This window comes from Streptomyces sp. CNT360, assembly GCF_000424785.1.
In genome coordinates this window covers 1-115,343 of the sequence record NZ_AUKO01000020.1, presented here as the reverse complement: position 1 = coordinate 115,343, position 115,343 = coordinate 1, and the positions used below count along the sequence as shown (strand labels likewise).

The following is a 115,343-nucleotide window of genomic DNA, read 5'->3' as shown; positions in this document are numbered from 1 at the left end:
CTTCACCCCGCACGGCGCGGCGGCACTCGCCGCGGCGGCCCTCACCGACACGCTGCGGGCCGTACTGGCGACCCCGGCCGCCCGCCGCGTCCTGGTCCTGGACGGCAGGCCGGGGCCCTGGCTCCCGGGCCCGGAGGACGGCGGCGACCGCATCGAGATCGTGCCGCAGGGCAGCGGCGGCCTCGACGCGCGGCTGGCCGACGCGTTCGCCCTGTGCGACGGTCCGGCGCTGCTCGTCGGCATGGACACCCCGCAGCTCAGCCCCGCGCTGCTGGCACCCGCCACCGGGCCGCAGGCATGGCGCGATCACGACGCCTGCTTCGGCCCGGCGGCCGACGGTGGCTTCTGGGCGCTGGGCCTGGCCCGGCCCGACCCGGCGCTGCTGCGCGGCGTCCCCATGTCCACCGCCACCACCGGCGCCGCCCAGCGCGCCCGGCTGACCGAGGCGGGGCTGCGGGTGCGCGACCTGCCCGTGCTGCGGGACGTGGACGAGCCCGACGACGCCGCGGCCGTCGCCGCCGAGGCGCCGGGCAGCGCCTTCGCCGCCGCCCACGCCCGGCTGCGCGACGTGCCGACGTCCGCCCCCGGCGGGCCAGGGGCGGCACCGGCATGACGGCGCAGGCGCGGCCGGGGCCAGGAGCCTGGAGCGAGGACCCCTACAGCCGGGCCATCGGCACCGGCCGCGGGCCGCTCCGGTTGCGTACCGACGGCGACCTGGCCCTTCCGCTGGACGTGGAGCGCTGGTGCGGCACCGTGGACACCGCCGACCTGACAGTCCTCGACCGCTGCCGGGGCAGCGTGCTGGACATCGGCTGCGGCCCGGGCCGCTTCGTCACCGCGCTGCACACGCAGGGCCACCCCTGCCTCGGCATCGACCTCAACGCGGCGGCCGTGGCCCGCACCGTACTGCGCGGCGGCCGTGCCCTGCGCCGCTCCGTGTTCGACCCGCTGCCGGAAGCCGGCAGGTGGGACACGGCGCTGCTGATGGACGGCAACATCGGCATCGGTGGTGACCCGGCGGCGCTGCTGTGCCGGGTCGCCCAACTGGTACGGCCGGGCGGGCTGCTGATCGCCGAGATCGCCGCCCAGGACGTGGACGAGCGGCTCTGGGTACGCATGGAGAACGCCCACGGAGTCGCCGGAAGCCCTTTTCGGTGGGCCCGCCTGGGCGCCCCGGCACTGCACCGGCTCGCCCGGCCCGCGGGCTGGTCCCCGGAGGACGGCTGGTCCAAGGACGCCCACGAGTTCGTCGCACTGCGCCGGAACCGGCCCGGGCCGGGGCCCCGCCACCCGGTCGGCGCGCCACCGCCGCCCCGTGCCATGATCCACAGGTGAGGGGAGCGCGGCCCGCGGGCCGCGAACCGACGCCTGTGAGCAGCCCGGAGGAACGTACGGTGAAGGGGAACTGGCCCGGCGGAACCATGCGCGCCGCACGCATCACCGACCTCGGACGCACCGACCTCGCCGAGGTGGAGGTTCCCGCCCCCGAGCCGGGCACCGTACTGGTCCGCACCCGGCAGGTGGGCATCTGCGGCACCGACCTGGAGATCCTGCACGGCACCTCCGCCTTCCTCCAGGACGGGCGGATCACCTTCCCGCATGTGTTCGGGCACGAGTGGTACGGGGAAGTGGCCGCCTACGCCGGGGAGATGCCCGAGGGCGCCCCCGCCGTCGGCTCGCCCGTGGTCGGCCGGACGATGGTGCCGTGCGGCAGGTGCGCCGCGTGCCACGCCGGGCGGTCCCAACGCTGCACGGCGCTGCGGGAGACGGGACTGTACGGCCTGCAGGGCGCCGCCGCCGACTACGTACGGGTTCCCGTGCACGCCGTCACGCCGCTGCCCGCCGGACTTCCGGAGCCCGCGGGGGCGCTGATCGAGCCGGCGGTCTCCGTGGTGGAGGCCTACGAGCGGGCGCGGCTCTCCTTCGACGACCGGGTGGCCGTCATCGGCACCGGCACGATGGGCCTGCTCGCCGTCCAGTTCGCACACCGCCACGCCGCCGCGGTGGACGCGATCGGCATCGATCCGGCGGGGCTCGACCTGGCGGTGCGCTGCGGCGCCGACTCCGCCCACCACGCCGACCGGGCCCCCTCGGGCGCCTACTCCCTGGTGGTGGAGGCCTCCGGAGCGGCCGCCGCATTCACCGGGGCACTGCGCATGGCACGGCGGGGCGCACGGGTGGCCCTGGTGGGCGTCGCCCGGGAGCCCGTCTCCTTCGTGCCCGGCGAGCTCTCCCTCCAGGGCGTCGACGTGCTCGGCATCCAGCACGGCATCGCCCACTACGACCGCACGGTCGCCCTCTTCCAGCGAGGCGTGCTGGATGCCGGTCCGCTGCTGGCACAGGTCGTGCCGGCCGTCTCGACGCAAGCCGTGCAGGAAGCCTTCGCGCTGCTGGAGCACGGCAGGAGCGGTCCGCCGAAGGTGCTGCTGGACTTCGGCCCGCCGCCGACCGGGCGCTGAACGCGCTCCGCCCCGCCCCCGGCGGGCGGGAGCGGGGCGGGCAGCGGCGGTCGCGCCGCGTGCTCAGTGGGCCGAGCGGGAGGCGCCGCCGAACAGCCGGGCGACCGCACGGAAGGGAAGCGTGACGACGGTGGCGACGGCGCCGCCTATGGCACGCAGTACGTCGGCGATGGCGCGGAGCATCAGATCCTCCTCGAAGAGCCGGCGTGTGTCATTCCGCCTCCCGGGTGGCCGCTGACGCGAGGGGTAAACCCCCTTTCACCACAGCGTGCCGACCGCCTGCGGAGCGAGCGCGCCGCGTTCGAAGTCCAGCAGATGGCGCTTGCGTTCGATGCCGCCGCCGTACCCGGTCAGCTGCCCGGTCGAGCCGACGACCCGGTGGCAGGGCACGACGATGCTGACGGGGTTGCGCCCGTTGGCCAGGCCGACGGCCCGCGCCGCACCCGGCCTGCCGATCTGCTCGGCGAGCTGCCCGTAGGAGAGGGTCTGCCCGTACGGGATGTCTTCCAGCGCGGCCCACACGGTGCGCTGGAACCCGGTCCCTTCCGGGGCGAGCGGCAGGGAGAACTCGGTGCGCTCCCCGGCGAAGTACTCACCGAGCTGTTCGGTCACTGCGCCGAAGGCCCCGGCGTCGCGGACGCCGAACGTCTCCTGGGCGGGACGGTGCCGGTGCGGTTCCATGTAGAGGCCGGCCAGCGAGCCGTCGGTGGCCACCAGGGTCAGCGGTCCGACGGGGCTGTCGATGACGGTGTGCGTGCGGTGCATGGCGCGTCCTTCCTGATTCCCCTCCAGTCTCGCGGCTCGCGAGGGCGGGGACCGGCGGAAATGCGACATGGCGATGGTCACCCCCGCACGCGGCCCCGCCCCGGGCGGATGTCACCCGTCCCAGCGTCGCCGCGCCGAGGCCACCCGCTCCCGGTACTCCGCGTACCGCTTCTCGTACAGCACCCGCTCCGCCTCGTCCGGTTCGACCATCCGGTGGTGCGCGTGCCACTGCTCCTCGTCCACGGGGTCGCCCAGCGCGGCGTGAGCGACCAGCGCGGCGCCCCGCGCGCCCACTTCCGGCTCCAGGGGGACGCGCACGGGCCGTCCCAGGATCCCGGCGAACGTGCGCAGCCAGCCCGCCGAGCGGGTGCCACCGCCACAGGCGGCCAGCTCATGTGAGAGTCCGGCGGCCTCCAGACAGTGCCGCGCCGCGTAGCCGACCGCCTCGCACATGGCGCGGACCAGGTCGGCGCGGTCGTGCGCCAGGGACAGGTTCTCGAAGGAGGCGCGCGCGTCGGGGGAGACGAACGGGGCGCGCTCGCCCGCCTCGGACAGGAACGGCAGCGCCGTCACCCCGCGCGCACCGGCCGGGCTCGCCGCCAGCAGTCCTTCCAGGTCCCCCGTGGCGGCGCCGACGACGCCGAGCGCCCAGTCGATGCCCGCCGTGCCGACCATCGCGGGCATCGCCCGTAGCCAGCGGTCGGTCCGCGGGGTGCACAGCCACATCCCGGCCGGCTCGCCGTCCCGCTCCGCCGACGGTGCCGCGCGGTCGGTGAGGACCTGGCAGGCCAGCGTGGTGCCGACCGTCAGCAGTCCGTCGCCGGTCTCCCGCACACCGCTGCCGAACGCGCAGGCCGGCAGGTCGTAGGGGCCGGAGGTGACCGGCAGCCCGCCCTCCAGGCCGAGCAGGGCGGCACCCTGCCCGTCCAGTTCCAGGACGGTGTGCGGCGCGGCGGGCGCGGGCAGCAGGTGGGCGAACTCCTCGACACCGCAGGCGGCCAGCGCGGCGGGGGAGTAGGTACGGGTGCCGGGGTCGAGGAAGGGCAGGGTGGCGTCGGAGGCGTCCACGCTGACCGTGCCGGTCAGCCGCTGGGCCACGGCGTCCACGCAGTACCCGGCGACCGCCGCCCGCTCCAGCACTTCGGGCTCGTGCTCGGCCAGCCACGCCAGCAGCGGCCCGTGGCAGCCCGGAAAGAGGCCCGAGCCGGTAGCGCGGAAGAGCTTCTCGACCGTGCCGTCCCGCTGCCAGCGCGCGACGAGCGGGGCGGCACGGGCGTCCATCCACGAGATCATGCGCCGGACCGGTCTGCCCGCGGCGTCGCGCAGCCACAGCCCGTCGCCCTGCCCGGTCAGGGCGAGCGCCGCGGGACGCCCCGGCAGCGCCGCCGCGACCTCCCGGACCACGTCCGCGACACCGGCCAGCACTTCCTGGAGGTCCTGTTCGACGACGCCGCCGGGGGCGCGCAGCAGCGCGGAGCGGCGCGCGGCGGTGTGCAGGCAGCGGCCGTCACGGTCGAAGGCGACGGCCTTGGTGACGGAGGTGCCGATGTCGACGCCGATGAGCGCCCCGGGGAGCGAACCGGTGGTGGTGGTCATGGCCGTACGTCCTCCAGACGGCAGTTCCGCACTGTCCCCGCGTTCTCCACACCGAGGTTGTTATATTTATAGCGCTCGACGTGAAGAAACCCAATGGCCGCACCGCGACGCGACGCCCTGGAGGACGTATGACCGCCCGGCTCCTGCTCGTACGGCACGGCCAGACCGTCTGGCACGCCGAGAACCGTTACGCAGGGATCTCCGACGTCGCGCTGACGCAGGACGGGCTGCGGCAGGCCGAGGAGCTGGCCCGGTGGGTGGCCGAGCGCTCCCGTGCGGCGCCCGTCCACGCCGTCGTCAGCTCGCCGCTGGAGCGGGCGCGGCTCACGGCCCGACCGGCGGCCCGCGCTCTGGGGCTGACGCCCACCGTCGTCGAGGGGCTGCGCGAGGCCGACTTCGGCTGGGGGGAGGGCCGCACCATCGCCGAGATGACCGCCGACGACGCCGACCTGGTGGCCGCCTTCCAACAGGACGCGGAGGCCGGTGCGTTCCCCGGTTCGGAGCCGCCCACCGCCGTCGCCGCCCGGGTGTGCGCCGCCCTGCGCGAGGTGGCGGCGGCGCACGAGGGCCGCACCGTGCTGGTCGTCGCGCACAACACCGCCTTCCGGATCGCGCTGTGCGCCCTGCTCGGCATCCCCGTCGGCCGCTACCGGCACGTCCTGCCCCGGCTGGAGAACGCGGCCGTCACCGAGATCGAGGTGGCCGGAGCCTGTACTGCGCTGCGCTCGCTGAACGTACCGACGGCGGCCCCCGTCCACCCCGCGCAGGGCGCGCCCCGCTCGACCCCCGCGGCCGCGGGCTGAACGGGGCGAGCACCGTGCCCCCTCCCGCCACCTCGCCCACCGGCTCCGCCCGCTCGCAGGAGAGCCGGCGGCAGCGCATCGCCGAACACGTCGTCGCGCACGGCACCGTGAGCGTCAGCCACCTGGCCGAGACCGTGGGCGTCAGCGTGATGACCGTCCACCGCGACCTGGACGCGCTGGCGCGGCGGGGCGTGCTGCGGCGCTTCCGCGGCGGTGTCTCGGCGCTGCCCACCAGCGTCTTCGAGAGCAACCTGGACTACCGGCTGGGTGTCCACGTCCCCGAGAAGGAGGCCGTCGCCCGCGTGGCGGCCGACCTGGTCGAGCCCGGCATGTCCGTGATGCTCGACGACTCGACCTCCGTTCTCGCGCTCGCGCCGCTGCTGCGCGACAAGGCGCCGCTGACCGTGCTGACGAACGCCCGCCGTGTCCTGGACGTCCTCGCCGGGTGCGAGGAGATACGGCTCATCGCGCTGGGCGGCGAGTACAGCGCCACCCACGACTCCTTCCTCGGGGTGCCCTGCGTGGAGGCCATCGAGGCGATGGCCGTGGACCTGGTGCTGGTGAGCACCTCCGCGATGGATGCCCGGATGACCTTCCACCAGGAGCAGGACGTCGTCCTCGTCAAACGCGCCATGCTCGCCTCCGGCGCCCGTGCGGCGCTGCTGATGGACCACTCCAAGGTGGCGCGCACCGCACTGCACCGGCTCTGCCCGGTCACCGATTTCGACCACGTCGTGGTGGACGCCGGGGTCGACGACAGCCTCGTGGCCGACCTGCGGGAACACGTCACCGTCCAGGTTGCGCCGCGGGCGGGCTGAGGCGGGGCGGCACACCGACATCACACAGGGCGTGTGAAATTAACTCCACCGCTGACCTTTTCGTCCCGTGCAAGCCGCGGGCCGGTTGCCGCCGTAGAAGGGTGAGTCAGTATGCACAGCTCCGTCGTCGCCGGGATCGACGTCGCCACGGCCGCCGTCCGCGTCCTGTGCGTGGACGCGCGGGGGACGGTGGTGGCCGAGGGACGGGCCGCACTGCCCCCGCCCGTCCGCGGCGCCGACGGCCGCAGCGAGCAGGACGCCACCTGCTGGTGGCCGGCGACGGCCGAGGCTTTGCGCCAGGCCACCGCCGCCCTGCCCGCCCGCGGAGCCGAGGTGCGCGCCGTCGCCGTCTCCGCGACCTCCGGCACCCTCGTCCTCACCGACGCGGACGGCACCCCGCTGGGCCCCGCAGCCATGTACGACGACCGGCGGGCCGCGGACCACAACGCCCGCGCGCAGCGCGTCGGCGCGGACCGGTGGCGGGCGCTCGGGCTGACTGTCGGTCCCACCGCCGCGCTCGGCCGCGTCGCCCGGTACGCCCAGGAGTGGGCCGGGGACCCTCGCGCGGCCCGGATCGCCCACACCCCCGACCTGCTCGGCCGCGAACTGACCGGCGTCCCGGTCGCCGCCGACTGGAGCCACGCGCTCAAGACCGGCTACGACCCGCGCGCCGAGGAGTGGCCCACCGAGGTGCTCGACGCCCTCGGGGTGCCGCCGCACTGGCTGCCCCCGGTCCGGCCGCCGGGCACCTGCGTGGGCACCGTGAGCGCGGCTGCCGCCGCCCGCACCGGGCTGCCCGCGGGCTGCGGCGTACGGCTCGGCATGACCGACGGCTGTGCGGGACAGCTCGCCACCGGGGCCGTGTCCCCGGGGCAGTTCGTCGGCATCCTCGGCACCACCTACGTCCTCAAAGGCGTCACCCGCGACCTGGTGACCGACCCCGCAGGCGCCCTCTACAGCCACCGCCACCCGGACGGCTGGTGGCTGCCCGGCGGCGCCTCCAACACCGGCGGCGAAGCCCTCGCCCACCGGGACGGGACGGACCTGGCCGCTCTCGACGAGGCCGCCGCAGGACGGGGCCCCGCCTCCTGCGTCAGCTACCCCCTGCGCCGGGCCGGTGAGCGCTTCCCCTTCGTCGCCGGTGACGCCCGCGGCTTCACCCTCGGCGTCCCCACCGACGACGCCGACCGGCACCGCGCCGACCTGGAGGGGGTCGCCTTCCTGGAGCGGCTCGCGCTGGACCGGATGCGCGCGCTGGGCGTCCCCGTCTCCGCTCCGCTGCACACGGCGGGCGGTGGCAGCCGCAGCGCTCTGTGGACCCGCATCCGCGCCACCGCTCTCGGGATCCCGCTGCGCGTCGCCCCTCGCGCCGAGACCGCCCTGGGCGCCGCCCTGCTGGCCGCCGCCGGCACTCTCCACCCCACCCTGGAGGCCGCCGCCCACGCCATGACCCCTGCCGGGCGTACTGTCGACCCCGACCCGGCCGAGAAGGCCGCGCTGGACGACTCCTACACCCGCTTCACCGAAGCCCTCACCGCCCGCGGCTACCTCACGGCCGCCTCCCTCGACGGCCATGCCACCCTCGGGTGAGGCAAGAGCCGGGGCGTGGCACAGAGCGCGCTGGACCGGTCACCCCGAATGGCACCCGGCCCACGGCTTCCTCCAGGATCTTCACCGGAGACCTGGCTATGGCGTTGGTAGGCGGTGGGAGCACGCCGAGCGGGGCGCCGTCCCTGCCGATCTCCTGCCTCCGCCGCCGGATTCCCTCTCCTGGCAGGAGGCCGGCGGATTCCCGGAAGCCTTCAGCACCGCCTTGGACGCCCTGATCACACCCAGGGCCAAGTATCCGCAAGCGACCGTGTCCTGGTCAGCGGCGCGGCAGGGGGCGCGGGCACAGCCATGCTCCAGGTCGCCGCAGTGTCCGGCGTGCATACCGTGAGCCCCGCCCCGGACCGACCCGGGCGGGCGTCCGGTGCCGAGTCGGGACCCGGCAGCCGCCCGGCAGCTCCAAGCGGACGCGCCGCAAAGCCACTCAGGTGCGGTCCACGTCGTCGGCCGCCTCAGGTGCAGGTGCCTGCTCCGCCATGGTGCGGGGCCCGTCGGCAGGGCGGTCGGAGGGGAACCAGAGGGCGACGGCGAGCGCGGTCAGAACGAGCAGCGCCGCCAGGGCGAGGGTGGCCGTGTGCATGCCGTCGGTGAAGGCCCGCACCACCGCACCCCGCAGCCCGGGATCGGCGGTGCGGGCGCGGGCCTCGGCCACCGTGCCCGGCGCGTCGGGACCCCGCAGCGGTGCGGGGAGGCGGGCGGTGAAGACAGCGGTGACCAGGGTGCCGCTGACGGCGATGCCGAGGGCACTGCCCAGTTCGCGGGCGAGGCTCTGGAGGCCGGAGCCGGTGCCGGCCCGTTCCGGCGGGAGGGCGGACATCATCGCGTGCGACAGCACAGGGGTGGCGATGCCGCAGCCGAGCGCGGTGAGCGTGGCGCCCAGCCCGTAGACCGCGTACGGAGTGTGGGCGGTCACGGTGGAGACCACGCACAGACCGGAGGCCAGCACCAGGATGCCGCCGGCCGCGGTGGCCCGCCGTCCCGCGAGCCGTTCCACCAGCAGCCCGCAGCGTGGCCCCACCAACAGCCCGGCGGCCATCGGCAGCAGCCGGACGCCCGCGCCGAGCGCGCCGTACCCCTTGGCGTACTGGAGGTACTGGCCGTTGAGGTACATCAGCCCGAACATGCCGGTGAACAGGGCCGCCATGCCGAGGGCACCGGCCCGCACGGCGGGCCGCAGGAACAGCCGGGGGTCCAGCAGCGGGTGCGCGGCGCGCAGTTCGTGCCGTACCCACCCGCACAGCAGCCCGGCGGCCAGGGCACCGGCGAGCAGCACGGAGGGGCCGGTCCAGCCGGACTGGGGTGCGGCGACGACGGCGTAGAGCAGGGCGAGGAAGCCGCCGGTCAGCAGCGCGGTGCTGCCGGGAGCGAGAGGGCGGGGGTGGCGGGGTGCGACCGGTGCGGCGACGGCGGCCAGCGCCAGTGCGGCCAGCGCGAGCGGCAGGACGCACGCAAAGAGGCTGCGCCAGGTTCCGTACTGGATCGCGGCACCGCCGCCGAGGTTGCCCAGGACGGCGGCGAGTCCGGTCATGGCGGCCCATACGCCGACGGCGCGCCGTCGCCGGGACTCGGGGACGCCCTCGACGAGCAGTGCCAAGGTGGTGGGCAGCACGGCTGCCGCGCCCACGCCGCTGAGCGCCCGCCCGGTGATGAGCACCGCGATGTGCGGCGCCGGCGCGCACAGCAGGCAGCCCAGGGCGAAGACGCCCATACCGCACAGCAGCGTGCCCTTGCGTCCGGCGCGGTCGGCCAGTGCACCGGCGGGAACCAGCAGGCAGGCGAAGACGACGACGTAGCCGTCCACGACCCAGACGACCTGCGCGGCCGAGGGGTGCAGCGCACTGCCGGACAGGTCGGGGACGGCGAGGTTGACGGCGGAGACCATGCCGACGACGAGGGTCACGCACAGGCACATCGCGCAGGTCAGCAGCCGGGTCCGGACGGGTGCCTGCCCGGCGGGTACCGGCGCGCTCACAGCCGCTCCCCTTCCGTCCGCCCGAGGCGCTGCGGGGTGCCTCCGCGCGGCGCCGCCGGCACCTGCGCGCGCAGGACGAGCCGGTCGCCGCGTACGTGGATGAACTCCAGGTCGGCGGGGCGCCCGTCGGCCAGCCTGGTGAGCCGTTCGAGCGCCAGTACCGCGCCGCCGGCCTCCGGCATGCCCAGCACCGCGCGGGTGGCCGCGTCGGCCGTCACCGCCTGCACGCACAGCTCGGCTCCGCCCAGCGGGGCGCCGGCCACCGTCTCGATGAGATGGAAGACGTCCCGGTGCTCCAGCACCTTCCGCTCCAGTGCCAGCAACGGCTCGCCGATCTCGGGGAGGAGGTAGGTCGAGTCCAGGGACAGCGGCACCCCGTCCAGCGTGCGCAGCCGCTCCAGGTGCACGGCCTCGCCCTGCTCGCCCAGGCCCAGGCGCCGGGCAACGGCGCGCGGTGGCCGCACCGGACGGGCCTCGCGTACCCGGTTGACGACGTCGCCGTGGTGGTGGAGGACCTCCGCGAGGCCGGCCAGCCCGTCCAGCGGGTGGGCGTAGGCGCGGCCCACGACGACGGTGCCCACGCCGCGCCGGCGCTCCACCAGCCGCTCGTCCCGCAGCAGCCCCAGCGCCTCGCGCACGGTGTTGCGGCTGACGCCGAACTCCGCGATCAGCGCCCGCTCGTCGGGCAGTACGCCGCCGCCGAAGGCGCCGTCGAGCACCTGCCGGCGCAGCACGTTCGCCACCTGTCGCGCGCGGTCCGCTCGCGTGGGACCGGCTCCGTCCGCAGTGGTGTCCATGCGGCCCGACGCTAGGGCAGCGGTGTTGCGGCAGCGTTACGCCACCCCACCTGACCTGCGGTCACGCTGTGAACAGCGGTTTTTGTGGCGGAGCGGGGGACTTCCGCCGCCGTGCTGCGCGCCGGCGCCCGCGGGTGCGCACGCAGGGCCTCGGAGCTCAGAACGGGTGCCAGCGCACCGTCGGGTCGCCGTCGCGCAGGGAGGCCACCCGCCGCCGGAACTCCGCGAGCGCCGCCGGGTTGCCCGGCGCGTGCTGCGAGACCCAGGCGCAACTGGCCGTCTCCCGGGCCCCGCGCAGCACGGCGCACCCCTCCCACTCGCGGACGTCCCAGCCGTAGGTGGTGCAGAACGTCTCGTACTCCTGGGCGGACAGCCCGTAGCGGTCGTGGCTGAGCGCCATCACCACCAGGTCGTGCTCGCGCAGGTCGAAGGAGAAGGTCTCCAGGTCCACCAGCAGGGGCCCCTGCGGGGTGACGTGCACGTTGCGGGGCAGCGCGTCGCCGTGCACCGGGCCCGGCGGCAGGTGGGGGACGAGACCGGGGAGGGAGGCGACGATGTCGTCGCGCCGCGCCCGCAGGAACGCCGCATCCTCACGCGGTACGGCGTGCCCGGCCAGCCGCAGCCACCGCTCCACGCCGGCCATCAGCTCGCGCGGCGGCAGGGCGAAGGGCGGTTCGGGCAGAGCGTGCACCAGTCGCAGCAGCCCGGCCAGGTCGGCGGCGCCTGCGGGGCGTACGGCGGCGGGCAGCCGCTGCCAGAAGGTGACGGGGTGGTCTCCGACGAGCCGGGCCGCGGGGTCGGCCGCCCGGACCGCCGGCACCCCCTCGTCCGCCAGCCAGGCCGCCACCCGCAGTTCGTGCTCGGCCCGGGGCAGCAGACCGGGGTCGCGGCCCACCCGTACGACGGTTCCGTCCAGGGCGAAGACGGCGTTCTCGCCGAGCGACACCAGGTCGGCGGTGCCGCCGGGGCCGCCGGTCGCGGCCGCCAGTACCTCGCGGGCCAGGTCCTCGGTGAATGCCTCGCTGGGCGCCATCGGCTGTGCTCCTCGCTCTCGGTCGGTGGGTTCCCAGGCTGTCAGGTGCCCGCTGACGGGCCTGCGCCGCCCCGGCCCAAATGCGGCGTATCTCTCATCTCGTGCGCGCAACCGATGCCGCCTCCGGGTGGTCTGGGTCATTGACAGGCGCGGAAGAAAACGGGCAGTTGGGAGCAGGAGTTGCACAGCAAGCGGGGCAGCAGGCCGTCGGTCGTGGCGACGGCTGCCGCGGCGGGCACGGTGGCGGTCGGTCTGCTGACGGCGTACGTCCAGGCGAGCACGGGGGACGCGCGTGCCGGCGCGCACCCCGGCTGGGAGCAGAGCGTCCGGGCCTCGCGTGTGCCCCAGCAGGCGGCGGCTCCGCACGGGAAGCCGAAGGCCGTGCCGCACGGGCGGTCCCGGGCGCAGCAGAAGGTGAGCCGCGGGATAAGCCACCACGCCGAGCAGGGGGGCCGCACGGTGGCGCTCACCCTGGACGACGGGCCGCACCCGCAGTGGACGCCCAAGGTGCTGGACCTGCTGCGCCAGTACCACGTCAAGGCGACCTTCTGTCTGACAGGTCCGAACGCCGAGCGCTATCCGAAGCTGGTCGGGCGCATCGTGGCCGAGGGGCACCGGCTGTGCGACCACTCGGTGGACCACGACACGGGGATGGATCACAAGCCCGTCGCGTACCAGGAGCATCAGATACTCGGCGCCCAGAAGATGATCGACAGGGCCTCGGGCGGCGCGCCGGTGTACTACTACCGGGCTCCGGGCGGCGCGTTCACGCCCGACAGCCGCCGCATAGCCGCCGGGCACGGCATGCGCCCCCTGGGCTGGACCGTCGATCCGGGCGACTGGCAGCTCCCCGGGACGGAGGCGGTACTCCGGCGCGCGAAGGAGCAGACCCAGGACGGTGCGGTGATCCTCTTCCACGACGGCGGGGGCGACCGCTCGGAGTCGTACGAGGCGTTGCAGGCGTTCCTGCCCTGGCTGGAGGAGAACGGCTACGGATTCGGCTTTCCGAAGGCTTGACCGGACTCGGTCGGACGTTAAAGTCTAGACCAATCCCTGATGTGCTCTCCCTCTCACCGAAGGAGCTGAGATGCACAAGAAGCCGTTCACCCAACGGAAGTTAGCCGCACTGGCCGGTGCCGCGCTCGCCCCGGTCCTGGTCCTCGGGCTCACCGCGACCCCGGCCGGTGCGCACGGCTGGATCACCGACCCGGCCAGCCGCCAGGCCCAGTGCGCCACCGGCGTCGTCGAGTGCGGTGACATCCAGTGGGAGCCGCAGAGCGTCGAGGGCCCCAAGGGGCTCAAGGACTGCGCCGGCGGCAACTCCCGCTTCGCGGAACTGCGCGACGACAACAAGGGCTGGCAGGTCACCGACGTCGGCTCCTCGGCGACCTTCAACTGGAAGCTGACGGTCAAGCACGCCACCAGCACGTGGCAGTACTTCATCGGCGACACGAAGCTCGCCGAGTTCGACGACGGCGGCGCCGTCCCGGGTGAGGTCGTCTCGCACAACGTCGACTTCGACGGCTTCTCCGGGAAGCAGAAGGTCCTGGCCGTCTGGAACATCGCCGACACGGGCAACGCCTTCTACGCCTGCGTCGACGTCAACATCGGCGGCTGATCCCCCCACCGTCCGTCCTCTGCCCAACCCTCAGTGCGACGGGCATCCTCGGCCACCCCCTCGCCAGGGGTGGCCGAGGCCGCACCGCGAGCGGCCGCACGCCGCTTCCCGCCGTCCGGCGCGTGCCTTCCAATATTTCGCGGTTTGCGAGTCACCGACGTGCGGGAGTTATCCGTTGTCGCCGCCCATCACTCTCGATCGCTGTCGATCACGGTCTCATCCGTCGCGTGTGTCACGGCCAACTCCCTTTTCCCGTACGTCGATACGCGGGGCCGATTGCGACACGCCGAATCCCGCGTCGCCGCGAAACGGGTTTCCGGTGCTCCCGCCCCCTCGACTGCCGTAATTTCAGGGGGAGTTCACAGGCGGAGCAGCAATCCTATTATGGGCAGCCTTATGGGGAAACCGTTTGCTCCAAACCGGTATTGCGGCACGCTCCTTGCAAGACGGCCCGCTGTGGCGAGCCGGGAACCCCGACATCCCACTCCTTGCAAGGAGGTCCCGTTGCCCCTTGCCCTCCTGGCTTTGGCCATTGCGACATTCGGTGCGGGCACGGCCGAGTTCGTGATGATAGGTCTACTGCCCGAGGCCGCCTCCGACATGGGGGTAAGCATCTCCGATGCGGGCGGTTACGTCTCCTTCTACTCCCTCGGTGTCGTCATCGGCGCACCGCTGCTCACCATTGCGGGTATGCGGGTGCGCCGTAAGACCATATTGCTGTCGATGACAGGTCTGTTCATTTTCGGAAACACCGCGTCAGCGCTGGCTCCGAGCCATGAACTCCTGTTGGCGGCACGACTCACGGCGGGACTGCCGCACGGCGTGTTCTTCGGAATCGGCGCCGTGGTGGCAGCCGGACTCGTGCGGCCGGAAAAACGCGGCCGGGCGCTCTCGCTGGTGCTCGTCGGCGTGCCGATGGCCAACATCGTCGGCTCTCCGCTGGGCACGCTGCTGGGCCAGACGGTCGGCTGGCGGTGGACGTTCATCGTCGTCGCGGGGATCGGCGTGTTCGGCCTCATCTCCCTCGCGGCGCTCGTCCCTTCCCAGCAGGAACCGGCTCGGGGCAGCGTGCGCGGTGAACTCGGCCTGTTCAAGAGACCTCAGGTATGGCTCGCCTACGCCGTGGTGGTGTTCGGCTTCGCCGGCACCTCGTCGTTCTACACCTACATCCAGCCGCTGGTCACCGAGGTCAGCGGATACACGCCCACGGCGGCGACGGCGATGCTGGCACTGGCCGGGGCGGGCATGACGGTGGGGACGGTGCTCGGCGGACGGCTCGCCGACTGGCCGCTGCGCACCATCTGCGGCGCGCTGCTGACCCTGTCGCTGTCGCTGGCGATGATCCTCGTCACGGCCCAGAACACCGTCCTGATCGCGGTCAACGTGTTCCTCACCGGCATCGCGGGCATGGCCGCCATCCCCAGCGTCCAGGCCCGCATCCTCGACCATGGAAGAAACGCGCCCGAACTGGGCTCCGCCAGCATCCAGTCGGCCTTCAACATCGCCAACTCGCTGGGGGCCTCCCTCGGCGGCATGGTGATCGCGGCGGGCTTCGGCCTCACTTCGCCGAGTTGGCTGGGTGCCCTGCTGGCGCTCACGGGCGCCTGCTTCGGACTGCTGTCCGGCTGGATCGACCGCACCACCCGCTCCTTGCAGGTGGCCGCCTCGGCACCGTCCTGGAAGGGCGTCAAGTCGGAAGCGTTATGCAACCGAGCGGGTGCCGGGACCCCGTGGCGCGGAACGGTTCGGCCGTTCCGCGCCACGGCGCTGTCCGGGGCGCGCCGCACGCGCGGGCAGGGCGTTCAGCTCGTCGCGGGGGACGCGCCCGGCTCGTTGGTCCACCGCAGCACGGCGCCCATCCCGCCGACCGGCAGATCGTCGTCGGCCGGAGCCACCAGCACCTGCGTGTCCGAGGCGATGGCGCTGCGCAGCAGGGCGTCGTCCGCGCGGGCGGGTGCGGCCTCGGTGGCGCCGAGGTACTGGAGCTCGGAACGGCGTACCGCGAGCTGGTCACCGTCCGTACCCACCCACACCTCGCGCTCCCTGTCGGCGCCGCCCGGCCGCACCACAAGGGTGTCCATCCGGTGCTCACGGGCCGCCTCCACCAGGGAGGGCACGCCCTCGGCGACGGCCGCACCCGGGGAGTCCTCGGGGCTGTGGCCCGGCGTATGGGCGGCCCTGAGCCGGGTGAGGGCTCCGGCCGTGTGCCGCTCGACGAACTCCTGGCGGGCCCGTTCGGTCTCCCGGTCCAGCAGTTCGGTGGCGGACCCGGCCGCGCGGCCGCCGTGCGAGGTCTCCACCGCGGCGTCCCGCAGTTCCCGGGGCAGCTTCTCGTGGACCGCGCGCCGCTCGCGCGGATCGCCGCTGAGCACCAGCACGTCGGCGCCGGACTGCCGGAAGCGGGTCGCGACGGCGTCGGCGATCACCCCGGCGTTGCTCTCCCAGGTGTTCTCGACCTTCAACTGGAAGTGCTTCTCGGAGGGTTCCCCGGTGTTGGTGCGGTGCACCGGCCACTCCTCGCCGCGCGCCTGCCCGGCCTCCCGGGTCCCGCGCGCGTCGACCAGCTCGAAGTCGGCGCCCGTACGGTCGATGCGCGCCGTCAGGCACAGCGGGTCCTCACCCGTCAGTTCCGGCAGCGGACCCAGGTGCGGCAGCGCCGACCAGCACACCTGCATGCGGTCCGGTGCCCGGCTCAGCGGCAGGTCCAGCACCACCTCGCCGTCCGCCGCGAACACTGCGCTGCCCTGCGGCTCGGTACGGGGTGAGCGCTCCGTCAGGTGCGCGGTGACGGCGTCCACGGTGGCCGCCCCGGCCCCCTGCCGCGCCAGTTCGTCGCCCGCGGCGCGGGCCGTCAGGCGGCGCTCTTCCCCCGCGCTCTCGGTGGCCCGGGCCGTGCCGACATAAGCGGTCGCCCACGGCCCGGTCCGGTCGAGGAGGGGGGAGAGGGAATCGAGGCGCATGGTTCCTCCCTGTCGTCGAGGGGCGGTGTGCACATGTGAATCTCCGGCGGGCCGACCGCACCGCACGGGCCCGCGGCCGACCGCACCTGCGGTCCACGCGGGTACCCCTCGCCCCGGGACCCGACACAACCGTCATCCGGCACATTCGTCCTCCTTCCTCCCGCGGCCGGTGCCTCGTCGCCTCCCCGCGGGTATGGCAATCTGTGGTGGACATGCCAGTATCCGGGCATGGTGTCTCCGAGTGACCTCCTGCCCGACGAGGCGATCCGGCTCGGTGCGCCCGCCACCGACTGGCAGGGCGCGCTCCGCGCGGCGGGCGACCTGCTCGTCGCGGCGGGCAGCGCCACCGACGCCTACACCGAGCAGATGATCCGCAACGTGACGGACCACGGGCCCTACATCGTCGTCGCGCCCGGTTTCGCCTTCGCACACGCACGACCCTCACCCGCGGTGCGCCGCACCGGCATGGCCTGGGTGCGGCTGTCCGAGCCGGTGGTGTTCGGGCACGAGACGAACGACCCGGTCGACCTGGTGGTGGCTCTCGCCGCCGAGGACCCCTCCCAGCACACGTCCGCCATGGCAGCCCTCGCCCGTCTGCTGGGCGACCCGGATACCGAGGCCGCGCTGCGCCGGGCGGACACCCCGCAAGCCCTGCGCCGGGTGCTGGAGCGCCAGGACGGTCACCGGGCCCGGGGCGGTACCGGGACGGGGGTGCACACCCTCCTCACCGTGTGCGGCAACGGTGTCGGTACCAGCCTCTTCCTCAAGAGCACCGTGGAACAGGTGCTCCGCCGCTGGGGGTGGGAGCGGTACGTGAGAGTCGAGGCGACCGACACCGTCTCCGCGAAGGGCAAGGCGGGCGAGGCGGTCGCCGCCCTCACCTCGCGCGAGATCGCCCGCACACTCGGCGACATCGGCGTCCCGGTGCAGGTGGTGGCGGACTTCACCAGCACCCGGCAGGCCGACGCCGCGCTCCGCGACATCTACGACGTCTGAGAACGGAAGGCCCCCGTGGACTGGCTGGTCCCCCTCGCGAAGTTCCTCGTCAACGAGATCCTCAGCGTCCCCGCGTACCTCATCGGACTCATCACGGCGCTCGGCCTGGCAGCGCTGCGCAAGCCCGCGGGACAGGTCGTCGGCGGTGCTGTCAAGGCGACCCTGGGCCTCCTGCTGATCGACGCGGGCGCGGGGCTCGTCGTCAGCGCGCTGGGGCCGCTGGGGAAGATGATCCAGGGCGCCACCGGCGCGCACGGGGTGATCCCCACCAACGAGGCCATCGTCGGCATCGCCCAGGAGCGCTTCGGTGCCCGGGTCGCCTGGCTGATGCTCGTCGGCTTCGGCCTCGGCCTGCTGCTGGCCCGCTGCACACCGCTGCGCTACGTCTTTTTGACCGGCCACCACATGCTGTTCATGGCCACCCTGCTGACGATGGTGCTGGCGTCGGCCGGACTCCCGGCGTGGGCCGTGGTGACGGTCGGCGGGGTGCTGCTGTCGGTCCTGCTGGTGTCGATGCCCGCGTTCGTCCACCCGTGGACCAGACGTGTCACCGGCAACGACACCGTCGCGCTGGGCCACTTCGGCACGGCCGGCTACGTGACGGCCGGAGCCGTCGGCCAGCTCGTCGGCCGGCGCAGCCGCAGCACCGAGGAGATGAAGCTGCCCGAGGGACTGCGCTTCCTGCGGGACTCGATGGTCGCCACCGCGCTGTCCATGCTGCTCATCTACCTGGCCGTGGCCGTGGCGTACGTCGCCGAGGCCGGGCGGCACACGGCCTTCAAGGCGTTCGCCACCGGCGGCGGAGCACCCGCAACCGACCTCGGCGACTACCTGATGCGAGCCGTCATGCAGGGCCTGCAGTTCGGCATCGCCGTCGCCGTCATCCTCTTCGGCGTCCGGACGATCCTGGGTGAACTCGTCCCGGCCTTCGAGGGCGTCGCACGGAAGGTCGTACCGGGAGCCGTGCCCGCGCTGGACGCCCCGATCCTCTTCCCGTACGCGCCCAACGCCGTGCTCGTCGGCTTCCTGTGCAGTTTCACCGGAGGGCTGGCCACTCTCGCGCTGCTCGCCTGGGTCCTGGGGCCGGCCTTCGGGCTCGCCCTGGTACTGCCGGGACTGGTGCCGCACTTCTTCACGGGCGGCGCCGCAGGGGTCCTGGGCAACGCGACCGGGGGCCGGCGGGGCGCTGCGCTCGGCGCCTTCTGCAACGGCGTGCTGATCACCGTGCTGCCCGCGGTGCTGCTCAAGGTGCTGGGCCCCTTCGGGGACGCCGACACGACGTTCGGGGACGCCGACTTCGGCTGGTTCGGCTCCCTCATCGGCTTCGCCGCCAAGGCGGGCACCGGGACGGGGGTCGCGCTGGTGCTGGCCGTGGGCGCCGTCGTGCTGGCGGGTGCCGTGCTGGTGCAGAAGCGGGTGGTCGAGCCGGGCTGGGAGCCCGGAGCGCGCCGTGCCGCCTCGCTGCCGGAACCGGAGCCGGAGCGGTCCGCCTCCGCCGACACCGCCTCCGCCGTGCCGCGCCGCTATGCCAGGATTCCGCCGCCCGCCGGAGCCCCCGCCCCGCCCCCCTCACCCGAAGAGTGACCGGCGACGGCCCGAGCAGCGACCGGGGGCCTCGGAGGGGCGGCCGGGAACGCCGCGTAGGGCGCCGCTTCTCAGCTGTCCGCTCCCCGTACGGCCACCGCTGCGTCCCGTCGCGTCCCGCCTGGGATGTCGGTGCCCACTGGTAGGACTCGGCACAACGACTGAGGCCCCGGGAGGATCCATGAGCGTACGGCACGTCACCTCGGCCGACGGCACCCGCGTCGCCTACGAAAGGCTCGGCGACGGGCCGCCGGTGGTGCTGGTCGGAGGCGCGCTCAGCGTCCGCGGGACGGGGGCGCCGCTGGCCGAGCAGCTCGCGGAGCAGGGGATGTGCGCCGTCGTCTACGACCGCAGAGCCAGAGGCGACAGCGGCGACACCCCGCCCTACGCGCCCGAGCGCGAGGCGGAGGACCTCGCGGCGGTCGCCACCGCGTCGGCCGCGGACGGCAGCACGGCGGCCGGGCCGAGCGGTGGGGCGGTGCACGCGTTCGGCATGTCGTCCGGCGGCATCGTCGTGCTGCACGCGGCGGCACGAAAGGACACCCCGCTCAGCCGGATCGTCGTGTTCGAGCCGCCCTTCACCGGCGCCGGCGGCCGACCGCAGGAGGCGGGCCACGCGCGGCGGTTGGCCGCTCTCGTGGGCGAGGGCCGCCGCGCGGAGGCGGTCGCGTACTTCATGGCGACCGTCGTCGGTCTGCCGTCCCAGGCCGTCGAGGAGGCCACAAGGTCACCGGGCTGGGCCCGGATGGAGGCGCTCGCCCACACCCTGGTCCACGACACGACGCTGCTCGGCGACGCGGCCCTGCCGACGCGGACGCTGTCGGCGGTCGGCCTGCCGGCGCTGGTGCTCAGCAGCGAGGCCAGCACCCCCGAACTCACCGAGGCCGCCCGTGCCACGGCCCAGGCACTTCCGCACGGCCGGCACCGTGCCCTCCCGGGCGCCTTCCACCACGTCCCCCCGGCAGAACTCGCCCCTGTGGTAAGGGACTTCCTGCTCGGCTGAATCGCGCCGGACCCGCGCAGTCCCACGCCGCCCCGCGCCGGGTCGGGACCTGGCCGCGGCGGGCCCCCTGCTCCACGAGGCGGGGCCGGCCGGGCAGGGCCGGGGCCGCTGCGGACGTCGCAGGAGACCGGGTGACCGCGTTGCGCACCCGGGTTCTACACTCCCTGATCATGCCGAACGACGCCGGGAACCCCGCCACCCCGCAACCCCCGCTCTTCGACACCATGGCCACCATGCGCGCCATGCGCCGTCTGAAACCGGACCCCGTGCCCGAAGCGCTGCTGGACCAGCTCATCCAGGCGGCCGTCTGGGGCCCCAGCGGGGGCAACATGCAGCGCTACGAGTACGTGCTGGTCACCGACCGCGCCGTCATGGAGCGGCTGGCGCCGCTGTGGAAGCGCTGCGTCGACGCCTACCTGGCCACCACCGGCAAGCACGGACCAGAGGGCATGGACGAGGCCGCGTACGGGCGGATGGTCGCCGCCATCGAGTACCAGCGAGACCACTTCGCCGCCACACCGGCCCTCGTCATCCCCTGTTACCGCATGCCCGCACAGGCCCCGGACGAGGAGGGGCTGCGGGCCTCGGCGCAGGCGCTGGGTGAGGCCGCCACGCGCGAGCTGGCCCGCACACAGGAGCGGTTCGCGGCGTTGGCGGAGGGCTCCTGCGTCTACCCGGGGGTGCAGAACCTGCTGCTGGCCGCGCGGGGTCTCGGCCTCGCTGCCAACATCACCATCTGGCACCTGATGCTGGAGGACGAGTGGAAGCAGGCGCTGGGCATCCCCGCGGACATGCACACGTTCGCCGCGATCCCCGTGGGCTGGCCGCAGGGCCGGTTCGGTCCGGTGCGGCGGCGCCCGGTGGCGGAGGTCGTTCACCGCGACCGCTGGTGAGCAGCCGACGGTCCCGCCGGTGTTCAAGCCTCGCCCATGGCTTTCCCAACCGGGCCATGGAACGGGACCGTCCGGGGAAGCCACTCGCGTGTCCGGGGGTGGCCCGGCAGGAGTGAGCAGGCGGGGGTGGAGCCATGGCGGGGACAGCGAGCGGAACCCGGCGGTGCGCGGCGGCCGACGAGGCGGATCCGACACCGTGCGAGGGGCGGCGGCGTGCGGTCACCGTCGTCGAGCGGAACGGAGCCCAGCACACCGGATGCATCCACCACGCCGCCCGGCTGCTCGCCAGCCTGGACGGGGCCCGGCTGCACCCCTCCGCCGCCGTACTGCCGTGGGCCTGCGAGGTCTACTGCCGGGCCGCCCAACTGCCGCCGTTCGCCTGGCAGGTCGGGCGCTGACGCCACGCGCCGCGCGTGGGTACTCGGCAGGGGCCCCGCCGCAGTGATGGGATGCGGTGAGGCGGAAGACGACTGAGCCCCGCCCGAGGAGGCAACGGAATGAGCAGCGCCCCCACCGACGACGGTGCCGGCAACACCGAGTACGGCCGCAAGGCGTTCAAGCGGTCGAAGAGCCATTTCGCCGACCGGATCACGGCTGACGGGCGCGACGGCTGGCCCGTGGAGGCGGGCCGCTACCGGCTGGTCGTCAGCCGCGCCTGCCCGTGGGCGAGCCGTGCCCTGGTCTCCCGGCGGCTGCTGGGCCTGGAGAGCGCGCTGTCGCTGGCGGTGACCGACCCGATCCAGGACGACAGGAGCTGGCGCTTCACCCTCGACCCCGGCGACCGGGACCCGGTGCTGGGCATCCGCTTCCTGCACGAGGCGTACGACAAGCGGGAGACGGACTACCCCGGCGGGGTGAGCGTGCCGGCGATCGTGGACGTGCCCAGCGGCAGGCTGGTCACCAACGACTACCAGCAGATCACCCTCGATCTGGCCACCGAGTGGCGCGAGCTGCACAGGACCGGCGCCCCCGACCTGTATCCAGAAGCCCTCCGCGAGGAGATCGACGAGGTCGCCGAGGGCATCTACCGGGACGTCAACAACGGTGTCTACCGCGCCGGATTCGCCACCTCGCAGGGCGAGTACGAGACCGCCTACGCGGATGTCTTCCGCCGTCTCGACCAGGTCTCCGAACGCCTCCGCGACCAGCGCTACCTGGTCGGCGAAACGCTCACCGAGGCCGACATCCGGCTGTTCACCACGCTGGTGCGCTTCGATGCCGTCTACCACGGCCACTTCAAGTGCAACCGCAACAAGCTGGAGCAGGACCCGGTGCTGTGGGCCTACGTGCGTGACCTGTACCAGACGCCCGGCTTCGGCGACACGGTCGACTTCGACCACATCAAGCGGCATTACTACGTCGTCCACACCGGTATCAACCCGACGTCGATCGTGCCTGCCGGACCGGACCTGTCGACCTGGCTGACCGCCCACCACCGGGAACAGCTCGGCGGGCGGCCCTTCGGTGACGGCACCCCACCCGGGCCCGTACCCGCGGGGGAGGAGATTCCGGCCGGGCACCGGCCCGTGGCGCGGTGACGCCTCAGCCTCCCAGCCGGAACCCGAGCCAGGGCAGCCAGCGGCCCTCCTCGTGGACGACGAGTTCGACGGCGGAGATCCGGGAGGACACGGGCAGGTGCGGGCGCAGCCGGCGCTCGACCGCGCGCTGGACCTGTGCACCGCCGCTGTTGGCCACCGTCAGGTGCGGCTCCAGATCGCCCAAGAGCCCGCCGTAGGGCGGGTGGTCCGGCCAGCGGGCCCGCACCGCCGCGGTGAGGGCCCGCAGCGGTGCCGCCGGCTCAGGAACCAGGTGGAGAACGCCGGGAAAGCGGGCACACCGGGTGAACGTCAGCGTGAAGGCGGGGTGCGCCGCGAACAGTGCGGCGAGCGAGGACCGCTCCGCGCTGCCGAGCCGGTCGCGGTGCAGAAAGGGGAAGAGCACCGTCACATGGGCCCTGCCCCCGTGCCGCGCCGCCGTGTCGTACCGCGCCCGCCAGCCGCGGACCACCGCATCCGCCTCCGGTACGGCGACGCTCAGCGCCGTCGTACCGGAGACCACCGGCCACCCCTCGTCCTCGCTGTCGGGCGGCTGTCGTGCGGTGCCGGCCGGCTGCGCGCTGCCCACGGCGTCCACGGCGGCACGCTACGCCGTGACGCCGCCGCTCAGGCGCCCGGGACCCGGTCCAGGAACCCCTTGACGGAGGAGATCCGCCCGTCCTCGGCGAGCGTCAGCACGTCGGAACCGGCCGCGGGGCTGGAACCGTCCGCGCTGACGACCAGCTCCCAGGAGAACCGCGCGATGCCGTGGTGCCCCTCCACGTCACCGGTCAGCCGGAACTCGCAGCCGGGGAACTGCTCCCGCGCCGCGGCGATCGCCGCGGCCAGCTCCTGATGCCCCGCCACCTGCGCCAGCGGGTCGGTGTAGCTGCCGTCCTCGGTCCAGGCCGCCGCGACGGCCTTGGCGCGTTCCTCGTCGTCGCCTGCGTTCCAGGCGCTGAAGTAGCGCTCGACGGCGCTCTCGTAGGTGGTCATGGCGGACCGTCCCCTCTCGTGGTGCGCGCCGGCCGGTTCCGGCGGCGACACCATGACGATGCCGTGCCGCGCCGTGCGGGGTCGATGACGTGCGAGGTAATGCCGCGGCTCCCCGCCGCCGTCCGCAACCCGGGCCGGTTGACGTGCCTGTGGCGGGCGGGAAGAGTCGCGCCGTGGAGATCGAGGAACTGACCTGGCCGGAGCGGCGGATCGCTCGGGCGTTCCCCCGCGGCGAGACGGTGGACCTGAGAAGCGCCCGCAACCGGGAGGTGCGGGCCCGGGTGCTGCGTGCGCTGCTGCTGCGGGTGCCCGAGGAGGACGGTGAGATACCCGCGCTGCGGCTGCGGGGCGCGCGGGTCACCGGCTGTCTGGACCTTCGGTCCGCCGTGCTCACCTGCCCGGTCTCGCTGGTGGAGTGCGACTTCCCCGAGCCGGTCGTCCTCTACGGCGCCGAATGCCGGCAGCTCACCCTGCGCCGCTGCCGGATGCCGGAGCTGCGGGGGACGACGATGCGGGTGAGCGGGGCGCTGCGGCTGAGCGACTGCCGCGTCAGCGGGGCCGTGTGCCTGGGTGGAGCGCGGGTCGAGGGCGCGCTCTTCCTGGAGCGCGCCGTGCTGGGCACCGAGCCGGACGAGTCGGATGAGTCGGACGAGTCCGAGGGAAGGGCCCCGGCGCCGGGGGAGGAGAAGGTGCTCCGGCTCGACCACGCGGTCGTCGGCGAGGACCTGCGCGCCGCCGGACTGACGGTCCACGGACAGGCGCGGCTGGACGGTCTGACCGTCACGGGCCACATCGGCTTCGACGACACCCGCTTCCTGCACCCGGGCGGCACTGCGCTGCAGGCCGAGACGGTGACCGTCGGAACCGACCTGCACTGCATGCGGATGCAGGTACGCGGCCGGACCAACCTGCGCGGCGCCACCGTTCCCGGCCAGCTCAACCTCGCCTACGCCCGGCTCTCCCACCCCGGTGGCGTCGCCCTGCGGGCCAGCAGCTGCACAGCCGGCGAGTTCTGGCTGCGCGCGGCGGCACCCGTCGAGGGAGAGATCAACCTGCGCCGGGCCCGCTTCGACCTCTTGCACATCGCACCTGCCGTATGGTCCGGCCCGGTCCGCCTGGACGGCCTGGCCTACACCACGTTGGCCCCCACGCTCGCGGCGGCGGAGCGGCTTCAGGTGCTCTCCCGGGACGAGGACGGCTACATACCGTTCGCATACGAGCAGCTGACCGCCGCCTACCGGCACATCGGCGACGACGCGGCAGCCCGCACCGTCCAGTTGGCCAAGCAGCGCAGGCACCGCACCACCCTGCCCCTCTACGCCCGGCTGTGGGGCCACCTGCAGGATGCGACGGTCGGCTACGGCTTCCGCCCCATGCGGGCCGCCGGCTGGCTGGCCGGACTGCTGCTGCTGGGCACCCTCGCCTACGGGCTCCACCCGCCCCGCCCGCTCAACGCGGACGAGGCACCCGGCTTCAACGCGTTCGCCTACGCCCTCGATCTCCTGCTGCCCATCGTCGACTTCGGCCAGGAGAAGGCGTACGCGCCGCAGGGGTGGTACCAGTGGCTGGCGTATCTGCTCGTCGTGGCGGGCTGGGTGCTGGCCACCACCTTCGTGGCCGGCGTCAACCGTACGGTCAGCCGTTCCTGACCCCACGGCCGCTCAGGAGGCGCGCCAGACCGTCGTGGCGTTGCAGAACTCGCGGATACCGTGTCCCGCCAACTCGCGCCCGTACCCGGAGCGTTTGACGCCGCCGAAGGGGAGGGCCGGGTGGGAGGCGGTCATGCCGTTGAAGTAGATGCCGCCCGCCTCCAGGTCCCGCACGAAGCGTTCCGTCTCGGCCTCGTCCTGCGTCCACACGTTGGAACTCAGGCCGAAGGGGGTGTCGTTGGCGAGCTCGATCGCCTCGTCCACGTCGCCGACCCGGTAGACCGTCGCGACCGGCCCGAAGGCCTCCTCGCGGTGGATGCGCATCGAGTCGGTCACCCCGGTCAGCACGGTCGGCTCGTAGTAGAAGCCGCGGGCCGGCTCCTGGGGGCGGCGTCCCCCGCACAGGGCCTGGGCGCCCCGGGCGAGGGCATCCTTGACGAGCTCCTCAAGGTCGTCGCGGCCCTGCTCGCTGGAGAGCGGGCCCACGTCGGTGCCGGGCTCCATGGGGTCACCGACAGTCAGGGCCCGCATGCCGGAGACGAAGTGCTCGGTGAAGGCGTCGTAGACGTCCGTGTGGACGATGAAGCGCTTGGCCGCGATGCACGACTGGCCGGTGTTCTGCACCCGCGCGGTCACGGCCGTGCGGGCGGCGGCCTCGATGTCCGCGGAGGGCATCACGAGGTACGGGTCGCTGCCGCCCAGTTCCAGCACCGTCTTCTTGATCTCGTCCCCGGCGACGGAGGCCACCGAACGGCCCGCTCCCTCGCTGCCGGTGAGGGTCGCCGCCACCACCCGGTGGTCCCGGAGCACCGACTCGATCGCGCTGGAGGGCACCAGCAGCGTCTGGAAGCAGCCGGGGGCGTACCCCGCCCGGTGGAAGAGGTCCCCCAGGTAGAGGGCGGTCTGGGGAACGTTCGAGGCGTGTTTGAGCAGTCCGACGTTGCCCGCCATCAGCGCGGGCGCGGCGAACCGGATGACCTGCCACAGCGGGAAGTTCCACGGCATGACGGCGAGGACCGGACCCAGCGGCCGGTAGCAGACCTTCGCCCTGACGGCCCCCGCGTCCCGCACGTCCGCCGCGTCGGGGTACTCGTTCGCCAGCAGGGCCTCCGCGTGCGCGGCGTACCAGCGCATCGCCTTGACACACTTGGCCGCCTCCGCCTCCGCGGCGGCCAGCGGCTTGCCCATCTCCGTCGTGATGACGCGCGCGACGCCGCCCGCCTCCTGCTCCAACAGGTCCGCTGCCGCGTTCAGCAGCCGGGCGCGCTCCTCGAAGGTGGTCGTGCGGTAGGTGCGGAACGTCGCGTGCGCCTCCGCGAGACGGCGGTCGACCTCGTCGTCGGACAGCGGGTCGAACGTCTTCAGAGTCTCGCCGTCAGCGGGGTTCACCGTGGCGATCGGCATGGGTGCGGCCTCTCCCTCGCTCGGGACCGGCGGTGTCGCCGGCCCCGTGGCTCTCGTACGCGTCTGCGGCCTCGTCCTGGCCTTCTCCCGCGCGCTCCCGGCACGTCCGGTGCGGTACGCGGCGGGCCGGTCAGCTCTCGGTGGCCGGGGGGACGTCGTCGGGGTCGTAGTCGTCGATCCCGGCCTCGACGCGCTCCTCCTCGGTGCGGCGGGCCAGCTCGTCGTCGTCGGGCTTCTCCGGCATGCCGCCGTGGATCCGGCGCTCCTCGGGCCCGCGCACCTGGTCCGGCTCGTTGCCTGCCTGGTCGGGTTGGCGCTTGGACATCTCCAGCTCCTCCGCTCGGATCGTGACTTCATGTCCCTTATGTCCAGGTAACACCCATAGGGGGGAGCGCACCAGGCGGAGCCGGGCTGCTCCGTGCGCAGGTGCGCGTGGGCCGTGTGGACGGGGTGCGCGGCACACTGCCGGTACGTCCCCGACAGTGCAGGCCCGCACGCCCCGGGCCGGGGATCAGGTGTTCGCGGACGAGGTGCTGATCCCGCTCAGCGCCGACTCCGGGTCGCGCGCGACGGCCAGGTCACCCAGCGCCACCATGCCGACCGCCTCGCCGTTGTCCACGACCGGCAGCCGCCGCAGCGCGTGCTCGCGCATCAGGGCGACGGCCCGCCCGGTCTCGTCGTCGGGCGCCACCGTGACCAGCTCCGGGCTGCACGCCTCCCGGACCGTCGTCTCGCCGGGGTCGCGGCCCTCGGCCAGCACCCGCACCACCAGGTCACGGTCGGTGACCAGACCGCGTAGTTCGTCGCGCTCCGTCACCAGTACGGCGCCGATGTCCTCGTCACGCATCCGCTGGGCGACCTCGCCCACACCGGTCAGCGTGCCCACGGCGACCGGCGCCGGGGTCATCACCTCGCGGACGTGCTGAGCCATGCCGATCCTCCTCCCGCACGGGCGGCGGCTCCGACTGCCGCCGCGGTGCCGGGCGGGTACCCACCGGCACGGCCCTCACGCGAGCGCCGCCACCGGCGGACCGCGCCCGCGAGGACCACCGGGCGGACGGCCGGCGCGGGGATGAGCGGTGCGGGCGACCGGAACGGGCTTACCTGGCCATTTCGGAAAGTGTTTTTCACCACCCGAGAGTGGGGGCAGGTGGTCCGGGCACGTACCCTCGTGATCCGGCCCTGCCCTCTCGGGCCGGGTCACCGTGGCGAGTGACGAGGATGATGCCCGTGGATGCCAGCAGCCGTATCGAAGCGGTCTACGCAGACGTTCTGCGCCGTAACCCCGGTGAGTCCGAGTTCCACCAGGCCGTGCACGAAGTGCTGCACAGCCTGGAGCCGGTGCTGCGCAAGCGGCCCGAGTACGCCGAGGCGAAGCTGGTCGAGCGGCTGGTCGAGCCGGAGCGTCAGGTGCTCTTCCGGGTGCCGTGGACCGACGACGCGGGCGAGGTGCACGTCAACCGCGGATTCCGGGTGCAGTTCAGCAGCGCGCTGGGGCCCTACAAGGGCGGGCTGCGGTTCGTCCCCGACCTCGCGCTGGGCACGGTGAAGTTCCTGGCCTTCGAGCAGATCTTCAAGAACGCGCTGACGGGCCTGGGCATCGGTGCGGGCAAGGGCGGGGCCGACTTCGACCCCAAGGGCCGCAGCGACGCCGAGGTCATGCGCTTCTGCCAGTCGTTCATGACGGAGCTCCACCGGCACCTGGGCGAGCACACCGACGTCCCCGCCGGGGACATCAACGTCGGCGGCCGGGAGATCGGCTACCTCTTCGGTCAGTACAAGCGGCTGACCAACCGTTTCGAGGCCGGCACCCTCACCGGCAAGGGCATCGGCTGGGGCGGCTCGCACGTCCGCACGGAGGCCACCGGATACGGCACGGTGTACTTCGTCCGCGACATGCTCGCCACCCGGGGCGAGGACATGGCGGGGCGGCGCGTCGTGCTGTCCGGCTCCGGAAACGTCTCGCTCTTCGCCATCGAGCAGGCGCAGGCACTGGGCGCGCAGGTGATCTCCTGCTCCGACTCGTCCGGCTACGTGGTGGACGAGGCCGGGCTCGACCTCGACCTCCTCAAGGAGATCAAGCTGGAGCGCCGCGGCCGGCTCGACACCTACGCGGAGGCCCGCCCCGGTGCGCACTTCAGCACCAACGGCTCGGTCTACGACGTCCCCTGCGACATCGCCCTGCCGTGCGCCACCCAGAACGAGCTCACCGACCAGCACGCGGTCGGACTGGTCAAGAACGGCGTCAAGGCCGTCGCCGAGGGCGCCAACATGCCCTGTACCCCGTACGCGGTGGAGGTCCTGCGCGAGGCGGGCGTGCTCTACGGCCCCGGCAAGGCCGCCAACGCGGGCGGCGTGGCCACCTCGGCGCTGGAGATGCAGCAGAACGCGGCCCGCGCCTCCTGGTCCTTCCCTGACGCCGACAGCAAGCTGGCCGCCGTCATGCGGGACATCCACGACCAGTGCGTCGCCGCCGCCGAGGAGTTCGGTGCCCCTGACGACTACATGCTGGGTGCGAACGCCGCCGGGTTCCTGCGCGTCGCCGACGCCATGCGCGACCAGGGCGTCGTCTGAGTCCGTCCGGGCCCGGGCAGCAGCCCGGGCCCGCGGGGCCACCTGGCCACCGGCTCCCACGCCGAAGGCGGCGACGAACTACGACCGGAACGGCCGCCGCCGCACCACGCGTACGTGGCGGAGGAGTTCAACGAGTGCCGCAGGCGGCACCTCCCCGGCCTCGGGCCCAGCGGGGGCGCCCGGCCGGGGGAGCCCTCACACCAGCCAGGCGGCCGCCGTCGCGGCGCCCAGGGCCGCGCCGGACACCACCTGCGCCGCCGTGTGGTACGCCAGCGCGATCCGCGACCAGCAGACCGCCGCCACCAGCAGGTAACCGAGCAGCCACCAGGGTGAGTGGACCACGGCCAGCATCGCCGCCACGCTGGAGGCCACCGCCGCGTCCACGCTGATCTTCCACGCGGAGTTCACCGCGAGCAGGCACACGGTCATCGCCCACATCGCGACCATGGCCCGCAACAGGTCGCCGGGGGCCCGGCCGGCCACCATCAGCAGCGCGCCCACGCCCACCGAGCCGAGGATCACCAGGAAGATCGGCAGCCGCTGGGTGCGGTCCACCACATGCCGGTCGCCCCAGGTGCCGCGCCGCCGCTCCCACTCGATGTACGAGGCCGGGACGATCCCCGCGCACAGCGCGGCGAACAGCCCCCACGGCGCACCCGTCCAGTCCCCGGCCGCCGCCACCCCGAGCCCGGTCAGCCCCGCCAACAAGGCGTTGCGGGGCTGCAGTACATCGGTGACCAGACGCGCGGCGGACACGTGCGGGGCTCCTCACGGCAGTGGCGGACCCGCCGCCGGCGTGCCGCGGGCGCTACCAGCGTAGTGCGGTGAAATCCACGGGCCGCGGCCGGAGTCCCGCCACCCGGTCGGCCAACCTCCGCATGCGCCGCGCCATCTCGGACGGCGGCAGATGCACGCGTCCGCCGTGCCCCGGAAGCAGCCACTCGAAGCGCAGCGCGTCCACCGTCCTCGCCAGCGAGGCGGCCAGTTCCTCGATCGAGTACCAGGTGACGCTGCGGGCCACCTCGACGTCCTGGAGGCTCCGCGCCCAGTAGAAGCTGTCCCCGCTGAAGCAGTACCGCTCGTCGGCGACGTACAGGACGCTGCCGCGGGTGTGCCCGGGCAGCGGGAAGACGCGGACGCCCGCAGCCACGTCGCGGGGCCGGGTGCCGCGCAGCACCACGTCGGCGTCGGGCGCGGCGTCCAGGTCGCCCTCGTGGATCCACAGGCGCGCCCCCAGCCGGTCGGCCCAACGGCGGCCGTGTGCGGCGTGGTCGCGGTGGGTGAGCAGCACGTCGGTGCAGCGGCCGAACTGCTCGTAGCGCCGGGCCAGCGGTTCGGCGAAGCGCGGGGTGTCCACCATCAGCCAGGTGCCGCCGGGGCGTCGCAGCAGGTAGGCGTTGGCGCCGGCGGTATGGGTCGAGTTGTGTCCGCACAACAGCACGTCCGGCTCCAGGGCCAGGGGGAAGGGGTCGGACGCGGCCGGGTCCAGGCGGCCCGACGGGGGACGGATGGAGCGTGTGTGGCAGGCGAGCGCGGCCGTGCGCAACTGGTGCTCCTCCGCCTCGGTCCGCGGCTGCCGTACGAGCTCGGAGCGGCCCTGGCCCTGCACGATCAGGTCGGGGGCGAGTTGGCGGGCCACGTCGCAGTCGGTGCACCTGTGGTCGACGTACCAGCCGGTCGGCTCGGTGGGGGCGGTGGTCTCCATGCGGGCTCCTTCCTGGGCGTCACCGCAACCGGTCCGGCGCGGTGACCCGTACGTCCTCGCGTGCCTCCAGCACACACCGGGTCCGGCCGGCAGCGGAAGAGCGCCGGTGAGCTGCGCGAGGCGGCCCCGGGGAGGTCAGGCCGCCGGATACGCCATGTACAGCAGCGCAGCCAGCACTCCGCCCAGCAGCGGTCCGGCCACCGGCACTCACGCGTAGCCCCAGTCCGCTGCGGCCTTGCCCTTGATGGGCAGCACGAACGCATAGGCCAGGCGCGGTCCCAGGTCGCGTGCCGGGTTGATGGCGTACCCGGTCGGGCCGCCCAGCGAGGTGCCGATCACCAGCACGACGAACGCGACGGCCGCGTAACCCAGCGCCGAGTTCCCGAAGTCGGGCAGCACGCCCTGCCCCTGGTCGCCGGGCTTGAACGCCGGCGAGAACAGCACGAAGGCCACCAGCACGAACGTGCCGAGAACTTCGGTGACCAGGTTCCAGAACGAGTTGCGGATCGTCGGCGCGGTGGAGAAGACGCCCAGCGTGGCGGCCGGCTCGTCGTGGTCGTCGAACTGCAGCTTGTAGGTGGCCCAGCACAGCACCGCGCCGATGATGCCGCCGAGCATCTGTGCCAGGAAGTACACGGGCACGTCCGACCACGCGGTCTTGTCCGCGACGGCGAAGGCCAGGGTGATCGCGGGGTTGAGATGCGCGCCACTCGGCGCGGCCAGGCTGGCGCCGGTGAAGACCGCGAAGCCCCAGCCGATGTTGACGAACAGCACGCCCCCGTCATTGCCGTTGGTCCTGCGCAGCACGTTGTTGGCCACGACGCCGGTACCCAGCATCACCAGCACCGCCGTACCGAGCAGCTCCCACAGGAATATGTCCCCCGCGCTCATCCCTTACCTCCACGACGTCACGCCTCGCACACCGTTCACCCGGTGGCGATGGGCGCGCACCCTACTGGCTCCGCCGCGCCGGGCGACAGGGTCACGGCGCGGGCAGTTCCAGCAGGGCGAAGACGGCGCCCTGCGGGTCGCGGAGCACGGCCACCCGGTGCCGCCGCCCGTTGGCTCCCTCGTACAGCACCTCGGCGCCCAGCCGGCGCGCGGCCGTCACCGTCGCGCCGACCTCGCGCGCGCCGAAGTAGGGCATCCAGAACGGCTCCGTGCCGCCCTGACCGGACGTCAGCACGGTCCGTCCGGCCACCGCCTCGCCGGGCGCGCCGTCCCCGCCCGGCAGCCGGAACGCCGCGTAGTGCTCCTCGCCGGCCGCCGCGTGGGAGGCGGTCCGCACCCCCAGGACGGCCTCGTAGAAGCGGTCCGCACGCCCGGTGTCGTGGACCGCGAGCTCGGCCCAGCACAGCGCGGAGGGCTCCGCGAACAGACCGGCGCCCAGATGTGCGCGCGGCTGCCAGAAGCCGACGTGCGCCCCCTCGGGGTCCACCGCCGCCACGGTGCGGCCCAGCACGCCGAAGTCCGCGGGGCCGTGCGAGACCTCGCCTCCTGCGGCCGTGACGCGCTGGGCACTGGCCGCCGCGCTGTCCGTCGCGAAGGAGACGACCCAGCTCGCTTCCTCCTCCGCCGCCTCGTCCCCCGACCATGCGATTCCGGCCACCATGTGCCGCTGCCGGGTGGCGTATCTGTAGTGGTCGTAGGCCGGCCCGGTCCGCACGTACGACCAGCCCAGTACCGCCTCGTAGAAGTGCTCGGCGGCGACCGGGCCGGGCGTGCGCAGATCCGCCCAGCAGAGTGCGCCCGCGGGATAGGACAGGGGTTCGGGCACCGGTGTTCTCCTCTCTCGGCGGACGCGGCCGGGCGGCGCACGGAAGTCGTGCACCGCACTTCCTTGCGGAACTCTACGCATTGACGGGCGAGTTGGTGACGCCGCAGGATGCGGGAACAACGGGGTGAGGGAGCTGCGGTGCACACCACGAACGCCCAGGACGAGCGGGACGCCGTCGCCGTCGCGGTCATCGGTATGGCACTGCGCGTACCCGGCAGCGACGGCCTCGTGAGCTTCTGGGAGCACATGAGGGACGGCGTCGAATCGGTCACCCGCTTCACCGACGAGGAGCTGCGCGCCGCGGGCGTCCCCGACTCCGTCCTGGCGGATCCGCACTACGTACGGGCGAAACCGGTCCTGGAGGGGGTGGCCGAGTTCGACGCCCGCTTCTTCGGCCTGACGCCCCGCGAGGCCCAGGTCCGCGACCCGCAGCACCGGCTCTTCCTGGAGTCCGCCTACACCGCGCTCGAACACGCCGGGTACGACCCGTTCCACGTGCCCGGCACGGTCGGCGTCTACGGCGGAGGCGCGCCCAACCTCTACCGGGAGTGGAACGTGGCCGCCCACCCGGAGGCCGCCGCCTTCCTCGGGGAGGTGGGGGTGATGGTCGGCAACGCCCCCGACTACCTCGCCACCGCCGTCTCCCACCACCTGGCGCTGACCGGGCCGAGCGTCAACGTCGTGACCGCCTGCTCCACCTCGCTCGTCGCCGTCCACACCGCCTGCCAGGCGCTGCGCGCCGGCGAGTGCGACGCCGCCGTCGCGGGCGGGGTCCAGGTCGAGTTGCCCCGCATCGGCGGCTACCACGCCGCCGAGGGCGGCATGTTCTCCGTCACCGGGCGGGTGCGGCCCTTCGACGCCGACGCCGACGGCACCATCTTCGGCACCGGCGTCGGCACGGTCGTCCTCAAGCGGTACGCCGACGCGCTGGCCGCCGGGGACCCGGTGCACGCCGTCATCCGGGCCTCCGCCGTCAACAACGACGGCAACCTCAAGGCCGGGTTCACCGCACCCAGCCTGGAGGGCCAGGCCGCACTCATCCGGCACACCATGCGGGAGAACGGCATCGACCCGGCCCGCATCGGCTACGTCGAGGCACACGGCACCGGTACCCGGGTGGGCGATCCCGTCGAGGTGGGCGCACTCACCCGCGCCTACCGCGACCTGGGCCACACCGGAGTGCGGTGCTGCCCGATCGGCTCCGTGAAGGGCAACGTCGGCCACCTGGGGCCCGCCGCGGGCGTCGTCGGCCTCATCAAGACCGTGCTGGCCCTGCGGACCGGCCGTATCCCTCCCAGCATCAACCACACCCGGCCCAATCCCGCCATCGACTTCGAGACCGGGCCCTTCTACGTCAACACCGCACTGTCCGACTGGCCCGCGCACCAGGAGCAGCGGCTGGCCGCGGTCAGCTCCTTCGGCGTGGGCGGCACCAACGCGCATGTCGTCGTCGGGGAGGCGCCACCTGCCGCCGACGACCCGCGCCGGACGGACGGCCCGGCGCGCCCTGTGCTGCTGCCCCTCTCCGCCGCCACCCCCGAGGCGCTCGCCGCCGGTGCCGCCAACCTCGCCGGTCACCTGGAGGCCCACCCCGAGCAGGACCTCGGGGACGTCGCCGCCACGCTCGCCACGGGCCGTCCGCAACTGCGGCACCGGACCGCCGTGGTGCCCGGCGACCAGGAGGCGGCCGCCGCGCTGCGCGCCGCGCCCACCGGCGCGGCAGCCGTACCCGCGGCCGGGGTGCGGCTCGCCCTCCTCTTCCCCGGGCAGGGCTCGCAGCACCTGGGAATGGGCCGGCGGCTGTACGAGAGCGAGAGCATCTTCCGCACGGTCGTCGACGAGTGCGCCGAGTCGGCCCTGCCGGTGCTCGGAGCGGATCTGCGCGAGGCGATGTTCGCCCCCGACGCTCCCGGCGCCGCCGAGCGCCTCACCCGCACCGGTACGGCCCAGCCCGCGCTGTTCACGGTCGAGTACGCGATGGCGCGGCAACTGGAGGCGTGGGGGCTGCGGCCCGCCGCGATGGTCGGGCACAGCGTCGGCGAGTACGTGGCCGCCTGCCTCGCGGGGGTCTTCGCCCCGGCCGACGCCCTGCGGCTCGTGGCGCGGCGCGGCGCGCTCGTCGAGGAACTGCCCGGCGGCAGCATGCTCGCCGTCCCCCTCCCCGCCGACGAACTGGACGAACTGAGCGCACTCGACGGCCACGGCACGGCCGACGGCGTCGACATCGCCGCCTACAACGGGCCCCGCCTCACCGTGGTCTCCGGCCCCGACCCGGCGATCGAGGCCCTGCGGGCCGCGCTCGCCGAGCGCGGCGTGACCAGCCGGCTGCTGCACACCTCCCACGCCTTCCACTCGGCCATGATCGAGCCCGCACTGGAGCCCTTCGCCGCCGAGCTCGCCGAGGTGGAACTCCACCCGCCCACGGTGCCGTTCGTCTCCGACGTCACGGGAACCTGGATCACCGACGAGCAGGCCGTCGACCCCGCGTACTGGACGCGGCACCTGCGCGCCCCCGTCCGGTTCGCGCAGGCCCTCGCCCTGCTGCTGGCGGAGGACGACCTGGTGTTCGCCGAGGCCGGACCCGGCCAGGTGCTGACCGGGCTGGCCCGCGCCCAGGCCGTCGCCGCCGGGCAGCGCGACCGCACCGTGGTGCCGGTCATGCCGGCGCCGCAGGGCGGTGCGGACGGCCCGCTCTGCCTGGCCCGCGCGGTCGCAGCGCTGTGGACGGCCGGGGCACAGGTCGACTGGGCCGCCCGGCAGGGCCCTGCCGGGCGCCGGGTACCACTGCCCACCTACCCCTTCGCACGTACCGTCCACTGGCTCGACCCCGACGACCGGCGCGAGCGGCAGGCACCCGCCGCACCCCCGCAGCAGCACACGCCCGGCGAGGGCCGCCGCCCCGTCGAACGAGCGCTGTTCCGCCCCGAATGGCGCGAGGACCCGGCGCCGCCGCCCGCCTCCGCCTCCCTGGCCGTGACCTGGCTCGTACTGCGCAACGGCGACCTCCTCGACGACACGGTCACGGCACTGCGCCGCGCCGGCGGCGAGGTCGTCACGGTCGAACCGGGCAGCCGCTTCACCCGGCTCACCGGCAGCCGCTACCTGCTCCGCCCGGGAGCACGCGAGGACTACGACGCCCTCGCCGACTCACTGGCCGCCGACGGCCTGACACCCGCCCGGGTGCTGCACGGATGGCTGTTCGGACCTCCGGGCGACAGCGCGGAAGCCGGGACGGTCACGTCCGAGGACGGCACCCGCCGCCAGCTCGATCTCGGCTTCTTCAGCGTGCTCCACCTCGCCCAGGCGTACGCGGAACGCGGTGCGTCATCGGCCGCCGGCATGCGCTGGGACGTGGTCGGCTCCCGGCTGCGCGCCGTGACGGGGGACGAACCCCTCGACCCCGCCCGCGCCGCGGTGACGGGGGTCTGCGACGTCCTGGCCAAGGAGATGCCAAAGATCGCTGTCCGCTGCCTGGACGTGGCCGAACACCGCTTCGGGCCCGGGCTGCTGGCGGAGCTGGCACGGGCCGGGCAGCCCGCGCCGTCCTTCGCCGCCTGCGGCGACCGCTGGGTCGCGCTGCGCGGCCGCCGCCGCTGGCTCCTGCGCTACGTCCCGCTTCCCGAACCCCGCGCCCAGGGCACCGCAGGGCCCCTGCGGGAGCGGGGCACCTACCTGATCACCGGCGGCCTCGGCGGTATCGGTCTCGCCGTCGCCGAGGCGCTGGCCAAGGCCGTCCGCGCCCGCCTCGTGCTGACCGCCCGTTCACCCTTCCCGCCCCGCGAGGACTGGGACAGGATCGCGGCCGGGGCCGAGCAGGACGGCGTCGGCCCGCGCACGTGCGAGGCGGTGCGGCAGCTCCTGCGGATCGAGGGGTACGGCGCCGGCGTACTGGTGTGCCGCGCCGATGTGGCCGACGAGGCGGCCATGCGTGCCGCCCTGGAGCGCGCGGAGGCGGCGTTCGGCCCCTGCGACGGCGTCTTCCACACCGCGGGCGTCCCCGGCGGCGGGCTGCTGGCGCTCAAGACCCGCGCCGAGGCGGAGCGCGTCATGGCGGCCAAGGTGACCGGAACGCTGGTGCTGGACCGGCTGCTGGGGGAGCGGGTGCCGTTGATGGTGCTCTTCTCCTCCATCACCTCCGTCGCCGGCAACCTCGGCCAGACCGACTACGCCGCGGCCAACGCCTTCCTGGACGCCTACGCGCACGCCCGCGCCGCCGAGGGCCCCGGCTTCACCGTCTCCGTCAACTGGGACGCCTGGGCCGAGATCGGCATGGCCGCCGACGCCGGCTCCCTGGCCCCCGCCGCCTTCCGCGCACTCCAGGCGGGCGGCACCGCACTGCCCACCGGCGCCCTGGCGACGGTTCCCGCACAGGCGGGCCCGCCAGGTCCCGAGCACCTCGAAAATTTCGAACACCCCGCAAACTCCGCGCACTTCGAAGTACCGGAGCACGAGGATCCCGAGCCCGGAGCTTCGGAGCGCCTCGAAGAGCCGGACCAGCCGGAGGAACCGCAGCAGCCGGAACAGCGGGAGCGACTCGCACACCGAGGGCGTCCCAACCCGCTGCTCGGCGCCCGGAGCGCCGCCGACGAGGACACACCCGAAGAAGGGCCCGCCGGACGGATCGTCCACCGCGTCGTCATGGACGGCGAGACGCACTGGATCTGCCGCGAACACCGGGTCGCGGGCACGCCCGTGTGGCCCGCGACGGGCTACCTGGAGATGGCACGGGCCGCGGGAGCCGAGGCACTGGGCCGGGACCCGGCGGCGCCGGGCCCGCTGGTGCTGAGCGACGTGACGTTCCTGTCCGTCCTCGCCCTCACCGGACCCACCGCGCTGCGCACCACCCTCGACCCCGAGGGCGAGGGCTACCGCTTCACCGTAGCGAGCTCGACCGACGGCGCGGAGTGGGCCGAGCACGCCGTCGGCCACCTCCGGGCGGCGGCCGAGGCGCCCGTGCAGGAGCACGACCTGACCGTGCTGCGGGAGTGCCTTCCGGTCGTCAAGCCGGACACCGAGCCGTACGAGCCCGAGCTGGGGCTCGTCGATTTCGGGCCGCGCTGGTCCAACATCGCCGAGCTGCGGCGGGACGACTCCGCCACGCTCGCCCGCATCGAGATGCCGGAGGCGTACCTCGCCGAACTCGCGGACCACCCGCTGCACCCCGCGCTGTTCGACGCGGCCACCTCGAACGCCGTCTATCTGCCGGAGCTCGGTCCGACGGGGGAGAGCTACCTGCCCTTCTCCATCGGCGCCGTCACGCTGCACGGCCCGTTGCCCGCGGTGGTGCACGTGTACTCGCGGCGGCGCAGTGCGCACCGGAACATGGTCACCTTCGACCTCACCGTCACGGACGGGAAGGGACGCGAGGTGGTGGATGTGACCGGGTACACGGTGCGGGTCTGGGACCCGGCGGACTTCCGTGCCAGCCTCACCGCACCCGCCGCCACCCCTGCGTCCGTCTCTGCCGCGCCGGACACCTCTCCCGTCCCCGCCGCGTCCGCGGACCCGGCCGACCCGCCCGGCGGGATCGGCGGTGCGTTCGCCATCCGCCCGGAGGAGGGCATCGCGGCACTGTGGCACATCCTGGGCGAACGGCTCGGGCCGCAGATCGTCGTCGTACCGGAGGGCATCGAGGAGCGGTTGCGCGCGGTGGAGGGGCTGACCCAGGACGTGATCGCGCAGGCCGGGCGGGAGCCGTCCGAGCGGCGGCACGGTTTTGCAGAGCCGGCATCGCGGCTGTCCGGGCAGGGCGCCGGGGACGCGGCGGTGCTCCCCGCTGCCAAGGCGGGCGGCGACGGGGCGACGGACAGCACCCTGGCGGGCACCCACGAGCGGCTGGCGAAGCTGTGGTCCGACGCACTGGGCATCGACGGCATCGGCATGGACGACGACTTCTTCGCGCTCGGCGGCAACTCCCTCGTCGGAGTGCAGCTCGCCGCGCGCGTGCGCCAGGAGTTCGACACCGATCTGCCCATCGCCACCCTGATCGAGAACCCGACCGTACGCGCCATCGCAGGGATCATCACCGCATGAGCACCTCCCCACCGGCCCCCGGGACCAACCCGTGGCTGCCGTTCACCCCGCCCGACTCCGCAGTCGGCAGCCGGCCGCGGATCAGGCTGCTGTGCTTCCCGTGCGCCGGACAGGGCGCCTCCGTCCACCGCCCGTGGCAGCGGCTGCTGGCTCCGGACATCGAAGCGGTACCGGTGCAACTCCCCGGGCGGGAGGGCCGGGCGACCGAGGCGGCGCACAGCGACATGGACGGCCTGCTGGCGCAGCTGCTGCCCGTCCTGGAGGAGCAGGCCGACGCCGCGCCCGGCGGTTTCGCGCTGTTCGGACACAGCCTGGGCGCGCTGATCGCCTACGAGGCGGCCCGCAGGCTGGAGGCCCGCGGCAGGGTGCCGCTCGGGCTGACCGTCGCCGCTCAACGCCCGCCCCACCTCCCTCAGGAGCGCGAGCCGGTGCACGATCTGCCGCGTGCCGCCTTCCTGACCATGCTCGGCCTGTACGGACAGGTACCTCCCGAACTCTTCGACGACCCGGCGGCCGTCGAGCTGGCGGCCGCCGGACTGCGGGCCGACTTCACCCTCGTGGAGACGTACGCGTCATCCGCTGCGGCGCCCCGGCTGCGCTGCCCGGTGACCGCCTGGGCCGGTCTGGCGGACATCACTGTCCCGCCCGGTTCCATGCGCTCCTGGCGGGAGTTGACGGACGGCCCCTTCGTCTTCCGGCCGGTGCCGGGCGACCACTTCTTCGTGGGGCCGCGGGCGGAGGAGCTGACCGGTGTGCTGCGCTCGACGCTGACTCACGGCACGGTTGCCACCAGCAGGTCCACCACATAGGCCTCCTCGACCTGCCCGTCGGGGAAGAGCTCCAGCAGGCGGGCGCGCTCGGCCTCGGCGAACCGGCGGGTGTCCTCCTTCTCCCGCACGAGAAAGGCCGAGTGGCTGGTGAGATTCCCCAGGTGCGTGTCGAGGGAGACGGTGCGCTGCCACCGGATGAGACGCCGGGCGGCCGGGAGCCTGTCCACCCCCGCGCGCCGGAAGGCCTCCGCGTCCTCGGGGCGTCGTGCGGAGGGTGGCGGCGTCGCCGTGTGGCGCGCCACGCGTTCGGCCTGCGCGGTCGTCCACGGCGCGTCCAGCGCGCTGGTGTTCCACCACAGGGCGAGCGCACCGCCGGGCCGCAGGACGCGCCGGGCCTCGGGGACGGACCGGTCGGGCCGCGTCCAGTGCCAGGACTGCGCGAAGGTGAGCAGGTCGCGGGAGCCGGTGGCGAGGGGCAGGGCGTTGCCGTCGCCGCGGACGAGCGGTACGCCAGGCAGCGCGGCGCGCAACTGCCCGGCCATGGCGGCGCCGGGCTCGACCGCGATCATCTCGGCTCCGCGGTCGCGCAGCAGCGCCGTGGCGATGCCGGTACCCGCCCCCACGTCCGCGGCCCGCGCGCCCGCGAGGGGGCGCCCGGTCAGCTCCTCCACGGCGTCGAGGAGCGCGGGCGGGTAGGACGGCCGGTGCGCGGCGTAGCGGTCGGCGGCGGTTTCGAAGGAGAGCGCGCGGGCTGAACCGGTCATGGCAGCCATCCTGACGGCTCAGCCCGCCGCCTCGCGGGCGAACCGGTCGAGCGCGGCCCGCACATGGTGCCGCTTGGCGTCGCCTCCCAGGTGCCCGGCGTCGTCGACGAGAGTCAACTCGGACCCGGGCCAGGCCCGGGCGAGCTGCCACGCGGTGTCGGGCGGGCTCCCCATGTCGAACCGGCCGTGCACCAGCACCCCCGGGATGCCCGCGAGCCGTCCGGCGTTTCGCAGCAGTGTCCCCTCCTCCAGCCAGGCGCCGTGCGAGAAGTAGTGGGCGCAGATCCGCACCAGCGCGAGCCGGTCGACACCGGGCCGGTCACCGTACGGCCGGGCTCCGCCGGTCGTCTCGCCACCGAGCACCGCGTCCTCCCACGCCACCCACGCGGCGGTGGCCCGCTCGCGTACCTCCGCGTCCGGGTGGCTGGTCAACCGGGCGTAGGCGGTGAGCAGGTCACCGGTCGTGACGCCGGACACCGCTGCCGCCTCCTCGGCCGCCGGATACCCCGCGAACCGCTGCCACGCCTCGGGGAAGAAGCGGCCTGCGCCCCGGTAGAGCCAGTCGGTCTCCGCGCGACGGGTCGTGGTCACGGCCGAGATGACGATCTGCGCGACGCGCCGCGGATGCGTCTGGGCGTACGCCAGGATCAGCGTCGAGCCCCACGAGCCGCCGTGCAGCAGCCACTGGTCGACGCCGAGGTGCTCGCGGAGGCGTTCCATGTCGGCGACCAGGTGCCAGGTGGTGTTGGCGTGCAGGCCGGCGGCGGGGTCGGCGGCGTGCGGCGTGCTGCGTCCGCAGCCGCGCTGGTCGAACTGGACGATGCGGTACCGGTCGGGGTCGAACAGCCGCCGCCCGGCCGGCTTGCTCCCCGAGCCGGGACCGCCGTGCACCACCAGAGCCGGCTTGCCCGCCGGGTTGCCGGCGGCCTCCCAGTACACGAGGTTGCCGTCGCCGACATCGAGCAGGCCGCTCGCGTACGGCTCCACGAGCGGATACGGGTCAGTCATCGCTCTCCCGGCGGGCGGGTCCGAGCAGGGTGATGTGCAGATCGCAGTGGTCGGCCAGGCGGACCGTGGTGCGGTCGAAGACCATGCGGCCCCGCTCCGGGTGGTCGAGGACCTGGGTGCCCAACGCCGTGTCGCTGACGTCCTGGCGCCGCCACAGTTCGGCGAAGGAGGGGCTGCGTGCGGCCAGTTCGGTCACGGTACGGCAGAAGACGGGGTCGTCGGGGTGGCGTGCGGCCTCCGCGCGGAACCCGGCGACCGGTTCGGGAGCCAGCTCCTCCCAGTTCGCCGGTGGACGGGTGCCGGGCACGGCGCCGGTGAAGCGGTTCAGACAGCTCTGCCCCGGCTGCGGGGCGCCGAACACCTCACCCGGCGCCGCGTTTCCGCCCACGAAACGCCAGTAGCGGTCCAGGACGTAGGCCGGGTGAGGCAGCCGGTCCTCCAGCACCCGGGCGACGGATTCCGGCAGAACGTCGGGGGACGCGTGCGCCTGCCCGGCTGCGTCCGGGGAGGCGGTGCGCGTGCGTGGCGCAGCGTGCCCGGCCAGCCGGTACAGATGGGCGCGTGCGGTGCCGTCGAGGCGGAGGATGCCGGCGACCGCGTCCAGCACGCTCGCGGTGACGCCGATCCTGCGGCCCTGCTCCAGCCACGTGTACCAGCTCGACCCGATCCCGGCGAGCGTGGCGACCTCCTCCCGGCGCAGTCCCGGGGTGCGGCAGCGGCTGCCCGGCGGCAGCCCCACGTCCCGCGGTCGCAGCCGGGCGCGCCTCTCCCGGAGGAAGGCGCTGAGCTCCGTACGCCGCTCCGTCCTGGTACTCACGGCACCACCATAAGCGCCGCCTTGGTCGCCGCCGACGGCCCGCCCACACTGACGGGACCCAACACCCCAGCCGGGAGAGGCGAGTTCGCGGTGCCCGGAACAGAGAACGACCACCCCCGCCCCACCGGCCCGGCAGCGTCCGCCGCGCCACGCCCGGACGCCCGCCGCGCGCCCCCGCACCGGCCCCGGAGCCGGACCTGCCGCCCGGCCGGGGCCCGGCCCCGGCACCCTGCGCGGCGCCTCGCGCGGGCGCTGCGCAGTGGGGCGCACCGGCCGTCGTGCTGCTCGGCGCGCTGATCGGATTCCTCGACATCTTCCTCGTGAACGTCGCCAACCCGGCCATCCGGGCGGACACGCACGCCACGTTCGCCCAGATCCCACTCGTGCCGGTGGGCTACGCCCTCGCCTACGCCGTCGGGCTCGTCACGGGCGGCCGCCTCGGAAACCTGTACGGCAGACGGCGGCTGTCCCTGACCGGGGCCGCGGCCTTCGCCGTCACCCCCACCGCGTGCGCGTGCGCCACCACACCGCAGTTTCTCATCGGAGCGCGGATCGCGAAGGACCTGGCCGCCGCACTCATGCTGCCCCAGGTGCTGGTGCTGGCCTCGGTGCAGGTCACCTTCCTGCGCGAGGACGGGCGGGGCGCGCGCCCTCAGCCTCTACGGCTCCGTGGTGGGCGCAGGCGTCGTCGCCGGGCGGATCGTCGGTGGCCTGCTCCTTCAGTGGAACGTGGCCGGGCTGGTCCGGCGCGCGCTCTTCCTGGTCAACGTCTCCTGGTAAACGTCCCGCTGTGCGCCCTCACCTTCGCCGGGGCCCGCCCTGGTGCCCCGAAGCGGCCGGACGGGGGAGCGGCTCGGACTGGACCTGCCGGGGGCCGCCCCGCCGGGAGTCGGCCTCTTCGGCCTGCTGCACCCGCTGGTGACCGGCGCCGAACACGCGTGGACGCCCCTGGTGGCCGAGGTGTGCGGCGCAGCCGTGCTGCTGGGGGTGTTCGTCGCGTGGCAGCACCGTGTCGCCCGCGCCGGACGGGCCCCGCTGCTGCCGCCGCGGTTCTTCGCCCAGCGCAGGTTCTCCCTCGGCGTGCCTGGCGCGCTGCTCTTCCACGGAGGCGACGGCGCCTTCGTCTTCCTGCCGGCCTTCCACCTCCAGCGGAGGCTGTCCTTGGCGCTGTGGCAGGCCGCCGTCGAGTTCGTGCCGACGGCCGTGTGCACTTCGGGCCGCCGCCGTGGCGCGGCAGGCTGGTCGCCTGCTGGGGCGGGCGGGTCGTACCCTGCGGCGCCCTGGTGACGGGCCTGGGACTGCTGGCCGGGTGCGCGGCCGGGGAGGGCGGGCACCCCGGCGACCGGGCCCTCGTGCTGCTGCCGGGCCTGCTGCGGTACGGGCTGGGCGGTGGCATCGTTGCCACCTCGCTGCTCGGGCTCGCCCTCGCCGAGGTGGTGCCCGAGGACGCCGGCGCCGCCTCGGGCGGGCTGCTCACCGCCGTGCAGGTGGCGGAGGCGGCGGGCGTCGCAGGCATCGGCGCGCTGTTCGCGGCGCTGTCCGCCGCCCACGGCAGCGGCGGGGCGTTCGGCGCCTGCGTCGCGCTGCTGGCCGGCCTGTGGCTGCCCACCACCGCGCTGTTGTCCGCCTTGCGCCGCCCGGCCGGGACCGGGCCCGGAAGGAGCGCGTGGCCCCGGGCGTGACCCCGGGGCGCTGTACCGGACACGCTGCGAACGCGGCAGCATTGCCGACTGCCGACTGCCGACTGCCGACTGCCGACTGCCGACTGCCGACTGCCGACTGCCGACCTCATGCTGCCTGTCTGCCTGTCCGGTGCGGCCCCACCCGGCCGGCGCCCTCAGAGCTACGCCCACTCGGTGGACACGGGCCGGGCAGAGGTCACCGTCTCGCCCCTCCCGGGCTGCTACCCGGACATATCCCGCATACCGTCGTTGACGCCGACAAGACACCGACAAGACGCCGACAAGACGGCGACCTGGCAGACCGACCGGCAGGCCGACGGCGGACCGGTCGGCAGAGCGAGGACCGGCCGGCCCCGCCGACCCGGCAGGCCGGACGACGAGGGGAACGTGACGGTGAGCGAACAACTGAGCGAGCAGGTGGAGGACGAGGAGGGGCGGCGCGAGACGGTGCCGGTCCGCCCGCACGTCCACGTACGGTCGAGCCCCGGCATCCGGGGCGGCGAGCCGCCACGGCGTGTGCACCCCGTCGTGCAGATCTTCACCGACGCTGCGCGGGCCGTGCCCGGATATCCGCTCTCTCCGCTGGTGACGGACGAGTTCTGTGTGCTGATCGGCCCGGGCAACGCCTCCACCATGATCGCCGTCTACCTCGACGACGTGGCGACCCTGTGGGTGGACCAGTACATGTGGAGCGCGTACGAGTGGTCCGACCAGGACGCCGGCGAGCTCGGCTTCCTCGCCGAGGCCGTGGCGGCCGTGCAGCGCGGCGACGGCGCCGTCCACTTCCGCCAGGACGACGGGCGGCTGGTGCACCTGGGCGGCCGGATCGGCAGCCATGTCGTCGGCCCGGGCGGTGTCCGTCCGCCCCCGCTCAGCTACCCGCTGATCCCCTGGTCCTCCCAGCTCGGCCCCGTCCACTGACCCCGCGGACGCCGCCCGGCCCGGTACGGACGGCTGCCCGGGGGGCGGCCGGCGGCGTCCGGTGTCGCCCGCACGACAAGGGGGAACGCGGAGGGGTGCGACGAGGCCGCCGCTGACGTGCGGTGGCCGGGAAGGACGCGGCGTGAGCGGTGACGAGGACGCGCTGAAGACATACCGGCACAAGCGCCGGTTCGACCGTACGGCCGAGCCGGAGGGCAAGCACGCGCGCAGCGGCGACGAGCCCCGCTACGTGGTGCAGATCCACGACGCGACCACGCTGCACTTCGACTTCCGGCTGGAGTGGGACGGTGTGCTCAAGTCCTGGTCGGTACCCAAGGGCCCCTCCATGGACCCGCACGACAAGCGGCTGGCCATGCCCACCGAGGACCACCCCCTGGACTACCGCACCTTCGAGGGCGTCATTCCGCGCGGCGAGTACGGTGCGGGCCCCGTCATCGTCTGGGACGAGGGCACCTACGAACCGCTGTCCCGGGACTTCGGCAAGGCGCTGGCCAAGGGGCACATCTCCTTCCGGATGCACGGCGGCAAGCTGCGCGGCGACTGGGCGCTCTCCCGCTTCCGCAGCGGCGACGACGGCGAGCGCGAGGCCTGGCTGCTGGTCAAGAAGAGCGACAGCCACGCCTCCTCCCGGGGCGCCCCGGACCCCTGGCGGGTCCGCTCGGCGCTGAGCGACCGCACCCTCAAGCAGGTACGGGAGGAGCCCGCCGCGGAGTGGACCCGCGAAGGCGGCCCGGGGTGAGCGGCCTGCTCAAGGGCCTCCCTCCGGACGAGCGCGCCCTGCTTCGCACATCGGCGCCGGGCGCCGCGCTGGCCGAGCGGCCCATGCGCGCGGAGCTGAGCGACCGGCGGGACTTCTCCGCCGGCGGCTGGGTCTTCGAACGCAAACTCGACGGGGTGCGGGCGCTCGCCGTCCGCGAGGGCGGCACGGAGCGGCTGCTGTCCCGTTCCGGGCGACGCGTCGACGCCACCTACCCGGAGATCGTGGAGGCGCTGTCCGCTCAGGGCTGCACCGACTTCACCGTCGACGGTGAGATCGTGGCCTTCGCCGGCGGGCGTACCGACTTCGCCCGGCTCCAGCAGCGGATGCAGCTCAGCACCGAACGGCAGGCCAGAGCCAGCGGCGTCGCCGTCACCTACTACGTGTTCGACCTGCTCCGGCTCGACGGCACGGACCTCACCCGGCTGCCGCTGCGTACCCGCAAATCGCTGCTGCGCAGGGCGCTGGACTTCCACGAACCGCTCCGCTTCACCACGCACCGCAACGAGGGCGGCCAGGAACTGCTCGACCAGGCGTGCGCGCGAGGCTGGGAGGGGCTGATCGCCAAACGCGCCGACGGGCGTTACCAGTCCCGCCGCTCCCCGGACTGGCTCAAGCTCAAGTGCGCCGGCGGCCAGGAGCTCGTGGTCGGCGGTTTCACCGAGCCGGCCGGCAGCCGGGTGGGCTTCGGCGCGCTGCTGGTGGGCTACTACGAGGGCGGCGCGCTGCGCTACGCGGGCAAGGTCGGCACCGGCTACGACCACGCCACGCTGGTGACCCTGCGCCGCGGTCTGGACCGGTTGGAGGCGCGCCGCTCCCCGTTCGCCGATCCGGTCCGCGAGCGCGGCGCCCACTGGGTCGAGCCCCGCCTGGTCGCACAGATCGGCTTCACCGAGTGGACCCGCGACGGCATGCTGCGCCACCCCCGCTTCCTGGGACTGCGGGACGACAAGAAGCCCGAGGACGTGGTGCGGGAGACGCCCCGGGAGCGCCGCTGATCCGAGCGTTCCCCGCGGCCGGCTGGTTCCCTTCCGCACTGTGCGGGCACTACGGAACGCATGGATCACGATGCCGCACCGGTGCTGGAGGCGCTGGCCCGCTACCGCGAGGCGGACGAGCTGCCCTTCTCCCCGCCCGGCCACAAGCAGGCCAGGGGCGCCGACCCGCGCGTGCGCGAGGTGCTGGGGGACGCGGTCTTCCACGGCGATGTCCTGGCCTCCGGCGGGCTGGACGACCGCCGTACCCGGGCCGCCGTCCTCGTCAAGGCTGAGCAGCTGATGGCGGAGGCGGTCCACGCCGAGCACACGTTCTTCTCCACCTGCGGCAGCTCGCTGTCGGTGAAGTCGGCGATGCTCACGGTCGCCGGGCCGCACGAGAAGCTGCTGGTCGGCCGGGACGCCCACAAGTCGGTGATCTCCGGGCTGGTCCTCTCGGGCATCCACCCCGTCTGGGTGGAGCCGCAGTGGGACGAGAAGCGGCTGCTCGCGCACGCGCCGTCGGCCGCCGCCTTCGAGGCCGCGTTCGCCCGGCACCCGGACGCGCGCGGCGCCCTGGTCACCAGCCCCACCCCGTACGGCAGCTGCGCCGAGCTGCACGCCGTCGCCGACGTCTGCCACCGCCGGGACCGGCCCCTGATCGTCGACGAGGCCTGGGGCGCCCACCTGCCCTTCCACCGCGACCTGCCCACCTGGGCCATGGACGCGGGCGCCGACGTCTGCGTCACCAGCATCCACAAGATGGGCAGCGGCCTGGAGCAGGGCTCCGTCTTCCACCTCCAGGGACCCCGCATCGACCCGCTGACGCTGGCCCAGCGTGCCGACCTGCTGGGCACCACCAGCCCCAACGTGCTGATCTACGCGGGGCTGGACGGCTGGCGCCGGCAGATGGTGCAGCGCGGCCACGAGCTGCTGGGCCGCGCACTCGACCTCGCGGGGGAGGTGAGGGGGCGTCTGGAGGCCATGCCGGGGCTGCACGTCGACGACAGGGCCGACTTCGTCGGCGAGGGCCTGGCAGCCGATCTGGACCCGCTGCCGGTCGTCATCGATCTGGCGGAGCTGCCGTTCACCGGATACCAGGCCGCCGACTGGCTGCGGGAGCACCGCCACCTCGACGTGCACATCAGCGACCACCGCCGGATCAACACGCAGCTGACCCACGCCGACGACCGCCACACCGCCGCCGCCCTGCTCGACGCCGTGGCAGAGCTGCTCGCCCGCGCGGACGATTTCCCCGCTTCGCCGACCGTGCGCCTGCGCAGCCCAGCCGACCTGCGGATGGAACAGGCGTGCCTGCCCCGGGACGCCTATTTCGGGGCACACGAGGACGTGCCGGTGGACGAGGCCGAGGGGCGGATCGCCGCCGAGATGATCACCCCGTATCCGCCGGGCATCCCCACCGTGCTGCCCGGCGAGCGACTGACCGGCACTGTCCTGGACTATCTGCGCAGCGGGGTGGCGGCCGGCATGAACCTGCCCGACGCGGTCTCCCCCGAGCTGGACACGGTCCGCGTGCTGGCCGACGGTCCGCCCGCCCCCTCCCGCCCCGACCGCTGAAGAACCGCTCGCTGCACGCCCGACCGCCCCTCCCGACACCCGCCCACGGCATGTCCCTGACCTTCCGACGCCCCCGGCCCCCGGCCACGGGCCCGCTTCCGGACCTGCCCTGCTCGCCCCCGAACCCAAGGAGCCGCCATGCCGCGCGCCGCACTCTTCGATGTCGACGGCACCCTCACCGACACCACCTACCTGCATGTCGACGCCTGGTGGGAGGCCCTGCGGCAGGCGGGGCACAAGGTGCCCACCGCCACCCTGCACCGGGCCATCGGACTGGGCGGCGGCGACCTGATCGCCCACGTTCTGGGGGAGGGCCGCGACCGTGACCAGGACGCGTCCATCAGCGCCGCCCACAAGACGCTCTTCGCCACCTGCCACGAGCGGCTCGCCGCGCTGGAGGGCGCCCGCGAGCTGCTGCACGCCCTGTACGAGAGGGGCTGGCAGATCGTGCTCGTCACCTCCGCGGTGGGCGGCGAGCTGGCGGCGATGCGCCGCGCCCTGGACGTCGACGACCTCATCACCCACATCGCCAGCGCCTCCGACGTCGAGCGGGGCAAACCGGCCCCGGACTCCGTCGACCAGGCCAGGGAACGCACGGGTGCCGCCCGGGAGCAGACGGTGTTCATCGGTGACTCCGTATGGGACATGTACGCCGCCTCCCGCGCGGGGGTGACCGCACTCGGTGTCCTCTCGGGCGGCATCCCGCGTGCCGACCTGGAGGAGGCCGGTGCCCAGGAGATCTACGAGGGTCCGGCGGACCTGCTCACCCAGCTGGAGGAGAGCGCGTACGCCCGGCTGGAGCGGGAGACGTGATCCCGCTGCGAACCCTTGCCGACCTGCGACGCGCCCCGCGTAGCCGGGAGGGTGGAGGGGTACCCGGAGGTCCGGACGTAAGGAGGCGACCATGACCGGAGACGGCAGGGACATCCCCGCGGAAGAGGGTGTCAGCACGGAGGACGCCGCCGAGATGGGCGAGGGGCCCCAGGAAGGCCGGCTGCCGGGCGACCGGGCCGACCGCGGGGCGTGGAACCCGCCCGTGGAGTCCGACCCGCCACCCCGTGGCCCCGGCCAGGACACCGGCGGCTTCGACACCTCGTTCCTGACGCCGGAGGCGGAGGCGGACGAGGAGCACGCCGAGCCGGCCGACCCGGGCGTCGCCCCGGAGGAGCAGGGCATCCCGGATCTCCAGGACGGCACTCCCGAGCAGCAGCGGGCCAGTGACCCGCAGAAGGAGTCGGTGCCCGGTGACGAGCCCACGGCCGTCACCCGCTCCGCGCCCACCCCCGCCGAGATCCGCGAGGGCGAGTCCCTGGACGAGCGGCTCGCCGAGGAGGAGCCCGAGGTTTCCGAACGGGAGGCCGTCTCCGGGCCGCCCGACGAGGCGTCCGGGCTGCTGCGTACCGACCCCGAGCCCACCCCGCCCCGCCGGCAGGACGTCTACGGCCAGGAAACCGGCGAGGGCGGCCTGATCGCGGGTGAAAGCGGCCTGTCCGCGGAGGAGGACGCCCTGCGCACCAGGGACGAGGACGAGGTGGACGGGGTGTGAGCGACGGCGGACGGGAGGGGCGGGACCGTCGTGGTCCCGCCCCTCCCGTCCGCCGTCCGTCCCCCCGGCTCGTCACATCCGCCCGGCCTCCGGGCGCGCATCCGGCCGGGGCTCACCCCGCGTGCAGCGGATCCACCCGGAAGCGGAGCGTGAAGTGGTCGAGTGTGGCGGGCACCGGAGCGGCGGACCGCAGCTGGGCGTGGGAAGCCAGGCCGAACTGGTGCTCCTCGAGCAGGGCGGCCAGCAGGGTGCTGACGGTGAAGAGCACCAGGTTCTCCCCGGGGCAGCCCGCGGGACCCGAACTGAACGGGACGAGCGCCGGGTTGGACCGGGCCCGATGCCCGGTCTCCTGCGTCCACTGCTGCGGCGCGAAGCTGTCACCCGCAGCGCCGGCCGGCTCGGCACGGTGCAGATAGGGCGTGTACAGGGCGAAAACGGTGCCCGCGGGCAGCGTGCCGCCCGCCCATGAGGTCTCGGCGGTGCTCTCGCGCAGGATCAGCGGCGTCGTCGGCCACAGCCGCACCGACTCCAGGGCGCAGCCGCGCAGGTACGGCAGCCGGCGAGGGGCCGTCACCTGGCCGTCGCGCGCCTCCGCGCGGGCGCGAGCGGCCGCCTCCGGGTGGGTGGCCAGGAGCGCCAGCGTCCGGGCCGCGGCCATGCCTGCGGCGTCGTAGGCGAACAGCCAGTGCGGGATCTGCCCCGCCCGGTCGGTACCGGCCGGCGCCCGGGTGGCGGCGACCCGCTCGGCGAGGCTGCCGGGCTGCGCACGGGCCGTGTACCAGCGCACCCGGGCGAGGAAAGCGCTGCGCAACCGCCTGCGGCGGGGCCCGGCGAGCGACCAGTTGGCCGCCGAGCGCAGCGCCCCCAACTGGGCGGTCAGCGTCGTGTCGTCCCGGGCGGCGTCACCCAGCACGATGCGGCGTACCGCCCGCCACCAGGCGGCGTCGAAGTCCTCCCACCGCAGCTCGCCCGACCGGTCGGCCTCGGCCAGCAGCGCTGCCGCCTCCTCGCGGACGACGCCGGCCAGCGGGCCCGCCAGCTCGTGCAGCGGCTCGGGGGTCTGCAGGACCTGTTCGACGAACTCCCGCCGCGCGGCCCGCTCCCGGCCGCCGGAGATGAGCACCCCGTGCGGCTGGAACTGCGCCAGGGAGCTGCGCTTCTCCAGCGTCGCCGGACTGAACGGCTCGGGGGTCTGCGCCAGGATCCGTTCCGCGTCCCCCGGATCCAGCACCATCGCGTACGCACGCCCCCGCACCGTCAGCGGCAGCGGCCCCGTTCCGTGCCGGTCCCGCAGGGCGCGCATCCGCCGCACCCCGCGCCGGTCCCAACCGGTGCGCTCCAACAGCGACATCGCCGAGGGCCTGCGGACGATCACCCCGCCCGCCAGCACCGGCAGCAGCACGTCGCCCACCACACCGGCCGTCTCGCGGGCACCCAGCGACGGCAGCGCCCGATCGGCGGGCTCCGGCAGGGTCTCCGGGGTCGTGGTGGCGGCCTCGGTCAGTCGCATCTGTCACTCCACTCGCTTCGCTCGCCGGACGCTCCGACGGCTCTCGGGTGCGTCGTGCCGGGATGGTCCCAAGAGCGTCGCGGTACCCCCGGAGCACCGGCCGAAACGACGCGCGGGGTGGTCCGTACGGCGCCCGCGCGGCTCGTTTCACGCCGCGCGCGTGGTGGTACCCACTGACCCGTCCGGCCCGGGTGGGCACCGTCCGTCGAGGGGAGACGGCCTGATGGTGCGTCGGCTCGCGGCGGCCGCGGAGGTGGCCGTCTGGTGGGTGGTGCTGGCCGGGCTCTGGCTGGTCCTGATCCAGTCGGTCGACACCCTGGAGTGTGGTGTCGGCGCGGGTGCCGCCCTGTTCGCCGCGTACGGGGGACGGGCCGCCCGCAGAGCGGCGGCGCGGCGATGAACGGCTGGCTCGCAGCGGCCTGCGCGCTGCTCCTCGTCGGCTTCCTGCCCACGCTGCTCGCCATGTGCACGGGTTCCGTCCGGCGCCGTGTACTGGCGCAGAACCTGGCCACCGTGCTGGCCGCTCTCGCTCTGCTGCTCCTCTCCCAGGGCTACGCGCGGTCCTCCTACACGGACATGGCACTGGTCCTGGCCGTGCTCGGCCCGGTCGGCACGCTGATCTACGAACGGCTGCTGGGGGAGGAGCTGCGAGCCGACCGTCCGTCCCGCCGGGTCACCCGGACGATGACCGCGCTCAGCGTGGCGCCCGTACCCGTGGTGGTCGTACCGGTCTGCGTCGCGGCCACGCCCGGCAGGACCACGCTGAAACTGCTGTTCATCGCGGGGCTGCTGGTGGCGGGCAGCGCCCTGTGCACCCGGGCGCTGACGACCCCGCCCGGAGGGGACGGCTCCCATGGCTGACGACCTGCCGATCGTGCTGGCGCTGCTGCTGGTGACCGTCGCCGGGACGGCTACCGTGCTGACCCGCGACCCGGTGCGTCAGGTGTTCGCCCTCGCGGGGCTCGGACTGGCGCTCGCCCTGCTGTTTGCGGTGCTCCAGGCGCCGGACGTAGCTCTCTCGCAACTCGCCGTCGGCACCGCCCTCACCCCGCTGATGGTGCTGCTGTCGGTACGCAAGGTGCGACGCAAAGCCCGCAGCGAACGGCGGGAGGAGCACGAATGAGCCTGCGCGTGCGCACGGTGGTGCTGGCCGTCGGGCTCCTCGGGCTGGCCGCGATGCTGGTGGCCGCCTTCCGGAAGCTGCCCGGCTTCGGCGGCTCCTGGCACCCGTACGGACAGCGTGCGGTCGAGACCGCGCTCGGGCGGCACACCTCCAACGCGATCGCCTCCATCAACTTCGACCAGCGGGCCTTCGACACGATGGGCGAGCAGGCCATCCTCTTCGGCGCGGTCCTCGGCACCGTCGTCATCCTGCGGACCACCCGCGACGAGCGCCGCGTGGAGCCCGAACCGGCGCGGGTGCCCGCACCGCTGCGCCGCTACGCGCTGGCCGTCCTGCCGGTGACGCTGCTGACCGGGCTCTACGTCGTCGCCCACGGCCAGGTCAGCCCGGGTGGCGGCTTCCAGGGCGGCGTCGTGGCGGCGACCGCGCTGCACCTGCTCTACATCGCCGTCGACTACCGCGCGCTCCAACGGGTCCGCTCCGTGCCCCTGTTCACGCTCGCCGACGCGGCCGGGGAGGCCGGCTACCCCCTCCTCGGCCTGGGCGTCCTGATGACCGGGGCGTCCTTTCTGGAGAACGTCCTGCCCTACGGAACCCTGGGCACGCTCTCCTCCGGCGGCACCGTGCCCGTCCTCAACGCGGCCATCGGGCTCGAGGTCGCCGCCGCCGTCGTGGTGCTGCTGGCACAGTTCCTCGACCAGGCCATCGTGATCGAGTCCGAAGACGGTGAGCAGGGGGCCGGAAGCGTGGGGGGCGGGGACGGGGACGGACGCCGCGGCGAAGGGGGCGCAGCGTGAGCATCCTGCCGTACCTGGTGGCCGGTTGGCTGTTCCTGGCCGGCTGCTACGGCCTCGCCACCAGTCGCAACCTCATCCACGCCGTGGGTTCGCTCGCGGTCTGCCAGGCCTCCACCTACGTCCTGCTGCTGTCCGTCGGATACCGCCGCGGCGGCACCGCGCCCGTCTTCTCCGACCTGAGGCCCGGCACCCGCCCGGTCGTGGACCCGGTGGTGCAGGCCCTCACGCTCACCGACGTCGTCGTCGGAGCGACCCTCACCGCGCTGCTGCTCGCGCTGGTCGTGCAGGTCTCCAAACGGCACGGCACCGTCGACCCCGACGAACTGCGGGAGCTGCGCGGATGACGGCAGCACAGCTCCTGCCCGTACTGGTCGCCGGGCCGCTGCTCGGAGCGGCCGTGCTGGTGGCCACCGGGCGGTGGCTGCCCCGGTACGTCGCCGACGTCTTCGGCGCGGTCGTCGCCGGCGCCGCCTCCGCACTCGCCCTCGGGGTGCTGGTCGCCACCGCGCACCGTCCGGCGGCCGTGGAGTGGGTGGGCGGCTGGCGGCCCCGGCACGGGACGGGGGTGGGCATCGTGCTGGTCGGTGACGGCATCGGGCTCGGCCTGGCCGCCGTCGTCTCCGTCCTCGTGGTGACCGTGCTCGTCTACTCGTGGCGGTTCTTCGACGATCCGCCCCCGCACCAGGCCGGCGCCTTCCCGGCGCTGATCCTGGCCTTCCAGGCGGCCATGAACGGATTCGTCCTGACCGGCGACCTGTTCAACGCCTTCGTCTTCTTCGAACTGATGGGCGTCGTCGCCTACGCCCTGACCGGGTACCGCGTCGACGAGGCCCGCGCCGTCCAGGGCGCCCTCACCTTCGGTTTCCTCAACTCGTTGGGCGGCTACTCCCTGCTGCTCGGCGTAGGACTGCTGTACGCCCACACCGGGGAGCTCGGCCTCGCCCAGTTGGGCGCGCACCTGGACGCCGCCCCGGACGGCTCGGGGACGCTGGTGAAGGCGGCGTTCGTCCTGGTGGCCACGGGCTTCCTCGTCAAGGCGGCCGCCGTGCCCTTCCACTTCTGGCTGCCCGACGCGCACTCGGTGGCGCCGACTCCGGTGTGCATGCTGCTGTCCGGGGTGATGGTGCAACTGGGCGTCTACGGCGTGGCCCGGCTCTACTGGACCGTGTTCGCGGGTACCGGGGGCCTTCCGGAGGCGGCCGTCCACCGCGCACTCCTGGCGCTGGGCGTGCTGACCGCCGTCGTCGGCTCGCTGCTGTGCTGGCTGCAACGGCACGTCAAACGGCTGCTGGCCTTCTCCACCATCGCCCATACCGGGCTCTTCCTCGTCGCGCTGGCCGTCCTCACCCCGGAAGCCGTCACGGGCACCGCGCTGTACGTTCTCGGGCACACCGGCGTCAAGGCCGCGCTGTTCGCCTGCGCCGGCGTGCTGGTGGACCGGTTCGGCAGCGTCGACGAGCGGGAGCTGCACAGCCGCGGCGGAGAACTGCGGCAGCTCGGCGTGCTGTTCACGGTCGGCGGGCTGGCCCTCGCCGGGCTCCCGCCGTTCGGCACCGGACTGGGCAAGGCCCTCTCGGAGGAGGCGGCGGGGGGATGGCTGACGGTCGTCTTCGTGCTCGTCTCCGCCGCCACCGGGGGAGCCGTCCTGCGGGTGGCCGGCGGCGTCTTCTGGGGCCTGGGCGCCCCACCCGCCGACGAGGGCCGGGTCGAGGCCGCCCCCTCCCGCCACGGGGACCGTCCCGGCAGCGGAGCGGCCGAGAGCGAGGCGGAGGACGACCCGGAGACCACCGGTGCCGACGAACCGGAGGAGACCCGCGGCCGGGTGACCCGGGTGCCCGACACCATGTTCGCCGCGGCCGTGGCGCTCCTCACGGGCGGGCTGGCGGTCGGCTGCGTGCCGCCGCTGTGGTCGGCCGTCAGCCGGGCCGCCGACACCTTCACCGACCACACCGGCTACGCCATGACCGTGCTGCACGCCGCCGAGGCACACGCCCCGCCCTCTCTCGTGCCGCACTGGTCGACGGCCGGGGTCCTGCTCGGGCTGCTCTCGACCGGGCTCGCCGTCGGTGCCGCCTGCGCCGCGCTGCGCACCGTGCCCAGCGGCGTGCGGCCCCGCTGGTCCGTGCCGGTGCGCCGCCTCCACTCCGGACACGTCGGCGACTACGTCGCCTGCGCCCTCGCCGGGCTGACCCTGCTGGCGGCCTTGGTGTGGTGACGGCCGGTGGCGTGGACGACCGACGACGGTGTGGTGACGCGCGGCGGATGTGACGACTGCGGCGGCAGAGGCGGTGGGGGCCCGGCCGTGGGATGCGCCCCTCACGCGCCCCCATAACACAACGCGCACGCCTGGTGTCAATGTGTGGCCAAAACTCCCCGTCTCCTCCACGCGATGAGCTTGTATGTATGAAGCGGCGCCTGTCATACACGGCTATCAGGCACTTAGAGGGGACTCGACGTGATCCGAGTACTGCTGGTACACGATGTGCGCATCCTCAGATGCGGGCTGGCGTCTCTGGTCGGATCGGAGCCCGACATCGAGATCGACGCCGTCTCCTGGAAGGAGGCGACCAGGCCGGGGCGCACGCCGGACGCCGATGTGTGCGTGGCGGACGCCGACCTGACAGGGCGCGCCCCGCTCGCCGCGCTGGCGCAACCCCTCCGCGTCCCCGACGACGTCCGCGGCTGCATACGCAGCGCCGGGACGGGGCCTGCCCGGCGGTTGCTGGTGCTCGTCAGCCACGACTGCCCCGGGGCGCTGCGCCGGGCGCTGGACGCGGGGGCGCGTGGCTTCGTGGGCAAGGACGCCCTCCCCGAACAACTCGTGACCGGTGTCCGGCGGGTCGCCGCGGGGGAGCGCTTCGTCGACAACGCGCTGGCCGGCACCCTGCTGCGCGCCTCGGAAGTGCCGCTCAGCGAACGGGAGCTGACGGTCCTCTCCGCGGCGGCCGAGGGCGCGCCCGTCACCGAGATAGCGCGTCGGCTGGGCCTGTCGACGGGGACCGTGCGCAACTACATGTCCGCCATCACCCGCAAGACCGGCGCCCGCAACCGCGTGGACGCCATCCGCATCTCGCAGGGAGCGGGCTGGCTGTGAGCCGCTGCGCCCCCCGGGGTGTACACCGCGCGGCCCGTCGGGACTCCACCCGCCCGGACCGTCGCTACACGCGGGGGTGCGGCGCCCAGTTGGCGGTCAGGTCCCGGTACAGAGGTGACCGCTCCAGCAGTTCCCGGTGGGTGCCGCAGCACGTGTGGGGACCGTCCAGCACCAGTACCCGTTCGGCGCGCAGGGCGGAGCTGATCCGGTGCGCGATCACCACCAGCGTGCCGCCGCGCCGTGCGAAGGCCCTCTCGGCGCGTTCCTCGGCGACGGGGTCGAGGTGGCTGCTCGCCTCGTCGAGGACGATTAGCGGCGCGGGTGAGAGATGGGCGCGGGCCAGCGCGAGTTGCTGCCGCTCACCCGCGGAGAGGCCCGCGGGGTCCACGTGTCCCGCCGGCCCGCCCAGCCGGCGCACCAACGCGCCGGCGCCCGTCGCCTCTGCGGCCTCCCACAGCGCCGGGTCGGAGGGTCGTGCGGCGTGCGGGGGCAGCAGGCAGCACAGGTTCTGCCGCACGCTGCCCGTCAGGACGTACGACTCCTGCGGGATGAGCACCCGTTGGCGGGTGGGCGGGGTGCCGCCCGGGTGCCCCGCGGCGGGCCTTCCGGCCAGCCTCACCTCGCCGCGAGTGGGGCGCAGCAGTCCGGCGACCAGCAGCGCCAGCGTGGACTTGCCGGCTCCGCTGGGGCCGACGACCGCCAGATGGGTTCCTGCCGGCACCGAGACGTCGAGGCCTGCCAGCACGGGTTCGGCCTCCGGGCCGTAGGCGAAGGTGACATCCCGCAGTTCGAGCGCCGCAGGCGCCCCTGTGGCGGCCCGGCACGGCACCGGCCCCGAAGCCGCCTCCCGCTTCGACGCGGTCCCCCGCCCTGACACGGTCTCCTGCCCCCGCACCGCCTCCGGTCCGAGCGGCGCTGGAGGGACCGGGCTCGTGCGCGGGAGCGGAAACGCGACGGTGGGGGAGGCGGGCGGTGCCCCCTGCCGCAGGCGGTCGATCACGACGGCGAGCCGGGCCCCGGCACCGCCCAGCCCGTGCACCAGGCTCTGCAGCGCGGGGAGCAGCGCCTGCGTCAGATAGGTCAGCGCCCCGGCCAGCGACCCGGCGCTCACCCCCTGCCGCAGCAGCCAGGGCGTCAGCACCAGCAGCAGGACGACGGGCAGACGGCCGCCGAGGCCCAGCGCGAGGGCGCGGGCCACCCCCCAGTACGCGAGCGCGTCGGCCGCGCACCGCTCGGCGTCGATACGCTGCCGCACCGCCCGCTCCGCCCCGTCCCCCGCTCCGCACGCGGCGACGTCGCGCAGCGCCCGCACACAGTCCCCGGTCCCCGCTGCCAACTCCTCGTCGGCGACCAGGAAGTCCCGCTGCCGCCGGGCCAGCGGACGCAGCGTCACGGCGAAGACGGCCAGGCCCGCGGCCAGTGGCGGCACGACGACGAGCAGCAGTTGCGGCGCCAGCGCGGCCAGGCCCAGGACCGCGCCGACCAGCGACACGGCGAAGGCTCGGGAGACCATCACCAGGCCCGCGAAGCTGTCCCGGGCGATCTCCACCTGGTGGGTGAGCCGGGAGACGACACCCGTACCCGCCGGGTGACCGGGCCCGGCTGCGCCTGCTGGGCCCGCGGAGCCACCGGCGGCGCCGTCCGCCGCCTGAACCGGGGTCACCGCGGCGGTGACGGCCTCGTACAGGCTGCGCTCCACCACGCGGCGCACCAGCACGTCGCGCAGCGGTTCGGCGAGTGCCGCCACGCAGCGGTACACCCGCGCGGTACCCACCGCCCCCACCAGCAACCCCGCTGCGGCGGCGGCCAGCCAGCAGAGCCCGGTGACGGGGCGCCCGGCCAGGAAGCCGTCGTCCAGAGCGCGGGCCGGCGCGAAACCCAGCGCGAAGGTGTGCGCCGCCTCCAGCACCGACCAGCCCGCCAACGCCACCAGCACGCCCGGACGGCGCCGCAGGAACCGCAGCCCCGCACGAACGGGCCCCTGGGCGCGGCGGTGCCTGCCACGGCGTGCGGACGGGCCTGCGCGCTGGGAGCTCACCACTGCTGCTCCGGGGCTCCACTGCCGAACAGGGCCCGGTACTCCGGAAGGTCCCACAGCCTCTCGTGCGGGGCGACCGCACGGATTCGGCCACGCTCCAGCCAGGCGGTGAGGTCGGCGCGGGCGGCCGTCGAGGCGCGGTGCGCGACCACGAGCCGGGTCCGTGCCCCGGCGGTGCCCTCCAGCATGGCTCGCGTCACCCGCACTTCGGTCACGGTGTCCAGACTGGAGGTGGCGTCGTCCAGGATCAGCACTCGACCGCCCTGCGCGAAAGCCCGCGCCAGGCCGAGGCGTTGCACCTCGCCACCGGACAGCGGCGCCTGCCCGGGAGGGGTGTCGTAGCCGTGCGGCAGCGTGCGGACGAAGCCGTCGGCGCAGGCGGCGGACACCGCCTGCCGGACCCGCGCTTCCCGGGCGGGACCCTGGCCTGATCCGTGCCCCGCGGGGATGCCCGCCGCGACGGCCTCGCCCACGGTGTCGCCGAAGAGGACGGGGCGCTCGAACGCGAAGCCGACCGCGGTGCGCAGCGCCCCGGGTTCCAGCGCGGCCAGGTCCACGCCGTCCAGCAGCACCCGTCCGGCATCGGGCTCCACCAGCCGCCCGGCGACGGCGGCCAGCAGCGACTTGCCCGCGCCCGAGGGGCCCACCACGGCCACCGTGGCACCGGCGGGCACCACCAGGTCCACCCCGCGCAGCACCTCGTCGCCGGGCGCCCCGTCACCGCCGTACGAGGCGTGCACGCCGCACAGCTCCAAGCGGCCCGCGGCAAAGGCCGTCTCCTCGTGGGCCGGGGCGGGCACCCCCAGGTGTCCGGCCCGCATGGTGGGAACGGCCAGCACCTCCGCCAGCCGCAGCGCGGCCGTGCGGCTGCGCACCAGGGCGTTGAGCTGGCCGACCAGCGTCCCGACGCCCGCCGCCAGCGCCGCGTACCGGGTGGCGGCCACCAGCCCGCCCACGCTCAGCCGTCCCTCGCCGACCAGCAGCCCGCCCACGGCCACGACGGCCACCTGGAGGAGCGGCACCAGCACGGCGGCCTGCGCCGTGGCCCGGCCCTGCACCCGCCACGTGCGGTACCCGTGGTCGGACAGCTCTCCCAACGGCTCCAGCACTCTGGCGCTTTCGCGGTCCCGCACACCGGCCGCCGCGATGGTCCGGGCCCCCAGGAGCGCCTCCACCAGCCGCCCGGCGATGCGGGCCTGCGCCTCCTGGTAGCGCGTGACACAGGCCGTCGACGTCCGTGCGAAGGCGCGCAACAGCAAGGCGAGCAGCGGCGTTCCGAGTGCGAACACCGCGGCCAGCCACGGGTCCAGGAGGGCCAGCGCGACGAGACCGCCCACCGGCGTGACCAGCGCCGCCAGTGCGGAGGCCGCACTGCTCGGCCCGGTCCCCGCGTGCGCGGCGTTGCCCGTGCACCGGGTGACCAGGTCGCCCGGCGAGAAGTGCGCCGCGCGCAGCGGACCGACGCCCAGCAGGTGCCTGACGAACCGGGTGCGCAGCCGCGCCGTGGTACGGGAGGTGAGGGTGCCGGTGAGGACGGTGTCGGCGGCGTCCAGCACGACCAGCGCACAGGTCAGCGCGGCGCACACCGCGAGCCAGCCGCCCGCCGCTGCGCCGGCGCCGTTGCCGTCGGCGGCCAGCAGCAGGTCGAGTGTGCGGCCGAGCGCGGCCGGAAGGGCCAGCCCGGCGCCGGCCGCGGCGGTCGCGGACAGGAAGCAGGCCGCCGTGCGCCACCGGTGCCGGCGCCCTTCGGCGAGCAGCAGCCGGTCGGCGTCCCGCCGCCCGAAGACAGGGGAGTGCCCCTGGGCGGGGGCAGAACCCCGCCCAGGAGCACCGGGTGCCAAGGTCACCCGGTCACAGACACAGGAGCGCGCTGTGGGAGCTCTGCTTGTCGCACAGGAGGAGGCTCGCGCTGCTGTCGTCGCCGCCGCCGGTCCGCTCCTCGGGCTCCAGCGTCTGCAGGTCGAGAAGTGCCATGGTGGTTGTTCCTTCCCACTCGGGTGAATCGGTGTGTGTTACAGGGACGGTGGTGCTTGGGTACGGCCTTCGTCCCGCAGGCCGGTTCGAGGGCTGCCGTCGGGCGCGGGGGCGCCGTGCGGCAGCGGGGTGGGGACGCCCGCGCGGGGCGCCGGGCTCGCGACGGGCGCGAGGAAGGGCAGGCCGGGCAGCGGGCCTTGTCCGGTACGTGCGGCCGCGGCGGCTCCGGCCGCCAGCAGGCAGCCCGCCGTACCGGTCGCCAGGTCCATCGACAGCCGCATCATCTGGTCGCCGGGGAAGGCGAGTTCACCCGCGTACGCCATCCCGTACCAGCCGAGTCCTTCCGACTGGGCGACCCGGTCGCCCTCGGTGACGCCCGGGGTGCGGGTCCTGCTGAGGTGCAGCAGCATGCCCGCGCGGCCCTGGAAGAGGCCCGGCTGCGCGTAGTACCGCATCCGGGCGGCGGGCAGGATGCCCGCGCGGGCCCGCAGGAACGCGCCGTGGTCCGGCCGGTGCGCGAGGAAGTCGTCCAGCACCATGGCGATGCCCACGCTGCCCGCGCCCAGGTACGGCATCGTGCGGCTGCCCTCGTCCACCTGCCAGGTCCCGGCGCGGTCCTGCACGCAGTGCGCCAGGTCCCGCTGAAGCGCCCGCTCCGCCACGTCGAGCAGTGCCGGGTCGCCGTGCCGCTCGTACAGCCGGAGGCAGAGCAGCGCCGTGCCGCAGGCTCCGTGCAGCAGCCCGGCTCTGTCCGGGGCGTCCGGCGCGTGCGACGTGTCCGGCGCGTGCTGTCGGGAGTCCGGGCGGTTCAGCCGCCGGATCAGCAGCCGCGCGGCCTCGTCGGCGTAGGTGTGCAGACCCGTCTCCCCGGTCTCGTCGGCGAGTCCGCCCAGGGCGAGGCCGAGACCGGCCAGTCCGCCGAAGAGGGAACTGCCGAGCTGCTGCCACCTCTCGTCCAGCACCCGTTCGGTCAGCTCCAGCGCCCGCTTGGGGTGACCGTGCCGGGCCAGGACGAGGGCCACTCCCGCCAGGCCGTCGTACAGTCCCAGCAGGGTGCCGCGGGGTGGCGGGTCGGTGTGCCGCAGCAACCACTCCTCGCCCTCGGAACAGCGCCCGGCGCCCGTCTCGGCGAGGGCGTGGAGCACCCCGGCGGCGCCGTACGCCAGGCCCAGGCCGCCGCCGGCGGTGAACTGCGCGATGTCGCCGGGGAAGAGCCGGTCGTCCCGTTCGGGGGTGGCCGAGGCGAGCAGGGCCCGTGTCATCGAGTCGCGTGCGGCGGGCCAGTCGTCCGGGCTCACGAGCCGATCCCTGCGGGGCGGTCCTGACGTGGCCTGTGGAGGACTCCCTGGGCCGTCGGCCCCCTCGATGGTGGCGACTGCCTCGGCCAGGAACGGCCCGGGCACGCCCGGGAACTGCTCGGCGGCGATCCGTGCCAGGTCGGCCGCCTTGCCGCGGTCGACCGCCAGCAGCGTCGTCATCGGCACGAACAGGGCCAGCCGCAGACAGGCCAGGGCGTAGCGGTCGATCTCGTAGCCGGTGCGGTCGGCCGGGGCGATGAAGCCCGGGTGGGCGACGATCTGCCGCGGATCGTCCTGCGCGCGGGCCGCCGCCTCGAAGTCGATCAGCGCCACGGACTGTTCGTCGGGCGCCACCATGATGTTGAACATGTGCAGGTCGTTGAAGACGATCCCCCGCGCGTGGACCGCCTCGACGGCCTCCTCGACCAGGCGGTGGACGCGCAGTGCCCACTCCGTGTGGCGGGCGACCGCCTGCGGATCGGGGTCGGCGCTCAGCAGCGGGTGACGCTGTGCGAAGAAGGTGTTCAGCGGCTTGCCCGGCACCTCCTCCAGCACCAGGAACCGGTGTCCGTCCAGCTCCAGCCAGTCGCGCACGGCCGGAACCACCGGCAGCCCCGCGAGCTGGTCGAGCGCCGCCCTCTCCCGCTCCAGCCGCGCGACCGCGTCGGCGCCGTCGGCGGCGAGCCCGGCGTGCGGACGGGCTTCCTTCAGGACGACCCGGTTGCCGTCGCGGGTGTCGGTGCCGCCGTAGACACCACCGCCGTTGGAGAAGTGCAGCGCCCGTTCGATGCGGTACGGCAGATCCCCGATGTCCGAGGAGGCACGCGCCGCCAGCGCGGGGCGCAGGAACGCCGGGAGCTCCACTCCGTCCGGCACCCGGAACGAGGGATCCTTGCGGTCGGGCACGAGGGCGCCGTCGGCGTCCTCGACGGCGGGTACGAGGTTTCCCTTTCCGTCGAGGCAGAAGCGGGGCGCGAAGCCGCCGTAGCGGACGTACAACGGACCCTGGCGCCAGCGCAGATCGGTGAGAATGTAGGGACCCGCTCTGCCGTGGAGTTTCTCGCCCAGTTCATGGAGTATCTCTTCGAGCTGGGTCTCGTCGGTGGGATAGAGGGTGGCGAATTTCCCGCTGGTGCCCCGACCGGCGTATTTCGCGTTGCGCAGGTAGAGCAGTGTACGGTGCGGCACGAATTTGAAGGGAATCCCGCGGGGTACGCAGTGATCCCAGACGATCGAGCCGATCCCGTCCGCGTTGTGCAGCGTCGCCGAGGCGTGGATCTTCCAGCCCTGAGCTGGGAACTCGCCGCTGACAGGCCGCAGTTCGAGCCAGTCACCGGAGCGGGTGCTGCGCCAGCCCGCCGGCACGGGGCGGTCGGCCACGGGGAATGCGCCCGGGTCCCGCGGCCGGTCGCCCGGCGCGGATTGCGGGGAGAGGCCGGTCGGCGTGGAATCCGACAAGCGGTCCAGCGTGTCATAGAAATGCCGGTCCGCGAGACAGAATATCTCGTACCGCTTGTCCATCGTTCCCCTCCCCTGGGAAGTACGGAACAAGAGTGCAGCACGAGGAGGGGAAAAGGATAGTCGGTTCTGTCACGAAGACAGTGTGAGGAACGCACGGGTAACCGTCCGCAATTCCCCACGGAAAGTCTCGGGTCAGCCTTCGATTCCGGCGGGGAGCTCCAGGTCGCCACCCGGTGCGGCCGCGAAGTGCCGGGCGACCTCCGCCTCGGAGACCTCCTCCAGCGTGGCCGGGGACCAGCGTGGCCTGCGGTCCTTGTCGACGATCTGTGCCCGTACCCCCTCCACCAGGTCCGGCGAGGAGAGCGCCGCCACCGAGGTGCGGTACTCCGCTTCCAGCGCCTCCTCCAGACACGAGAGGGAGCGGGCCCGCCGCAGCGCCGCGAGGGTGACCTTCAGCGACGTCGGCGACTTGGTCCCGACGGCGGCGGCCGCCTCCTTGGCCGCCGGGTGGCCGCTCGCCCGCAGCCGCCGCAGGATCTCCGTCACGCTGTCCGCGGCGTAGCAGGCGTCGATCCACTCCCGGTGCTCCGTGAGTTCCGCCTCCGGGGCGGGGCGCGCGTACTCCTCCAGCGCGCGTTCGGGCGGGGTGTCGGCCAGCGCCGCCGAGAAGGCGGCAAGCCGGTCGCCGGGTACGAAGTGGTCGGCGAGACCGCACAGCAGCGCGTCGCCCGCGCCCACCGCGCCGGCTGTCAGTGCCAGATGCGTCCCCAGCTCGCCGGGTGTCCGCGACAGCAGCCAGGTGCCGCCCACGTCGGGCACGAAACCGATCGTGCACTCCGGCATCGCGACCTGCGCCCGCTCCGTGACGACCCGGACCGAGCCGTGCGCCGAGAGGCCGACGCCGCCGCCCATGACCACTCCGTCCATGAGGGCGACGTACGGCTTGGGGTAGTGGGCGATCCGGGAGTTGAGGCGGTACTCCTCGGCCCAGAACCGCGCGGAGTCCGCGCCGCCGCCCGCGCGGACGTCGTCGTGGATGCCCCGGATGTCCGCGCCCGCGCACAGCCCGCGCTCGCCGGCGCCGCCGAGGACGACGACAGCCACCTCCTCGTCGTCCTCCCACGCGTCCAGCGCCTCGGCGACGAGCCGCACCATCTCCCGGTTGAGGGAGTTGAGCGCGCGCGGCCGGTTGAGGATCAGCCGGCCGACGCGGCCGTCCTTGCGGACGAGAACGGGCGGTGCGGTCTCGGACACGCCGGTCTGGGACATGGACGCAGGCTCCTTCGCACACGACGGTGGACGATCTTTCCGGCCACCGTACGTGCCGCGGCACAGCGCCGCCGTCGCCCGCGTCACGCCTGCCGGACCTTCTGCCCTTGCGGGACCCACCTCCGCGCGTTCCGCGCACTGTGCCGACTCGCGTGCCGGCCTGCGTGGTGCCGTTCCCCAGGTGTGCGGCGCGATAGGCCAGGGCAGCCAGTTGCCTGCCGTACGGCAATGGCTGTTGACGGAGGCATGCTGAAGCTCCCCGTGGCGGCGACGCGGACAGGGGTGACCCTGCGCCGGCCCCGCCACCACGCGACGCGGCGCCCGCGGGCGCGCGCCCGGAGCCGCCTAGGTCGGTTCCGGGACGCTACCGTGGCGGCTCCTGGTCCGAACCATCACGGATGCAGGGACGGGTCACCAGTAGAGGGGGCGTTTACACCTCCCGGATTCCACGAGAGCGCTGGACGTTCCCAGGCGGGCGGACACGCGGTGGATCAGGCGTGCGGCGTCCCGACGGCGTCCTGGCGCTGTGGTCCCCACACCGCTTGGCGCATCCAGGTGGACACCTCGCAGCGCACCGGCGCCGAGCTCCGGACGATCGCGAGCCTGATCACCGGGTGCACCCAGGGGACCCGCGTGCGCGACTGGCTGCGCGAGGCCCTGCCCGCTTCCCGCACCCGTGTCACGGGGCCCCGGCAGGTGCACCCGGACCGGGTACGGCCGCGGAGTTGGAAGCCCTCGTTCCGGACTTCGTCTCGGAACCGGCCGAGCCCCGGCCTTCCGCGGAGCGGGCCCCGGTCGGCGGCCCGCCGACCGGGGGCTCAGCGGGTCTGCTGCTCGGGTACGGTCGCGGTGGCCGGCGGCGCCGGATCGGCGCCCGGCTCCGTGCTCCAGGCGCCCGCCAGCAACTCCTCGACCAGCTCGTCCAGCTCCAGCCGGCGCTCCACCCGGTGCAGATCGGTCACCCGGGCGCGCGTGCTCACCTGGCGCGGGGCCAGCAGGGAGCAGCAGTCCTCGTCGGGCAGGACGGAGATGTCCGCGGTGCCGAGCCTCCGCGCCTCGTCGATGATCTCCTGCTTCTCCCAGCCCAGCAGCGGCCGGAGCAGCGGCAGGGGAGCCGCTTCCTCCACGGCCGCCAGGTTCGCCACCGTCTGGCTGGCCACCTGGCCCAGGCTGTCACCGGTCACCAGCGCGTCGGCGCCCAGTTGCCTGCCGAGCACCCCGGCCGTGCGGGCCATCAGCCTGCGCTGCGCCACCACCTGGTGCCGCCCGGCACCCGCGACCGCGAGCTGCTTCTGTGCCTTGCCCAGCGGTACCACCCACAGCCTGCCCGGGGGCTGGAAGCGGTTGAGTTCGCGGGCGAGCGCGTAAGCCTTGTAGACCGAGGCCGCGTCGGTGTACGGGGCGCCGGTGAAGTGCACGTAGTCGCAGGCCAGCCCGCGGCGCATCGCCCGGTGGGCCGCGACCGGTGAGTCGTAGCCGCCGGACAGCAGCGCCAGGGCCCGGCCGCTGGAGCCCACCGGCAGGCCGCCCTGGCCGGCGATCCTCCGCCAGGACAGGAAGCCGCCCTTCCGGTCCACCTCCACGGTCAGCTCCACGTCGGGGGAGGTCAGGTCGACACGGGCGCCGGTCTCCCGGCGTACCCGCTCCCCGACCGTCGCCGCGAGCGAGGAGGAGGTGAGCGGGAAGGACTTGTCCCGGCGCTTGGCACGGACGGCGAAGCTGAGCTGTTCCGCTCCACCGGCCGGGCGGGCATCGGCGGCGGTACGCAACGCCAGGACGGCGTGCGCGCCGATGTCCTCGACCGTGCCCGGGACCCGTACCGCGGGCTGCACGACATTGAAGCCGATCACCCGGCGTACGCACTCCACGATCTCGTCCAGCGGTGCCTCGCCGCCCACCAGCGTGACGCTGCGGCCCTTCTCCACCCACGTCGGGCCCGGAAGCTGGCGCAGCGCCTGGCGCAGATTGCGGCGCAGCATCTCCTCGAAGCGCGCCCGGTTGCGGCCGCGGAGAAAGACCTCGCCGTGCTTGAGCAGTACGCACTCCCCGGCGCCCGGCCGACCGCGGTCCGCCTGGGGCGGGACCTGCCGTGTGCGTGCGCCGTCCTGCGGGTGTCCCTCGGGGGCGGGACGGGGCCCTGAGATCGTCACGGAACTTCCCTCCTGCCGACCAGGCTAAGCGAAACGGCGACCCCCTCGCTGCTCCCGGCTGCCTGCCGCGCAGCACCGGGGGAGAGGCGGACGCCGGCCCCCGGCGTACCGGACCGAGGGGCGCCGCTTCGCCGGGCGACGCCGTGTCAGGATGCGTACGCGTCACGTTCGCCCCGTCCCGTGGCCACCGGCGGGGCGAAGCCCACGTCACTCGGACCGGAGGGAGAGACACCGCATGGCCGAGGTCGTCGAGTTGCACTACTACCCCGTCAAAGGCTGCGCCGCCGTCTCCGTCCACGAGGCCACCCTCGAAACCGCAGGGCTCGCCCACGACCGGGCCTTCATGGTGACCGATGCGCACGGCGTGGGCCGCACCCAGCGCCGGGACCCCGCTCTCGCCCTCGTACGGCCCGAGGTGGGCCGCACGGGAACGGGCGGGGAGCGGCTGACACTGCGGGCTCCCGGTGCCGAGCCGTTGCACGTCGAGGTGGATGTGACGGGGCCGCGGCGCGAGGTGGAGATGCTCGGACAGCCGCTGCGGGGCATCGATCAGGGGAACGAGGCGGCCGAGTGGCTGTCCGACGTGCTCGAAGCGGCCGCCAGACTGGTGCGGGTGCCGCCGGAGAACGGCAGGGTCACCGACGGTCTGACGCCCGGCACCTCCAGGTTCCCGGACAGCAGCGCCGTCCACCTCGTCTCCCGTGCAAGCCTGGAGCACTTCAACGCGCGGCTCGCCGAGCGGGGCGCCGCGCCGCTGCCGATGGCCCGTTTCCGTCCCAACGTCGTGGTCGACGGCTGGGAGGGGGAGCCGCACGCCGAGGACCGGCTGCGGCAGGTGCGGGCGGGCGACGCCGAGCTGGGGTACACCAAGCTCGCCGTCCGCTGCGCGGTGACCCTCGTCGACCAGGACTCCGGGGTCAGGCGCGGTCCCGAACCGCTGCGCACGCTCGCCCGCTACCGCCGCGCCGCCGCGGGCGGTGTCGCCTTCGGAGCCAAGTTCGCCGTGCTGCGGCCGGGAACGCTCGCGGTGGGCGATCAGGTGGAGGCGACCGGCTGGGACGCCTCCGAGCTGTAGTTGCCGCCCCGGCTCGCGAGCGCCCGCAGCGCCCGGACCCAGCGGCTGTGGCGGGTGGGGCGGGCGACAAGCTCGGCCGCAGGCGCGCTCGGCCCCATCCAGGGCGTCGCCGAGGCAGGCGGCGCCCTCCCGGGGACCGACCGGAGGGCGCCGAGAGAGTCGAGCGACGTACGTCCACAACGTCTCCACGACCCGCAACGTTTCCGCGTCGGCCGATCGGCAACCCGCCCGCCGCCGCCGGGGTCAGGCCAGTGCCTCGGGCGGCCCCGGGCGGTTCCCGTCCGGGCGCTACCGCTACACACACGTGGAGAGAACCCGTGGCCCCAGCCAAGAACGACACGCGAGGCGAGGCCGAGCGCAGGAAGGCCCCACAGCAGCGGAGCCGTGCACCGCAGCACACGGCCCGCCGGCAGCAGCAGGACGCGGACGTCGCGCACGTCTTCGTCCTCGGCATGGACGACACCAACCGCGCCACCCTCGAAGCGGCGCCCGAGGCGGAGCACTGCCGCTTCCACCCGCTGCTGTCCCCCGAGGAACTCCAGGAGGACGAGGTCTCCGTCCCCGACCTGCTGGAGCGGGCCCGGCGCGTCCTGGACTCCTTCGACGGCGGCGTCGACGCGATCGTCGGCTACTGGGACTTCCCGGTCAGCACGATGATCCCGATACTGGCCGAGCAGTACGGCACGCGCAGCACCGGCCTGGACTCCGTGGTCAAGTGCGAGCACAAGTACTGGAGCCGGCTCGAACAGCAGAAGGCCGTGCGGGAAGTGCCGCGCTTCGGCCGGGTCGACCTGGAGGCGGACGAGCCGGAGCCCCCCGAGGGCGTCCGCTTCCCGATGTGGGTCAAGCCCGCCCTGGCCTACTCCTCGGAGCTGGCCTACGGCGTGGAGGACCTGGAGGAGTTCCGCGCCGCCGTCGCAAAGATCCGGGAGGGCATCGGCCGGGTCGGCAGGCCCTTCGAGTACATCCTCGACCAGGTCGAGCTGCCCGAGGAGATGGCCGGTGTCGGCGGCATGGTCTGCCTCGCCGAGGAGAGGCTCACCGGGCTCCGGGTCGCGACCGAGGGGTATGTGCACGAGGGGAAGGTCACCGTCTACGGGGTGCTCGACTCCGTCAACTACCCCGACTCCCCGTCCTTCCTGCGCCACCAGTACCCCAGCCGGCTCCCGCAGCCCGTCCAGCAGCGGCTGACCGAGGTGTCCGAGCGGGTCATCCGGCAGATCGGGATGGACGCAGCGACCTTCAGCATCGAGTTCTTCTACGATCCGGGCACCGACGAGATCAATGTGCTGGAGATCAACCCCCGGCACTCCCAGTCGCATGCCGAGCTGTTCGACTTCGTCGACGGGGCGCCCAACCACCACTGCATGCTCGCCCTCGCGCTCGGCAAGGACCCGGCCCTTCCCTACCGTGCGGGCCCCTACGCGTGCGCAGCCAAGTGGTACCACCGCTGGTTCACCGACGGGGTGGCCCGGCGCGTACCCTCCGAGCAGGACATCGCCCGTGTGCAGGAGGAGATCCCCGGGGTCGTCGTCGACGTCGTCCCCCATCAGGGCCAGCATCTGCACAACCTGTCCCAGCAGGACAGCTACAGCTACGAGCTCGCCCACGTGTTCACCGCCGGCGCGGACGACGACGAACTGCGGGAGAAGTACGACCGCAGCATCGCCGCCCTCGGCCTGCACGGCGCGCCGCCCCCGCAGCAGGAGAGCGACCGCTGACGGCTGCGGCTGCCCGGGTCACCGGCGCCGAACGCGCCACCGGGCAGCACCGCGAAGCCAGGCCGCCGGCCAGGCGCCCGACAAAGCCAACACAGGAGAGGAGGCAGGCAGCGCACATGCGCACCGTGCACAACCTGCCGTACGAGACGAAGGAGGAGCAGGCGAGTGTGGAGCTGTCGGACGGCACCCGCCTCTCCGCGCGCATCTGGCGTCCCACCTGCACCGACCAGGAGCCGCTGCCGGCCGTGCTGGAGTACATCCCCTACCGCCAGCGGGACCTGACGGCCGTCCGGGACTCGATCCACCACCCCTACATCGCCGGGCACGGCTACGTGTGCGTCCGCGTCGACCTGCGCGGCACCGGCGACTCCGACGGGGTGCTGGAGGACGAGTACGTGGAGCAGGAGCAGAAGGACGCCGAGGACGTCCTCGCCTGGCTCACCCGGCAGCCGTGGTGCGACGGCAACACCGGCATGATGGGGATCTCCTGGGGCGCGTTCGCCGCGCTCCAGGTGGCCGCGCGGCAGCCGGAGAGCCTGCGGGCGATCGCCATCGCCTCGTTCACCGACGACCGCTACGCCGACGACATGCACTACATGGGCGGCGCGCTGCTGTCGGACAACCTCGCCGAGGCGGGCACCATGTTCGCCTACGCGACCTGCCCGCCGGACCCGGCCGTCGTCGGGGACAGGTGGCGCGCCATGTGGCGCGAGCGGCTGGAGGGCACCGAGCCGTGGGTGCTGGAGTGGCTGCGCCACCAACGGCGGGACGACTACTGGCGGCACGCCTCCGTGTGCGAGGACTACCCGAGCGTGCGCTGTCCGGTGCTGGCCTCCAGCGGCTGGGCGGACGGCTACTCCAACGCCGTCACCCGGCTGCTCGCCCACCTGGACGTGCCGCGTCGCGGGCTGGTCGGTCCCTGGTCGCACAAGTTCCCGCACCTGGGCGAGCCGGGGCCGGCCATCGGCTACCTCCAGGAGGTCGTGCGCTGGTGGGACCACTGGCTCAAGGGCGTCGACAACGGCGTCATGGACGGGCCCGTGCTGAGCGCCTGGATGCAGGACAGCGTGCCCCCGTCCACCGCGTACGAGGAGCGGCCAGGGCGGTGGGTGGTCGAGCCGGAGTGGCCCTCGCCGCACGTGCACCAGCGGTCCCACCCGCTGACCCAGTACCGCATCGGCCCGCCCGGCGAGGACGCCGCACAGGACGGTGCCGCCGGGGCGCCGCTGACGGTGCGCTCGCCGCTGTCGGTGGGGCAGTTCGCCGGCAAGTGGGCCTCCTACAACGCGCCGCCCGACCTGCCCTACGACCAGCGGGAGGAGGACGGCGGCTCGCTCGTCTTCGAGACGGAACCGCTCACCGACCGGGTGGAGATCCTCGGCGAGCCCACCGTCGAGCTGGATCTGTCGGTCAGTGAGCCCGTGGCCCAGGTCGCGGCCCGGCTGTCCGACGTGGCTCCCGACGGCAGTGCCACCCGGGTCACCTACGGGGTGCTCAACCTCACCCACCGCACGGAGGCCGACACCCCCGAGCCGCTGGAGCCGGGAGAGCGCTACCGGGCCCGGGTGCGGCTCAACGGCGTGGCGCAGGCATTCCCGCCGGGGCACCGCATCCGGCTGTCGCTGTCCACCTCGTACTGGCCGCTGGCCTGGCCGCCGCCCCGCCCGGTGCTGCTGAGCGTCCATCAGGCGACCAGCAGCCTCACCCTGCCCGTCCGTGACCCCCGCGAGGACGGGGAAGCACCGCGCGGGCTGTTCGGTGAGCCGGAGGGAGCGCAGCCGCTGACGACGACCTCGCTCACCCCGCCGGAGGAGCGCTGGGAGGTCAAGCGGGACCTGATCGGCTACCGCCAGGAGCTGGAGATCGTGAAGGACCGCGGGTTCGAGCACCTGGACCACATCGGGCTCGACGTCGGGCGCCGGGCCTACGAGCGGTACACGGCGGTGGCCGACGACTTCACCTCCGTCGGTGGCGAGTCGGCCTGGACGATGACCTTCCGGCGCGGCGACTGGGAGGCCCAGGCCGTCACCCGCACCGTCCTGACCTGCACGGAGCAGGACTTCCACGTCCACGCCACGCTGGACGCCTACGAGTCGGGGGACCGGATCTTCTCCCGCACCTGGAACGAGACCGTGCCCCGGGACCACCTGTAGGGGGTCCGGGACACGGCCTCTGCGAGGTCGGGACCCCGGGGCGCGGGGGGACGGCGCCCCGGGGCTGGAGGGTCAGGGCACCACGACGATCTTGCGGCCCTTGCCCTCCGCGAACCGGCCCAGCGCCTCGGGGTAGGAGGCCAGCGGAAGCCGGTCCGAGATGAACACCTCCGGGTCGAGAATGCCGCCCGCGAACAGCTCCGCCGCGCGCTCGTAGCTGTGCAGGACGGCCATCGAACCGGTGATGGTGATCTCCTGGTTGTAGATGCGGTACGGGTCGATCGTGGCCCGCGTCGCGTAGTCGGCGACCCCGAACTGCAGGAAGGTGCCGGCCTTGGCGACCCGGCCCAGACCGTCCTGGATGGCGGCCGCGTTGCCGGTGGCGTCCACGACCAGGTCCCAGCCGCCGGGCCGCTCCAGCTCGTCCGGGCCGGCCGCGGCGCCGCTGCATCCCAGGCCGCGGGCGGTCGCCAGCCGGTCGGGGTTCAGATCGACCACGTCCACACTGGCCGCGCCGGTGCGCTTGGCCAGCTCCAGCATCATCAGCCCCATCGTTCCGGAACCGTAGATGAGCACATGGGAGCCGAGCTGGCTCTTGAGCACGTCGTAGCCGCGCACCGCGCAGGACAACGGCTCGATCAGCGCCGCGTCCTGGGTGCGGACGTGCTCCGGCAGCGGGACGCAGTTGGCCACCGGCGCGACGGCGTACTCGGCGGCACCGCCCGCGCGGGTCACGCCGATGGCCGCCCACCGCTCGCACAGGTTGTTGTGCCCGGTGCGGCAGTAACGGCACTCGTAGCAGTACAGCGACGGGTCGACAGCCACCCGGTCACCCTCGGCCAGCTCGGTCACCCCGCTGCCGAGCGCCACCACCTCCCCGGCGAACTCGTGCCCGGGAATCACCGGCAGCGTGGGGGCGAACTCGCCCTGCAGGATGTGCAGATCGGTACCGCACAGCCCGCACGCCGCCACCTTCACCACCACCTCGCGGGGTCCGGGCGTGGGGTCGGGAACCTCCGTCAGGGACACCTTGCCCACGGACTCGACGAGTGCGGCCTTCATTTCACGGCTCCTAGCGACAGGCCCTGGACCAGCTTGTCCTGGGCGGCGAACCCTGCGGCGAGCACCGGCAGGGAGATCACAAGCGACGCGGCGCACACCTTGGCCAGGAACAGGCCCTGGCTCGTGATGAACGTGGTCAGGAAGACGGGCGCCGTCTGCGCGACGACCCCCGTCAGCACCCGCGCGAAGAGCATCTCGTTCCAGGAGAAGATGAAGCAGATCAACGCGGTGGCGGCGACACCGGGCGCGGCGACGGGGGCGACGACCCGCGTCAGGATGGTGGGCAGCCGGGCGCCGTCGATCTGCGCCGCTTCGATCAGCGCGGTGGGCACCTCGGCGAGGAAGGACTGCATCATCCACACCGCGATCGGCAGGTTCATCGAGGTGTAGAGGATGACCAGCAGCCAGACGTTGTCCAGGAACCCCGTGTTCTTGGCGAACAGATAGATCGGCAGCAGCCCGGCCACGATGGGCAGCATCTTCGTCGACAGGAAGAAGAAGAGCACGTCGGTCCACTTGCGGACCGGCCGGATGGACAGGGCGTAGGCGGCCGGCAGTGCGAGGACGAGCACGAGCAGCGTGGAGACCACCGAGGCGGTCGCCGAGTTGGCCAGCGCCGCCCACGCCGCGGTGCCGCCTCCGGTGGAGAAGAACTCGCGGTAGCCGTCCAGGGTGAGGGAGGCGCCCACGGACGGCGGGTTGGTGGCCGCGTCCGACTCCGAGTGCAGCGAGGTCAGCACCATCCAGACGAGGGGCAGCACGAAGACCACCCCGCACACCCAGGCGGCAAGGCCCAGCAGGGCGTTGCGGCGGCGCACCCGTGCGGGCGCGGCCGGGTCGGTTGCCGACTTTCTCTCCCGTACCACCGGGGGCGGGTTGTCCTGCGGTTCGGTCGTGGCGACGCTCGCACTCATGACCGGGCCTCCTCGCGGAAGAGGGACGAGACCACCCGCAGCGCGAGGGTGGCGATGATCAGGGAGCCCAGCACCACCAGGACCCCGGCCGCGGACGCCAGCCCGTACTCGTGTCCCTGGTAGAAGGTCTGGTAGATGGTGTACGGCAGGTTGGCGGTGCCCAGCCCGCCCGAGGTGATGGTGAAGACGGCGTCGAAGTTCTGCACGATGTAGATCGATCCCAGCAGCGCTCCCAGCTCCAGGTAGCGGCGCAGGTGCGGCAGCGTCAGATAGCGGAAGATCTGCCAGGCGCCGGCCCCGTCGATCCGGGCGGCCTCCAGGGAGTCGGCCGGGCGGCTCTGCAGCCCCGCCAGCAGGATCAGCATCATGAACGGCGTCCACTGCCAGATGAGCGCCACCTCCACCGCGCCCAGCGGCATCTCGGCGACCCAGTCGGGCTGCGGCGCGTCGTCCCCGAACAGCCAGGTCAGTGCGCCGTTGAGCAGTCCGTACTCGGGGTTGTAGAGGACGTGCTTCCACAGCAGGGCGGCCGCTACGGGCACCAGCAGGAACGGCGCGATGAGCAGGGTGCGTACCAGCCCGCGGCCCTTGAAGGTGCGGTCCAGCAGCAGCGCGAGGCCGAGCCCGAGCACCAGGCTGACCAGTACGACGACGGCCGTCAGGACCGCTGTCGTCAGCACCGAGTCCCGCAGCGCCGCGTCGCCGAGGACCTCCTTGTAGTTCTCGATGCCCCCGAATTTGCGCGCCTCGGGGTAGAGGGCGTTCCAGTCGAAGAAGGAGACCACGAGCGTGGCCACGAAGGGGAGTTGGGTGACGACGATCATGAAGACGAGCGCGGGCAGCAGCGGCGCCCGCGTCACCCAGGCGCGGAGCCTGCCGGGCGGGCCCGAGCGCTGCCGGGCGGGACCGGTGGCGGTGGCCGGCGGCTGATTGCGCGCGCCCGGCGCGGCGGCGGTCGTCGGCGTACTCATCGGCCCCGCCCCTCGTAGTCCTCGGCAACGTCGTCGGCCAGGCCCTGCGAGGTGCGCAGCGCCTCGTCGACCGACTGGCGTCCGGCGATGGCGGCGCTGATCTCCTGCGAGACCTTGGTGCCCAGGTCGGCGAACTCGGGGATGTCCACGAACTGGATACCGATCGTCGGCCGCGGCTGTACGCCCGGATCGCGGGGCCTGGCACCGGTGATGGCCTCCCTGGTCACCTCACCGAAGGCACCGGCGGCCTGCTTGTACTCGGGCAACTTGTAGGTGGAGGCCCGCTTGCCGGCCGGCACGTCGGCCCAGCCGAACTCCTTGCCGACCAGGCGTTCGTACTTCTTGCCGGACGCCCACGAGATGAACTTCCAGGCCTTGTCCGGATTCCGGCTCGCCTTCTGGATGCCCCACGCCCAACTGTAGAGCCAGCCCGCGCTCTTCGTCTTGACCGTCGGCGCCGGGACGTAGCCGATCTTGCCCTTGACCTTCGACTTGGCGCCTTCCAGGGAGCCGGCGCCCGCGGTGGCGTCGTACCACATGGCGGTGTTGCCCTGCGTCATGTTGTTCAGACACTCCGCGTAGCCGGACTGGGCGGCGCCGGACTCGCCGTGCTTGCGCACCAGATCGACGTAGAACCGGGTGGCCTTCTTGAACGCCGCATCGTCCAGCCGCGCCTTCCAGTCCTTGTCGAACCAGGTCCCGCCGAAGGTGTTGACGACCGTGGTCAGCGGCGCGGCCAGCTCACCCCAACCGGGCAGCCCGCGCAGACAGATGCCCTTCATGCCCCGCTCGGAGCCGTCGACCTTGGCCGCGAGCGAGGCGACCTGCGGCCAGGTGGGCCGCTTCGGCATCTTCAGCCCCTCCTTGGCGAAGACGTCCTTGCGGTACATCAGGAAGGACGACTCCCCGTAGAACGGCTGCGCGTAGACCTTGCCGTCCTCGCCGCTGAGCGACTCGCGCACCGGCTTGAGGATGTCCTGCTGGTCGAAGCCGCTGTCCTTGCGCGTGTACGGGTCCAGCGGCCGCAGCCACTCGTTCTTGGCGAAGATGGGCGTCTCGTAGTTGCTGAGCGTCGCCACGTCGTACTGGCCGGCCTGGTTGGCGAAGTCCTGGCTGATCTTGTCGCGGACGTCGTTCTCCGGCAGCACCGTGAAGTTGACCTTGATGCCGGTCTCCTTCGTGAAGTGGTCGGCGGTCAGCTTCCGCAACTGGAGCATCTGCGGGTTGTTCACCATCAGAACGTTGATCGTGTCACCCCCCTGACCCAGCGCCCCGGCTCCGGCGCAGGCCGGCAACGTGAGCAGCACGCCCGCCGTGGCGGTCGCGGCCACGGCCCGCGCGCGACGTGGTCGGTGAGGTGTCCGGCTGAGCTGTCTGCTCCGACGGCGCATGGAAACTCCTGGCGTATCGGCATGGGATGGACGTCGTGGGAAGGGGTCGGGGACAGGGACATCGCGACGGGGCGAGGGCGTCGGCGGGCGCACGGGGCCCGCCGCCGGCCGGGGACGGGAGGAAGCTGTCCGGCGGGACGAGGGCGGGGGAGGGGTCAGACTCTGAGGATCTGCGGCCCCTGGAGCGCGTAGCGGTGGGCCTCCTGGGCGGGCAGGCCCGTGGAGGTGACGAGCGCCTCGAAGTCGCCCACCTCCGCGAAACGGCAGAAGCTCACGGCGCCGAACTTGGTGTGCAGCCCCGCGAAGACCCGCCGCCGCGCCGCCCGCATCGCCTGCGCCTTCACCTCGCTGACCGCCGGGTCCGGAGTGGTCAGCCCGTGCTCGCGGGAGATGCCGTTGGCACCGACGAACGCCAGATCGATGACGAAGCCGGCCAGCATCTTCGTCGTCCAGTGCTCGACGGTGGCCAGCGTGCCGCCCCGCACCCGCCCGCCCAGCAGCAGCACGGTGAAGTCGCCGGCCGTCGCCAGCGCGTTCGCCACCGGGAGCGAAGCCGTCACCACCGTCAGCGGCCGGTCGGTGGGCAGCGCCTCGGCGATGAGCTGCGGAGTGAAGCCCTCGTCGACGAAGACCGTCTCCGCGTCCCCGAGCAGCTCGACGGCCGCCGCCGCGATCCGCCGCTTCTCGGGGACGTGCATGGTGGTGCGGTACTCCAGCGTCGTCTCGAAACCCGCGCTCTCCACCGGATAGGCACCACCGTGCGTACGGCGCAGCAGCCCGTGCTGCTCCAGGACGCGCAGATCGCGGCGGACCGTCTCCTTGGCGACACCGAGAGCGTCGGCGAGCCGGGTCACCTCGACAGAGCCCAGCCGCCGTGCCGTACCGACGATCTGCCGCTGCCGCTCCGCCGCGCTCATGGCCCGCCGCTCTCCTTCGTCCGAAATGTCCGGCTGCTACGGGCTCCGATCGGGCACCGGGCTGCCCGTTCCTGCCCGTGTGCAGTGTTGTACCGGCCCGGGCCCGGGCGCCACCAGACTTCCGGTCGACCGGATCGTGCCCGCTTCCGCCCGCTTGCCCTCCCGTCACTCCTCGCACAACACCAGGTGGAAGCCCCTGTCCGGTTGCGCCGACCGCCCGTTACCGGTATGCGGACGCCCGTTCCGTGCCCGATCCCGGGTCGGCGACCGCACCGTGCCCGTGCGGACGACCGCACGGGCACGGTGCGGGGCCCCGCCCGGCGCCTACCCCCGTCGGCCGGGGCCGCGCTCTCCCCGCCGCGAGGCGACACGTGCGACCCGCCGCGAAGGCGCCGCGTACCGCCCAACGGGGACGCCCGGTACCTCTGCCCGAGTGAAAGATCGGCCGAGCCGGACGGATCGTCGGCCCGCAGCGGGTCGCAGGGAGTTTGCTACCGCCCTGACGGGCTTTCCTCTGACCCCAACAGAGAGTCTCCGGACTCGACGGTAAGGACTTGATTCAGATGCGTAAGACCAAGATCGCCACCTTCGGCGTCCTCACGGCGGCTGCGGTCGCCGTTCCGGCCGGCTCCGCCTTCGCGCAGGAGGCTCAGGCCGCCGACACGCACACGCACACGCTCGCGCACGCGGGGGCCGCCGCACCGACCCAGGGCGCCGCCGGGTACGAGGTGCAGCCCGGCGACACGCTCTCGGAGGTGGCCGGGCGGCACGGCACCACCTGGCAGAACCTCGCCGAGCGAAACGCGCTGGACGACCCCGACCGGATCTACCCGGGCCAGCATCTCGAACTCGAAAACGCGAGTACCCCGCAGCCGGCTCCCTCGGTACCGCCCCCGGCGGCCGAGGACTCCCGGCCGCAGGCCGACCCCCAGTCCCAGTCGCCGCAGGCCCCACAGGCACAGAGTGCCGCCCCGCACCAGCAGGCGCCGCACGCGTCCCGCTCCAAGCCGCAGTCCTCGACCGCCGCCACGGGCGAGAACGCGGCGAAGGCGGAGATCATCCGCCGGGAGTCCAGCGGCAACCCCAACGCCCGCAACGGCAAGTACTACGGGCTGTTCCAGACCGACCAGTCCTGGGGCAAGGGAACGGTCGCCCAGCAGCACGCCGGAGCCGAGCGGTACGTGGAGAACCGCTACGGCTCGTGGCAGGCGGCACTCGCCCACCACAACAAGCACGGCTGGTACTGAGCCGGTTCCCCGGCGCGCACCGGGGCCTGGTCCGCTCACACCCGAGCGGGCCGGGCCCCGCCCGCCGAGGCCGACGGGCCGGGCCCGGTGGAGCCCGTCGCGGGGCGGTGGGTTCCGCGGGGTGCGTGCTACCTTTTCCGCGACATGGACGGGCGGAGCGGCCGCAGCACGGACGATCCGCCGCAAGCGGAAGGGGAGATGAGTCGATGACTGTCGTGGAGACCGCCGCCGCGCGCGGCGTTTGGCCGGTCCTCATCTCCCGGGCCCCGGTCCTGGACCGGGCTACCGCCCTGGCCTGATCCCGCCAGGTCGGCCACGCCTCCACAGCACCGGGACTCCTTCACCGCAAGGGTCTCCTGTTGTCCCGTACCACGAACGACTCCTCCACCAGCGCCTCCGCAGGATCCTCCCTCCCCCTGCGCCATGGGCCGCCCCGCCCAGGACCCGGCTCCCACGCGGGCACCCCGCACGTGTGCGAGCTCGCCGGTCCGCCGCCCGAGCGGGCACGGGCACGTCTCCCGGACGCTGCCCGCGGGCAACGGTGCTCCGCGCCGTCGCTCGCCGCGCCTCCCCTCACGGGTGTCTTCATGACCGGCGTCGACCCGCACCGACCGGACCCGGCCGACCTCGACGCCGCCGCGGGGGAGAGCGGGCTGACCGACCGGGTCGCCATACTGCGGTGCTCCGTACGTCGCGTACCGTTCGCCGACGGCAGCTCCGACGTCTTCCGGCCGGGCGGGGCAGCGCCCCTCGTCGACCTGTACGAAAAGAGCGGGACGCGGCGGGCCCACGGCGGCGACCACCGCTACAGGGATCGCGAACTGCCTCCCGCCGCCCCACCGGACGGCCCCCGCATCTGCCGCCGCAGCAGCTTTTCCCCTGCCCCCAGGGCCATCGAGCAGAACGGACCCACCATGGACGAGACGACGAGCACCGCAGCCGCCGAGGACATGACCGGAGGGAGTTCTCTCCCGGTGGCCGGAGTCAACCCCTCCGCGTCCGCGCAGGGTTGGGCCACCCGAGCCGAGACGCCGGGCTCACCGCAGGACGCCGCGGAGATCCGGCAGATCGACCTCGCCGCCTTCCCGACGTCCGAGGAGGCCGACATCGTCGAGGCGCTGCGCGCCGACCCGGGTGCGTGGATCGAGGGGCTCTCCCTTCTGGCGCAGGCGCCCGACGGCACGCCCGTCGGCCACGCCCTGCTCACCCGGTGCCATGTCGACGGACACCCGGCGCTCACACTGGCCCCGTGCGCCGTGCTGCCCGCCTTCCAGCGCACGGGCGCCGGTTCGGCCGCTGTACGGGCCGCACTGTGCGCGGCGCGGGAGAGGGGGGAGAACCTCGTGCTCGTGCTGGGACATCCCGAGTACTACCCGCGTTTCGGCTTCGTCCCGGCCTCCCGCTTCGGTATCCGCGCGCCGCTCGACGTGCCCGACGAGGCCATGATGGCGCTCACCCTGGACGAGGACGCCGGGCCCGCACCGTCCGGAGTGATCGCCTACCCGGCGGCGTTCGGCATCTGAGCCGCCGGGCCGGGCGGCCCGCCGACCGGCAACGCCGCCGCGCCCGTACGGTGCGTACCGTACGGGCGCGGCGGCGAAAGGTTCAGCGGCGGCGTCTGCGACGCTCGCGGGCTCGTATCCGGAGCCGGGGAGTGCTCCGGGTCAGTCCTCGGCCCAGCCGCGCTGCTTGCCGAACTCCACCAGCCTGCGGCGGATGTCCAGGATCTGCGTGCCGGTCAGCCCCGGCGCCGTCTCCAGCAGCAGCTCGGTCACCGACCTGGTGTACTCGGCGACACTGAGGACGTCGCACATCGGGTCTTCACCGTCGTCGGAGCGGACGGAGCCCGAAGAGGAGGCGTGAGCCTGGGGCCTGACCGGCGCCACGGGCTCGAAGGGCGAGGCACTGTCCGGGTTGTGCATCAGACGGACCGAGGAGGCCTTCAGGCCCCGGTCGCCGTCTTCGATCTCGAACTCCACCGCCACACCCGTGTGTACGTAGGACTCCGGCATCATCAGGTCGTTCGCGTGCAGGAAGACGTCTTCGCCCCCGTGGTCCGGCGCGATGAAACCGTAACCCCGCGCACCGTCGAACCGGACGACTCGACCAGCAACCATGTCCACCTCAACCCACAATCTCAACCACACTCCCGGGCCCCTTGCCCGGACAACTGGTTCCGGATCCTAGCGAAGATCCGCTGCCGCGTCGCCGTTGGGGTGGATCTCCCTCACCGGGGGGTTTACCGCCGCATCGGGTGGGCAGGCGCCCCAAGCCAGACCCTTGTCCAGGGCCTGGATCCCCCATTTCAGCACGGCTCCTCCGCGCCGACGGGCCCCGGAGCCGGGGAGAAGGCGCGCATGTTCACCATCCTGCTCATCGCCGGACTCGCCGTGGTCCTGGTGGTCTCCGCCGGGCTCGCCCTCCGCATCCGGCAGGAGGCGGCGGCCCGCGAGGGCGAGGAGCTCGCACGCCGCTTCGGCCCCGAGTACGACCGCGTCCTGGCACGGCACCAGGGGGACGTGCGGACGACGGGGCGGGAACTGCGCGGGCGGCTCAAGCGGTACGCCGGACTGCCGGTGCTGCCGCTCAACCGGGCCGACCGGGAGCGCTACCTCGCGCAGTGGGGCGCCCTCCAGGAGGAGTTCACCACGTCGCCGCACCGGGCCCTCGACGCTGCCGAGGCCCTGCTCACCGAGCTGGCCACCGAGCGCGGCTACCCGGCCGAGGTGTCCTACGAGGAGCGGATCGCCGCCCTGTCGGTGCACCACGCCCGCCGCGTCCACGGCTACCGTCGCGCCCACGAGGTCTGCGCTGCTGCGCCGCGCGGTGCGGACAGCACGACCCCCGATGGTGTGACCGAGGACACCCGCGCCGCGCTGCTCGAAGCGCGGGCGCTCTTCGACTCCCTGCTCAACGCCCGGCCGACCAGTACCCCGCCGGCAGTGGTCCGGCGTACCGCCGGAGCGGTCCGGCCGCAGATCGGCTGACGCTCCGCTTCGCGGACCGGCCGCCGGCGCCCGGCGGGACCGGCTGGGCCATGAGACCAGCGCGGCACAGGACGGTCGAGCAGGGCACGGGGTGGACGAGCACGGCATGGGACGCGGCTCACCGGGCATACGGGACGGCCGGGGACAGGCACGCGCCGGAGGCCGCCCCATCGCCCCGTCGGACCGGAACCGCACAGCACAGGCAGGCGCAGGGCCTCGCCCGGCGTGCGCCTCGTCCGCCCATTTGGAGTGGTACTGATATGGGTGTGAACCCTACCCCTCCCGGTCGTCACGCCCGCGACAGTGCGCAGCGGGCAGGCGAGGTCATCGAGCTGCTGGAGGTGCTGTGGGAGCGGGGCAGGAATGCCGCCTCCACCGCGCCGGTCTCACCGTCGCAACTGCGCGTCATGTACTGCATCGACCGCGACGAGGGAATGAACCTGAGAGCGCTCGGCGAGGCACTGGGCTCCGCCCCCTCGTCGGTCAGCAGACTGTGCGACCGGCTGGAGGCCATCGGGTTCGTGGAACGAGCGCCCAGCCCCACCAGCCGACGGGAGCTGGAACTGCGGATGACCCCGCGCGGCCGCGCCTACCTGCGCGATCTGCGCGAACAGCGGGAGGAAGCTCTCCTGGAGATCCTCGGCGCCATGCGTCCGCGCGAGAGGGAGGCACTGATGAAGGGGCTGCGGGGCTTCACCGACGCGGCGGGGGGCGAGGCAGGCCCGCACCCTTCCGCGGCCACTCCCGCTGACACGGCGCTCAGACCTGCCTGACCACGGTCCGCCTGTCACGCCTCGTCGATCCCGTGCGGGGTCTACCCACCCGGCCGCCCACTCCCTAGGGTGACGTCACCCGACACATCCGAGGGGGGCCAGTGTCTTACCCGGGACCGCCGTACCAGCAGGGACCGCCGTACCAGCCGGGACCACCCGCAAATCCGTCCAACACCCTGAGCATCGTCGGCATCGTGCTCGGTGCCATCGCTTTCCTCTTCTGCCCACCAGGGTTCGGTATCGCCGGCCTCATCTGCGGCCTCGTGGCCAAGTCCAAGCAGGAACGACTCGCGACGACCGCGATCGGTGTCTCCATAGCCGGGCTCGTTCTCGGCATGCTGATCGGCTACCTCTTCTTCCGCGGCCTGTACGGCGGTTGAGGCGTGAACCGTTGCGCACGGGGTTTGGCCACCGGATGTGCGGCAACCCGCAACCGCATGGCTGACCCTGTGCGAAACGTGAAGGAAAGTGCTGAGCACGCCGCCGAGAAGAGCAGCACAGCCGTCAAGAACAGGCTCGTGTCGGTGACTTCCACGGCAGGTACCGCGGCTTCCATCGGTCTGACCGCCGTACGAGAGCGCAAGACGCTCGCCGCCGGGGCCGGCGGCGGACTGCTGGCCCTGCTGACCGGGGCCTTCGCGCTGGGACGGGGGACCGCGCGCAGAAAGCGGGGGCCGTTGACCCGGCTGACCGGCGGACGGATCTGAGGCGCGGCGCGGGAACCACGTGCGCGTACCGGGACGACACAGCGGAGGCGGGCGGCATCGGCCGCCCGCCTCCGCTGTGCCACCCTCCCGAGGGCGGTGTCTCCCGCTCAGTGCCGCGTGGTGCGGCGCCGGCCCGACCGGCGGCTGCTGCGCCGGTATCCGAAGGGGCCGGGAAGGTCCATCGACGTCGTCCGGCGGCCCGTGGTGCTGTGCGTACGGCGTGGCCCGCCGGGGCCACCCACCGTGAACGACACGGACCGGCGGTTGATGTTCATCCGCACTCCCGGCAGGATCCGGAAGCTCTTCCGGAAAGTGACCCCCATGATTCCTCCCTGTCGGCACACTGACCGCCTGCGGGTACCCGCGAAGCCACGTGCCAAGCGGACAGCCGGTCGGCCCCGCCGGGCCGCGGAGTGCCGGTGCACCCGAGGAAGACAGCGCACCCGAGGATGAGGGGGAACAGCGCAGCCGGAAGCACAAGGGGAGCGGTGAACAGCGTGGGAATGCGGGTGCTGGCGGTGCAGAACACTCCGCGTGGTGGTCCGGGCCGCATCGGTGACTGGCTTGCGCAGGCCGGGCTCGGGCTCGATGTCGTGCACGGGTACGGGGGCGAAGCCGTGCCCTCGCGACTGACGCACGCCGCCCTCGTCGTCCTCGGGGGCGGCTACCTGCCCGACGACGACAGCCGCGCACCGTGGCTGGCACCCACCCGGCGGCTCGTGTACCAGGCCCTCAGCGAGCGGATCCCCTTCCTCGGAATCTGTCTGGGCGGTCAGATGCTGGCCCACGTGGCGGGCGGGCGGGTCGCCGCCGAGCACGGCACCCCCGAGCTGGGCAGTACCCCTCTCACACTGCGGGCGGAGACCGCCGACGATCCGCTCTTCCACGGCCTGCCGGAGCGGGTCACCGCCATCGAACGGCACAAGGACGCCATCACCGCCCTCCCGGCGGGGTCCGCCTGGCTGGCGGAGAGCGACCGTTGCCCGTACCAGGCCTTCCGGGTGGGGGAGCGGGCGTGGGGCGTGCAGTTCCATCCGGAGACCACCCCGGACCGGCTGCTGGACTGGGACGCCGCGAGCCTTGCCGAGCAGGGCCTGGACCGCGAGGAGCTGCACCGCCGGGCCGCGGGGGACGCGCCGTCCGCGACCCCGGTGTGGCGCGAGGTCACCCACCGGTTCGCCGCCGTCGTGGCCCGGACGGCACGCATGCCCGACCACTGAGGCCGCTCCGGCCGCCGACGTGGCGTGCCACCGGTGCGGGCGGACCGATGCCGAGGCCGGTACACGCAGCGGACGTGTCACACACAGTCGACGGATCACACAGAGGACGGGTGGGGCCGGGCCCTCGTTGCGGCCCGGTCCCACCCGCCGTGGGAGTCAGCGAGAAGCGGTGCTGCCGCTTCGGCCGGTCTCCGGCCTCGTCGCCGGTCAGCCCTCCTTCGCCGCGGCACCGCCCAGCAGGGAGTCGTCCGCCGGGCGGGCGCCGGGGAGGTGGTGCCGGGCGGCGATCAGGGCCGCGTCCACGTCCTGGGTGCCGGTGGACACGCACAGGGTGTACGTGACGTCGTTGAGGCGCTGCCGGCTCTCCGGTGAGCCCTCTTCGGCATGCAGGGCGCTGAGCGTCTCGTACTGCTCGACGAGGTCGCGGAGAACGGCGGGGTGGGCCATCAGCATGTGGGTGGTCTTCCTCTCCCGGTCAGGGGTCCGTGATCGCTGCGGCGCTCAGGCGCGGCTCGCCCCGGCCCGGGTCGCACCGGCGCCGGCGGTGCACCGCGACCGGGCCGGCCGACGGCCGTGCTCGACCTCGTGGCGGACGTGTTCGAAGCTCTTGCTCAGCAGACGCGAGACGTGCATCTGCGAGATGCCCAACTCCTTGCCGATGCGGGACTGCGTCATGTCGCGGAAGAACCGCATGTACAGCACACGACGCTGGCGCTCCGGCAGCTCGCGCAGACAGGGTTTGACCGCCTCCTTGGTGACCACCTTCTCGTAGTCGGGATCGGACTCCCCGAAGGTGTCGACCAGGGAGAACCCGTCGTCCGAGTCTCCCGTGGAGGCGTCCAGCGAGAGCGACCTGAAGCTCCCGATGGCCTCCAGCCCGGTCTCCACGTCCTCCTGGGAGAGCCCGGTGTGGGCGGCGATGCGTTCGGCGGACGGAGTGTGGTCGTCGACTGCTGTGCCGAGCTCCCGGATCGCGGTGCGCACCTTGTTGCGCAGTTCCTGGACGCGACGCGGTACGTGCACGTCCCAGGTGTGGTCGCGGAAGTGGCGGCGGATCTCACCGGTGATGGTGGGGACGGCGAACGGCACGAAGGGGGTGCCGTGCGCGGGGTCGTACCGGTCGACCGCCTTGACCAGGCCGAGTGCGGCGACCTGCTCCAAGTCCTCCAAGGACTCTCCGCGGCTGCGGTACTTGGCCGCCAGCCGGTGGGCCATGGGCAACCAGGCCTCGACCAGTTCGCTGCTCAGCTTCTCCCGCTCGGGCCCTTCAGGCAGAGCGGCGAGCCGCTGGAAGTCCTGCGTGGTGTCGGGGGCGTCGTCGTGGCTGTGCCGTGCTCGCTGAGGGCGGTACCGTACGGCGCACATGGGATCTGGCTCCTCCCGGTCTCGCTGACACCTGGATCAGCCGCGGGAGAAAGCCCGGGTTCGACACACCCGGGGCGCCTGCTGTGCGGCGCCTCCCGCGGATGTGCCTGTACTCCCAAGCACTCGGCGTCTCGTCTATCCGTCACCAAGGGTCCTAAACCCCCTCGGTGCTTCCCGATTTTCGACGGGGCACGGACGCCCGGGTCCACACCCCGCCGCGAGCCCTCACCGAACCGGTGCGCGGGTCGCACTGCCATGCACCGAACCGTGCGGGTACCGCACTGATGCAAGCGCGCGAGCGGTTCACGGGCGGACCGGGGTGTCACCGCTACCCGTGCCGCTCCGCGCAGCGCCTCCTTCATGGCGATGGCGGCCGGGCCTCTCCGGGGCGGCCGCCATGCTGTGGTGCGCGCCGCGCGCCGGGTGCCGGCGGGCGCACCCGGCGGGCCCGGGGTCAGGCGCGGATCCCGTGCTCCGCCAGCGGGCCGACGGCCCATCCGGCCTCCCGGCAGCGGGCCACCAGGCGGGGGAGGGCCGCGAGGGTGACGTGCCAGGAGCCGGGGGCGCTGTTGCGGTCGCTGTCGTGCAGCAGGACCGTCGCGCCGCCGGTGAGCCGCTTGCACAGCTGCGACAGCACGCTGTCGGCGTCCGCGCTGTCCTGCCAGTCGCGCCCCCAGGACGTCCACAGGACCGGCAGCAGCCCGAGCCGGCGCGCGGCCTGCCAACGGGTGGCGGTGAGCACACCGAAGGGCGGCCGGTACCAGCGCGGGTCGGTGCCGGTGGTCTCCCGCAGGACGAGCACCGCGCGTCGCAGGTCACGGCGGTCGGCCACGGGACGCGGCAGCCAGGGCGGCTGGTGCTCCCAGCAGTGCACGGCCAGCTCGTGCCCCGCGGCGGCCATGGAGCGCACCAGGGCCGGGTGGCGCCGGACGGCGGCGCCCTGGAGGAAGAAGGTGGCCCGCACGTTCAGGCGCGCGAGCTCCCGCAGGAAGTACGGGGTGGAGCGGACGTCCGGGCCGTCGTCGAATGTCAGCGCGATGTGCCCCGGGTCGCCGCGTCCGTCCAGCGAGGGGCGCAGCACCGCCCGTACCGGAGGCAGCCAGGTCGCCGCCGGGACGATGTGCCAGGCCGCCACCGCCACCGGAGCGGCCACCGCGGCGGCGAGTGTGCGGCGGCAGGTCACGGGTTCACCACGTCTCCTCCGCTTTCTTCTTCCCGGAGTGCCCGGCCACCGCGGGGGTACGGGCCAACTGGATGCTGCCGAAACAGATCAGCCCGAGAGCGATCAGCTCCGGCACCACCCGCCAGCCCAGCGACAGCCGTTCGTCGAAGAGCGTGGCGCCCAGCACCACGCTCAAGAACGCGTCCCCGAGCGTCAGCGCGGGCTGCGAGGCCACCAGCGTGCCCGCGTGCAGCGTCAACTGGAGCAGCAGGAACCCGGCCAGTCCGGCGACCACCACCCCGTAGGTCTGCCACGCCGTCAGCAGACGGACCAGCCCGTCGTCGGCCAGCTTGGAGATGGCGTCCTTCATCAGCGCCGCCGTCACCCCGAACAGCACTGCCGTGGCCGACCCCAGTACGGTCGCCCGCGGTGCCGAGGGGAGCCGGAAGGCCACCACGACCAGTGCGATGACCAGCGCCGCCATCAGCGGCGCCCCCACCAGCCACCGGCCGTCCGGCACCGACGCCTTGCCACCCGAGGGCCACACCAGGGCCAGCAGGGCGGCCAGCCCCACCACCATCGCCACGAACGCGCCCCAGGCCCGGTGCCCCGCCCGCTGCCGGAAGACGAAGCTGCCCAGCATCAGGGTGAACAGCAGTTCCGTTGTCATCACCGGCTGCACCACCGCCAGCGGCCCGGTGGCCAGCGCGCCCGCCTGGCACACCCCGGAGGCCACCAGAGTGACCGCGCCCCACAGCCACACCGGCCGGCGCAGCAGGTGCGGAAGCCACGACAGCCGACGCCCGGACGGCCCGGGCTCTTCCACGGCGGCGGCACGGCGCTGGAGCACCGAGGCAGCGGCGTTGCCCAACGCGGCCAGCAGGGCCAGCAGGATGGAGACGGCCGTCCACAGCACGGGCGGCCCCTATCCGAAGCGCTGGGCGAGCGAGCGGAACACTCCCGGGGCGGTGCCGTGCAGCCAGGCGGGCATCGCCATCCAGGACGGCACATAGGCGTTGGGCCGGCCGGTGTGCAGGGCCCGGCAGACGGCTCTGGCGACGCTGCCTGCCGGAACGGGCCGGGGGCGGTCGCGGTGGTAGGGCGCCCCGCGCCGCTGGAAGAAAGGGGTGTCGACCACGCCGGGCATGACCATCGACACCCGCACCCCGCTGGGCGCCAGCTCGTAGCGCAGGCTGTCGGCGAAGGTGGTCAGCCCGGCCTTGGTCGCCGCGTACACGGCCTCGCCCCGTACGCCGACGCTGCCGGCCATCGATCCGATGAGCACCACCCGCCCGCAGCCCCGCTCCACCATGCCCGGCAGCAGCAGCCGCACCAGGTGCAGCGTGGCGTTGAGGTTGAGGGTCAGCACGTCGTCGATGTCCTGGGCGGGCATCGCGGTGAACGAACCGGCCCATCCGATGCCGGCGCCCGCCACCAGGGCGTCCACGCGGCCGCTGTGCACCAGTGCCTCCTCGGCCAGCCGCGTGCGCGCGCGGGGGTCGGCCAGGTCGGCGGCCAGCGGGACGCCGCCGGTGCGGCCGGCGACCTGACCGAGGCGGTGCGGGTCGCGCCCGTTGAGCAGGAGCCGCCACCCGCCGTCGGCAGCCAACTGCTCGGCGACGGCTGTTCCGATGCCGGAGGACGCGCCGGTGACCAGCGCGACCGGCCGGTGGCACGGGGCGTCCGCGTCGCCGCGCGGATGCGGCCGCGCCCGTTCCGGCGGGTGCGCCTGTCCGAGCGCGTACATGCGTGCGGAGGGGCCGACGGGAAGGCCCGAGGCGGTGCGGGGCAGGCGCGTGCGGAGGAGGGGGTGTGTGTGACGGCGGTCGGATCTGCCGAGCCTGTCGAACACTGGACGCCTCCGGTGAGCGGTACGGGCCACGACGGGGCCGGGAAGGTGGGCCGGGGCGGGACGAGCCCCGGATCCAGCATGCTGGCCGCCGGTCCGCCGCCCCGCTCGGAGCCGTGCTCGGCCCGGTCGAACCACCTGATCGGCTCTCCCTCGCAAGGTGGCGGCGGCCGGGGCACCCGGGGCCGGGACGCGGGCCGCGGCCGTCGCGCGCCCGAGTGTCGGTACCGCTTCGCCGGGGGCCGGACAGCACACTGGTCCACGGGTGCCGTGCTCGGCCGCGCGAGCCGGGCCACCCGTAGGACCCGAGGGCGGCGTCCCGGGCCGGCCGCCCCCGGGCCCCGCCCGGTCCGGCCCGACGACCACTGGAGTCCCCGTGCCGCACCGGTTCCTGCTGCTGAGTGCCGGGATGGGGGCGGGCCACGACGCGGTCGCACACGAACTCGCCCACCGGTTGCGGGCCCGCGGGCACGAGGCGGCCGTCCAGGACATCCTCACGCTGCTGCCGTCCGGCACCGGGCGGGCGCTGCGCACCGGCTACCGCGCCACCGTCCGCCATCTGCCGGGGCTGTACGGGGCGGTCTACGCGGGTTTCCTGGCGCACAGCGGAACCGGCGGGCCGCGCCCGAGCAGCGCCCCGCTCGCCGCGCTGGCCCGGCGTCCGCTGCTGCACACCGTCGCACGCTGGCGCCCGGACGTCGTCGTCCCCACGTTCCATCTGTGCGCCCAGGTGACCGGACCGCTGCGGGAACGGGGCGCGCTGGCGGTCCCCACCGCGGTCGTCGTGGTCGACTTCGCCGTCCACCGAGGCTGGCTGCACCCCGGCAACGACCTCCACCTGTGCGTGACAGAAGCCGCCGCGCAGCAGGTACGGGTGACCACCGGACGGCCCGCGCGCACCACGGGGCCCGTGGTCCCGGCACGGTTCTTCGCGCCACGGGACGTGGACGGCCGCTGGCACGACCTGCTCCGGCGGCACGGCGCAGGGCCCGCGGTGGATGCCGGACCGGACCGGCCCGCGGTCCTGCTGTCCACCGGGGCCTGGGGCGTGGGAACCGGACTGCTGCGTACGGCGGGCCGGCTGGCCGCCCACGACTGCCTGCCCGTGCTGCTGTGCGGCAACGACGAGCGGCTGCGCCGCCGGGCCGCCGGGCGTCCCGGACTGCTGCCGCTCGGCTGGGTGACCGACCTTCCCGGGCTGATGGCAGCCGCGGACGTCCTGCTGGACAACGCAGCCGGACAGACCGCCGTCCAGGCACTCGCCGCGGGCCTCCCTGTCGTGGCCCACCGCCCGCTGCCCGGGCACGCCGTCGCCGGCGTCCATGCCATGGCCCGCGCCGGGCTCTCCCTGCCCGCGCACGGCGAGGGCGAACCGGCACGGGCCGTCCGCGCCCTGGCGTCCCGCGGCCCCACCCGTTCCGGGCAGCTCACGGCAGCTCGCGCCGCCTTCCGCGCGGACGCCGCAGCCGAACTGGAGCGGCTGGCGGCCTCCCGGGGAGCGCGGTCCGGCCGACGGGGAGACGCGCGCTAGGTACGGTCGGCCGCGCCACCGGTGAACGTACGGGCGGCCGGGGACTTGTAGGCCCTGGCGACATCGAGCAGAAACCTGGTCTCGCCCTGCAGGCCGCCGTGATCGGGAACGAGGGGGATCGCGTCGTCCCGCTGCGGGGGCTGCTCCGTGAGTTCCGCGCCGCGCAACTGTCTCATGATGCACGCGACGACGGCGGCTCCGGCACGGGAGTCGGTGACACCGGCAGCGGCGACGTGCAGACGCGCGCGCCGGGAGAGGCCGGGCGCCGCGTGGTTGCTGAGAATGAGGATGGCGTCCCGCATCTCGATGACCTTGCGGTAGACGAGCAGCTTGCGGGGGAACAGCGGCCACAAGGTCTCCGCCAGCATGCTGCGCCGCCGCACGAGAACCACCTGCGGCAAGGAGTCCACCAGATCCCGCCACAGGGGCCACAGGCGCCAGGCGGTGACGATGTCGTCGAGTGCGCGCCGCACCGGGAACCAGGTGGGGACCAGAATGGCCACTGCGCGGAAGACGCCGTGCAGGTTCATCAGCAGCGGGAGGAAGGGCGTGCTCGCGTCGACGTCCGCGGTGAGCCGCAGGAGGTGGCCGGACCAGTACAGGCCGCACAGGGCGGTGCTCAGGCCGAACAGCCGCAGGCTGACCGACAGGGAGCGGTCCTGTGCGCGACAGGCGTACCGCCAGCACATACCGGTACAGACGGTGTTGGCGACCAGGTGGGGTGCCATCAGCGTGAGCCAGTAGGCGAGGGAGGGCGTCGCCGGGCCCATGGGCGGCAATTGGTGCTCCTGGTGGGGCGGCGCCAGGAGGTCGAGCAGGCACAGCAGCCCCAGTGCGATCGCCGTGGCCGGCCAGCAGACGGCGCTCAGCCAGCGGGCGCCGACGGAGGCCGCGACGAACGAGAGCACTGCGCCCGCCGAGAGCACCCCGCACAGGTTCGCGGCCAGGGACACCAGGTGGGCGGGGCCTCCCAGGGCGGTGATGCGGTCGGTCAGGGGCGGCAGGGTCAGCGTCATGGCGGCGGTCGCCGAGGCGACGGCGAGCCACAGGTCGCGCTGGTAGGGGGAGCGCAGCGCGGGGGCGGCGCGCAGCAGAACCGCGCTCCACAGCAGCAGGACGCTGGGGTAGGCGAGGCCTTCTCCCACGCTGAGCAGGTCACCCGTCATGCGAGGAGGTGGGCACGCCGAGCGCGGATCCGAGCTTGTCCAGCGTTCCGCGTGGTGGCGGGTCGTGGGGGTCTTCCGTGCTGGTGCGTATCAGGCTGGCGAGCATCTCGGCTTCCTGCTCCTGTCGCGTGTTGAAGTCCGCCCGGCTCAGCAGTCGTTCCCGAAGATGGGGTGCGAGGTCCGGCAGAAGCGCCTCCATGGCCGGTCCGTCGGTCTCTTCGCTGAGCCGGTGGTGGTCGAACAGCATGTGCGCGAGTTCGTGCAGCACGATGTGTTCCTGGTGCAGCGTCGAGGTGTTCTGCTCGAAGTAGATGTGGTCGTCGACGGATGTGGCCAGCCAGAGGCCCGACGTGCCGAACTGTGCCGCGTCGGCCGGCAGCGCGTGGAAGTACAGCGGCCTCCCGCGGCGTTCGGAAATGCGAATGCTGAGCGAAGCGATGGAGAACGGCCGGGGAATACTGAACTGGTCGATGATTTCCTGGCATTTCCTGCGGAGTTTGAAGTTCCGGTAAGCCAGGGATGCTGTGGAAAACGCTTTCCGGCCTCCTTCCCGATTGCGCTGGTGGACACGCGTGCACCACCGGTGCTGCCGGATGGCCGAACCGGGAGGAGGCCAGTTCCTTCGGCCTCGTGTGCCTTATCGCGTGTCTTCGGGGTCTCGCGAAGCCCCCATCCTGCGTGCCTCGTTGACCATGGTCAAGAGGGAATTCAAGGCCGCCGGTGAAAGTCCTTGTGAGCGCAGAGCGATATTGCGGACCTGGGCATCCTTGAGTGCCGTGGCAAGGGTGAGTTGCTCCCGTACGTGCTCGAATACTTCATCGTTCAAGAAGTACTCAGGCGGCACGCCGAAGAACTGGGCGAGGATGTCGAGCTGTTCCAGAGTCACGTTCCGCTTCCTGCCCGTGGTCAGCTCCCACAGGTAGGTTCCCGAAATCGCGCCGCCGGTCGTCTCGCTGATCTCCTTCGCGAGCCGTCCGTATCCCGGTCGCTTGCTGTCGTCCGGGTACACGGTGCGGATCAGTTCGTTGAGCCGCTCGGTGAACTTGTGGAGCAGGGGGCGTCCCGTGGTGCCGTGTGCCGGTTCGTTGCCGCTCATCGGTGTCGTCCTCGTTCGTGATGTCTCCCCCGCGTCCGGATGGTGGGTCACGCCCGCCCACGCGCTGAGCGGACTGCCTCCATGGATAGCCGTTGTCCGCCATAGTTGGCAAGGCTCGGCGTACCCGCGGCCCGCAACTGTCCGCTATAGCTTATGCATTGACACGCGCTCATCCGCTGTCTAGCGTCCTGCCGTGTCGCCTCCTGGCGGCGATACGCGCCCTATGACGTACTTGTCTCTTCTGGTCCGAGTCGTTTTCGGTGGGACAGGGCTGCGCCGCGCCACGTGCCGACGCCGACCCGCGTCCGCTGCAGCGGACGCTTTCCGGGTGAGTTACGGAGCTGTGGATGGTGGCTTTGCGGACAGACGATCAGCGGCCTCTTCTCGACTCCCAACTCGGCGTCTGGCTGGGGCACCAGCGGGAGCCGGACAACCCCCGCTACAACACGGCCGAGTACCTGGAGATCCACGGGCCCGTCGACGAGGCGGCCTTCACCGCCGCCCTGCACCAGGTGGTCGGTGAGGCCGAGTCCCTGCGGGCCCGCGTGGAGGAGAGCCCCGCCGGCCCGCGGCAGGTCTTCCTCACCGATGTGGCATGGGAGCTGCTCGTCCGCGACGTCAGCGACGCGGCGGACCCGGACGCGGCCGCCCAGGAGTGGATGCGCCGGGACCTGGCGGTGCCGTTCGACCTGGCGCGCGGCCCGCTCTTCCGGCAGGCGCTCTTCCGGGCCGCCCCGGACCGCTACCTCTGGTACCAGTGCGTCCACCACATGGCCGTCGACGGGTTCAGCCTGTCGCTGCTCGCGCGGCGGGTGGCCGCGGTCTACAGCCGGTCGGTGCTGGGCCGGCTCCCGGACGACGCACCGGACCCACCGCTCGCCCCCCTGACCGATCTGCTGCGACAGGAAGAGGACTACCGCGGCTCGGCAGCCCACCGGGCCGACCGGGAACACTGGCTGCGGACACTGCGCGACCGCCCTGAGACGGACGGCCTCGCGGGCCGGGCCGCGGCTGCCGCAGCGGGGTCCGTGCGTGCCACCGCCCGGGTGGACGCCGACGAGGCGACCGGACTGCGCGCAGGAGCCGCAGCGTTGGGTGGTAGCTGGCCCGAACTCGTGATCGCGGCCACCGCGCTGTACACCCAGCGGCTCACCTCGGCCGACGAGATCCGGCTCGGCGTGCCGGTACCCGCGCGTACCACCCCCCTCGCCCGGCGCACACCGGTCACCCTCGCCAACGTCCTGCCCCTGCGCCTGAGTCCGCACCCCGGCATGACGGCGACCGAGCTGCTGGAGCACGTCGCCGCGCGGCTCCGCCCGCTGCGGCGCCACCAGCGCTACCGGTACGAGGAACTGCACCGCGAGCTGGACGTGCCGCCAGGGCAGCCACTGGGCAGCCCCGTGGTCAACATCGCCGCGTTCGACTACGACATCCGCTTCGCCGGGCACCCGGTCACGGCCCACGGCTTGTCCAACGGCCCGGTCGAGAACCTCTCCCTCAGCGTCTACGACCGTCTCGACGGGCGCGGGTGGCGGCTCGATGTCGACGCGAACCCGCTGCTGTACCGGGCGCAGGACGTCACCGCCCACCGCGACCGCCTCCTGACCGTCCTTCGGGACCTGCCCCGCCGGCCCGACCGGCCCCTCGGCCGCGTCCCCGTCATCACCGGTGCCGAACGGCGCGCCGTCCTGCCGCAGCCTCCGGCGGACGTACCGGGCGGTCCGGAGCAACCCGCCCACCTCGTCGCCGCCTTCGAACGCCAGGCGGCCCGCCGCCCGCAGCACACAGCGGTGGTCAGCGACAGCGGCACGCTGCGCTATGCGGAACTCAACGAGCGCGCCAACCGGCTCGCCCGCCTCCTCATCCGTCACGGAGCCCGCCCCGAGGACCAGGTGGCACTGTGCCTGCCCCGCTCTCAGGAGCTGATCGTCGCGCTCCTCGCCGTGCTGAAGAGCGGCGCCTCCTACCTGCCCGTGGACCGCGACCAGCCGGAGCGCAGGAGCGCCGCGCTGCTGGCCGACGCCCGGCCGAGGCTCGTGCTCACCGACACGGAGGGGCATGCCCGGCAGGCTGCGGAGACCGCCGGACACGCGCACGTACTCGTCCTCGACGATCCGGACACCGTCGCCGCCGTGTCCGCGCTCCCGGCAACCGACGTACGCGACGGCGAGCGTGCGGTGCCGCTGAGCGCCCACCACCCCGCCTACCTCATCTACACCTCGGGTTCCACGGGCGCTCCCAAGGGCGTACTCGTCACCCACCACAACGCCGCCCGCCTGTTCAGCGCCACCCGCGAACACTTCGGCTTCGGGCCGGAGGACGTGTGGACCCTCTTCCACTCCCACGCGTTCGACTTCTCGGTGTGGGAGATCTGGGGCGCACTCCTGCACGGCGGCACGCTGGTCGTCGTACCGGCCACGGTCAGCAGGTCGCCCGGCGAGTTCCTGCGGCTGCTGGCGCACCACCGGGTCACGGTGCTCAGCCAGACACCGTCCGCCTTCTCCCAACTGCTGGACGCCCACCAGGAGCAGCCCGAACTGCTCGACGGCGCCGCGCTCCGGCACATCGTCTTCGGCGGCGAGGTACTCGACCTCACCCGGGCCGCCCAGTGGTTCAGGGCGCACGACGGACCCGCAGCACCCACGCTCACCAACATGTACGGCATCACCGAGACGACCGTCCACGTGACGGCCCTCCAGGTGACGGCGGAGCGGGCCGCCGCCGCGACGGGAGGTGAGATCGGCACCGCACTGGCCGACCTGCGGGTACGGGTGCTGGACTCCGCGTTGCAGCCGGTGCCCCCAGGTGTCACCGGCGAGCTGTACGTCGCCGGCCCGGGGCTGGCCCGCGGCTACCGGGGCCGGCACGGGCTGACGGCCGCACGGTTCGTCGCCGACCCCTTCGGCAGGCCCGGCGCCCGGATGTACCGCACCGGCGACCTCGCGCGCTGGGACGAGCAGGGCGAACTGCGCTGCACCGGCCGCGCCGACCAGCAGGTCCAGGTGCGGGGCTTCCGCATCGAGCCCGGGGAGATCGAGAGCGCACTGCGGTCGCACCCGCAGGTGGCCGAGGCGGTCGTGGTGGCGCGCACGGTGCGTACCGACGACACGCGGCTGATCGCCTACGTCGTGCCGGCCGCGGACCCAGACCCGCAGCTGCACGGAGAGGCGGAACCGCACCGTGCCCCGCAGCCGGGCCCGGACGTGGAGTCCTGGCGGAGCCACGCCGCGTCCCTGCTGCCCGCGTACATGGTCCCCGCCTTCTTCGTGCCGCTCGACGCGCTGCCGTTGACGACCAACGGCAAGGTGGACCGCACCGCCCTGCCCGAACCCGGCCTCGCCGTCGGCCCCGCCGGGCGGGCCCCCGCCACCCCGCAGGAAGACCTCCTGTGCACGCTCTTCGACGACGTGCTCGGCGCCACCGGCACCGGCCCCGACGACGACTTCTTCCGGCTGGGCGGGCACTCGCTGCTCGCTACCCGGCTCGCGGCGCGGATCCGGACCGCGTGCGCTGTCGAGCTTCCCGTCCGCGCGCTGTTCGACCGGCCGACCCCGGCACAGCTGGCGGAGCTGCTCGACGCGACGGCCGCCGCCCTGCCGCCCCTGCGCCCGGCCGCCCGGCCGCAGGTCCTGCCGCTGTCCTTCGCCCAGCAGCGGCTGTGGTTCCTCAACCAGCTCCAGGGCGCGGCGCCCACGTACAACATCCCCTTCGCTGTGCACCTGTCCGGACCGGTGGACCCCGAGGTGCTCACGCTCGCCCTCGCGGACCTGGTGGAGCGGCACGAGGCGCTGCGCACGGTCTACCCGGACACCGACGGCCGCCCCCACCAGGTGATCCGCACGCCGCACGAGGCCCGCCCCCGGCTGCGGACCTGGTCGGGCACCGCGGACACCACCGCGCAGGCCGTCGCCGAGGCCGCCCGGCACGGCTTCGACCTGGCGAGCGAACCGCCCTTCCGCGCCCAGCTGTTCTCCCCCGTCGACGGCGACCCGGTACTGCTCCTTCTGCTGCACCACATCGCAGGGGACGGCTGGTCGATGCGCGTGCTGACCCGCGACCTGGCCACGGCCTGCGCGGCCCGCGCCCGGGGCCGGGCGCCCGACTGGCCGCCGCTGCCCGTGCAGTACGCCGACCACGCCCTGTGGCAGCACCGCGTGATGGGCAGTGCCGAGGACCCGCACAGCCGCGTCGGGCAGCAGCTCGCGTACTGGAGGACGCAGCTCGCGGCGCTGCCCGAGCGGCTCACGCTGCCCACCGACCGCCCCCGCCCCTCGGTGGCCGGCCACCGAGGCGGTACGGTCGCCTTCCGCCTCGGGCCGGAGCAGCACCGACGGCTCGCCGCCGTGGCGCGTGAGGAGCGGGCCAGTGTCTTCATGGCGGTGCACGCCGCGCTCGCGGCGCTCCTCACCCGGCTCGGCGCGGGCACCGACATCCCGATCGGCAGCCCCGTCGCCGGCCGCTTGGACGAGGCGGTCGACGAGGTCGTCGGCTTCTTCGTCAACACCCTTGTGCTGCGCCTGGACACGTCCGGGCGGCCGACGTTCCGCTCCTTGCTGAATCGCGCCCGCGCCACCGATCTCGCCGGCTACGCGCACCAGGACGTCCCCTTCGAACGCCTGGTGGAGGTCGCGGAGGCGGACCGCTCGCTCGACCGTCACCCGCTGTTCCAGGTGAGTCTCGCGTTCGACGGTACCGACGGTACCGACGGCGCCGCGCTCACACTCGCGGGTGTCCCCGGCACGCTGCGGACCGTCGATGCCGGCATCGCGCGCTTCGACCTCACCTTCTTCCTGCACGAACAGCGTGGCGCCGACGGTGCGGAGGCAGGAGTGCGCGGCACCCTGGAGTACAGCACCGACCTGTTCGACCGGCACACGGCCGAGGCCGTCGCCGCCCGCTTCGTCCGGCTCGTCGAGGCCGCGGTGTCCGCCCCCGACGCACCTCTCGACACCCTGGAGGTGCTGGCGCCGGCCGAGCGGGAGAACGTGCTGCGGCGGTGGAACGCCACCGACCGCACGACACCGGGCGGCACGCTGCCCCACCTTCTCACCGCCCGGGCCCGGCAAGCGCCGGAGGCAACAGCGGTGGTCTCCGAGGGCATCCGCCTCACCTACCGGGAACTGGAGGAGCGGGCCGACCGGATCGCCCATCTCCTGGCGCGGCACGGCGCCGCTCCCGAGACGGTGGTCGCGGTGGACCTGCCACGATCGCCCGACCTGGTGGTCACGCTGCTGGCAACCCTGAAGACGGGCGCCGCCTACCTTCCACTCGATCCGGACAATCCACCGCGGCGCACCGCCGGCATGCTCGCCGAAGCCCGCCCCGTCTGCCTCGTCACGACCACGGCAGGCGCGGTACCCGACGAAGGCGCGGGCGTACGTGTGGAACTGGACGCCCCTGCCACCGTCGGCGAGCTGGAAGGGCTTCCCGCGACACCGCCCGACCCCGGCCGCCACGCACCCCGGCCGGGCAACACCGCCTACCTCCTGTTCACCTCCGGCTCCACCGGCCGCCCCAAGGGGGTGGCGGTGCCGCACGAGGCCGTGCTCAACCGCCTTCAGTGGATGCAGGCGGCCTTCCGGCTGCGCGGTGACGACCGGGTCCTGCAGAAGACCCCCGCCACGTTCGACGTGTCGGTGTGGGAGTTCTTCTGGCCGCTCCTGGAAGGCGCCACGCTGGTCCTCGCCCGCCCCGACGGCCATCGCGACCCCGCCTACCTGGCCGACCTGATCCGGGACGAGCGGATCACCACGGCGCACTTCGTACCGAGCATGCTGGAACTCTTCCTCGCGGAGGAGCCCGCCGCGCGGTGCGGGTCGCTGCGCCGGGTCGTGTGCAGTGGAGAGGCCCTCACCCCCGGGCTGCTGCGGCGTTTCGCGGCCATCATGGACGTACCCGTGCACAACCTCTACGGGCCGACGGAAGCCGCCGTCGACGTCACGGCCTGGGACACCCGCGAAACACCTCGCGACGCCGCGACGGTGCCCATCGGCGCGCCGGTGTGGAACACCCGCTGCTACGTGCTGGACGCCCGGTTGCAGCCTGTGCCTCCCGGTGTGGCAGGCGAACTGTACCTGGCAGGTACGCAGTTGGCGCGCGGTTACGCGAGCCGGCCCGGTCTGACAGCCGAGCGCTTCGTCGCGAACCCGTACGAGCCCGACGGGGCACGGCTGTACCGCACCGGTGACCTCGTCCGCTGGCGCACCGACGGCAACCTGGAATTTCTCGGACGCGCCGACGACCAGATCAAGCTGCACGGCCGCAGGATCGACCCTGGCGAGATCGAGGCGGCGCTCGTCGAGCACCCCGGAGTCCAGCAGGCAAGGGTGGTGCCCCGCCCCGTCGGGCCGGAGGGCGGGGACCGGCTGGTGGCGTACCTGGTGCCGGAACCCTCGCTCGCTCTCCCCGTGCGGCGCCTCGCCGAGCTGGACAGCGCCGGGCGGCTGCCCGCCACGCCGCGGCACACCCTGCCCGACGGCTTGAGCGTGTTCGCCGCCAACGCTGCCGAAGTCGACTTCCTGCACCAGGAGATCTTCGTACGGCGCGAGTACCTGCGCGCCGGCGTGTCCCTTCCGGACGGTGCCTGCGTCTTCGACGTGGGCGCGCACGTGGGAATGTTTTCCCTCTTCGTGGCCACCACCGTCCCCGGCAGCACCGTCTACGCCTTCGAACCGGTTCCCGAGCTGTTCCGGACGCTGACGCTGAACACCGAGCTGTACGCGGCGGACGCCAGGCTCTTCCCCTGCGGGCTCGCCGACCGGGCGGGGAAGACGGCCTTCACCTACTACCCGGGGCTGTCCATCATGTCCGGCCGCCACGCCGACGACGGCGAGGACCTGGACGTCGTACGCTCCTTCGCCCGCCAGGAACTCGCCGGGGCCGCAGGCGTCCGCACGGACACCGCGGACACGCACGTGGACGAGACGGCGTCAGCCGAGCTGGACAAGCTGCTTGCGGAACGGATGCGCACGGAACAAGTCGTCTGCGAACTGCGCACGCTCTCCGACGTGATCGACGAGACCGGGGTCGCGCGCATCGACCTGCTCAAGATCGACGTCGAGAAGAGCGAAGGGGAGATCCTCGCCGGTGTGCGGCCCGAACACTGGCCGCTGATCCGGCAGCTCGCCGTGGAGGTCCACGACACGGCCGGCCGCCGCGGTGAACTGACGGCCCTGCTGGAAACCCAGGGCTACCGGGTGACCGTCCAGGCGCCCGACACACTGACCGGTACCGGACTGGTCATGCTCTACGCGACCCGCCCGGACGAGGGGACACCTCCCGCGGGTTCGCCCGTGGGCTCCGCCGGCGGAACAGCCGACCGGAAGCGCACGGCACACTGGTGCGACCCGGGGCTGCTGAGCGAGGACGTACTGACCGGGCTGCGCAGCCGACTGCCCGCCCACATGGTCCCGACAGCGGCGGTCCCGCTGGCCGAACTGCCCCTGACGGCCAGCGGAAAGCTGGACCGCGCGGCGTTGCCCACGCCCTCCCTCCAGGGCCCAGGCAGCCGTCCGCCGCGCCCCGGCACCGAGACCGCACTGTGCTCCCTCTTCGCCGATGTGCTGCACCTGTCCACACCGGTCGGCGCCGACGACAGCTTCTTCGACCTGGGCGGCGACTCCATCGTCTCCATCCAACTCGTCAGCCGGGCCCGGCAGGCAGGGCTGTTCTTCTCCGCCCAGGACGTCTTCCAGCGCAAGACCGTCGCCGAACTTGCCGCGGTCGCCCGCACGGAGCGGACGACCGCGGCGCCGGCCGCCGACTGCGGCACCGGCCTCGTACCGCCCACCCCCATGGTGCGGCGACTTGAGGAACTGGGCGGCACCGTGGACCGGTTCGCTCAGACCGTGACGCTGCGCACCCCCGCCGACGCGGACGAGGAAACCCTCACCCGGACGCTCCGCACGCTGCTGGACCACCACGACGCGCTGCGGGGCAGGCTGGTGGAGCACGAGGGGGCGTGGGCGCTGCACATCGCACCCCCGCAGGAGTCCGGTGCCCACCGACTGCTGCGCCGGGTGGACGTCTCCGACCTGTTCGACGCGGGGTACGACGGTGACCCTCGGCAGGACGCCCTGCGCGAACACCTCGCCCGGTGTACCGAAGAAGCCGCCGCGGCCCTCGCGCCACGCGAGGGAAACCTGCTCCAGGCGGTGTGGTGCGACGCGGGGTCCGGCCGCCAGGGACGGCTCGTGCTGCTGATCCACCACCTGGCCGTCGACGGCGTGTCCTGGCGCATCCTCACCTCGGACCTGCACACCGCCTGGGCGGCGCTGGAGGCCGGACAGGAGCCCGAGCTGCCCGCCCCGACCACATCCCTGCGGCGCTGGGCCGAGGCGATGGCCCACGAGGCACACCTGCCCGCACGCGAGGCCGAACTGGCGACGTGGGAGGCAGTGCTCGGCGCACCGACGCCGTCCCCCTTCCGTACCGAAGGCGACGGCTCCGCAGGCGCCGCCGTACACGGCACCCGGACCGTCACCCTGACGCTGCCCGTCGAGGAGACCCGCGCCCTGCTGACGGACGTACCGGCCGCCTTCCACTGCGGTGTCGACGAACTGCTCGTCTGCGGCCTCTCGCTCGCACTGGCCGAGTGGCAGCGCAGGCGCGGCCGGCCGGGCGGGACGGCGACCGTGCTGGATCTGGAGGGCCACGGCCGGACGACCTCGGTGGACGGCATCGACCTGTCCCGCACCGTCGGCTGGCTCACCACCGAGTACCCGGTACGGGTGGATCCCGGCCCGGCGGACTGGCACGAGATCGCCACCGGGGGACCGGCGCTGGGCCGAGCGGTCAAACGGGTCAAGGAACACCTGCGGGCCGTGCCCGACTCCGGCCTGGGCTACGGACTGCTGCGGTACCTCAACGCGACGACCGGAAACCGGCTGGCTGCCCTGCCCAAGCCGCAGATCGGCTTCAACTACCTGGGCCGCCTGCCCGCATTCGGCACACATGCCTGGGCACCGGCCCCCGAGGCCGAGCCCCTCAGCAGCCCCGGCGCTCCCGGCATACCGAGCGTCCACCCGCTGGAGGTCAGCGCACTGACAGCGGACCACGAGGCCGGACCACGGCTGCGCACGTGGCTGACCACCTCCCTGTCCGGCATCTCCGCGGACGAGGCGCGGCAGCTGGGTCATCTGTGGCACCGGACCCTCTCAGCCCTGGTCCTGCACGTCGCGAACCCCGGCGCGGGCGGGCACACCCCCTCGGACCTGACGCTGGTCGCCCTGGAGCAGGACGAGATCGACGAGTTCGAAGACGCACTCGAGGCCGAATGGGAGAGCGAGTCATGAGCAAGCCCCGCATCGAGGAAGTCCTTCCGCTGACTCCCGTGCAGGAAGGGATGCTCTTCCACGCCCTCTACGACCAGGAGCAGCAGAACGTCTACACCGTCCAGCTCAAGCTGGAACTGCGCGGGCCCGTGGACCCATCACGGCTACGGCATGCCGCCGAGGCCCTCCTGGAGCGCCACGCCAACCTGCGCGCCTGCTTCCGGAACAACAAGTCCGGGCAACTCGTCCAGGTCGTCCCCACCAAGGCCGGGCTGGACTGGCGCGAGACCGACCTGAGCGCGCAGGCCCCCGAGATACGGGCAGCGGAGCTCGCCGCGATCGAGGAGAAGGACCGTGCGCGGCGCTTCGCCGTCGAACGCCCACCGCTTGTCCGCTTCACCCTCATCCGGCTCGGCACCGAGCAGGTCACACTGCTCGTCACCCACCATCACGTGCTGCTGGACGGCTGGTCCGTTCCGCTGCTCGTCAAGGAACTCCTCACCCTCTACGACGTGCACGGTGACACGGGCAGCCATCTGCTGCCGCGCGTCACCCCCTACCGCCGCTACCACGAATGGCTCGCCGCCCAGGACCGTGCCGCCGCTCGTACGGCCTGGGCCGAGGCGCTGGCGGGCCTCGACGGCCCGACTCTCGTCGCCCCGGAGGCCGCCGGCAGCGGGAGGTCCCGCATACCCGAGCAGGTGGAGGCGGAGTTGTCCGCAGGGAGCACGGCCGCTCTCACCACGTGGGCACGCCGGAACGACCTCACGCTGAGCACCGTCGTCCAGGGCGTGTGGGCGCTCCTGCTCGGCCAGATGTGCGGCAGCGACGAGGTCGTGTTCGGTACGACGGTCTCCGGTCGCTCGCCGGACATCGCCGGGATCGACACCATGATCGGCCTGTTCATCAACACCGTGCCCGTGCGCGTCCGCCTCGACCCCGCCGGCTCTCTGCTGGACCTCTTCACCCGGCTCCAGGACGACCAGGCACGGCTCCTCGACCACCAGCACCTCGGCCTGACGGAGGTGCGGCAGACCGTCGGCGGTGGGCAGCTCTTCGACAGCGTGGTCGTCTTCGAGAACTACCCGCGCGACGGCGTGGCCGCCGCCGCGTCCACGGACGAGGTGCGGATCGAGAAGATCACCGGACGGGACAGCTCCCACTACCCGCTGACTGTCGTGGCCGCCTCCGGCGAACGGCTCGGCGTCCGCCTGGACTACGACCCTGATGTGTTTGATCGGGGGACGGTGGAGGGTTTGGTGGGTGGGTTTGTGCGGTTGTTGGAGTGTGTGGTGGTGGATGGGGGTCGGCGGTTGAGTGGGGTGGAGTTGGTGTCGGTGGGGGAGCGGGAGTGTGTGTGGGGGTGGGGTGGTGGTGTGGTGCGGGGTGAGTTGGTGGGTGGGTCGTTGGTGGGGTTGTGGGAGGAGCGGGTGGCGGTGTCGTCGTTGTCGGGTGGGGTGGCGGTGGTGTCGGGTGGTGTGGGTGTGGGGTTTGGTGAGTTGGGGGTGCGGGTGAATCGGTTGGCGCGGTTGTTGGTGGCGCGGGGTGTGGGTGTGGAGGGTGTGGTGGGTGTGGTGGTGCCGCGGTCGGTGGATTTTGTGGTGGCGGTGTGGGCGGTGGTGGTGGCGGGTGGTGTGTTTATGCCGGTGGATCCGGAGTTTCCGGTTTCTCGTGTGGGGTTCATGGTGGGGGATGCGGAGCCGGTGGTGGTGGTGTCGGTGTCGGGGGTGGCGGAGCGGTTGGGTGAGGCGTGGGCGGGTGTGGAGACGGTGTTGTTGGATGATCCGGGGGTGGTGGAGGAGTGTGCGGGGTTTGGTGGTGGGCGGTTGGGTGAGGGGGAGCGGTTGGGTCGGGTGGGTGCTGATTCGGGTGCGTATGTGATTTATACGTCGGGGTCGACGGGTGTGCCCAAGGGGGTGTTGGTCACGCATGCGGGTCTGGCGAGTCTGGCGGCTGCGCAGACCGAGGCACTTGAGGTGGGGGAGGGCAGCCGGGTGCTGCAATTCGCCTCCCCCAGCTTCGACGCCTCGTACTGGGAGCTGTCCATGGCGCTGCTCTCCGGCGCCACCGCCGTACTGGGCTCCGCCGACCAGATCGCTCCCGGAGCACCCCTGGCCGACTTCATCGCGGAGCAGCGCATCACCCATGCCACGCTTCCGCCGACCGCCCTGGCGGCACTCCCGGACGGTGCGTTGCCGGAGGGCATGACCATCGTGACCGGTGGCGAGGCCTGCACACCCGACCTGGTGGCCCGCTGGGCGAGCGGCCGGCGCATGATCAATGGTTACGGGCCGACCGAGATCACGGTGCTGTGCACGCTGAGCGAACCGTTGGAGCCCGGCCGGACACCCCCGATCGGCCGTCCCGTCCCCAACGCCCGGGTCCACGTGCTGGACGAGATGCTGCGGCCCGTCCCGGTGGGCACCGTAGGAGAGGTGTACGTCGCCGGGCCGGGTGTGGCACGCGGATACGTCAACCGTCCCGGACTGACGGCACAGCGCTTCGTCGCGGACCCCTTCGCCGGTGTCGGGGCGCGGATGTACCGCACCGGGGACCTGGCCCGCTGGTGCTCGGACGGTCAGTTGGAGTTCGCCGGGCGCAGTGACGAGCAGGTCAAGATCCGCGGCCACCGGGTCGAGCCGGGTGAGGCCGAGGCCGCCCTCGCCGACGAGCCCGGAGTGCGGCAGGCCGTCGTCGTGGTGCGGGACGACCCGGCACGCGGCACCCACCTGGTGGGCTACGTGGTTCCGGCCCCGGGTGCCCTGGTCGACCCCATGGAGTTGCGCCGTCGCACGGCGAAGCGGCTTCCTGCGCCGGTCGTTCCCGCCGCGATCGTGGTACTGGACCAGCTCCCGCTCACCCCGAACGGAAAGGTGGACCGCCGTCGGTTGCCCGAGCCCGACTTCGCGGCGTTCTCCAGCGGCCGGGCGCCGCGCTCGGCGACGGAGAAGACACTGTGCCGCGTCTTCGCGCAGGTGCTGGGCCTGGAGCAGGTCGGCGCGGACGACGACTTCTTCGACCTGGGCGGCGACTCGATCGTCTCCATCCAACTGGTCAGCGCGGCCCGCGCGGCGGGACTGTCCCTCACCCCCCGGGACGTCTTCCAGTGCAAGACCGTCTCCGCTCTGGCCGCCAAGGTGGAGGAGGAGACGACTGTCCCTGGGACGCCCGACAGCGACGCGGGGGACGGCACCGGGCTCATCCCCCTCACTCCGGCGCTGCACTGGCTGCGTGAACACGGGGGTCCCGGCGTCCGGTTCAGCCAGTCCGTCCATCTGTGGGCGCCGGCGGGTGCGGACCGGGACCGGCTGGTGCGGGCGCTGCAAGCCGTGGTGGACGTCCACGACCTGCTGCGGGCCCGACTGGAGAGGACCGCGGGGGGCGCGGTGTGGAGTGTGGAGGCCGCGCCGGCCGGTACCGTCGACGCCGACGTGTGCCTGCGCCGGGTCGACCTCACCGCCCTGCCCGGCACCACCGATGGCACCGAGGGGCCCGACGCCGACGCGCTGCGCCGTCTCGTGGCTCAGGAGGAGGACGCCGCACGGGCACGGCTGGCACCCGAGTCCGGCGTGGTCTGGCAGGCGGTCTGGTTCGACGCCGGGCAACAGGCCCCAGGACGCCTGCTGCTGACCGCCCACCACCTTGTCATCGACGCGATGTCCTGGCGTCCGCTGCTGGCGGACCTCGCCGAGTCGTGGCAGCTTGCCACCGAGGGACGTGCACCGCGGCTCGAAGCGGTCGGCACACCGTTCCGCCGCTGGGCGGAACTACTCACCGAGGAAGCCGCTTCACGCGAACGAGTCGCCGAACTTCCCACCTGGCTCGGTCAGTTCACCGCGCCCCTCGCTGAGCTGGCGGCCCGCCCGCTCGACCCCGTACGGGACACCACCGCAGCCGCCCGCTCCCGCAGCTACCGGGTGGGCGGGGCGACGGCTCGTCTGCTGAGGACCGAGGTACCCGCCGCGTTCCACGCCGGTGTCCAGGAAATCCTGCTCGCCGCCCTGGCCGTGGCCGTCTCCCGCCGGCAGGGCGGGGGCCCGGAGGCGTCCGGAGACGGACCAGGTGCCTTGCTGGTCGACGTGGAAGGACACGGACGCGAGCACTTCGCACCGGGCATCGACCTCTCCCGGACCGTGGGCTGGTTCACCGCCGTCCACCCGGTACGGCTCGATCCCGGCCCGGTCGCGGACGTCGACCTGGGTGACGCCCGGGCCCTCGGCCGCGCCGTGGGAAGGGTGAAGGAGCAACTGCGGGCGATACCCGACAACGGCATCGGGTACGGCCTGCTGCGCCATCTGAACCCGCAGACGGTGCCACTGCTGGCCCGGCAGCCCCGTCCGGACATCGGCTTCAACTACCTGGGGCGTTTCCCGGCTCCGTCGGGCCACGGCGAGGCGGCCCCCTGGTCACCCGTTCCGGACGAGGCACCCGTCGTCGGCGGTGCCGACCCGGACATGCCGCTGGCTCACGCCCTGGACGCCGGAGTGCTGTTCCAGGAGACTTCCGACGGTCCTGAGCTCGACATCACCTGGTCCTGGGCCCGCGGACTCGTCGAGGACGACGCCGCCACCCGGCTGGCGGCCGAGTGGCTGCGGGTGCTGGAGGCGCTGGCCGCGCACGCTGCCTCTTCCACCGCTTCGCACGCTGGCGCCCCTACGGCCTTCGACGCCGCCGCGCGTAGCGCCTCCGACGTCGCCGTTGCGACCGACTCCGGCCGGTTCGGCGGCCGTACCCCCTCCGACTTCCCGCTGGTCGGCCTGGAGCCGGCCGAGGTGGAGTGGCTGGAGGACCGCTGCCCTGCTCTGAGCGATGTCCTGCCCCTGTCACCCCTGCAGGAAGGGCTGTTCTTCCACTCCGGGTACGACGAGCAGGCAGCCGATGTCTACGTCGTACAGCTCGCCTTCGATCTGGAGGGGGAGCTGGACCCGGCGCGCCTGCGCGCAGCGGTCGAGGCCCTGCTCAGGCGCCACGCGAATCTGCGGACGGCCTTCGTCCAGCTGCCGGGCCGTGGGCGTCTGGTGCAGGTCGTCGCCGGGCACACGGCTCCCGACTGGTCGGAGACGGACCTCGGCACCTGCGACGAGCCGGCGCGCGCGCAGCGGCTGGAGGAGCTGGCCGCCGCAGACCGCTCCCGGCGCTTCGACCTGTCGCGTCCCGGACCGCTGCGCTTCCGGCTCGTCAGGTGGGGCGAGCGCCGCCACAGGTTCGTCCTCACCTGCCACCACATCGTTCTCGACGGCTGGTCGGAACCGTTGCTCGTCCGGGAACTGCTGACCCTCTACGCGCAGCACGGCAGCACCGAGGGGTTGCCGCCGGTGGCGCCCTACCGGGACTACCTGCGATGGCTCGTCCACCAGGACCGGGACGCCGCGGTGGGCGCCTGGCGGCGGGCGCTGGCCGGGCTGGCGGAGCCGACCCGGATCGCCGCCTCCCGCAGGACGACCGGCCCGCAGACCGCGCCGCAGCACCTGACGGCTGAGCTGCCCAAGGCGCCGACCGCGGAACTCGTCCGGCTCGCCCGCTCCCACGGGTGGACGGTGAACAGCGTGCTCCAAGGCGCCTGGGCGCTGCTGCTGAGCCGCACGCTGGGCAGCGACGACGTGGTCTTCGGCACCACGGTGTCGGGACGCCCCGCCGAGGTTCCCGGCGTCGAGGCGATGGTCGGGCTGTTCATCAACACCCTCCCCGTCCGGGTGCGCCTGCGACCGGACGAGACAGCGGCCGGCCTGGTGACCCGTCTCCAGGAGGAGCAGACGGAACTGCTGGACCACCAACACCTCAGCCTGGCGCAGATCCTCCAGCACACCGGCCACGACGCCCTGTTCGACACCCTGTTCGTGTTCGAGAACTACCCGCACGCTCCCGACTCCGCCACCGATGTCGGCTCCGGCCTCTCCCTGAGCGGCATCCACGGGCACGACGCCACGCACTACCCCCTCACCGTGAACGCCGCACTGATCGACGGCGTGCTGCGTCTGCGGTTCGGTCACCGCCCCGACCTCCTCTCCCCGGACCAGGTGACCGCCCTGGCCGACCAGTTCCTCGGGACCGTGCGGGAGCTGACCGACACTCCGGCCCGGCAGGTGGCCCGACTCGGTGCGGCCGCTTCGCTGGAGACGCAGCAGCCGCCGACACCCGCCACGGGTGACGAAGATGCGCACGGCGCCACCACTTTGGTGGAGCTCTTCGCCGAGCAGGTCCGGCGCGCCCCCGCCGCCGTCGCAGTCACCACGGACACCGGCGAGCTGACATACGCCGCGCTGGACGCCAGGGCTGCACGGCTTGCCGCCGCCCTGGTGGCACACGGCGCGGGCCCGGAGCAGCGGGTGGTCGTGCTGGTGCCCCGATCCGCCGAGCTCGTCGTCGCACTGCTGGCCGTGGTGCGGGCGGGTGCCGCCTACGTGCCGGTGGACCCCTCCTACCCGTACGAGCGGATCCGCAAGGTCGTCGACGACGCCGACCCCGTGTGTGTGCTGACCACCGCCGAACCGGCGGCTGAGCCGCAGGTGCACAGCGACCTTCGTCACCCGGTGGTCCTCGTGGACGGAGACGAGACCGCCGGGGGCGCCGAGACCTGCGAGGGACAGGTGCGCGGTGCCGGGCTCGGCGGTGCCGCCGGGGCGGGGAGCGGCACGACTGCGACCGAGCCCGAGCCGGGGGCCGACAGGCCGTCCGTACCGCGGGTCGCCCTGCCGTCGCCCGCCGCCCATCACCCCGCGTACGTCATCTACACCTCCGGCACGACCGGCGAGCCCAAGGGCGTCGTCGTCAGCCACCGCAACGCCACCCGCCTCTTCCAGGTCACCCGCGAGGAGTTCGGCTTCGGCCCGGACGACGTGTGGACCATGTTCCACTCCCACGCGTTCGACTTCTCGGTGTGGGAGATGTGGGGCGCCCTCCTGCACGGCGGTCGGCTGGTGATGGTGCCGCACCAGGTGAGCAGGTCGCCCGAGGACTTCCGCGCCCTGCTGCTCCGCGAGGGCGTGACCGTCCTCAACCAGACACCCTCCGCCTTCCAGCAGCTCGTCCGTGCGGACCGCGCACACGGCACGCTGGCCCGCGGTTCGGCGCTCCGCCGGGTGATCTTCGGCGGCGAGGAGCTGCGCCCCGGGCACCTGTCCGAATGGTTCGCGTGCTGTCCCGAGGGCGGCCCGTCGCTGGTCAACATGTACGGGATCACAGAGACCACGGTCCACGTGACCCGCGCTCCCCTCACCGGCCCGGACGACGCCGGCGGGGGACGCATCGGCCACGGGCTGCCCGACCTGCGGGTCCATGTACTCGACACCTGGCTGCGAGAGGTGCCGCCGGGGACGACAGGGGAGCTGTACGTCTCGGGCGCGGGTGTCGCCCGCGGCTACCTGAACCGCTCCGCGCTCACCGCCGAGCGCTTCGTCGCGGACCCGTACGGACCGGCCGGTGGCCGGATGTACCGCACCGGGGACCTGGCGCGTTGGCGCCCCGGCACGGGACTGGAGTTCGCCGGACGGGCGGACCAGCAGGTCAAGGTACGGGGCTTCCGTATCGAACTCGGCGAGATCGAGACGGCGCTGCTGGACCACCCCGCTGTCGCAGAGACGGCGGTCGTCGTCCAGGAGGACCCACCCGGCCACCGGAGGCTGGTCGGCTATGCGGTCGCCGAGATCGGCCGCACTCCCGACCCCGAGGAGCTGCGCACGCACCTGGCCGCGCGCCTGCCCGCACACATGGTTCCGGCAGCCGTGATCGCGCTCGACGGGCTGCCGCTCACCGCCAACAACAAGCTCGACCTGAAGGCACTGCCCGTCCCCCGGCCCGGTGCGGACGACACAGCACCACGCCCTCCCCGCAACGCGCTGGAGAAGACCTTGTGCGCGCTGTACGCCGAGGTGCTCGGGGTACCCTCGGTCGGCGTCGACGACAGCTTCATCGCTCTCGGCGGCGACAGCATCCTGTCCATGCAGTTGGTGGGGCGGGCCCGTCAGGAGGGTCTGCACCTCACCCCCAAGGACGTCTTCGACCATCCGGTCGTCGCCCGGCTCGCCGGGGTGGCCGCCGCGGCGGACCGGCCCACTGATCCACCTGCCGCCGGGCCGTACCAGGGTGAGGCAGCAGCGGCCGGGCCTCTTCCACTCACCCCGATCGCGCACTGGCTGCGCGAACGTGGCGGCCCCATCGCACGCTTCAGCCAGTCGATGCTGCTGGAACTGCCCCGGGGCGCTGACCGGGCGGGGATCACCGCCGCGTTGCAGGCCCTGATCGACCACCACGACGCGCTGCGCCTCCACCTCGACGACACCGGCGGCGAGTGGCAGCTGAGCGTGCGGGCGCCCGGCGAGGTGACCGCGGCGCACCTGATCCACCGCGTCGACGCCACCGGAACGGACTCTGGCACCGCCTCGGGTTCCGGCACCGGCACCGACGGCACCTCGGGTACTGATCCGCTGGCCGCTCTCGTCGCGGAGCACGCTGCGGGAGCGTACGACCGGCTCGCACCCGCGTCCGGTGAGCTCGTGCAGGCCGTCTGGTTCGACCTCGGCCCCGACCGGCCCGGCAGGCTGCTGCTGGCCGTGCACCACCTGGCGGTGGACGGCGTCTCCTGGCACCTCCTCCTCGCCGACCTCGCGGCGGCCTGGGAAGCGGTAACCGCCGGTCGGACACCTGCGCCGGCCCCGGTCGGCACCTCCTTCGCGCACTGGGCACGGGGACTGCTCACGGAGGCGAACACGACCCGCCGTGTTGAGGAACTCCCGCTGTGGAGGGCCATGCTCGACAGGCCGACGACACCGCTGAGCGACGTCCCTGTGGACCCGGACCTGGACACGGTCGCAACGGCACGCGACCGCACCGTCGCCCTGTCCGAGGAACACACCGCCGCGCTGCTCGGCGAGGCGGCCGGTGCGCTGCGTACGGACACCGAGGAACTGCTGCTCTGCGCCCTGGTCATGGCCGTCGCCGACTGGCGACGACGCCACCGGGACGCCGTTCCGCAGCCGGGTGAGGGAGGCGACGCCCTGCTGGTCGACGTGGAGGGCCACGGCCGCGAAGAGGTCGTCCCGCACGCCGATCCGAGCCGCACGGTGGGATGGTTCACCTCACTGCATCCCGTCCGGCTCGACCCCGGTCGCCCCGCCCCTGCCGACGGTGCCGACCGGGCCGGGACCGTGCGCGTCCTCAAGCGGGTCAAGGAACAGTTGCGTGCCGTGCCCGACCGGGGCATCGGACACGGCCTGCTGCGCTACCTCAATCAGGACACCCGCCCCGTGCTGGAGAAGGCCCCCGCGGCGCAGGTGGGATTCAACTACCTGGGGCGGTTCGCCCGCTCCGGTGGTGCCCCCGCGGGCCCGTGGACACCAGCCCCCGGGATGTCCGTGCTCGGCGGAGGCGCCGACCCGGACATGCCGCTGGCCCACCCCCTGGAACTCAACGCGCTGGTCGACTCCGCACCCGGTGCGGAAGGGCAGCCCGGCGCGCCCCGGCTGACCGCCGTATGGGCCTGGTCGCCCCGTCACTTCACCGAGGCGGCTGCTCGCGACCTCCACGACGCCTGGCTCAGGTCCCTCGAAGCGCTGCTCGCGGCCGCCGCCGAACCGCAGGCCGGCACACGTACGCCGACCGACCTGTCACTGATCTCGCTCGACCAGGGAGAGATCGACCACCTGGAAGAGATCTGGAGGAGCCCACGATGAACCGGCCGGAGCTGCAGGACATCCTCCCTCCCACCCCGCTCCAGGAGGGGTTGCTCTTCCACACCCTGTACGACGAGCAGGCGCCCGACGTCTATGCCGTGCAGACCGTCTTCGACCTCGACGGGACCCTGGACCGGGACGCGCTGCGCCACGCCGCGCAGGCGCTGCTGGACCGGCACCCGAACCTGCGTGCCGCCTTCCTCCACGAGGGCCTCAGCCGCACCGTCCAGGCCGTTGCCCGGCACACGGACGCGGACTGGACCGACGTCGACCTCGCCGATCTCACCGAGGACCGCGCGCAGGAGCGGGTCGCGGAGACCCTGGCCGCGGACCGTGCGCGGCGCTTCGACCTGACACGGCCCCCGCTGCTGCGTTTCACCCTGATCCGGCTCGCCGACGACCGGCACCGCCTGGTGGTCAACCACCACCACATCCTGCTCGACGGCTGGTCCATGTCCCTGTTGATGCACGAGCTGTTCGCGGTGTACGCCGACGGGGGCAGCACCCGGCGGCTGCCGCGCAGCGCCCCGTACCGCGACCACCTGGCGTGGCTCGCCGGCCGCGACAAGGAAGCCGCAACCCGGGCCTGGCGTCGGGCACTGGGCGGGCTGGACGAGCCGTGCCTGCTCAGCCCTGCCGCCCGGAACACCGCACCCGCGGTCCCGCACAGTGTCACCGCCCTGCTCGGCCAGGAGCTCACCAGCAGGCTGACCGCATGCGCCCGCGAACGGGGTCTGACCCTCAACACCGTGGTGCAGACGGCGTGGGCCGTCGTGCTCGGCCGATTCACGGGCCGCGACGACGTCGTCTTCGGCGCGGTGGTCTCCGGTCGGCCTCCCGAGATCCCCGACATCGAGAACAGCGTCGGCCTGTTCATCAACACCGTGCCCGTGCGCGTCCGGCTCCGCGCCGCCCAGCCCCTGGCCCACCTGCTGCGGGAAGTGCAGAGCGAACAGAGCGCGCTGCTGGAGCACCAGCACCTCGGCCTCACCGACATTCAGCGGGCCGCGGGCCGAGACCAGCTCTTCGACACCGCCGTGGTGTTCGAGAACTACCCCTTCGCCGCCCGCACCGACACCCCCGACGACGACGGCGGGCAGCGTCTCGCCCCCGGGCTGCGGCTGCGCGCAGTCACCACTGCCGACGCCACCCACTATCCGGCAACCCTGGTGGCGGTGCCCGGGCCCGAACTCCTGCTCCGTCTGGACCACCGTGACGGAGCCCTCGACCAGGCCGGGGCGCAGGACATGCTGGCCGCCTTGGACCACCTCCTCACCGCCCTGGCCGACGACCCCGACCAGCCTCTGGGCCGCGTCGCCCTGACAGCGGCCGAGGACCGCGAGCGCCTCACGGCGTCCGGCAGGGGCGAGCGCATCACCACGCCCGACGCACTGCCCGCGGCACTGGTGGAAGCCCGAGTGCGCGACCAGCCCGACGCCACCGCCGTCGTCTTCGAAGACGAGACACTGACCTACGCGGAACTGGACAGCCGCGCCAACCGGCTCGCTCGCCTGCTGCTGCGCCACGGAATCGGCCCCGAACACGTGGTGGCCCTGGCCCTGCCCCGCTCCACGGACCTCGTGGTGGCCTTGCTCGCCGTCCTCAAGAGCGGCGCGGCCTACCTGCCGCTGGATCCCGCCTACCCGGCCGACCGGCTGGCCTTCATGCTGGAGGACGCGCACGTCAGCGCGCTGATCACCACCGCCGACACCTCGCCCGGTCTGCCGAGCGGCGACGCCGTTCCCCGCCTCGTCCTCGACTCCGGCGAGACCGCAGCGGAACTCGGCACCCTGCCCGACACCCGGATCGTCGCGCAGGACCGCGCCGGCCGCCCGGGCCCGCAGGCGCTCAGTCCCGCCTACGTGATCTACACCTCCGGCTCCACCGGCACGCCCAAGGGCGTGGTCATGCCGCTCGGAGCGGTCCGCAACCTGGTGTGCTGGCAGCAGGGGCATCTCAGCGGGACACGTTCCACGGTCACCGCACAGTTCACCAGCATCAGCTTCGACGTGGCCGTTCAGGAGATCGTGGGTGCCCTGGTCCACGGCAAGACGCTGGCCATCGTGCCCGAGGACGTCCACCGCAGCGCAGCCGAGCTGGCCGGGTGGCTGGAAAGGCATCGGGTCGCTGAGCTGTTCGTCCCCAGCGTCATGATCGGCGCGCTCAGCGAGGCGGCGCTGGAGAGCGGCACGCCGCTGACTGCGTTGCGGGACGTCGCCCAGGGCGGCGAGGCCCTGCTCCTGACCGACCAGGTGCGCGCGTTCTTCCGACAGCATCCCCAGCGACGGCTGCACAACCACTACGGCCCCACGGAAACCCACGCCGCGACCGGCTGCACCCTGCCCGCGGACCCGGACTCCTGGGACTCGGCAGCCGCCCCGATCGGCAGCCCGGTGGCCGGGGCCCGGGTCCAGCTCCTCGACTCCTGTCTGCGTCCGGTGCCCCACGGAGTGACAGGTGAGGTGTACGTCTCCGGCGCCGGACTGGCACGGGGGTATCTGCGCCGCCCCGGGCTGACGGCCCACCGCTTCGTCGCCGACCCCTTCGGGCCCGCCGGAGAACGGATGTACCGCACCGGTGACCTGGCCCGCAGGCGCCCGGACGGTCAACTGGAGTTCGCAGGCCGGGCGGACGACCAGGTGAAGGTCCGGGGCTTCCGGATCGAACCCGGCGAGATCGAGGCCGTACTGCTGCGACACCCGCTCGTCTCCCGGGCCGCCGTGGTCGTCCACGAGGAGCCGGCCGGCACCTCCCGCCTCGTCGCACATGTGGTGCTGCGCGAGACGGCCGCGGTCGCGGCCCCGGACGCGGACGCCGACGGCCGGTCGGCCACCCGGCCGGCAGCCGTTCCGGTCCCCGACCTCGTCGGGCTGCGTGCCCACGTCGCGAGTGCGCTGCCGGGACACATGGTGCCCACCTGGTTCGTTCCCACACCCGGTCTGCCGTTGTTGCCGAGTGGGAAGGTGGATCGGCGTGCGTTGCCGGGGCCGGATGTGTCGTTGGTCGGGGGTGGGGGTCGTGCGGCGCGGTCGCCGCAGGAGGAGATGTTGTGTGATCTGTTTGCTGAGGTGTTGTCGGTGCCGTGGGTGGGGATCGATGACGATTTCTTCGAGTTGGGGGGTCATTCGCTTTCGGCGACGCGGTTGGTGAGTCGGGTGCGGTCGGTGTTGGGTGCGCGGGTTGCGGTGCGGGATCTGTTCGAGGCGCCGACGGTTGCGGGTCTGGTGGGTCGGTTGCGGGGTGAGGGGGTGCGGCGGCCGGCGTTGGTGCCGGTGGAGCGTCCGGATCCGTTGCCGCTCTCCTTCGCGCAGCGACGCCTGTGGTTCCTCCACCAGTTGGAGGGTGCGAGCGCGGCCTACCACATGCCGTTGGCTTTGCGGCTGTCGGGCGCGCTGGACGTGGAGGCTCTGCGTGTGGCGTTGATCGACGTGCTGCGTCGGCACGAGTGCCTGCGGACCGTCTTTCCGGCGCGCGATGGCGACCCGTTGCAGCACGTTGTGGCTGCGGATTCGGTCTCCTTTGTGTTGCGTGTGGTGGAGGTGGCCGAGGCGGACCTTGCCGGTGTTCTTTCCGAGGCTGTGGCCGGTGGCTTCGATCTGGTGACCGAGGTGCCGATCCGTGGCCCGCTTTTCGTGCTCGGCGCGGCGCGTTTCGTCTTGTTGTTGACGGTGCATCATGTGGCGGCTGATGGGTGGTCGTGGGCGCCGTTGTCGCGGGATGTGGGGGTGGCGTATGCGGCGCGGTGTGGGGGTGGTGTGCCGGGGTGGGGTGTGTTGCCGGTGCAGTATGGGGATTTCACGGTGTGGCAGCGTGATGTGTTGGGTGTGGGTGGTTCTGGTTCGGGGTCGGGGTGTGGTGTGTTGGGGGAGGAGTTGGGGTTTTGGCGGGGTGTGTTGGAGGGGTTGCCGGAGGAGGTGGTGTTGCCGGTGGATCGGGTGCGGCCGGTGGTGGGGTCGTATCGGGGTGGTGTGGTGTCGGTGGAGGTGGGGGCTGAGTTGCATCGTGGGGTGGTGGGTTTGGCGCGGTCGGGTGGGGCGAGTGTGTTCATGGTGTTGCATGCGGCTTTGGTGGGGTTGTTGAGTCGGTTGGGTGCGGGGGTGGATGTGCCGGTGGGGACGGCGGTGGCGGGTCGTTCGGATGATGCGTTGGATGAGTTGGTGGGGTTTTTTGTGAATATGGTGGTGTTGCGGGTTGATGTGTCGGGGGATCCGAGTTTTATGGAGTTGTTGGGGCGGGTGCGGGGTGTGGATCTGGCGGCTTTTGCGCATCAGGATGTGCCGTTTGAGTATGTGGTGGAGCAGGTGAATCCGGAGCGTTCGGGTGCGCGTCAGCCGTTGTTTCAGGTGGCGTTGGTGGTGCAGAACGCGCCGGAGGGGGAGTTGCGGTTGGCGGGTGTGGAGGTGGAGGGTCTGGCGTTTCCGTTGGGGGTTGCGAAGTTTGATTTGAGTGTGAGTTTTACGGAGCGTCGGGATGCGGAGGGGAATCCGGCGGGGATGTCGGGGGTGTTTGAGTTTTCGTCGGATGTGTTTGATCGGGGGACGGTGGAGGGTTTGGTGGGTGGGTTTGTGCGGTTGTTGGAGTGTGTGGTGGTGGATGGGGGTCGGCGGTTGAGTGGGGTGGAGTTGGTGTCGGTGGGGGAGCGGGAGTGTGTGTGGGGGTGGGGTGGTGGTGTGGTGCGGGGTGAGTTGGTGGGTGGGTCGTTGGTGGGGTTGTGGGAGGAGCGGGTGGCGGTGTCGTCGTTGTCGGGTGGGGTGGCGGTGGTGTCGGGTGGTGTGGGTGTGGGGTTTGGTGAGTTGGGGGTGCGGGTGAATCGGTTGGCGCGGTTGTTGGTGGCGCGGGGTGTGGGTGTGGAGGGTGTGGTGGGTGTGGTGGTGCCGCGGTCGGTGGATTTTGTGGTGGCGGTGTGGGCGGTGGTGGTGGCGGGTGGTGTGTTTATGCCGGTGGATCCGGAGTTTCCGGTTTCTCG

88 protein-coding genes and 2 pseudogenes (1 of these 90 running past the window's edge) are annotated in these 115,343 nt (G+C 73.4%); 49 read left to right on the top strand and 41 right to left on the bottom strand.

Annotated features, from left to right (window positions below; all coding sequences use genetic code 11):
- The 3 genes in view from H297_RS37055 to H297_RS0118485 are tightly spaced (at most 59 nt apart) and all read left to right on the top strand, a layout consistent with a single transcriptional unit that may run on beyond the window.
- Nucleotides 1-613: the 3' portion of a DUF2064 domain-containing protein gene (locus H297_RS37055; RefSeq protein WP_051351961.1), read on the top strand. 80 nt of this gene lie to the left of the window's left edge; 613 of the gene's 693 nt are visible here — the last part of the coding sequence; its start codon lies off the left edge, out of view; the stop codon is at nucleotides 611-613.
- Complete coding sequence (locus H297_RS37050) at nucleotides 610-1,335, top strand: methyltransferase domain-containing protein (protein ID WP_051351960.1); 726 nt, start codon at nucleotides 610-612, stop codon at nucleotides 1,333-1,335. The genes H297_RS37055 and H297_RS37050 overlap by 4 nt, the downstream gene beginning before the upstream one ends.
- A gap of 59 nt (nucleotides 1,336-1,394) precedes the next feature.
- Nucleotides 1,395-2,459 carry a zinc-dependent alcohol dehydrogenase gene (locus tag H297_RS0118485; protein ID WP_486589563.1) on the top strand — a complete coding sequence of 355 codons (1,065 nt, stop codon included), beginning with the start codon at nucleotides 1,395-1,397 and terminating at the stop codon, nucleotides 2,457-2,459.
- Between the two features lie 63 nt (nucleotides 2,460-2,522).
- Here the strand turns inward: H297_RS0118485 and H297_RS44360 are convergent, their stop codons facing one another.
- The 3 genes from H297_RS44360 to H297_RS0118470 all read right to left on the bottom strand — a co-directional run bounded on the left by H297_RS44360 (nucleotide 2,523) and on the right by H297_RS0118470 (nucleotide 4,820).
- Complete coding sequence (locus H297_RS44360) at nucleotides 2,523-2,642, bottom strand: LPFR motif small protein (RefSeq protein ID WP_486589562.1); 120 nt, start codon at nucleotides 2,640-2,642, stop codon at nucleotides 2,523-2,525.
- A gap of 75 nt (nucleotides 2,643-2,717) precedes the next feature.
- A complete protein-coding gene (locus tag H297_RS37045; protein ID WP_037794625.1) occupies nucleotides 2,718-3,224 on the bottom strand; it encodes a methylated-DNA--[protein]-cysteine S-methyltransferase in 507 nt (168 codons plus the stop codon).
- Between the two features lie 111 nt (nucleotides 3,225-3,335).
- Complete coding sequence (locus H297_RS0118470; protein ID WP_027738280.1) at nucleotides 3,336-4,820, bottom strand: FGGY-family carbohydrate kinase; 1,485 nt, start codon at nucleotides 4,818-4,820, stop codon at nucleotides 3,336-3,338.
- Between the two features lie 128 nt (nucleotides 4,821-4,948).
- Here H297_RS0118470 and H297_RS0118465 point away from each other — a divergent pair, with 128 nt between their 5' ends.
- The 3 genes from H297_RS0118465 (at nucleotide 4,949) to H297_RS0118455 (ending at nucleotide 8,031) form a co-directional block, all read left to right on the top strand.
- Complete coding sequence (locus H297_RS0118465) at nucleotides 4,949-5,623, top strand: histidine phosphatase family protein (protein ID WP_027738279.1); 675 nt, start codon at nucleotides 4,949-4,951, stop codon at nucleotides 5,621-5,623.
- A 14-nt stretch (nucleotides 5,624-5,637) separates the two neighbouring features.
- A complete protein-coding gene (locus H297_RS0118460; protein WP_027738278.1) occupies nucleotides 5,638-6,441 on the top strand; it encodes a DeoR/GlpR family DNA-binding transcription regulator in 804 nt (267 codons plus the stop codon).
- A gap of 111 nt (nucleotides 6,442-6,552) precedes the next feature.
- The gene (locus H297_RS0118455) at nucleotides 6,553-8,031 is read left to right on the top strand and encodes an FGGY family carbohydrate kinase (protein ID WP_027738277.1); all 1,479 of its coding nucleotides are present in this window, start codon (nucleotides 6,553-6,555) and stop codon (nucleotides 8,029-8,031) included.
- Nucleotides 8,032-8,473: 442 nt separating this feature from the next.
- Here H297_RS0118455 and H297_RS37040 read toward each other — a convergent pair whose 3' ends face one another.
- The 3 genes from H297_RS37040 to H297_RS0118440 all read right to left on the bottom strand — a co-directional run bounded on the left by H297_RS37040 (nucleotide 8,474) and on the right by H297_RS0118440 (nucleotide 11,851).
- Nucleotides 8,474-10,021: an MFS transporter gene (locus tag H297_RS37040; protein ID WP_486589561.1), complete on the bottom strand. Its 1,548-nt coding sequence runs from the start codon at nucleotides 10,019-10,021 to the stop codon at nucleotides 8,474-8,476.
- On the bottom strand, nucleotides 10,018-10,818 hold the full coding sequence (locus H297_RS37035) for a GntR family transcriptional regulator (RefSeq protein WP_078514266.1): 801 nt from the start codon (nucleotides 10,816-10,818) through the stop codon (nucleotides 10,018-10,020). The genes H297_RS37040 and H297_RS37035 overlap by 4 nt, the downstream gene beginning before the upstream one ends.
- A 157-nt stretch (nucleotides 10,819-10,975) precedes the next feature.
- Nucleotides 10,976-11,851: an aminoglycoside phosphotransferase family protein gene (locus H297_RS0118440; RefSeq protein ID WP_027738276.1), complete on the bottom strand. Its 876-nt coding sequence runs from the start codon at nucleotides 11,849-11,851 to the stop codon at nucleotides 10,976-10,978.
- 180 nt (nucleotides 11,852-12,031) lie between these two features.
- On the opposite strand from H297_RS0118440, the gene H297_RS0118435 reads away from it, so the two are divergent.
- The 3 genes and pseudogenes from H297_RS0118435 to H297_RS41800 form a co-directional block, all read left to right on the top strand.
- Nucleotides 12,032-12,868, top strand: a complete 837-nt coding sequence (locus tag H297_RS0118435) for a polysaccharide deacetylase family protein (protein WP_027738275.1) — start codon at nucleotides 12,032-12,034, stop codon at nucleotides 12,866-12,868.
- A gap of 70 nt (nucleotides 12,869-12,938) precedes the next feature.
- Nucleotides 12,939-13,469, top strand: coding sequence for a lytic polysaccharide monooxygenase (locus tag H297_RS0118430; RefSeq protein ID WP_027738274.1), 531 nt, complete (start codon nucleotides 12,939-12,941; stop codon nucleotides 13,467-13,469).
- A 384-nt stretch (nucleotides 13,470-13,853) separates the two neighbouring features.
- Nucleotides 13,854-14,939: pseudogene (locus H297_RS41800) on the top strand (MFS transporter); the annotation flags it as partial.
- A gap of 332 nt (nucleotides 14,940-15,271) precedes the next feature.
- Here the strand turns inward: H297_RS41800 and H297_RS0118420 are convergent.
- Nucleotides 15,272-16,429: a baeRF2 domain-containing protein gene (locus tag H297_RS0118420; RefSeq protein ID WP_027738272.1), complete on the bottom strand. Its 1,158-nt coding sequence runs from the start codon at nucleotides 16,427-16,429 to the stop codon at nucleotides 15,272-15,274.
- 228 nt (nucleotides 16,430-16,657) lie between these two features.
- On the opposite strand from H297_RS0118420, the gene H297_RS0118415 reads away from it, so the two are divergent.
- The 6 genes from H297_RS0118415 to H297_RS0118390 all read left to right on the top strand — a co-directional run bounded on the left by H297_RS0118415 (nucleotide 16,658) and on the right by H297_RS0118390 (nucleotide 22,443).
- On the top strand, nucleotides 16,658-17,425 hold the full coding sequence (locus H297_RS0118415; RefSeq protein ID WP_027738271.1) for a PTS sugar transporter subunit IIA: 768 nt from the start codon (nucleotides 16,658-16,660) through the stop codon (nucleotides 17,423-17,425).
- A gap of 15 nt (nucleotides 17,426-17,440) precedes the next feature.
- Nucleotides 17,441-19,009 carry a PTS ascorbate transporter subunit IIC gene (gene ulaA / locus H297_RS0118410; protein ID WP_027738270.1) on the top strand — a complete coding sequence of 523 codons (1,569 nt, stop codon included), beginning with the start codon at nucleotides 17,441-17,443 and terminating at the stop codon, nucleotides 19,007-19,009.
- Nucleotides 19,010-19,190: 181 nt separating this feature from the next.
- Entirely contained in the window at nucleotides 19,191-20,012 is an 822-nt protein-coding gene (locus tag H297_RS0118405; protein WP_027738269.1) for an alpha/beta fold hydrolase, read from the top strand.
- 170 nt (nucleotides 20,013-20,182) lie between these two features.
- Nucleotides 20,183-20,905, top strand: coding sequence for a nitroreductase family protein (locus tag H297_RS0118400; RefSeq protein WP_027738268.1), 723 nt, complete (start codon nucleotides 20,183-20,185; stop codon nucleotides 20,903-20,905).
- Nucleotides 20,906-21,039: 134 nt separating this feature from the next.
- Nucleotides 21,040-21,303: a hypothetical protein gene (locus H297_RS0118395; RefSeq protein WP_027738267.1), complete on the top strand. Its 264-nt coding sequence runs from the start codon at nucleotides 21,040-21,042 to the stop codon at nucleotides 21,301-21,303.
- Nucleotides 21,304-21,402: 99 nt separating this feature from the next.
- Entirely contained in the window at nucleotides 21,403-22,443 is a 1,041-nt protein-coding gene (locus tag H297_RS0118390; protein ID WP_027738266.1) for a glutathione S-transferase C-terminal domain-containing protein, read from the top strand.
- Between the two features lie 4 nt (nucleotides 22,444-22,447).
- On the opposite strand, the gene H297_RS0118385 is transcribed toward H297_RS0118390, so the two are convergent.
- The gene (locus H297_RS0118385) at nucleotides 22,448-23,038 is read right to left on the bottom strand and encodes a 2'-5' RNA ligase family protein (protein WP_486589560.1); all 591 of its coding nucleotides are present in this window, start codon (nucleotides 23,036-23,038) and stop codon (nucleotides 22,448-22,450) included.
- Between the two features lie 29 nt (nucleotides 23,039-23,067).
- Nucleotides 23,068-23,436 (bottom strand): nuclear transport factor 2 family protein, encoded by a 369-nt coding sequence (locus H297_RS0118380; protein WP_027738264.1) that lies wholly within the window; start codon nucleotides 23,434-23,436, stop codon nucleotides 23,068-23,070.
- Nucleotides 23,437-23,609: 173 nt separating this feature from the next.
- Between H297_RS0118380 and H297_RS0118375 the strand changes: the two genes are divergently transcribed.
- The gene (locus H297_RS0118375; protein ID WP_027738263.1) at nucleotides 23,610-25,085 is read left to right on the top strand and encodes a hypothetical protein; all 1,476 of its coding nucleotides are present in this window, start codon (nucleotides 23,610-23,612) and stop codon (nucleotides 25,083-25,085) included.
- Nucleotides 25,086-25,097: 12 nt separating this feature from the next.
- Here H297_RS0118375 and H297_RS0118370 read toward each other — a convergent pair whose 3' ends face one another.
- From H297_RS0118370 to H297_RS0118360, 3 genes are all read right to left on the bottom strand, one after another.
- Nucleotides 25,098-26,489 (bottom strand): NADP-dependent succinic semialdehyde dehydrogenase, encoded by a 1,392-nt coding sequence (locus tag H297_RS0118370; protein ID WP_027738262.1) that lies wholly within the window; start codon nucleotides 26,487-26,489, stop codon nucleotides 25,098-25,100.
- Between the two features lie 130 nt (nucleotides 26,490-26,619).
- A complete protein-coding gene (locus tag H297_RS0118365) occupies nucleotides 26,620-26,814 on the bottom strand; it encodes a hypothetical protein (RefSeq protein ID WP_027738261.1) in 195 nt (64 codons plus the stop codon).
- A gap of 186 nt (nucleotides 26,815-27,000) precedes the next feature.
- Complete coding sequence (locus H297_RS0118360; RefSeq protein WP_027738260.1) at nucleotides 27,001-27,420, bottom strand: CBS domain-containing protein; 420 nt, start codon at nucleotides 27,418-27,420, stop codon at nucleotides 27,001-27,003.
- Between the two features lie 290 nt (nucleotides 27,421-27,710).
- Here H297_RS0118360 and gdhA point away from each other — a divergent pair, with 290 nt between their 5' ends.
- Nucleotides 27,711-29,063, top strand: a complete 1,353-nt coding sequence (gene gdhA, locus H297_RS0118355; protein ID WP_078514264.1) for an NADP-specific glutamate dehydrogenase — start codon at nucleotides 27,711-27,713, stop codon at nucleotides 29,061-29,063.
- Between the two features lie 195 nt (nucleotides 29,064-29,258).
- On the opposite strand, the gene H297_RS0118350 is transcribed toward gdhA, so the two are convergent.
- The 4 genes from H297_RS0118350 to H297_RS37025 all read right to left on the bottom strand — a co-directional run bounded on the left by H297_RS0118350 (nucleotide 29,259) and on the right by H297_RS37025 (nucleotide 32,545).
- Nucleotides 29,259-29,819 (bottom strand): hypothetical protein, encoded by a 561-nt coding sequence (locus H297_RS0118350; RefSeq protein ID WP_027738258.1) that lies wholly within the window; start codon nucleotides 29,817-29,819, stop codon nucleotides 29,259-29,261.
- Nucleotides 29,820-29,871: 52 nt separating this feature from the next.
- On the bottom strand, nucleotides 29,872-30,768 hold the full coding sequence (locus tag H297_RS0118345) for an MBL fold metallo-hydrolase (RefSeq protein ID WP_027738257.1): 897 nt from the start codon (nucleotides 30,766-30,768) through the stop codon (nucleotides 29,872-29,874).
- Between the two features lie 207 nt (nucleotides 30,769-30,975).
- Nucleotides 30,976-31,659: an MIP/aquaporin family protein gene (locus H297_RS37030; protein WP_078514262.1), complete on the bottom strand. Its 684-nt coding sequence runs from the start codon at nucleotides 31,657-31,659 to the stop codon at nucleotides 30,976-30,978.
- 91 nt (nucleotides 31,660-31,750) lie between these two features.
- A complete protein-coding gene (locus H297_RS37025; RefSeq protein ID WP_051351959.1) occupies nucleotides 31,751-32,545 on the bottom strand; it encodes a VOC family protein in 795 nt (264 codons plus the stop codon).
- Between the two features lie 138 nt (nucleotides 32,546-32,683).
- Between H297_RS37025 and H297_RS37020 the strand changes: the two genes are divergently transcribed.
- Nucleotides 32,684-38,578, top strand: coding sequence for a type I polyketide synthase (locus H297_RS37020; protein ID WP_051351958.1), 5,895 nt, complete (start codon nucleotides 32,684-32,686; stop codon nucleotides 38,576-38,578).
- Nucleotides 38,575-39,387, top strand: a complete 813-nt coding sequence (locus H297_RS37015; protein ID WP_051351957.1) for an alpha/beta fold hydrolase — start codon at nucleotides 38,575-38,577, stop codon at nucleotides 39,385-39,387. The genes H297_RS37020 and H297_RS37015 overlap by 4 nt, the downstream gene beginning before the upstream one ends.
- Here the strand turns inward: H297_RS37015 and H297_RS0118320 are convergent.
- The 3 genes from H297_RS0118320 to H297_RS0118310 are packed head-to-tail and all read right to left on the bottom strand — an operon-like array spanning nucleotide 39,351 to nucleotide 41,937.
- Nucleotides 39,351-40,112 carry a class I SAM-dependent methyltransferase gene (locus H297_RS0118320; protein WP_027738256.1) on the bottom strand — a complete coding sequence of 254 codons (762 nt, stop codon included), beginning with the start codon at nucleotides 40,110-40,112 and terminating at the stop codon, nucleotides 39,351-39,353. The genes H297_RS37015 and H297_RS0118320 overlap by 37 nt on opposite strands.
- An 18-nt stretch (nucleotides 40,113-40,130) precedes the next feature.
- Complete coding sequence (gene pip, locus H297_RS0118315; RefSeq protein WP_027738255.1) at nucleotides 40,131-41,120, bottom strand: prolyl aminopeptidase; 990 nt, start codon at nucleotides 41,118-41,120, stop codon at nucleotides 40,131-40,133.
- Nucleotides 41,113-41,937, bottom strand: a complete 825-nt coding sequence (locus tag H297_RS0118310; RefSeq protein ID WP_027738254.1) for an MmyB family transcriptional regulator — start codon at nucleotides 41,935-41,937, stop codon at nucleotides 41,113-41,115. The genes pip and H297_RS0118310 overlap by 8 nt, the downstream gene beginning before the upstream one ends.
- 278 nt (nucleotides 41,938-42,215) lie before the next feature.
- Here H297_RS0118310 and H297_RS44355 point away from each other — a divergent pair.
- From H297_RS44355 to H297_RS0118260, 9 genes and pseudogenes are all read left to right on the top strand, one after another.
- Nucleotides 42,216-42,530 (top strand): annotated as a pseudogene (locus H297_RS44355) (MFS transporter); the annotation flags it as partial.
- Nucleotides 42,531-42,759: 229 nt separating this feature from the next.
- Nucleotides 42,760-43,224: a hypothetical protein gene (locus tag H297_RS44350; RefSeq protein ID WP_027738252.1), complete on the top strand. Its 465-nt coding sequence runs from the start codon at nucleotides 42,760-42,762 to the stop codon at nucleotides 43,222-43,224.
- The gene (locus H297_RS44345) at nucleotides 43,221-43,619 is read left to right on the top strand and encodes a hypothetical protein (protein WP_027738251.1); all 399 of its coding nucleotides are present in this window, start codon (nucleotides 43,221-43,223) and stop codon (nucleotides 43,617-43,619) included. Before H297_RS44350 ends, H297_RS44345 begins: the two co-directional genes overlap by 4 nt.
- A 393-nt stretch (nucleotides 43,620-44,012) precedes the next feature.
- Nucleotides 44,013-44,540, top strand: a complete 528-nt coding sequence (locus H297_RS0118285; RefSeq protein WP_027738250.1) for a hypothetical protein — start codon at nucleotides 44,013-44,015, stop codon at nucleotides 44,538-44,540.
- Nucleotides 44,541-44,682: 142 nt separating this feature from the next.
- Nucleotides 44,683-45,300, top strand: coding sequence for a DNA polymerase ligase N-terminal domain-containing protein (locus tag H297_RS0118280; protein WP_027738249.1), 618 nt, complete (start codon nucleotides 44,683-44,685; stop codon nucleotides 45,298-45,300).
- Nucleotides 45,297-46,316 carry a non-homologous end-joining DNA ligase gene (gene ligD, locus H297_RS0118275; RefSeq protein WP_027738248.1) on the top strand — a complete coding sequence of 340 codons (1,020 nt, stop codon included), beginning with the start codon at nucleotides 45,297-45,299 and terminating at the stop codon, nucleotides 46,314-46,316. The genes H297_RS0118280 and ligD overlap by 4 nt, the downstream gene beginning before the upstream one ends.
- Before the next feature lie 60 nt (nucleotides 46,317-46,376).
- Nucleotides 46,377-47,870 (top strand): Orn/Lys/Arg family decarboxylase, encoded by a 1,494-nt coding sequence (locus H297_RS0118270; protein ID WP_027738247.1) that lies wholly within the window; start codon nucleotides 46,377-46,379, stop codon nucleotides 47,868-47,870.
- Between the two features lie 138 nt (nucleotides 47,871-48,008).
- The gene (locus H297_RS0118265) at nucleotides 48,009-48,683 is read left to right on the top strand and encodes an HAD family hydrolase (protein WP_027738246.1); all 675 of its coding nucleotides are present in this window, start codon (nucleotides 48,009-48,011) and stop codon (nucleotides 48,681-48,683) included.
- A 91-nt stretch (nucleotides 48,684-48,774) separates the two neighbouring features.
- Nucleotides 48,775-49,416, top strand: coding sequence for a hypothetical protein (locus H297_RS0118260; protein WP_027738245.1), 642 nt, complete (start codon nucleotides 48,775-48,777; stop codon nucleotides 49,414-49,416).
- 112 nt (nucleotides 49,417-49,528) lie between these two features.
- Here the strand turns inward: H297_RS0118260 and H297_RS0118255 are convergent, their stop codons facing one another.
- Nucleotides 49,529-50,926: a cytochrome P450 gene (locus tag H297_RS0118255; RefSeq protein WP_078514255.1), complete on the bottom strand. Its 1,398-nt coding sequence runs from the start codon at nucleotides 50,924-50,926 to the stop codon at nucleotides 49,529-49,531.
- Nucleotides 50,927-51,149: 223 nt separating this feature from the next.
- Between H297_RS0118255 and H297_RS43750 the strand changes: the two genes are divergently transcribed.
- From H297_RS43750 to H297_RS0118220, 7 genes are all read left to right on the top strand, one after another.
- Nucleotides 51,150-51,326, top strand: a complete 177-nt coding sequence (locus tag H297_RS43750; protein ID WP_199787230.1) for a hypothetical protein — start codon at nucleotides 51,150-51,152, stop codon at nucleotides 51,324-51,326.
- On the top strand, nucleotides 51,323-51,787 hold the full coding sequence (locus tag H297_RS0118245; protein ID WP_027738243.1) for a monovalent cation/H+ antiporter complex subunit F: 465 nt from the start codon (nucleotides 51,323-51,325) through the stop codon (nucleotides 51,785-51,787). Before H297_RS43750 ends, H297_RS0118245 begins: the two co-directional genes overlap by 4 nt.
- On the top strand, nucleotides 51,780-52,049 hold the full coding sequence (locus H297_RS0118240) for a Na(+)/H(+) antiporter subunit B (protein ID WP_027738242.1): 270 nt from the start codon (nucleotides 51,780-51,782) through the stop codon (nucleotides 52,047-52,049). Before H297_RS0118245 ends, H297_RS0118240 begins: the two co-directional genes overlap by 8 nt.
- Nucleotides 52,046-52,846: an MnhB domain-containing protein gene (locus tag H297_RS0118235; protein WP_027738241.1), complete on the top strand. Its 801-nt coding sequence runs from the start codon at nucleotides 52,046-52,048 to the stop codon at nucleotides 52,844-52,846. The genes H297_RS0118240 and H297_RS0118235 overlap by 4 nt, the downstream gene beginning before the upstream one ends.
- A complete protein-coding gene (locus tag H297_RS0118230; RefSeq protein WP_027738240.1) occupies nucleotides 52,843-53,190 on the top strand; it encodes a sodium:proton antiporter in 348 nt (115 codons plus the stop codon). Before H297_RS0118235 ends, H297_RS0118230 begins: the two co-directional genes overlap by 4 nt.
- Nucleotides 53,187-55,061, top strand: a complete 1,875-nt coding sequence (locus H297_RS0118225; RefSeq protein WP_027738239.1) for a complex I subunit 5 family protein — start codon at nucleotides 53,187-53,189, stop codon at nucleotides 55,059-55,061. Before H297_RS0118230 ends, H297_RS0118225 begins: the two co-directional genes overlap by 4 nt.
- A gap of 240 nt (nucleotides 55,062-55,301) precedes the next feature.
- Nucleotides 55,302-55,940, top strand: coding sequence for a response regulator transcription factor (locus H297_RS0118220; RefSeq protein ID WP_027738238.1), 639 nt, complete (start codon nucleotides 55,302-55,304; stop codon nucleotides 55,938-55,940).
- 64 nt (nucleotides 55,941-56,004) lie between these two features.
- On the opposite strand, the gene H297_RS0118215 is transcribed toward H297_RS0118220, so the two are convergent.
- The 6 genes from H297_RS0118215 to thiI all read right to left on the bottom strand — a co-directional run bounded on the left by H297_RS0118215 (nucleotide 56,005) and on the right by thiI (nucleotide 66,016).
- Complete coding sequence (locus H297_RS0118215) at nucleotides 56,005-57,978, bottom strand: ATP-binding cassette domain-containing protein (protein ID WP_199787229.1); 1,974 nt, start codon at nucleotides 57,976-57,978, stop codon at nucleotides 56,005-56,007.
- Nucleotides 57,975-59,825, bottom strand: a complete 1,851-nt coding sequence (locus tag H297_RS0118210; RefSeq protein WP_027738236.1) for an ABC transporter ATP-binding protein — start codon at nucleotides 59,823-59,825, stop codon at nucleotides 57,975-57,977. The genes H297_RS0118215 and H297_RS0118210 overlap by 4 nt, the downstream gene beginning before the upstream one ends.
- A 4-nt stretch (nucleotides 59,826-59,829) precedes the next feature.
- On the bottom strand, nucleotides 59,830-59,952 hold the full coding sequence (locus tag H297_RS42770; protein WP_106959658.1) for a SapB/AmfS family lanthipeptide: 123 nt from the start codon (nucleotides 59,950-59,952) through the stop codon (nucleotides 59,830-59,832).
- Between the two features lie 38 nt (nucleotides 59,953-59,990).
- Nucleotides 59,991-62,771 (bottom strand): class III lanthionine synthetase LanKC, encoded by a 2,781-nt coding sequence (gene lanKC, locus H297_RS0118200; protein ID WP_027738235.1) that lies wholly within the window; start codon nucleotides 62,769-62,771, stop codon nucleotides 59,991-59,993.
- Between the two features lie 132 nt (nucleotides 62,772-62,903).
- Nucleotides 62,904-63,980 (bottom strand): enoyl-CoA hydratase/isomerase family protein, encoded by a 1,077-nt coding sequence (locus H297_RS0118195; RefSeq protein WP_051351956.1) that lies wholly within the window; start codon nucleotides 63,978-63,980, stop codon nucleotides 62,904-62,906.
- Nucleotides 63,981-64,798: 818 nt separating this feature from the next.
- The gene (gene thiI, locus H297_RS37005) at nucleotides 64,799-66,016 is read right to left on the bottom strand and encodes a tRNA uracil 4-sulfurtransferase ThiI (RefSeq protein ID WP_037794654.1); all 1,218 of its coding nucleotides are present in this window, start codon (nucleotides 66,014-66,016) and stop codon (nucleotides 64,799-64,801) included.
- A 349-nt stretch (nucleotides 66,017-66,365) separates the two neighbouring features.
- On the opposite strand from thiI, the gene H297_RS0118185 reads away from it, so the two are divergent.
- From H297_RS0118185 to H297_RS0118175, 3 genes are all read left to right on the top strand, one after another.
- Entirely contained in the window at nucleotides 66,366-67,205 is an 840-nt protein-coding gene (locus H297_RS0118185; RefSeq protein ID WP_027738233.1) for an MOSC N-terminal beta barrel domain-containing protein, read from the top strand.
- A 452-nt stretch (nucleotides 67,206-67,657) separates the two neighbouring features.
- A complete protein-coding gene (locus H297_RS37000; RefSeq protein WP_051351976.1) occupies nucleotides 67,658-68,926 on the top strand; it encodes an ATP-grasp domain-containing protein in 1,269 nt (422 codons plus the stop codon).
- 116 nt (nucleotides 68,927-69,042) lie between these two features.
- Nucleotides 69,043-71,079 carry a CocE/NonD family hydrolase gene (locus H297_RS0118175; RefSeq protein WP_027738232.1) on the top strand — a complete coding sequence of 679 codons (2,037 nt, stop codon included), beginning with the start codon at nucleotides 69,043-69,045 and terminating at the stop codon, nucleotides 71,077-71,079.
- A 72-nt stretch (nucleotides 71,080-71,151) separates the two neighbouring features.
- Here the strand turns inward: H297_RS0118175 and H297_RS0118170 are convergent, their stop codons facing one another.
- The 5 genes from H297_RS0118170 to H297_RS0118150 all read right to left on the bottom strand — a co-directional run bounded on the left by H297_RS0118170 (nucleotide 71,152) and on the right by H297_RS0118150 (nucleotide 76,334).
- Complete coding sequence (locus tag H297_RS0118170) at nucleotides 71,152-72,141, bottom strand: zinc-dependent alcohol dehydrogenase family protein (protein WP_027738231.1); 990 nt, start codon at nucleotides 72,139-72,141, stop codon at nucleotides 71,152-71,154.
- A complete protein-coding gene (locus H297_RS0118165; RefSeq protein WP_486589559.1) occupies nucleotides 72,138-73,055 on the bottom strand; it encodes a carbohydrate ABC transporter permease in 918 nt (305 codons plus the stop codon). Before H297_RS0118165 ends, H297_RS0118170 begins: the two co-directional genes overlap by 4 nt.
- On the bottom strand, nucleotides 73,052-74,026 hold the full coding sequence (locus tag H297_RS0118160; RefSeq protein WP_027738229.1) for a carbohydrate ABC transporter permease: 975 nt from the start codon (nucleotides 74,024-74,026) through the stop codon (nucleotides 73,052-73,054). The genes H297_RS0118165 and H297_RS0118160 overlap by 4 nt, the downstream gene beginning before the upstream one ends.
- Entirely contained in the window at nucleotides 74,023-75,417 is a 1,395-nt protein-coding gene (locus tag H297_RS0118155) for an ABC transporter substrate-binding protein (RefSeq protein WP_027738228.1), read from the bottom strand. The genes H297_RS0118160 and H297_RS0118155 overlap by 4 nt, the downstream gene beginning before the upstream one ends.
- Before the next feature lie 155 nt (nucleotides 75,418-75,572).
- Nucleotides 75,573-76,334: a DeoR/GlpR family DNA-binding transcription regulator gene (locus H297_RS0118150; RefSeq protein ID WP_027738227.1), complete on the bottom strand. Its 762-nt coding sequence runs from the start codon at nucleotides 76,332-76,334 to the stop codon at nucleotides 75,573-75,575.
- Between the two features lie 563 nt (nucleotides 76,335-76,897).
- Here H297_RS0118150 and H297_RS0118145 point away from each other — a divergent pair.
- Nucleotides 76,898-77,581, top strand: coding sequence for an aggregation-promoting factor C-terminal-like domain-containing protein (locus tag H297_RS0118145; protein ID WP_027738226.1), 684 nt, complete (start codon nucleotides 76,898-76,900; stop codon nucleotides 77,579-77,581).
- Nucleotides 77,582-78,168: 587 nt separating this feature from the next.
- A complete protein-coding gene (locus H297_RS44340; protein ID WP_486589558.1) occupies nucleotides 78,169-79,104 on the top strand; it encodes a GNAT family N-acetyltransferase in 936 nt (311 codons plus the stop codon).
- 141 nt (nucleotides 79,105-79,245) lie between these two features.
- Here the strand turns inward: H297_RS44340 and H297_RS0118130 are convergent, their stop codons facing one another.
- The gene (locus tag H297_RS0118130) at nucleotides 79,246-79,698 is read right to left on the bottom strand and encodes a cold shock domain-containing protein (RefSeq protein ID WP_027738224.1); all 453 of its coding nucleotides are present in this window, start codon (nucleotides 79,696-79,698) and stop codon (nucleotides 79,246-79,248) included.
- A 240-nt stretch (nucleotides 79,699-79,938) separates the two neighbouring features.
- Here H297_RS0118130 and H297_RS0118115 point away from each other — a divergent pair, with 240 nt between their 5' ends.
- From H297_RS0118115 to H297_RS36985, 4 genes are all read left to right on the top strand, one after another.
- Nucleotides 79,939-80,568, top strand: coding sequence for a hypothetical protein (locus tag H297_RS0118115; protein ID WP_027738223.1), 630 nt, complete (start codon nucleotides 79,939-79,941; stop codon nucleotides 80,566-80,568).
- A 260-nt stretch (nucleotides 80,569-80,828) separates the two neighbouring features.
- Entirely contained in the window at nucleotides 80,829-81,341 is a 513-nt protein-coding gene (locus H297_RS36995) for a MarR family transcriptional regulator (RefSeq protein ID WP_037794649.1), read from the top strand.
- A 101-nt stretch (nucleotides 81,342-81,442) separates the two neighbouring features.
- The gene (locus H297_RS36990) at nucleotides 81,443-81,721 is read left to right on the top strand and encodes a hypothetical protein (protein WP_051351955.1); all 279 of its coding nucleotides are present in this window, start codon (nucleotides 81,443-81,445) and stop codon (nucleotides 81,719-81,721) included.
- A 144-nt stretch (nucleotides 81,722-81,865) separates the two neighbouring features.
- Entirely contained in the window at nucleotides 81,866-82,048 is a 183-nt protein-coding gene (locus tag H297_RS36985) for a hypothetical protein (RefSeq protein ID WP_158693707.1), read from the top strand.
- Nucleotides 82,049-82,155: 107 nt separating this feature from the next.
- Here the strand turns inward: H297_RS36985 and H297_RS0118095 are convergent, their stop codons facing one another.
- A complete protein-coding gene (locus H297_RS0118095) occupies nucleotides 82,156-82,371 on the bottom strand; it encodes a DUF4236 domain-containing protein (RefSeq protein WP_027738221.1) in 216 nt (71 codons plus the stop codon).
- Nucleotides 82,372-82,551: 180 nt separating this feature from the next.
- Between H297_RS0118095 and H297_RS0118090 the strand changes: the two genes are divergently transcribed.
- Nucleotides 82,552-83,268, top strand: a complete 717-nt coding sequence (locus H297_RS0118090) for a type 1 glutamine amidotransferase (RefSeq protein WP_027738220.1) — start codon at nucleotides 82,552-82,554, stop codon at nucleotides 83,266-83,268.
- 207 nt (nucleotides 83,269-83,475) lie between these two features.
- Here the strand turns inward: H297_RS0118090 and H297_RS0118085 are convergent, their stop codons facing one another.
- From H297_RS0118085 to H297_RS0118065, 5 genes are all read right to left on the bottom strand, one after another.
- Nucleotides 83,476-83,721: a DUF5133 domain-containing protein gene (locus tag H297_RS0118085; RefSeq protein WP_027738219.1), complete on the bottom strand. Its 246-nt coding sequence runs from the start codon at nucleotides 83,719-83,721 to the stop codon at nucleotides 83,476-83,478.
- Between the two features lie 48 nt (nucleotides 83,722-83,769).
- The gene (locus H297_RS36980; protein ID WP_051351954.1) at nucleotides 83,770-84,633 is read right to left on the bottom strand and encodes a SigB/SigF/SigG family RNA polymerase sigma factor; all 864 of its coding nucleotides are present in this window, start codon (nucleotides 84,631-84,633) and stop codon (nucleotides 83,770-83,772) included.
- A gap of 454 nt (nucleotides 84,634-85,087) precedes the next feature.
- Nucleotides 85,088-85,816 carry a polysaccharide deacetylase family protein gene (locus H297_RS0118075; protein WP_027738218.1) on the bottom strand — a complete coding sequence of 243 codons (729 nt, stop codon included), beginning with the start codon at nucleotides 85,814-85,816 and terminating at the stop codon, nucleotides 85,088-85,090.
- A gap of 4 nt (nucleotides 85,817-85,820) precedes the next feature.
- Nucleotides 85,821-86,711, bottom strand: coding sequence for a DMT family transporter (locus tag H297_RS0118070; protein WP_027738217.1), 891 nt, complete (start codon nucleotides 86,709-86,711; stop codon nucleotides 85,821-85,823).
- Nucleotides 86,712-86,720: 9 nt separating this feature from the next.
- Nucleotides 86,721-87,542 (bottom strand): SDR family NAD(P)-dependent oxidoreductase, encoded by an 822-nt coding sequence (locus H297_RS0118065; RefSeq protein ID WP_078514284.1) that lies wholly within the window; start codon nucleotides 87,540-87,542, stop codon nucleotides 86,721-86,723.
- Nucleotides 87,543-88,020: 478 nt separating this feature from the next.
- Between H297_RS0118065 and H297_RS0118060 the strand changes: the two genes are divergently transcribed.
- Nucleotides 88,021-89,175: an MGDG synthase family glycosyltransferase gene (locus tag H297_RS0118060; RefSeq protein ID WP_027738215.1), complete on the top strand. Its 1,155-nt coding sequence runs from the start codon at nucleotides 88,021-88,023 to the stop codon at nucleotides 89,173-89,175.
- On the opposite strand, the gene H297_RS0118055 is transcribed toward H297_RS0118060, so the two are convergent.
- From H297_RS0118055 to H297_RS0118045, 3 genes are all read right to left on the bottom strand, one after another.
- Entirely contained in the window at nucleotides 89,172-90,341 is a 1,170-nt protein-coding gene (locus H297_RS0118055; protein WP_027738214.1) for an MAB_1171c family putative transporter, read from the bottom strand. The genes H297_RS0118060 and H297_RS0118055 overlap by 4 nt on opposite strands.
- Complete coding sequence (locus tag H297_RS44335) at nucleotides 90,331-90,609, bottom strand: hypothetical protein (protein ID WP_486589557.1); 279 nt, start codon at nucleotides 90,607-90,609, stop codon at nucleotides 90,331-90,333. Before H297_RS44335 ends, H297_RS0118055 begins: the two co-directional genes overlap by 11 nt.
- Nucleotides 90,610-90,978: 369 nt before the next feature.
- Entirely contained in the window at nucleotides 90,979-91,437 is a 459-nt protein-coding gene (locus tag H297_RS0118045; RefSeq protein ID WP_199787228.1) for a hypothetical protein, read from the bottom strand.
- A 350-nt stretch (nucleotides 91,438-91,787) separates the two neighbouring features.
- On the opposite strand from H297_RS0118045, the gene H297_RS36975 reads away from it, so the two are divergent.
- The 3 genes from H297_RS36975 to H297_RS0118030 all read left to right on the top strand — a co-directional run.
- Entirely contained in the window at nucleotides 91,788-100,730 is an 8,943-nt protein-coding gene (locus tag H297_RS36975) for a non-ribosomal peptide synthetase (RefSeq protein ID WP_158693706.1), read from the top strand.
- The gene (locus H297_RS36970; protein ID WP_051351952.1) at nucleotides 100,727-110,377 is read left to right on the top strand and encodes a non-ribosomal peptide synthetase; all 9,651 of its coding nucleotides are present in this window, start codon (nucleotides 100,727-100,729) and stop codon (nucleotides 110,375-110,377) included. The genes H297_RS36975 and H297_RS36970 overlap by 4 nt, the downstream gene beginning before the upstream one ends.
- Nucleotides 110,374-115,343 (top strand): non-ribosomal peptide synthetase (locus H297_RS0118030; RefSeq protein ID WP_027738211.1); only part of this gene is annotated, 4,970 nt, incomplete at its 3' end. The genes H297_RS36970 and H297_RS0118030, both read left to right, overlap by 4 nt.

Excerpts from the sequence above, each read along its gene's own strand:
- H297_RS0118465 (WP_027738279.1), top strand. The coding sequence starts at position 4,949 with ATGACCGCCCGGCTCCTGCTCGTACGGCACGGCCAGACCGTCTGGCAC.
- H297_RS0118365 (WP_027738261.1), bottom strand. The coding sequence starts at position 26,814 with ATGTCCAAGCGCCAACCCGACCAGGCAGGCAACGAGCCGGACCAGGTG.
- H297_RS0118245 (WP_027738243.1), top strand. The coding sequence starts at position 51,323 with ATGAACGGCTGGCTCGCAGCGGCCTGCGCGCTGCTCCTCGTCGGCTTC.
- H297_RS0118370 (WP_027738262.1), bottom strand. The coding sequence starts at position 26,489 with ATGCCGATCGCCACGGTGAACCCCGCTGACGGCGAGACTCTGAAGACG.
- H297_RS0118235 (WP_027738241.1), top strand. The coding sequence starts at position 52,046 with ATGAGCCTGCGCGTGCGCACGGTGGTGCTGGCCGTCGGGCTCCTCGGG.
- H297_RS44340 (WP_486589558.1), top strand. The coding sequence starts at position 78,169 with ATGACCGGCGTCGACCCGCACCGACCGGACCCGGCCGACCTCGACGCC.
- H297_RS37050 (WP_051351960.1), top strand. The coding sequence starts at position 610 with ATGACGGCGCAGGCGCGGCCGGGGCCAGGAGCCTGGAGCGAGGACCCC.
- H297_RS0118145 (WP_027738226.1), top strand. The coding sequence starts at position 76,898 with ATGCGTAAGACCAAGATCGCCACCTTCGGCGTCCTCACGGCGGCTGCG.
- H297_RS0118380 (WP_027738264.1), bottom strand. The coding sequence starts at position 23,436 with ATGACCACCTACGAGAGCGCCGTCGAGCGCTACTTCAGCGCCTGGAAC.
- H297_RS0118415 (WP_027738271.1), top strand. The coding sequence starts at position 16,658 with ATGGTGTCTCCGAGTGACCTCCTGCCCGACGAGGCGATCCGGCTCGGT.
- H297_RS0118185 (WP_027738233.1), top strand. The coding sequence starts at position 66,366 with ATGGCCGAGGTCGTCGAGTTGCACTACTACCCCGTCAAAGGCTGCGCC.
- H297_RS0118395 (WP_027738267.1), top strand. The coding sequence starts at position 21,040 with ATGGCGGGGACAGCGAGCGGAACCCGGCGGTGCGCGGCGGCCGACGAG.
- H297_RS36970 (WP_051351952.1), top strand. The coding sequence starts at position 100,727 with ATGAGCAAGCCCCGCATCGAGGAAGTCCTTCCGCTGACTCCCGTGCAG.
- gdhA (WP_078514264.1), top strand. The coding sequence starts at position 27,711 with ATGATGCCCGTGGATGCCAGCAGCCGTATCGAAGCGGTCTACGCAGAC.
- H297_RS0118195 (WP_051351956.1), bottom strand. The coding sequence starts at position 63,980 with ATGTCCCAGACCGGCGTGTCCGAGACCGCACCGCCCGTTCTCGTCCGC.
- H297_RS0118255 (WP_078514255.1), bottom strand. The coding sequence starts at position 50,926 with ATGCGACTGACCGAGGCCGCCACCACGACCCCGGAGACCCTGCCGGAG.
- H297_RS37030 (WP_078514262.1), bottom strand. The coding sequence starts at position 31,659 with ATGAGCGCGGGGGACATATTCCTGTGGGAGCTGCTCGGTACGGCGGTG.
- H297_RS0118175 (WP_027738232.1), top strand. The coding sequence starts at position 69,043 with ATGCGCACCGTGCACAACCTGCCGTACGAGACGAAGGAGGAGCAGGCG.
- H297_RS0118055 (WP_027738214.1), bottom strand. The coding sequence starts at position 90,341 with ATGACGGGTGACCTGCTCAGCGTGGGAGAAGGCCTCGCCTACCCCAGC.
- H297_RS0118265 (WP_027738246.1), top strand. The coding sequence starts at position 48,009 with ATGCCGCGCGCCGCACTCTTCGATGTCGACGGCACCCTCACCGACACC.
- H297_RS0118225 (WP_027738239.1), top strand. The coding sequence starts at position 53,187 with ATGACGGCAGCACAGCTCCTGCCCGTACTGGTCGCCGGGCCGCTGCTC.
- H297_RS0118360 (WP_027738260.1), bottom strand. The coding sequence starts at position 27,420 with ATGGCTCAGCACGTCCGCGAGGTGATGACCCCGGCGCCGGTCGCCGTG.
- H297_RS44360 (WP_486589562.1), bottom strand. The coding sequence starts at position 2,642 with ATGCTCCGCGCCATCGCCGACGTACTGCGTGCCATAGGCGGCGCCGTC.
- H297_RS37045 (WP_037794625.1), bottom strand. The coding sequence starts at position 3,224 with ATGCACCGCACGCACACCGTCATCGACAGCCCCGTCGGACCGCTGACC.
- H297_RS37000 (WP_051351976.1), top strand. The coding sequence starts at position 67,658 with ATGGACGACACCAACCGCGCCACCCTCGAAGCGGCGCCCGAGGCGGAG.
- H297_RS43750 (WP_199787230.1), top strand. The coding sequence starts at position 51,150 with ATGGTGCGTCGGCTCGCGGCGGCCGCGGAGGTGGCCGTCTGGTGGGTG.
- H297_RS0118390 (WP_027738266.1), top strand. The coding sequence starts at position 21,403 with ATGAGCAGCGCCCCCACCGACGACGGTGCCGGCAACACCGAGTACGGC.
- H297_RS0118455 (WP_027738277.1), top strand. The coding sequence starts at position 6,553 with ATGCACAGCTCCGTCGTCGCCGGGATCGACGTCGCCACGGCCGCCGTC.
- H297_RS0118320 (WP_027738256.1), bottom strand. The coding sequence starts at position 40,112 with ATGACCGGTTCAGCCCGCGCGCTCTCCTTCGAAACCGCCGCCGACCGC.
- H297_RS0118150 (WP_027738227.1), bottom strand. The coding sequence starts at position 76,334 with ATGAGCGCGGCGGAGCGGCAGCGGCAGATCGTCGGTACGGCACGGCGG.
- H297_RS0118270 (WP_027738247.1), top strand. The coding sequence starts at position 46,377 with ATGGATCACGATGCCGCACCGGTGCTGGAGGCGCTGGCCCGCTACCGC.
- H297_RS36995 (WP_037794649.1), top strand. The coding sequence starts at position 80,829 with ATGGGTGTGAACCCTACCCCTCCCGGTCGTCACGCCCGCGACAGTGCG.
- H297_RS0118085 (WP_027738219.1), bottom strand. The coding sequence starts at position 83,721 with ATGCTGATGGCCCACCCCGCCGTTCTCCGCGACCTCGTCGAGCAGTAC.
- H297_RS0118090 (WP_027738220.1), top strand. The coding sequence starts at position 82,552 with ATGCGGGTGCTGGCGGTGCAGAACACTCCGCGTGGTGGTCCGGGCCGC.
- H297_RS0118165 (WP_486589559.1), bottom strand. The coding sequence starts at position 73,055 with ATGAGTGCGAGCGTCGCCACGACCGAACCGCAGGACAACCCGCCCCCG.
- H297_RS0118170 (WP_027738231.1), bottom strand. The coding sequence starts at position 72,141 with ATGAAGGCCGCACTCGTCGAGTCCGTGGGCAAGGTGTCCCTGACGGAG.
- H297_RS0118065 (WP_078514284.1), bottom strand. The coding sequence starts at position 87,542 with ATGTACGCGCTCGGACAGGCGCACCCGCCGGAACGGGCGCGGCCGCAT.
- H297_RS0118405 (WP_027738269.1), top strand. The coding sequence starts at position 19,191 with ATGAGCGTACGGCACGTCACCTCGGCCGACGGCACCCGCGTCGCCTAC.
- H297_RS0118130 (WP_027738224.1), bottom strand. The coding sequence starts at position 79,698 with ATGGTTGCTGGTCGAGTCGTCCGGTTCGACGGTGCGCGGGGTTACGGT.
- pip (WP_027738255.1), bottom strand. The coding sequence starts at position 41,120 with ATGACTGACCCGTATCCGCTCGTGGAGCCGTACGCGAGCGGCCTGCTC.
- H297_RS0118420 (WP_027738272.1), bottom strand. The coding sequence starts at position 16,429 with ATGCGCCTCGATTCCCTCTCCCCCCTCCTCGACCGGACCGGGCCGTGG.
- H297_RS0118240 (WP_027738242.1), top strand. The coding sequence starts at position 51,780 with ATGGCTGACGACCTGCCGATCGTGCTGGCGCTGCTGCTGGTGACCGTC.
- H297_RS0118400 (WP_027738268.1), top strand. The coding sequence starts at position 20,183 with ATGCCGAACGACGCCGGGAACCCCGCCACCCCGCAACCCCCGCTCTTC.
- H297_RS37015 (WP_051351957.1), top strand. The coding sequence starts at position 38,575 with ATGAGCACCTCCCCACCGGCCCCCGGGACCAACCCGTGGCTGCCGTTC.
- H297_RS0118160 (WP_027738229.1), bottom strand. The coding sequence starts at position 74,026 with ATGAGTACGCCGACGACCGCCGCCGCGCCGGGCGCGCGCAATCAGCCG.
- H297_RS0118470 (WP_027738280.1), bottom strand. The coding sequence starts at position 4,820 with ATGACCACCACCACCGGTTCGCTCCCCGGGGCGCTCATCGGCGTCGAC.
- H297_RS0118045 (WP_199787228.1), bottom strand. The coding sequence starts at position 91,437 with ATGAGCGGCAACGAACCGGCACACGGCACCACGGGACGCCCCCTGCTC.
- H297_RS0118260 (WP_027738245.1), top strand. The coding sequence starts at position 48,775 with ATGACCGGAGACGGCAGGGACATCCCCGCGGAAGAGGGTGTCAGCACG.
- H297_RS0118345 (WP_027738257.1), bottom strand. The coding sequence starts at position 30,768 with ATGGAGACCACCGCCCCCACCGAGCCGACCGGCTGGTACGTCGACCAC.
- H297_RS0118440 (WP_027738276.1), bottom strand. The coding sequence starts at position 11,851 with ATGGCGCCCAGCGAGGCATTCACCGAGGACCTGGCCCGCGAGGTACTG.
- H297_RS0118430 (WP_027738274.1), top strand. The coding sequence starts at position 12,939 with ATGCACAAGAAGCCGTTCACCCAACGGAAGTTAGCCGCACTGGCCGGT.
- H297_RS37035 (WP_078514266.1), bottom strand. The coding sequence starts at position 10,818 with ATGGACACCACTGCGGACGGAGCCGGTCCCACGCGAGCGGACCGCGCG.
- H297_RS0118155 (WP_027738228.1), bottom strand. The coding sequence starts at position 75,417 with ATGCGCCGTCGGAGCAGACAGCTCAGCCGGACACCTCACCGACCACGT.
- H297_RS36980 (WP_051351954.1), bottom strand. The coding sequence starts at position 84,633 with ATGTGCGCCGTACGGTACCGCCCTCAGCGAGCACGGCACAGCCACGAC.
- H297_RS0118115 (WP_027738223.1), top strand. The coding sequence starts at position 79,939 with ATGTTCACCATCCTGCTCATCGCCGGACTCGCCGTGGTCCTGGTGGTC.
- lanKC (WP_027738235.1), bottom strand. The coding sequence starts at position 62,771 with ATGGACAAGCGGTACGAGATATTCTGTCTCGCGGACCGGCATTTCTAT.
- H297_RS42770 (WP_106959658.1), bottom strand. The coding sequence starts at position 59,952 with ATGGCACTTCTCGACCTGCAGACGCTGGAGCCCGAGGAGCGGACCGGC.
- H297_RS0118095 (WP_027738221.1), bottom strand. The coding sequence starts at position 82,371 with ATGGGGGTCACTTTCCGGAAGAGCTTCCGGATCCTGCCGGGAGTGCGG.